The organism is uncultured Brachyspira sp., from assembly GCF_944393015.1.
Classification (GTDB): domain Bacteria; phylum Spirochaetota; class Brachyspiria; order Brachyspirales; family Brachyspiraceae; genus Brachyspira.
Genome location: NZ_CALXYQ010000004.1, coordinates 1 through 115,343, shown reverse-complemented (window position 1 = coordinate 115,343; position 115,343 = coordinate 1). Strand labels below are relative to the sequence as shown.

Below are 115,343 nucleotides of genomic sequence, written 5' to 3'. Positions count from 1 at the left end.
ACAAATTACTCAAAAAGCTTTATAATCATGAAGGTGTTAATTATGATGAGCTACTAAAAGAGTATTTAGGATATGCTGATAGATTAAGACCTTTTGTTGCTGACACCACTACTATATTAAATAAAGCTATAAAAGAAAAGAAAAATATATTATTTGAAGGTGCTCAGGCTACTATGCTAGACTTAGACCATGGTACTTATCCTTTTGTAACTTCATCTTATCCTGCTGCAGGCGGAGCTTGTACAGGTTCCGGAGTAGGCCCTAGAAAAATTGATAATGTTATTGGTGTAGTTAAGGCTTATGCTACAAGGGTTGGAGAAGGTCCTTTCCCTTCAGAGCTTTTTGACGATGTGGGTCAGTTCATAAGAGATAAAGGCGGCGAATATGGTACAGTTACAGGAAGACCAAGAAGATGCGGTTGGCTTGATGCTTGCGTTGTTAAATATGCTTCCTATGTTAATGGGCTTGATTCTATTGCCATAACTAGACTTGATATATTAGATGAATTGGATAAATTAAAAATATGTGTTGCCTATAAATATAATGGTGAAATATTGGAAGGATATCCTGCAGATTTAGATATACTTTCAAAAGTTGAGCCTGTTTATGAAGAGTTTGAAGGCTGGAAAACTAGTACAAGAGATATCAGGGAATATGATAAACTTCCAGAAAATGCCAAAAAATATCTTAAAAGATTAAGCGAAGTTATTGAAACAGATATATCTATTGTTTCAGTAGGTGCTGGAAGAGATGAAACTATAATAGTTAAGAAGATTTTTTAATTTATAAAATATAAATTACTAAGCCTGTGTTTGTATTAATCAAATGCAGGCTTTTTAATTTATACCTAAACAACTATATTTTGTCAGAAATCATTTTTTTAAATTTAAAATATTTTCAGGGCTTTGTCCCGAACTCCACTTCTTTTGCAACCTAAGGAAGTGCTGCGACTGAAAGGAGTACCTTTAGGTATGGTATTGCCTCAAAGAATCTATATCCTTTACAGACTTGGATACGGTTTGCGAAAGGCTAATATTTGAGCTTAAACTGATAATTTATATTACAGGTAAAACAATTTTACTATTATTTAATACTAATTTTATACTTGCACTTTTTGCAACTTTTTGCGGCTGGAAAAAGTTGAATAAAAAAATTGATAAAGTTAAAAATTTTTCAGTATATTCTAATTCCCACGATATTTTTTATTCAATATTTACTATGAAATTTTAATTTATTTTATCTTTAATGCGTTCTTAGAAATTACAGCACCCACCCAGTACTAGTCCCGAACGGTATTGACTTTCTTTATTCAAAGTACAACGTACGTTCGGTATATTGCATTTTAATATACAAATAATCTAGCTTCAGCAATAAATTTAAAAAAATCTTGGGTGGGATTCAAAATAATCTGATTTAAGTAATATATAAATAAAAAATAAAAATTTTATATTTTAATAATAAATCTAAAGGGTGGGCAAATGTAATTAAAGTTTTAAACTTTATTTACATACCACACCATCTTTTCTTAAATATTTTACTATAAAATTTTAAATTTATTTTATCTAAATACGAATTTAGAAATGATAACTCCCGCCTAAATTCATAATATACCCCTATAGTTATATTATAAAATTTGATTTTTTTTTCTTTCATGCTAAAATATAAAGTAAACATAATACTATTAGGAAGATTAGAAGTTATGAAAGAACTGCCAAATTTAATTACATTAATAAACTCAATAAAAGGTGAAATTTGCTATTCTTATATAAATAAAATAGTAGCCATAGATAAACAATACAAAGAAATGGAAGATATAGAAGGACAGAAAATAATAGATGTTCTAAGATACGGCGGATACATGCATTTTCAGTTTTCTCAAGATGCTATGCTTGTAGACTTAGGTCCAAACGGCTCATTTGTATTAACTGAAGATGATGATTATGAAAACAGCATATTAAAATTGGAAACCGATCATGGAAATTTCTTTGTTGTAGATGACGGTAATGATAAAAATGAAATAACTAAAATAATACCTATTTGGAAAGATTCCACAACAATGCCGCAAATAGGATATGATCCTCTCACTAAACAATTCAATTATAATTTATTCTGTCAGTTATTAGCAGATAATGACACTACAGTAGAAAAGCTCATAAAAAACCCTTTAATATTAAGCGGAATAGGCAATGTATATGGCGATATGATATTAAAGAAAGCATCTATTACTAAAAAAACTAAAACATCAGATGTAACTAAGGTAAAAGCAAGAGAAATATTCGATGCCATAAAACAAGTATTGAGAGAGGCCTCCGGAAATACAGAAGAAGACGACAGCGACTCATCAGAAGAAGAATAATTTTTTAAGTTTTAAGTTATAGAATATAAATAAAAAGCCCTGAATAATTTCAGGGCTTATTTTTTACTTAATTATAAATTAAATATTAATAGAATAATTCAGGCTCTGCTCTTCTTTTAAACTCATCTTCTAAGTCATGCTGATGGTATAAGAAACCCTCATCATCATAATATCTGCAATGCTCAGGACATTTCTTAATACAAGCACCGCATTTGATACATTTGCCAACATATTGTGTAATGTCATTAAAATCAATAGAAGCCAAAGGACATACATGAGCACAAGTTTTACAGTTAGTACATTTTGAAGTATCTACTTTAGGCTTAACTTTTAATATATCTATAGCATGCTCATTTTTATCTTTAGGCATATAATAAGGACGAATAGGATCATTTCCTCTCACTTTAATAGGCTCTTTAGGAATATCAGTCATATTTTTAATTTTTTCAACAACTTTGTCTACAAATTCTGCAGCAATAGCCATATCTTTGTCATCAGGCCTTCCAGCACCAAGCACATAAGAAAAAGCATGCTCACCAATAAAACCAGCTCCTGCTATAGTATAGAAACCATTTTCCTGCATAGTATTTCTAAGCTCTATTAAAGAGTCATCGAAATTTCTATTTCCATATAATACAACCGGTATAGCTAAAGCTCCATTAGCTTTAATGTTATTCTTGTAGTATGGAAGCATAACATTAGGTATTCTTCCGGCATAAGTAGGAGTTCCGCATATTACCAAATCATTTTCTTTAAACTCCAATACCCCTTCCCTTTTCTTTGGCAAGGTAAAATTATACTTTTCAAATTCAACATTAAGTTTCTTTGCTATATTTTCACCTATATAAGAAACTATCTTTTGAGTAGTACCAGTGGCACTATAATATATTGAATAAACTTTGTCAACCTTCATAATAAACATACTCCCTTCATGTATTTTTTACTATATAATAACTTATTATGTAAATTTATTGCTATAAGTCAATAGTAAAAGTATAAAAAAGTATTTAATATTGAATTTATATTAAAAAACAAAAAAAATATCATTTAAGTATTGACTTTTTTTCTAATTATTTTATAATACTCAAATCGAAAGAAGATTTTTCTTAAGAACTAGGGGCCAGTAGCTCAGTCGGTTAGAGCAGATGACTCATAATCATCGGGTCCGGGGTTCAAGTCCCTGCTGGCCCAATACCCTAATTATATACCATTTACCAAAGTTTATATATCACTTATTACAATTAAACAAAGCAAATAAGATTTTTTTTATTTACAATAAAACTTTTTTCTATACAAATAGATGAAAATCAGTTCTTTTAATATATTTAAAGAACTGATTTTTTATTTTATGCTCTATTTAAAACAACATTTCTAGTTACTATTAAACTTCCATTAATTTTTTCAGGTAATTCTATCTCTATAGAATTATTAGAATCAAATTTTATATGAAAAATATCCTCGCCAAATTTCATATCATAATCATCTTTATCATAATCAGCACCCAAAGATATACTATGACTTATCTTACCAACTATAGGTGCTATAGTAGTTACCTTTATATCACCTTTCTCATCTACTAAAGCTTCTATATCAATATCAAAACTAAGAAAATTTTTTATTGTTGCTTTACCTCTATAAAGTCCATTTCTTTCCTTTAATAACATAACAAACCTCCAAATACTTTTTATTAATATAATAACATTTTTTAGAAAAAAGACAAATTTAAAAAAATGTCTAATATAGAAAATTACATAAATAAAGACGGATTTATTCTAAAATTTAATAAAATCCGCCTTTAATATTATAAAAATAAATTAATTTTATTATTTAGCCAATTTAGCATAATAGAATTTATGAGCTCCAAGAGGATCATAAATAACATCAGATAACTTCTTACTAACCATAATAGGATCAGTATAGAAATAAAGCGGTATTAATCCCATATCTTCCATAAGTATATCTTCTGCCTCATGCATAGCCTTCATTCTTATATCTTGATCTATTGTAGACATAGCAAGTTTTAATTTATCATCATAAGCCTTATTAGAATATCCGCCATTATTCTGCACGCTATAGCTTAAAAATACCCCTAAAAAACTCATAGGATCATTATAATCTGCTATCCAGCCATGACGGGCTATAACATAGTTTTTCTCTTGTCTTGTAGTTTGGAAAGTAGCCCATTCTTCCTGTGCTATAGTAGAATCTATGCCAAGACCTTCTTTCCACATCTGCTGAACTGCTTCAAATATTTGTATATGCTCTCCTGAATTTGATTTGAACTCTATAACAGGGAAATTTTCACCATTAGGATAACCAGCATCTGCTAAAAGCTGTTTTGCCTCTTCCAAATTCTTTTGATAGTCTTCAGGTTTTATGCTGTAATAATCACCGCCTACCTTTCTAAAATCTCCATCAGCTCCTTCAACATCATTTACTCCGCTAGGAACCCAAGCACTTGCAGGAAGCTGTCCGGCTCTTGTTACTTGTTCTACTAAATAATTTCTATCTATAGCCAAAGTTAAAGCCTTACGAACTCTAGCATCTTTTAATATATCATTAGTAATATTCAAACAATAATAATATGTACCTAAATAAGGAGAAATATGCATTAAACCTTCGCTTTTTAAATTTTCAATATCCTGAAGCGGAGGATTATTAGCAAAATGTAAAGAACCTTCTTTTATTCCGGCAACAGCAGCAGTTCCATTTTGCATAAGTATAAATACTAGCTTCTCAGGTACTATATTAGAAGCATTCCAATAATTTGTATTTTTTACCATAACAAGTCTATCATCAGTTCTTCTCTCTGTCATAACAAAAGGTCCGTTTCCTATATATGTTTCTGGAGAAAGTGTCCAATTATCTCCATTTTCTTCTATCATATCTTTTCTAACTGGATAGAAAGTAGGAAAGGCAGCAAGTTCTAAAAAATAAGCTGTAGGGGCATTCAATTTTACTTCAAAAGTTTTTTCATCTATAGCTTTAACTCCCAATTCTGAAACAGGCTTCTTACCTGAATTTACATCCATAGCATTTAATACTGGTTCAAACTGATAAGCATATTCGCTTGCTGTAACAGGATCAACTGCTCTTTGCCAAGAATAAACAAAATCCTCAGCTGTAATCTTTTCTCCATCAGCCCATTTAGCATTATCTCTTATATGAAATGTATAAGTGAGTCCATCTTCGCTTATATCCCAACTCTCAGCAACACCCGGTACTATTTTATTATCCTTATCTCTTGTAGCCAAACCTTCAAAAGCATGCTGAATATATATACTTCCGTCTACTGTTGAATTTAAAGCAGGGTCTATAGTCTTAGGTTCAGGCCCTACATTAATATATATAGCTCCTTCTTCATTTTTCTTTCCTCCGCATGCTATAAATAATAACATCATGCTTATGGACAAAATCATAATTACAATCTTTTTCATAGCTGTTATCCTATATAATTTTTTTATTTAAAAGTATTATATTTTATATTAACTATTAATCAATGATTTTTTTTACATTTGAATATATTTATCTAAAATAATTAACATACCCACAAATTCTATTCTTTATATATAAGAAATTATTTTTAAATAGCGTTAAAATGTATGATTTGTATTACATATTAATTTACATTTAATTTACAATACTGTATTTTTTGTAAAATTTATTTAAATTTGACTTTACAAAACTTATTTAATGTGCTATACTTTAATTATAAGGGATTAATAAGGAGGTAATAATATGAAAAAGTTAAGTTTAATGGCTTTAGTATCTGCCTTTATTATGACTGCCAATTTATACTCTTTTGATTTAATAGAAGATACTTTTGACTTTATTTTTGATGATTTAGCAAAAATAATTGGTATTGTAGTAATAATAGCAGCATGTGTATATATATTCAAAAAGTATGTAAAAAAAGATAATAATTCTGATGACAGATAATAAATAAGAAAAATTAATGGGAGAAAGTAAGTAATGAAAAAATTAGGATTAAAAGCTTTTATTTTCAATTTGATTATGGCTGCAAATCTATACTGTTTTGATTTACTAGATGATGTAGACGATTTTATTGAAGATATAATAAAGCTAATACTCATGGTTGTTGTAATACTGGCTGTGATATATTTTATAAAAAAAGTTTTGAGAGATGATAATACTTCAGGAAAAATAAGAAAAAGCAGCAGAGATGATGATTACAGAAAACCAAGCAGAAGAAGAAAAATGAGAAGAAGAGATGATTATTATGATGATGATGACTACGAAGATGACTATGATAATAGAATGAGAAGTAATAGAGATTATGATGATTATGAAGATGATTATAGAAATGAAAGAAATAATAGAAGAGAGAGAATAAAAGAAGAAGATATAAGATATGAATATGATATGAGAGATTATGACAGAAGAGAGAGAAGACTTCCAAATAATATAAAAAGTAATATAGACAGCAGAGAAAATGATCCGAGATACGAAAAAGTTTATGAATTAAAACCTGAGTATAAATTAAAAGATGATAAAAAAAGAATAAGATGATTTATTTTTATAAAGGAGGAATTATGAAAAATAATATAATGTCAGTAGTAAAATCAAAAAAGTTTATAATTATATCTGCTTCTATTGCAGCAGCTGCATTACTTATAGCGGCTATAAGATTTTTAGGTTTGCAGTATTATATGTTTTATTTGATGCATGATTTTGATGAAGTTTTAGAGGCATTATTAAAGATAGCAGTATTTGCTGTAATGATAATGTTTGCTATTGTTTTATTTAGAAAAATAGATTTTAAAGATAATAAAGAAACAAAAACAAATGAAAGCGAATCTGATGATAATAAAAAAGATCTTATAGTTGTTAAAGAAAAAAACAGTAAATCTGCTAAAATCCTATTTATAGTTATGGCTGTAATTGCTGTATTGGCATTGATAGGATTATTCATATTATCTTCAAGATTCTTCGGAATGCATTATATGTTATACAATTTAGATGATATCATAGAAGGCATTTTCCAATTAGTAGTTGTTGTTGCTGTTATAGGTTTTGGAGCTGTATTTGCTAAAAAAGTTTTAGAAAAATTATAATTTAATAGTATAAATAATTGTTAAAAAATAAAAGCGGCAGAGTGATATACTTTACCGCTTTTTTATTTTTTTGAAAGTTTATTTAAATCCCCCACCCCTATAGTTTTTTAATTTATTTTGCAGTTAAAACTATTTATTTTCTTTGATACTAAATTAGAATTTATAGCAACCCACCCAAGCGGATTTTAAATTTAAAGACTGTACACCGCACGTATAGCAAAACTAAATATATAAATTGATTATGAATTATAATTTTGAACTATATATAAAGTTCCGTTCACCGTGCGTTAATTTAAATTTTTAAATCATTAAAAAAATCAATAATCAAAGGCATCTTCGTCTATATCTATATAGCTGCCGGAATAATAATTGGCCTTTTCTTTTATAAGCATTAATTTTTTTGGTATCTCCATCAAGAATGAAGAAGGAATCTGCTCCATTATACCAGTGCTTACCCTTCGTTTTTTGGAGTATGTAAGATAAAGCTTACGCCTTGCCCTTGTGATGCCTACATAGCAAAGCCTTCTCTCCTCATCAATGCCTTTCTCTTCTTCAAGCGAAAAATAATGAGGAAAAACCCCCTGCTCCATTCCAGTCATAAATACCACATCAAATTCCAAACCCTTAGCATTATGAATAGTCATCAATGTTACATAATCTTCCTTATCATCATTGGTAGTTAAATCTCGGTATAAAGTATTTTCTTCTAAGAATGTTATGAGTGTGGCATTAGGCTCCATAGATTTATAATCATAAAAACCTCTGAAAAGCTCTTTAATATTCTCTTCTGCAGTTATTACCCTCTCATTACCATCGCCTTTAAATATTGAAAAATAATCTATATCTTTTAAAAAGTCAAAGAATAATAATTCTATATGAATACCTTCTTCGTTTATAATATCTTCTTTTATTTTCACAGCATATTCTTCTATAATATTTTTATAGGCTTTTATATTCAAAATAGCTTTTTTAGAAAGTCCTGATTCATCAATATAATCAATAGCATTATAAAGAGTTAATTTTCTTGTATTTGCAAAAGTTTCAAAATTGCTGAAGCTCTTCTCACCTATTCCTCTAGGCGGAACATTTATAGTACGCCTTACACTGAAGTTATCACCGAAACCTGTCATAAGCCTTAAAAAAGAAATTGCATCTTTTATTTCAATACGCTCGAAAAATCCTACACCGCCAACTATTTTATAATTTATAGAATGAAGCCTTAACTCCTTTTCATAAGCTCTTGATTGGCTATTAGTCCTAAATAATACAACAATATCCCTTGCCTCAAATCCGTTATCAAATAAAGATTCTATTTCATTAACTACACTTCTAGCCTCTTCTAAATCACTGTAGCAAATCCAATTTTCTATTTTAAACTCATTAGGCTTATTTGAAAACACATTCTTTTCATGACGATTAGCATTATTTTTTATTACACTCAAAGCGGCTTCTACAATATCTTTAGGACATCTGTAATTCTCTTCAAGACGAATTATCTTCGTATTAGGATAATCTTTTTCAAAATCAAGTATATTCAAAACATCTGCACCTCTGAATGCATATATACTCTGATCATCATCGCCTACAACTGTTAAATCATTCTCTGCATCCTGAGTTAATAATTTTATTAATTTATACTGCTGAGGATTAGTGTCCTGAAACTCATCTACCAAAATATATTTAAATCTGTTTCTATAATAATTCAACACTTTATTTTCTTGTTCAAATAATTTTATAGTATTTAAAATTAAATCATCAAAGTCCATTACATTTTCATTAAGTTCATACTCTGTATATTTTTTATAAACATTTTCAAAAATATCTCTATCGAAAACTATACCGTCATCTATTCCATTTTTCACATTGGATATAAATCTTGTTATAATTTTTTGTGATATACTCTTTGGCACTTCCTCCTCTTTCATTATTCTTTTAATAACTGATGATTTATCGCCTTCATCTAAAATAAGAAAATTAGATTTATAGCCTAGAAAATGTGCATTCTCTTTTAATATTCTTAAACATGCAGAGTGAAAAGTTCTAATAAATAATCTGCTTGGCTTAATATCCGGAAGTAAATCGCATACCCTCTCTTTCATTTCATGTGCAGCTTTATTTGTAAAAGTTACAGCCATTATATTTTCAGGAGCTATTTCAAGCTCATTTATAAGATAAGCTATTTTTCTAGTAATAACTAAAGTCTTACCGCTTCCAGCTCCTGCTAAAAGAAGTAAAGGACTTCCTGTATGCAGTATTCCTTCTCTTTGAACTTCGCTCACATTGTCAAGTATATTCATATATGCACCTTAAATATAAAAGTAGATTCTCTATTATATTGTATATTATTTAATATTCAAGTTATTATTATAGTAATCTTTTCTTATTGAAAAAACAATAAAAAAATAATATACTTAATAGAATTATTTTTATATAACGGATTTTATTTATGAATAATGATGTAGTTTCTAATCCTTTATATTATGAGAAGCCTTATAAACTTCTATTTAAATATGCTACTCCAAGTATCATATCAATGCTTGTAGGTTCTTTATACAATATAGTAGATCAAATATTTATAGGTCAGGGAATAGGCATCAATGGAAACGCTGCTACTAATGTTGCTTTTCCTCTTACAATAATTTGTATGTCTATAGCATTATTCCATGGATTCGGTAGTGCTTCAATGTACAGCATATTATTAGGTCAGGGAAATAATAAAAGAGCTGCTACGTTTATAGGTAATGCCGTAGTATCTGCACTTGTATTAGGTTTTATATTTACTGTGATAGTAAAACTTTTTAATAAAAATTTCATGACAATGTTTGGTTCCACAAAAGAGGTTCTGCCTTATGCAATAGAATATACTAATATAACAGCATTCGGATTTATACCTTTTATATTTTCTACAATGATGAGCCATATAATAAGAGCAGACGGAAGCCCTAAATATTCTATGATGTCAGTTCTTACAGGTGCCATTGTGAATACTATATTAGATCCTATTTTAATATTTAAATTTGATATGGGTATGTCAGGTGCTGCCCTTGCAACAATAATAGGACAGTTCATTTCATTTGCTATAGTTTTCAGATATTTATTCAGATTCAAGCATATAACTTTTGAAAGAGATAATTTTAAAGTTGATCCTAAAAACATAGTAAAAATATTTTCTTTAGGTTCATCATCAGGTTTTAATCAATTAGCAATGATGGCCGTTCAAATCACTATGAATAATGTACTTAGCTATTATGGTACTAATTCCATATATGGAGGAAATATTCCTTTGGCTGTAGCAGGCATTATTTCAAAAGTCAACATGCTTGTAATGGCTTTCATAATAGGTACATCTCAAGGAAGTCAGCCTATAATAGGTTTTAATTATGGAGCTAAAAATTACGGCAGAGTTATAAAGACATATAAGCTTACTATAACAATAACAACTATAATGGCCTTTACAGCTTTCCTTTTATTTCAATTATTCCCAAGACAGATTGTAGGAATATTCGGTGACGGAAGCGAATTGTATTTTCACTTTGCTGAAGAATACATGAGAATATATATGGCATTAATGGTGATAAATGGTATCCAGCCTGTAACTGGTACATTCTTTACTTCTTTAGGCAAAGCATTCAAAGGGGCTTTTATATCTATGACAAGACAAATCATATTTTTACTTCCTCTTATAATAATACTTCCTAGAATATTAGGTATAGATGGAGTAATGTATGCCGGTCCTGTTGCTGACGGAGCTGCTTTAATAGTTACAATAATAATGGTGAGTATAGAAATAAGACATTTAAAAAACAGCTGACAGATATTATATCTGCCAGCTGCTAATGCATATTTACTATTCTAAAATATATAACATATTATTTAAATAACTATTAATTAAAAGTTGGTGCTGTAGGTTCAGTATTAGGATCTATCTCTGTTATTTCAACCCAGTCTACCCACATTTCATAATTAGATGAGTCAGCCTTATCAGGACCAGGACCCCAAGAACCATTCTGATATGAAGCATTCAATATTAAGTATTGATAAACATCATTGTATGGATACCATTTTTGATCTGGTGGATTAGTTGGAGTAAACTCTAAAGCTTTTGTACCATCAATGTATAATATAACTTTATCTTTTATTATATCGCAAGTGTAAGTATGCCAAGTAGCCATATTTATACCTTTATTTACACCTTGTTTATCAGCAGTTACAGATCTTGAGCTTCCATCTTTTCTTAAACACTGTATTGTTAACCATGCTTGATCAGGATTACTAGTAACCCATTCCATTAAATCTATTTCACCGTCAGCAGGCCAAGGATTTTTAGTACCTAAAGGATAATACCATACAGCAGGGAAAGCACCTTTAATATTGAATTTTGATCCTAATTGTTTTTGACCGTTACCTTCTACTAAAGCAGCTTTTACTGAAACACGAGTACCAGGACCATATCTATCTATAGTATAAACACCGCCTGTTTTAAATTGTTTATTTTCGCCGGCTCCAGGATTAGGAGCATAATTTGCTTTTAATTTCAAATAACCATCTTCTACTCTTACATTTTCCCAGCCTTCTGTATTATCAAAGAATCTGTTCCAAGTAGGAGAATTTCCGTCCTTACCGTATTCCTGATAACATAATGTCCAGACATCTTTATTTATTTCTGTACCATCAAAGTCATCTCTAAAAGCTACATTAGTCTTTTCTGTTCTGCTAGGTGGTATAGTAGGACCTGTAGTACCTTTATTATTACATGATATTACAGATGCAATAGATATACAAATTACAAATAAAAAAACTATAAATTTTCTCATTATCTCACTCCTTATAATATTAGTAAATATACATTATAAATTAAAATACCAAGTGATACCTGTAGATGCATTCAATATAAATTCGCTTGCACTTCCTTTAGCAAAACTGCCTACAACACTTGCTCCGCCTGTCTGTATTTCTGTATACCATTCTAATGATTTTGTTGGTTTCAAATATATCTCGCCGTATACACAATATCCTACAGTATAGAATAACTCATTTCTTTCTCTTATTAAATCTGAATTGTTCTGATTACTTTTATATATTCTAGATCCTCCTATCATATTGAATGATAATGAAGGTTCAAGATATAAATGTATAAATTCACTGCTTGAAGTAAATCCTACAGGTAAAGCAACACTGAATCTGTATGGATCATCTAATTTATAACCTAAGCTCATTAGTAAGTTTAAATCACTAGTTGCCCATCCATTTTTATCAATTCCTCCGGCACTAGGTGTTGCTCCTTGATTAAATGCAGTTATATCAAAATTTTCTCCTGCCCATTCTTTTCCATTTTCATCTTTTGTTTTTAATGCCTGATCATATTGAAGTCTTATGAAAGGCTCTATAAGAACATCTTCTGTTTCAGCTCTGAAATATATTCTAGCAGCAAGACCAAAAGACTGCTTTTTAGCATTAGCATTATTTTTATATTCTCCATATCTTATATTTAAACGAATCTGACTCATAAAAGGAAGTCCTAGATAATATCTGATTTCTATAGGAGTAGATATTCCCATTTCACCATTTTTTTCTTTAGAACCTACACCTATATGAACAGGAACATTTATTCTGATAGAGTCATTAAGAGCTGTTGCTGTTAATATTGGTGTATGTACTTGATATGAAGGATCACTATAAGCAAATTCATATCCTACACCAACACCTATAATAGGAGTTTTATAACCTACTCCCACAATAGCTTTTGGATAGAAAAAGTATTTTTGTAAATCTGTACCATTTTTTGCAGCAGTTTCAGCTGAATTCATACTGTATAAATTATCAAATATTTTACCCGCCGTAGGGCTTGTAATTCCTGCTGTAACATGTACACTGCTGGCTTCAAGTTTAAATCCTAGTGCATTAAGTCTAGCTCTAAACTGATTACTATGAACTAAAAAATCGATAAAATCGTCTGAATCATAGTATCCGAAAACCGAAGCCGCACAAATTAATAACAGTAGAAATATTTTTTTCATTTTTTTCTCCTAAATAAAATTATAAATATTATTATTTATATTCTTTTTATATGAAATATATGATACTGTAACTGATATACAGCTGATTATATTTTTTAATGCAGTATTATTGATTTTGCTTGAGTAGTTTGATATTTGAAAAAATTTATTTACTATTGAAAATAGTATTATTATATGATAGAATAATAAATTAAAAGTGTTGACTGTTGACTGTTGACTGTTGACTGTTGACTGTTGACTGTTGACTGTTGACTGTTGACTGTTGACTTATTTTTTAACATAATGCATCCTTTTCATATTTATAATATAGCCAATAAAGCTAAAAAACTCAAAAAATAATTTTACATGATTAATGCGGTAATTATATTTCATAAGTTTATATTGCAGAAAATAATGCATATAAAAAAGCCCTATATAAAAATAATTATATAGAGCTTTAAATATTTATTTTTTTTATAAATTATTTATTATTTCCAAGTAGGAAGATAAGAACCTAAGAAATTCTCATTATAAACTTTTTCTACTATTATTTTTTACAGATTCACGAGTATTTTGCATAGAAATTAATGAGTCTTTAATTTTATCAAAATAATTATTGAGACCAAAACTTTCTAATACAGCAAGTTCAAATTTAATACGAATATTATCATTTAGTTCATCTATTAATTTCATAATTTTTCTTGATTTTAAATTATTAAATAACTTAATGATTTTATTTCTATTTTCCTTAGAAACTAATTTGGGGTTTAGCATATGACATTTAGCAATCTTATCCTTATTAATATCCAAAACACCAAGTCCGCGACCAAATCCAGATGCTTCTATATAAAACAATGTCAATATTGAATTTAATAAAGCATGATTTAATTCTTTGTCTGGATAATTAGGTTTGTGTATTAAACCTATTAATCTTTGATTAATAAAAGATGGTGTTTCAAATTCTGCAAAGAAAAATCTTTTGTCTGGATTCATCATAGTACACACTTCAGCAATTTCGTTATTTTGTAATTCATACCATTCCATACCTTTTCTTTTCAGTACTATTGGAAGAGGTTTTCCAACTTTATTTTTTTGTTCTTCAAATTTTTTTATCCATTCCAATGCCCCATAATGTCCTTGTTTTTTCAATTCTTCTAATGATATATTGCAGCAAAAAGCATCACTATCCGCTGTCGCAATAAGTTCTGTTACATTTTCTGCATTTATAAGAACTTTTATTAGATATTGTGGTTCTATTTTGTGTTCACCATTTTTAGGATAAAATAAATCATCGCAACCTCTACGACTTCCTCTAAATACATAATAGGCTTCATTTATTGGAATAGTCTTTTCTTTTATATTGAGTATCCAATCTATATTATGAAATAAGGCATTATAAGAAATATTCAAATTTAAAATATCATCAATTTGATTTTGTGAGTATTGAGAAAGCTTAGATATATTACTATTAAGTTCTTTAGATAATAATGCAGAATTAATAAGAATATTTTCAAACTCTATATTTGTAGCTAATTGTTCTAAAGATTGTTTCCAAAGCCAAAACGTAGTTGGTATTGCTAATTGATTATTATTACATTTTTTTTCTAAAATTATAATAGTAGCAACAACTTTAATGTTATTAAACCAACGACCATTCCCACTGATGTGTACTTGAAGAATATTATATTTTTGTTTTAATACATCAATAAACTTTAAACCGGAATTTGTTCCAAGCCAAGAATTGGAAACAATAATTCCCAACATTCCTCCAGGTTTTATAATATCAGATATTTTAATTGCAATATAGCAATATAAATCAGACCTACCATCTAAACCATCTAAACATTTGGAAAAAAGCATTCTATCAATCTCTTTCTTATCATCATCTGGAATATTTTCAAATGCCACAAAAGGAAGATTTGAAACTACTGTTCCAAAATTTGGTAGAGATAAAAACATTATGTTTCCTGTTTCTGGATTTATTATTGAAATTTTTTCATTAACACTAAGTGTTAATGCATTGTGTTGAAATAACCTATTGGCAATATTGATAGTGTCTGAATCAGTCATACTAATATTAGCAATCTGTAAAGGATAATTATTTTTATCACAAGCCCAAACAGTTTCAATAGACTCTTTAATACTCATTTGAGTTTTCTTAATTTGAATTGCTTCTTTTGGAATAGTTCCTGTACCACAACAACAGTCTAATATATTATCAGACCAATCTCTAACCGTTAATCTAACTAATAATCTTGCAAGTTCAGGAGGTGTCGTATATTGACCATTTATAGCTTTTTTATTTGTAGCAACAGTATTTTCTAAAATATTTTGTAAAATTTTTTGATTTAGATGTTCTATTCTATTATTACGAAGGAAAATTGAAAACTCCACAAAATCACGCCATGATAATTCAGGTAATATATGATTGTATTTAATATCTGCAAATACATTATAAAAATCACATCTATCAGTTATTTTTTTAAATATTGTGTTTACTTCTTTAGGATTTTTATTATAATCAATATTATCAATTATCATAGCTCCATTTTGTTTATGTTTTATAATATGAGCAAATATTATTCTATTTACCCAGTTCAATATAATAGTTTTTGAATAAGCTTTATATTTATCTATTTCATCTTTATCATATTCTATTTTAACGAAAGACCACCAATTATCTATATAAGCTTCCATAACAGTATCTCTAAAAGATTTTACTTTCAAATATTCTGCAATGATTTCTTTGTTTCTTTGAATAATAGTAGTAACAGTCGATTCAGATATAATTTGTTCAAGTGGAGCATTACGAAATTTTCCTGAAACAAAATATTCATTGATTTCTATTATGATTTCTTCCAATTTATGTTCCCAATATATAGAATATGTTTTAACATCTTCTCTTGTGTGAATATAATCGGTAATATTCCATTGTTTGAGCTTTGTAAAATAATTATCTTTTTCTTTAATATATAGAACAGAATACCTAAAATTCCATATCATACAACTATTCAAATTTAGTGCAATTGCCTTTCTTTGGGCATCTTTAATAAAAGTTTCATTATCAATTGAAACATCTGGCATTTTTAGTTCCCAGCCTTGAAGAATGACTGTTTGTTCATTATTTCCATATAATAACACATCGGGAAACATATTATTTCCATTGTTAGTAGAAATGGTATTTTCACCTCCAGCTTTTTTAATAATAAGATCATTTTTTTGAGCAATTATATTAATCTTTGAAATTAGATCAATTGCCCAACTACGTTCATTTTTACGAACTATAGTTGCCATGAATATACCTCCTTATTTTTTCTTAAAATCTGCTATGAGGTTAGCTACAGCTATATGTTGTCTAGTTTTCTTATCTAAACTTTCCCAAGCTAAAAATAAACGTCTTTTGGCAACATCTATATAATTAATTTTATCTTTCTTGAATAATGAAACATCTTCATTTTTTTCAATTCCAATAAAATTGCGTCCTTCCATAAGAGCGGCAACTAAGAAAGAGCCACTGCCAAAAGTATTATCCAATACAACATCACCTGGATTTGTATATGTACGTATGAAATATCTACCTAATTCTATAGGTTTTTGTGTTGGATGAAGGACTTCTCCTTCACTTTCTGCCGTTTTTACATAGATTATATCAGTAGGATAACGATCTCCATCACTTGATACATGAACAGGTTGAAAATCTCCATAACTTCCACTTAACTGATTTTTTCGAATACCTTTATCATATGGATCACCTTTTTTCATTTGTGGGTGATACACAGGTTGTTTTTTATAGAATATACAAACATCTTCATGTTTTCTAAGGGGCTGTTTTTTGGCATTTAAAAAATTTGTGGGTTTAGATTTTTCCCAAACCCATTTATATTTATAATATTTTGGCTGGCTAAGAATTAATTTAGCAGTAAATAGTCCTTGTGATGTAAGAACTATAGCACCATTAGATTTTATAATTCTTAAATATTGTTCCCATAGTAAATCTAGTGGAATATAGCTATCCCACTGATTTTGAGTTATACCATATGGCAGATCACATAAAATCATATCTATACTACTATGTGGTATACGTTTCATACATTCAATACAATCTTCCTCGAATAAATTATTAATCATAGAATAAATTTGAGATTCCTTATATATCATTTTTATTATCGTTTTCCTTATATTTTAATCGGATGTAAAATTTTTATTAACAGTCAATTTATCAAGATTTATATATTTTAAATCATATACTAATAAATATATTATGTATATAACAATTCAAATTAAATATTTTTTATAAATAGAGTATCATAAAATAATTATTTTTTCAATATAGTGATACATTACTAAAAAACAAATAAAAAAGCATGAGATCTTTTTATTATCTCATGCTTTTCTTTTTATAATTCAAATTTTATTCAATTATTATTTCCAAGTAGGAAGATAAGAACCCAAGAAATTCTCATTATAAACTTTTTCTACTATTTCAGATTGATAAGTTGCTACAACTTTTTTGTATAACTCATTATCTTTATCTTTAGTTCTTGCAGCTATTAAATTAACAAAAGACTTTCCGCTGTAAATAGCAGGATCATCTTTGAATATATAATCAGAACCAGGATTCAAACCGAAGTCTATAGCATAGTTTCCATTGATAACAGCACAAGCAACATCAGGAAGAACACCATAAATAGCACCAGCGTCCATTTCAACTATTTCAACATTTAAAGGATTTTCTATTATATCGCTTACGCTAGGAGTATCACCTGCCTCAGGTTTTACTTTGATGATTCCAGCAGCTTGAAGAACTTTTAAAGCTCTTCCTCCATTAGAAGGGTCATTAGGTATAGCTATTTTATCGCCGTTTTTTAATTGTTTTACATCTGTGATATTAGTAGAATAAATATTCATAGCAGATATATAAGTATCAGCTATAGCAGTTAAATCATATCCTTTATTTGATACTTCATCATTAAAGTATGCATAGTGTTGGAAAGCATTCAAATCAATCTCTCCGTCATTTAAAGCCTGATTAGGTATAGTATAGTCAGAGAAAGATACTAACTCTACTTTTATTCCTTCCTCAGCTAATTTTTCTACTATAGGATTCCAAATTTGATAATCAGACTCTCCAGCAAAACCAACTTTAACTACCTTTTGATCGCCAGAAGAAATATTTCCGCATGATAATATCATCAATGATAATATAGCTGATGATATCAATAATAAAAATCTTTTCATTGTCGCTCCTTTATAAAATTTTAATTAAATTAGTTTATCTAGATTATATTATTTTTTGAATAATTTCAATAAAAACTATTAATAATTGATGATAATTCCTTTTAATTTTCCTGATTCAACAGTTTCTTTTATTCTTTTTTTATAAGCTTCAGCTATCTTTTTATAAACACTATTATCCTCATCTTCTAATCTTGCCGCTATAATATTAATATACATATCAGAATCATATTTGCTAGGATCATCATAATATAAAATATTTGAGTCTTTAAAATCAAAATTAAGATTGAGATTAACAAAAGCCCCATCAACAAAAGACATAACAGAATAAACATCATCTGCCTCTACAGCTACAAACTCTAATTGCAAATAATTTTCTCTTACATCATTTGTAGTAAAATTGTAATTAGAATTATTATTCTTGGTTAATCTTAATAATCCTATAGATTCCAATATTTTTAATGATCTTGATAAATTTACTTCATCTTTTGGTACTGCTATCTTCGAATGTAATTTTAACTGAGATAAATTAGTCAAATTTTCTGAATACATATTCATAGCTGCTATAAAAGTTTTATCTATAATACTCAAATAATAATCATTTTTATTTGTAGCATTAACAAAATAAGCGTAATGCTGAAAATGATTCAAATCTATATGTTTGCTATTTAAAGCCTTATTTATTATAGAATAGTCTGAAAATTGTATCAATTCTAATAAAATATTCTGCTCTTTCATTTCATTAGACACATATTCCCATATACTCATATTAAGTTCGCCTATATATCCTATTTTTACTACTTCATCTTTTTTACAATTACAAGAAATAATAAATAGCAATAAAAATAAAATAAATAATAATTTTTTCATTATATATCCTTATATGTAATTATTAGTCAATTGCAATAAGACCATCTAATATATTTTGATCTATATTTTTCTTCATCTTCTGTCTATAGCTTTCCGTTATAAACTTATAAAGACTAGAATTTCTATCTTTTTCTCGGCATACAATCAAATTAGCATAAGACATCAAACCAGCATGCGAATATTTTGATATATCATCATAAAATATAATCTTATAATTTACATAGTCTGAAATAAATCCGTAATTTATAACTGCCGCATCAACATTATCCATATTAAAGTAAATCATACTTGCATCCATAGGTATAAACTGAATATTCAGATTATTTTCTATAATATTAGTTATACTATAAAAATTATTATCAAACCTTTCAAGTTTTATAATATTCGCCACTTCTAATACCTGCAATGCCCTTGATAAATTTACTTCATCATCTGGAATAGCTATTTTAGCATTTGACGATATCTGATTTATATTCGTAAAAAATTTTGAATATACATTCATAGGTGCAACAAAAGTTTTGCCTAGAATATAAAGATCATAATTATACTTGTTAGTTTCATTAACAAAGTAAATATAGTTTTGAAAAGAATTCAAATCTATCTCCCCATCATCTAATGCCTTGTTCAAAAGCTCATAATCCTGAAAATACACAAGTTCTAATTTAGTATTTTCTATTCTAAGCTCTTCGTCTATCTGCCTCCATATATCATAATCAAATTCTCCTATATGCCCTATAGTTACAACTTCAGGCTCAGGACTTTCACAAGAAATAATATTGATTAATAAAAAAATTTTTAATAAATATTTCATAGTTCCCCCCAACTAAAAAACTATAAAATTACCAAACTGCTATATATACTCCTTTAAAATTTTTATCATATATATTTCTAACTTCATCAGATTGGTATGCTTTTATTATTTTTTTATATATTTCATTATCTTTATCTTCAGTTCTAGCCGCTATAATGTTTATATAATTCTTATCAGTATAATTACTTGGATTATCCTTAAATATAGAATCTCTATAAGGATCAAGTCCGAAGTTTAAAGCAAAATTACTATTGATAACGGCACATGCTATATCTGGAAGCAAACCATATATACTTCCAGCATCAACTTCAATTATATCCAAATTTAATTTATTTTCTTTTATATCATTAACAGTAGGATTTTGTTTATATATATTTTTTAATTCTATCAATCCTGCCGCTGCTAATACTTTTAAAGCTCTGCCTCTATTAGAATCATCATTCGGTATAGCAACTTTATCATTCTCTTTAATCTGATTAATATTTGTTATATTATCAGAATATATATTCATAGCAGCTAAACATGTATCTGCTATAGCAGTTAATTCATATCCTTTATCTTCCAACTCCTTATTAAAAAATGCATAATGCTGAAAATTATTTAAATCTATTTCACCATCATTCAAAGCTTTATTAGGAGAAGAATAATTAATGTAAGATACCAATTCTATTTCTATATTATCATTAGAAACTTTTTTCATCACCTCTTGCCAAATAATTTTATCCGACTCGCCTATATATCCCACTCTCACTATATGAACATTTTTATCAGCATTAGAACATGAAACAGAAAATATAAAAATAAAAAGTAAAATTATTCTTCTCATAGCATTATCATTTTTATATAATACAATTCTCTTTCATAAATTTTATAATTGAGAATTTGTATTACTATATTTTATATAATATTTGTCAATATATAATAATACTATAATAAATATTATTACATATTCAAAGCTAACTCATAATTCTTTTTCATCACGCTGCAAGATTCATCAAATAATTTTTTCTCTTCATCATTCATTTTTAATTCTATTATCTCTTCAACTCCATTTCTTCCAAGCACTGCAGGAACAGAAGCATAAACATCATTTTGTCCGTATTCACCATTTAAATACACTGAAACAGGAAGAACTCTATGCTCATCGCAAAGTACAGCACGTGCAACTTCAGCTAAAGCAGTACCTATTCCAAACTCTGTGGAGCCTTTACCTTCTAAAACGTCCCAGCCGCCTCTTCTTCCTTTATAAGCTAATTCTTTTAAATCAAGTTTTGAGTATTTATCTTTTTCTTTCATAAGTTCAAACAAAGGCTTTCCTGCTATAGTAACCGCTGACCATGGAACCATCTGACTTTCTCCATGCTCACCTAAAGCATAAGCATATATTGACTTTTGATCAACATTAATCGCCTCTGATATAGCTCTTCTTAATCTTGCAGAATCTAATGTGGTGCTTGTAGATATTATTCTTTTAGGATCATAATTCAATTTATTTTGTAAATAATGAGTGATAACATCAGCAGGATTAGAAATATTGATTATGATTCCTGAGAACTTTGTATTTTTTATTTTAGATGTTACATCTTTCATAACCTCTATTGTAGCACCTAAAGTATCCATTCTAGTTTGATTCATATTAGGCAAAGGACCCGCACATACCACCATTATATCAGCATCATCTATATCTTTATAAGTTCCTGATTTTACTTCTACTCTATGAGGTAAATAAACTGTAGCATCAAATATATCTAAAGCCTGAGCGAATGCCTTCTTTTCATCTATATCAATATAAATTATTTCTTCAACTAAACCTTGAGCCGCCAATGCATATCCTGCATGAGAACCTACATGTCCTGCCCCTATCAATACAGCTTTTCTTCTTTTTAATAAAGTTTCCATAAACAATTCAATTCCTATATATAATTTTTATCAATGCGTAGCTTTTTTTACTATAAAATTTCCAATAGCCTGTATAATTCCAACAAGTATTACAAGAAGTATTACAGATACATATATAATATCTAATTTATTTCTATAATATCCTGATTGTATAGCATAAGTTCCAAGTCCGCCTGCACCTACAGCTCCGGCCATAGCAGTAAGCCCTATTAAACTAATTATTGTTATAGTAGTTCCTCTTGCTATAGGAGCTATACTTTCTTTTAAATATACTCTAAAAATAATAGCTATAGGAGATGATCCCATAGACTGTGCCGCCTCTACCAATCCTGGATTAACTTCTGATAATGCACTTTCTATCTGTCTTGCAAAGAAAGGAACTGTTCCAAATATTAATGGTATAATAGCCCCTTTTACTCCTATTGCAGTACCCATTATAAATCTTGTAAGAGGTACTAGCATGGCAAGAAGTATTATGAATGGTATAGCTCTGAAAAAGTTAATTACCTTGCTTAATACTTCATATAACAATATATTTTCCATTATTCCGAATTTTTTAGTAACTATTAAAAGCACCCCCAAAAAACCGCCTATGAAAAATGATATTATGCCTGAATAAAAAAGCATTACGAAAGTTTGTATTATACTTTGATAAAGTCTAGGTAAATCAGCCATAACATTAGGCATTAAATTATTCATCATATCTAGCATCTTTTATCACCTCTACATCTACATTTTGTTCATTAAGGAACTCTATAGTTTTTGTTATGCCATGTTTTTCTTTTTCATGAAGTATAACAACGAGTCCGCCTAAAAGGCTTTCATCTATAAGCTCAACATTTCCAAATATTATATTAACATCAACATTAAACTTTCTTGAAATATGAGATATCAAAGCCTCTCCTACAGAATCCTTTTTATATTTTAATCTTAATATACATTCGCCTTGTTTTAATTCTGTTATATTATGTTTTTCTTCTATAAGTGTATATATTTTAGATACATTTGAAGTTGTATCTATAAAATCCTGAGTGATTTGATTTTGAGGATGAGAAAATACTTCAAATATATTTCCTTCCTCTATCAAACAGCCTTTATTCATAACTGCCACTCTATGACATAACTCTTTTACAACGCCCATCTCATGAGTTATTACAACTATAGTTATTCCAAGTTCTTCATTTAATTTTTTTAATAACTTCAATATAGAAGATGTTGTTTGCGGATCCAAAGCACTTGTAGCTTCATCGCATAAAAGTATTTGCGGATCATTGGCCAAAGCTCTAGCTATTGCAACTCTTTGTTTCTGTCCGCCGCTTAATTGCGAAGGATAAACATAGGCCTTTTCTTTTATATCTACAAGTTCAAGTAAAGACATCACTTTTTTTTCTATTTCTTCTTTTGAAAGTCCTCTGTATCTTAATGGGTATGCAACATTTTTAAATACCGTTCTTGAACCGAATAAGTTAAACTGCTGAAATATCATACCTATTTTTTTTCTTTTTTCTCTAAGCTCTCTAGGTTTTAAAGATGTTAATTCCTCTCCGCCTACATAAACTTTTCCTGATGTAGGTCTTTCTAATAAGTTTATGCATCTTACTAAAGTTGATTTTCCGGCTCCTGAAAAACCTATTATGCCGTATATCTCGCCTTTGTTTATTTTTAAAGATACATTATTAACTGCATTGAGCTGTTTATTTTTAGCAGTTTTAAATATTTTGCTGACATTTTCTAAAACTATCATCTATTATCCTGAAAATTAGATTATAAAATTTATTGAAAATAAAACCCATTTTTTCAATTATATATTTTTAAATATATCTGTCAATACTGATAAAATGTTTAATTAAAAAATACTTATTAATAAATAATTATCAGATTAAAGGCGGTTAAATAAATTGCTAATATAATAAAAACTTGGGCGGGTGCTAACATTTCAATGTTAGTATATAAGAAATAATAAGCAGAAATTTCAAAACAAATGCTAAAAAGAATAAAGGGCGGGGTATGTAAATAAATTTTAAAACTTAATTACATCTATTCCCGCACTTTGAAAATTATAAAGTTATTATCCTTGCTGTATACTCATCTTATTTAATTTATTGCTCAATCTATGTAAGTAATAAGTAATGAATATAAAAACTCCCATTACAGCAACATGATCCATAAAGAAAAATACTGCAGCTTCTTCAGCTTTAGGAACTTTGGCAATTACAAACATATTAATATAAAAACCTCTTTTTATAAAAGAAACTATTCCATATACAGCTATTAGCAAAGCTATCAATATATATATTTGTTTTTTTATATTTATAATTTTTTTACTCATGTTTATAAATATTCCCCAATGCATTCCCAAATGTACAGACATCAATATGAATCCCCAATAGCTGCAAACTATATGCAGTTTTTTATTGAATACTTTGATGCTGCTAAGATTAAGGAATTCTACTAAATCTCTATTAAATAATATTCCGCTTACCACTAATCCAAACATACATATAAAAAGCATAGCATTTATAAATGTATTAAGCGATCTATTTAAATTGTATTTTCCTTTAGGCAGATTTTTATACCAATTAATATTCATTATATTATGAAGTATAAAAAATACAAAAATCAAAAAGCCTAAATATTCATGTATAGTTCGTCCTGTAAAATGATATCCCATCAAAACGAAATAAAGAATTATCATTATTATATCTATAATTATTTTAATCCTATTTCTCATATATAATTTTCCCCCTATTTACAAAATTAGTCAATCATCTCAATTATTAAAATAATATAGCATGCTATTTACTTTATTAGACGAATTACTTTGTTAAAAGTTTCCTATAATTTATTTTTTGTAAAAAAAATTTATATATTTTTTTATTATTTATTATTATGCTTGTAACTTCGCTAGCAATAATAAAAAATCCATAGAAATTAGGAATATAATTTCTATGGACTTATGAGTAAATATGATTGAAAAAACTTAGTATATAAATAAAAATGAAAATTATTTGCTTGGTTTGAAAAAGTTTAATCTCAAAGCATTAGTAACAACAGAAACAGAACTTAAACTCATAGCAAGAGCAGCAAATATAGGATTCAAAAGTAAATCCTTACCCATAATAGCAGTTAAAAATCCTCCTATAGAAGAAGCTATTAAAGGTTCTCTGAATACATGCAAAACTCCTGCCGCAATAGGTATGCCTATTACATTGTAGCAAAAGGCCCAGAATAAATTTTGTTTTATATCCCTCATAGTTGCCTTGCTTAATTCTATAGCAGTTACAACATCATTAGTATTTGATTTTACTAATACTATATCAGCACTTTCAATAGCAACATCGGTACCGCTTCCAATGGCAATACCAACATTAGCCTGAGTTAAAGCAGGTGCATCATTTATACCATCGCCTACCATAGCAACAGTTAAGCCTTGATCCTGAAGTTTTTTTACTTCATTAGATTTTTCTTCAGGTAGCACTTCTGCAAATACAATATCAATACCGGCTTCTTTTGCAACTGAATTAGCTGTGTTTTTGTTATCTCCTGTAATCATTGCAGTTTTTATTCCAAGTTTGTGAAGTCTGTTTATTGCCTCGATACTTTCTTTTTTTAATTTGTCAGCAACTGCTATTATACCTAAAAGTTTATTATCATAAGCAACATACATAGGAGTTTTACCTTCTTTTGAAAGTTTATCCATATATGAATTATAATTTTCTATATTGATATTTTCTTTATTCATTAGTTTGTAATTGCCCATTAAAACTTTTTTGTTATCAATGAATACTTCTATACCAAAACCAGCTATGGCTTTAAAATTTTCTATATTAAGAAGTTTTATATTTTTTTCTTTGGCCTCTCTTACTATAGCTTCGCCTAAAGGGTGTTCGCTTCCATTTTCAGCACTTGCCGCTATCAAAAGAAGTTTGTCTTTATCATCAGAAATAATGTCAGTAACATAAGGCTTACCCTCTGTAAGAGTGCCTGTCTTATCGAACATCACCGCATTTATTTTTCCAGAAACTTCTAAAGCCTCAGCATTTTTAAAAAGTATTCCAAGTTCAGCACCTTTTCCAGTACCAACCATTATTGCTGTAGGTGTCGCAAGCCCTAAAGCACAAGGACAAGCTATAACAAGTACGGATACAAATACGGTTAAAGAAAATACAAAATTATGAAGAGCTATAAACCAAATTATACCGGATATCAAAGCTATAGTTATTACCGCAGGTACAAAGTATGAAGACACAACATCGGCAATATGTGCTATTGGAGCTTTTGAACCCTGAGCATCTTCTACTAATTTTATAATCTGTGCTAATGCAGTGTCAGCTCCTACTTTTTGAGCTTTGAATTTGAAACTTCCTGTTTTATTTATAGAAGCACCAACTACTTTATCCCCTACACTCTTTTCAACTGGTATGCTCTCGCCTGTAAGCATAGATTCATCAACACTGCTGTATCCTTCTATAATTTCACCATCAACAGGAATCTTCTCACCCGGACGAACTAATACTATATCATCAACTTTTACATCTGCAATTTTTATCTCTTTTTCTTCCCCGTCTTTTATTATAGTAGCAGTTTTAGGCTGAAGTCCCATAAGTTTTTTTATTGCCTCACCTGTCTTTCCTTTACTTCTAGCCTCTAAATATTTTCCAAACTGTACTAATGTTATTATAACAGCAGCAGACTCATAATAAAGATTTTCCCCATGAGGATTAAGTCCCATAAATGCTAAAACAGTAGAATAAATACTATAACTGAATGCTGCAGTTGTTCCTATTGCCACAAGCGAGTCCATATTAGGCGAGCCTCTGAAAAGTGCAGGAAAACCTAATGTATAAAATTTATAACCTGATATCATAACAGGTACGCATAAAAATATAGCAACTATAGAAAAAACTTGAGGATTAATATGATGCACCAAAAAACTAGGTATTGGGAATTTAACGAAACTTACCATAGGCGCCATTGATATATAAAACAAAGGTATAGAAAATATTGCTGATACTATAAGTCTTATTTTCTGCTCTTTTATTTCTCTTGCTTTTACTATTGCCGGGTCTTCTTCTTTACCTAAAACCTGATATCCCGCCTTTACTACAACATTCACTATATCATCATACTTAAGCTTTTTTTCATCATAATTGAATACTGCTTTTTCAGTAGCTATATTAACATTGGCATCTTCAATACCTTCTGTTTTTTTCAAGGCTCTTTCTACAGCCCTTGAACATGCAGCACAATGCATGCCTCCTATTTTTAAAGTCATTTTCATATATATAAACCCCTGTATAAAAACATATTTCATTTTACTATTTTTTATAAAATGTTACAATAGTCTAACAATATAATTATAATAAATTTCTAATAAAATTCAAGTAGGGTATATGGGTATATATAAAAAATAAATAAAAAAATAGGCTATATAATAAATATAAAGCCTATTTTAATTAATTTTCTATTATAATTAATTTCTAATAATTTTATCTAATTTATCAGCTGTAACGTAATATTTGTAATTATCACCGTTAAAATGTATTATAACCTGAAAGTCTGTTATAGAATCCTTTCCAAATCTCATTGTTAATGTATAATTGCCTTTATAATCACTTGAATAATATGTATTTTTATTATTATCTAACTTAATATTATCAAAATTAAAAAGACCTCTAGCATGTACGCTAGCTATTTTATCTTCTTCATAAATATCTACATATACCTGTATATCTTCAGGACCTACAGCATGAATTCCATCTAACAACTTAATATTTAATTGTCCTTTTCCGCCGTATTCTACAATACCATTTAATGCCTCAATAGTTGGCTTATCACCATTATTATTTATTCCTGTACCTTCATTATCACTGCCATTATCATTAGAAGAAGTGTTACCTGAATTACTGCTTGTATTTCCTGAATTAGCATTATTTTCTGTGTTTTTTGCTTCATTATTATTTTGAACAGGATTAGCTGGGTTATTATTTGCACATGATACGGCAAATAAAATCATCATTATTATTAAAAATATTTTTGCTTTCATTTCTTATTTCCTTATATTTTCTATGTATTAAATATAACATTTATAAATAAAAAGTGAAAATTTATTTCATATTATATTTTTATGAAGAAATAAAATAATTTACATAATACTTACATTAATTATAAATTATAAAAAAATTATTTATAATTTATAATTAAATTGTAATTTATTTTTACTAAATAATAGAATTGTATATATCACTGTAAAAATACATAAAATATTAGAAAAATAAAAAATGAAATTATTTATACTAAACAAATTATTTATAGCACAAATTATACATTTATATCCAATTATTTATTTTTTAAATAATTATCAAAATATTCTATAGTTTTTTTCAAGCCATCTTCCAATTTATATTCCGGCTTCCAATTAAGTTTTTCTTTAGCCAATGTGATATTAGGCTGTCTTTTTATAGGATCGTTTTTAGGAAGATCTTTGAAAACTATTTCTGATTTTGAATTTGTCATCTCTATAATTTTCTGAGCAAATTCCAACACTGTCATTTCAGCTGGATTTCCCAAATTTACAGGACCTATAAAGTTATCTGCATTCATCATTTTTACAGCACCATCTATCAAATCATCGCAATAACAAAAACTTCTAGTTTGGCTTCCATCTCCGTAAACTGTTATAGGTATATTTTGAAGTGCCTGTATAACAAAATTTGAAACTACTCTGCCGTCATGTTCATTCATTCTAGGACCATAAGTATTAAATATTCTAATTATCTTTATATCTGTTTTATACTCTCTGTAATAATCCATCATCAAAGTTTCAGCACCTCTTTTACCCTCATCATAGCAGCTTCTTATACCATTAGGATTAACATGTCCCCAATAACTTTCATTTTGAGGATGCTCCAAAGGATCTCCGTATACCTCACTAGTTGAAGCATGAAGTATTCTAACATTACAATCTCTTGCTAAATTGAGCATATTGAGTATACCAAAAACGCTTGTCTTAAAAGTATGCACGGGATTTCTTTGATAATGTATAGGAGAAGCAGGACATGCAAAATTATAAATCTCATCACATTCTATATGTATTGGTTCTGTTATATCATGTCTTATGCTTTCGAAATTTTTATTATTCAAAAGATGTTTAATATTTTCTTTACTGCCTGTAAAAAAATTATCTATAGATATTACATAATTTCCTTCATTCAATAATCTTTCACATAAATGAGAACCTAAAAATCCGGCTCCGCCTGTTACAATAATTCTTTTCATTTAAATATCCTTATATATTCTTTATGTATTCATATATATTATAACATATAATTAAATATTTCAATTAAAATTATTAATATATAATTTTAAAACTTTATACTCACATCCCACCCATTTATATTTTATGCCACAAGTTCAAATAATAACTTCATATATCTTTAATGTTCCTCTTGTAAAAGCATACCCGCCCTAGATTTAATTAGATTTACAATTCACTCTGCGCACGGTGAACAGATTATCAAATATAAATAAAATTTGAATTATTAATTGACTTATATTTTTTGCTTAGCTTAGCGTGCGTTGTGTTATATTTAAATTTTAAAACCGCTTGGGTGGGTGTTAACATTTCTTAATAAGCATAAAAGAAAGAAAAAGTGCAATTTCAAAACTAATCCAAAAGCATAAAGGGCGGGATATGTAATTAAAATTTTATATTATAACATATATTAATGACAAAAATTGTCGCTTTTATAAAAAATTACAAAATAATAACTTTAAGTGCATTAAATAAATTCCTTAAGGTTTTTTTTATATTACCGTTAATATTAGCAGTTAATTACTAAAAAAGGAGTTCTTAGTATGACTATCAATAGAATAAATAATAATGTACAGCAAACAGCACAAGTTCAAATGCCTGCTCCTAAAGAAAATATTGCAGCTCAAAATCCTACTAATATACAAAAGATAAGCCAGCAAGGAAGCGGTATGTCTCCTCTTTCAAGCAGATACACTTATGCTATAGGACGTGATGGTAAAAGATACGTTTTGCAGCTTAGAATAGATATATCTTCTGTAAGAGCTTTTAGTTCATTAGCTTAAAATATATTTTTTTGTATTATTTTTATATTATGTAAACATCTATACATTAGAAATATTTTTTGTAAGGATAGTTCTATGCTGAATATTACTGTATAAAAGCTGGAATTTAAATTTCCAGCTTTATAATATTGTATTTAACTAGATTTCTTTACTACTATTCTGTTGCCTTCTACAAGAATAACTTTTAAATTGCTGCCTTTATCTATAAATTCACCTTCACTAACAGCATCGTACTTTTTTCCATCTATGACTATATATCCTGAAGGCCTGAAAAAAGTATCAGCTACTCCTTCTTTGCCCATTAAATCATCATAAGAAACACTTGAATGATATCCTGAAGTATCACTGTCTAATGTAATCTTATCTTTAAAATCTTTTGATTTACTCATAAATCTTGCAATCAATATTATAAGTATGATATCTATTAATAAAGAAATAAATATCACAAAAGAAGCTACAGCTATATTATGTATTCCGAAAGAAATAAATAGTCCGGCTACAATTCCTATTATTCCAAATATACCTGTAATACCAAAACCAGGTATAAGAAATAGCTCAACACAAAGAAGAATAACCCCAAGTATAAATATGGCAGGTGCTAAAAATGTGCTGCTTCCTGAAAAAAACTGAATAAAGAAAAATACAGCAAAAGCTATTATGGCTGTTACGCCTCCGACACCAAACCCCGGAGTTTTTATTTCAATATATATTCCAGCTATTCCTATAGACATCAATATACTTAAAACTAAAGGATTAAGAAGAAATTTTAATACTGAATCATATCCTTCTTCTTCTATATTTACTATTTCAGCATTACTCATATTTTTTAATTCTAATATCTCATTTATAGAATTAGCTTTTTTATCAGCTATATTTATGGCTACTGCCTCATCAGCACTTAATGTAAGCAAAGTTTTATCATCTAAATCTATACCGTCACTTTTCTTAGTTAAAACTATAGTTTCATCAACCATAGCTTCTGCAGCTTTAGCATTCTTTTTTGTAGTTTCTGCAGATGCTCTCATTGCAGCACGCATAGCACTAACCTCTTTTTCTCCTGCCTTTTTAGGTTCATTTCCATTTAAATAAACAGGTGTAGCTGCTCCTATTACACTTCCGTCAGACATATAAATTTCTTTTGCACTCAATGATATCAAAGCCCCAGCAGATAAGGCATTCTTATTAATATAAACCACTACAGGTACATTGCTTTCCATAATATAATTTTTTATAGATAAAGCTGAAGAAAGAAGTCCTCCAGGAGTATCAAGTTCTAATATGATTAAATCTGCTTTTTCATCATTTGCTTCATCTATAGCCTTCTTCAAATATCCGGCATACCATCTGTCTATCTCCTGAAATTCCTGTTTTTTTATAACATAAACTTTACCGTCTTTTGAATATAAATAATTAGAAAAAATAAAAATGCTCAAAAAAAGCATTATCAATATATTATTAAATCTTTTCATTAACCTCACTCTCTTTTTTTAAATTTATATTATTATTTTAGTATAACTTATATTTTTTTCAAGCATAATTATAATCTATAAGACTTTATTCTAATTCCCGCCCTTTTTTCCATAAAGTACAATTTAGAAATTTCTGCTTAATTATTCTTATATGCCAGCACTGAAATTATAACGCCCGCCCAAACTTTATTAAAATTTATAATCTTTTCAACGACGTTTAGAAGACTATCATTTATTGTGTAAATTATAATTAAAAAAACAGCATATATTTTAAGCGTATCACAGCGGCGGTGAGGAAGCAACAAATTTAAAATAATCTTGGGTGGGATGCTATTAAATTATAATTGAGTCATTAAGAAAATTAAAAGTTTGAATTCAGATTTAAACTATAAATATAAAGGGTGGGGAGTGAAAATAAAGCTTTAAAACTTAATTACATACCCCGCCCTTTTTTCTATAAAGTTCAATTTATAAATTTCTGCTTAATTATTCTTATATGCCAGCACTGAAATTATAACGCCCGCCCAAGTTTTATTTATACTGTAGAATTTTTCATGACTGAAGACTTATTATCAATGTACCTGCCACTATAAAAAGCACACCTATAATGATTTTTATATTCAAAGCCTCTTTTAAAAATATTGCCGCTAATATTATGGTAAAAACTATAGAAAGTTTATCTATAACTATTACCTTGTTTACGTTTCCAATCTGTAAAGCCTTGAAATAAAAAAGCCATGATAAACCTGTCGCTATTCCTGATAATACTATAAATATAATAGTCTTTGTATTAAGATTTTTTATAGCATCTATTGTGTCTATAGAATTTACTGAATTTGTATAAAAAACTATAACCCAAGACATTATTAATATTATAATAGTTCTTATGGCAGCTGCTAAATTTGAATTAATTCCAGCTAAACCTATCTTTATAAGTATAGCAGTAAGAGATGCAAATATCGATGATAATAATGCAAAAACAATATCCATAAAAAGCCTTTAATTTTTAATATAGTATTTTTAGTATTATGTTTTTGATTATTAATTATTTTTTGTTCATAATATTTTTATGAAGATAAAGCACATTATCTAAAAGCATAGAAACAGTAACACTTCCAACCCCATTTGGTACAGGAGTAATATAAGAAGCTAACTTTGAAGCCTCCTCAAAATTAACATCTCCTTTTAAAGAACCGTCTTCTAGTACATTTATACCTATATCTATAACTACAGCTCCTTCTTTTATATATTCTCCTGTAATGAATTCAGCCTTTCCTATAGATACGCATAATATATCAGCATTTTTGCAAATCTCTTTTAAATTCTTAGTCTTTGAATGTGCTATTGTTACAGTAGCCGACTTCTGTAAAAGTAAATGAGCTAAAGGCTTTCCAACAATCTCACTTCTGCCTATAACAACAGCATTAGCACCTTCTATATTTATACCAGACTTCTCTATTAAAGCCATAGCACTCTTTGCAGTACATGGAGCTAAATTACTATCGCCTATAAATATTCTTCCCAAATTAACATGAGATATTGCATCAGCATCTTTTTCTATTGAAATGGTTTCATAAACTTTCTTCTTGCTTATATGTTTAGGAAGAGGCATCTGAATCATTATTCCGCTTGTTTCTTTTTCTTTATTTAAATATTCTATTAATGTTAAAAAATCTTTTTCTGTTGTACCTACAGGAAGATTATGCAAAGAACCTATCATTCCCACACTTTCAGCCTGCTTCTTTGCTCTTGTAAAATAAACCTCTGTAGATTTATCATCTTCAAAATATAGAAAATCTATTCTTGGTTTCTTTTCAAGAAGTTCTGTTTCCTTCTTTATTCTCTCTTTTATCTCTTTTGCTAATTCTCTGCCATCTAAAATATTAGACATATAATCTCCTTATAAAAATTTCAATTTGAAATTTTCTTATTATTTTTCATAATAATATAATACCGTAAAATAAAATACAAGTATAGATTTTTTAATATTTATATTGTATATTATTAAACTATGATAAAAAAAATATTCATTATATTTTTTACTATAATAACTATAAGCAGCATATCATTTGCTCAGAAAAAAATAATAATATTTGAAACAGACTATAGTAATAATTATAATTCTTATGCTGTTAAAGATATCATAATAAAAAATTTATTCGTTAATTCTGACTTTCATATAATACCTTATATGCCGTATAAAAAAAATAATTATAAAGAAATAAAATCAAAAATCAAAGAACTCACATTAAATAATAATGCAGATTTATCAATAACTTATGATCTGTTTAAATATAAAAAAGGACTTGTACTTAATTATGTGATATTTGACAGAGAAAAACCTAATGAATGGAAAGAAAAAAATATTTATTCCAAAGAAGAAAATTTCTTTGAGTCTATTAATAAAGTATTGGAGGATATATATTCCTACTCTAAAAAAAATGATAATCTTATAACAAAAGATGAATATGTTTCTCTTATAGGATATTACAGCCAAATAGTAAATAATATTGAAAATAATAATGATGAGAATAAGAAAAAAATTTATGAAATGTTTTTTAATTTCTACAAAGATAATATGTATTTTAATATGGATTATTTACAATACCTCACAGAAAAAGGAAATAAAAATTCTCTTAATGATATGAATATAATAGTAGAAAATATGGAAAAATCTTTAGATAAAAATAATCATTATTATTTATCTGCTTTAGGAGATTTATACTACAGCAAATATAAAATCAATGTTGAAAATGAAGACATAGATATTAGTATAGAAAATTATATAAAAGCAATAAATGCTAAAAATTATAATTACATATATTATAAAAAACTTGCCAACGCTTATATATTAAAAAATGATTATGATAATGCTTCAAAGTCTTATAATGAAGCTATAAAAATTTATGATAAAGATACTGCTTTAATAAAAGATGCTGTTTATCTGCTTAAAAAAGATATGAATCAAAATGGAAATTTAGTAATAGAATATCTGAAAAAGATTATTGATATAAATAAAAATGATGATGAGGCTTTAGAAGAACTAGCAGGTATATATGAAAATTTAGGCGATAAATATAATGCACAAATCTATTACACTAAACTTCTTGAAGCTGTTAATTATAACCTTTATATAATCAATAATGAAAAGCCTAATCCAGTACTATACGATAAATACATAAAAAAACGAAATGAAATAACAAAAAAACTTGATAAATTGAAAATATAATTATGTATACAAAAAAACATATTTATTGTATAATCAAAAAAATACTATAAAGGAATAAAAAATGGAAATTATTAATAGTATAATAACAAATACCAATAATGTAATGTATGGTTATTTATTGTTGGCAGTGTTTTTTGTTATTTCCGTTTTCTTTACTATAAGATTAAAAGGAATACAAATTTCACATTCAATACATGCTTTAAAACTACTATTTTCTAAACATGAAAAAGGAGACGGAGTTTCAGGATTTGTAAGTTTCTGTATAAGTACAGCTTCAAGAGTTGGTACAGGAAATATTACTGGAGTTATGACTGCGGTTTCTGCAGGCGGACCTGGTGCTTTATTCTGGATGTGGATAATGGCAATTTTAGGAGGAAGTTTAGCTTTTTCTGAAAGTACACTCGCTCAGCTTTATAAAGAAAAAGATTCTCAAGGAAAGTTTATAGGAGGAGCTTCTTTCTATATAAAAAGCAGATTAAAAAAACCAATACTAGCAATATTATTTGCTTTATGTATGATATTCACATATACAACTTTTAACGGAGTTCAGGCCAACACAATATCAAATGCCTTATCAAAATATAATGTATCTGTTTATATCACAGCCATTGTTTTAACAGTAATTACAGGAATAATATTATTTAGTAAAAAAAGAGAGACTATAACTCATGCATGTGTATTTATAGTACCTGTTATGGCAATACCTTATATATTGATAGGACTTATTATATTCTTTACCAATTTGCCTTCAGTACCTTTGGCATTTCAAAATATATTTGTGCAGGCATTCAAACCTAGTGCTATTTTCGGAGGTGCTATAGGAATTACAGTTTCAAATGGATTAAAAAGAGGTTTATTCTCAAATGAGGCTGGTATGGGAGGTGCTCCTCATGCTGCTGCAGCTGCTCATACTTCTCACCCTTGCAAACAAGGTTTAATACAGATGTTTTCAGTATTTACTGATACTATATTGATATGTTCTATTTCAGGATTCATACTTCTATTATCTCCGGAAGCTATGAATGAAGTTAAAAATATGGAAGGTATTAATTTATTCCAATATGCTATGGAATCACATTTGGGAGGTTTCGGTTCTATATTTATTACAGTATGTATACTATTCTTCTCTTACAGTTCTATATTAGGAAATTTCTTCTATATAAAGACTGGTGCTGCTGCTGTGAAAGATAATTTTGTAGCCTATATAATAGTAGGACTTATGACTATAGTAATGGTGTTTGCCGGATCATTGGCTGAGTTCAAAACTATATGGGGAGCAGGCGATATGTTTATGGGCTTTATGGCTTTATTAAACATCATAGTTATGGTAATACTTAATAAGCCTGTGTACTTACTCACTAAACATTATGTGAGTCAATTAAAAGAACATAAAGAGCCTACATTCCATAAAAACCTCATAGAAGAATTAAAAACAGATGATGCTATCACTCAATGGGATGATAAAAACAATTAAAAAAAATTAATCTAATAAAAAATAATAAGGGCTTACACTTGATTCAAAGTGAAGCCCTTTATTTTTAATAATGATAAAAATCATTCTTTATCTTTTATTTCATCTACTTTTATTTTACTCAAGTTTAAAATAGGCAAATCTATAGGAGGAAGCTTAGCCATAACAGAAATTTGTGCAACTATTGGTCTTAAATATGAATAAAGTATAGAAGCTAAATTTGGAAATAACTTTTCATCCAATTCATTTTCATAATCAAATAAACCGATTACATGTGCCTGAATAGCACCAATATTTATTTTATTATTATCATCATCTTCTTGCAAAAGTTTCAGCTGTATACCAAAATTAAACTGTATTGAAGTATTTTCTGATTTTATTTTTTGATATGATGCATTAAAGCCTAGATCTAACCCCATACTTTCTTTGTCTATAAGATTATTCTTTTGTATAAAATTTAACTGAGCAAGTTTTATTGATCTTACAGAAACAGAAGATTTTTTAGGCTGCTGTAACTCTTCCATTTAAATCCCTTATATTACTTAATATATAGTCTTTTTTATCAAACTCTATATGAACATTATTAGATTTTGTTTCTATATAATATTCAGAATTATTAATATCTTTATTCATAGAAAAAGAATCATTTTCAAGATAAAATATACTAGATATATCGTTTACCTCATAATATAATTTTTCACGATGTTTAAAAAATATATATGTTAAATCTTTGCATAAACCATTTTTTATATCATCTTCAAAATCTTGATAATCTATATAATAATCATATATATATCCATATAATACATTTTTATTTAATTTTGTTAAATATTTTTGTTTTAAAAAATTAAATATATCATCTATTTTATTAAGATTTCCAAAATAAAAATCCTTATCCAAAAAATATATAATATAAAAATTTCTGTTTTCAATTATTTTAATATTACTGTTTAATTTTAAAAATTCTTTTACATATTTATTCAAAATAAGTAATGTTCTATTTAACATTTAGTACCCCCAAAATTCTACTATAAAAATTATTAGCTTTAACAACTCTGCTTCTATTGCAATATGTAGGATGATACTCATAACTCTCTCTCAATTCAGCAAAATTCTCTCCACATGTTTGAATAGTATTTTTATTTTCATTTATAGGAAATTGATTTATGTTATTTGCTAATTCTTCCCATAAAGAAGGTTTATGCTTATTTTTTTTAACATTTATATAAGTTTTATGCTTTAAACACTCTAAATCACATATATTATTTTTATAAAAATCACAAGTATTTCTTTTAATGCATTTACTAACATAATTAAAATTATTTATTAAATAATCTTTAGCTATTAAATATACACCATAATATAATCTACCAATAATAATATGGTTTATATCTTCAAAATTTAAATTACTATTTATATTTTTTACTATATTATTTGAATTTTTATATAGATAGTTAGCCATACCTATATTTACTTCGCCTCTTCTTTTCATAAAAAGATATCCTATAATAGTGATAATCGGCAAAAAATATATATACAATATAATAAATATAAGTATATATAAGTTATAGTATAACTATATTGATAAAATTGTCAAGGAATTAAAGTATACTTTTATGTAAAAAACTATTTATTTAGGCATAAATAACAAAAACCCCAAGCATTATATAATAACGCTTGGGGAAAAACTATGATTAGAATATATTAATTAAAAGTTGACATCATTTCCATAGTAAGCTGCTTCTAATACTTTTTTCATATTAGAAACGTCAGTCTCTCTTGGGTTAGAGCCTGTACAAGGATCAGCAACGGCATTCTTAGCTATATCATCACATTTTTGTTTGAAGTGATCTTCAGTTACGCCGTTGTCTTTATAAGTTTGTTTTATTCCTAATTTACTATTCAATTCTTTAACTTTATTTACTAAAGAAGCTGTAAGCTCTTCATTAGTATTTCCAGAAAGTTTAAGCATTCTAGCTATATCAGCAAATCTGTCGGCACAAACTTTTGAATTATATTGAATAACATAAGGAAGAAGTATAGCATTGCATCTTCCATGAGTAATGTGGAATTCAGCACCTGTTTTATGAGCTAAGCTGTGAACTATACCAAGTAAAGCATTAGAGAAAGCCATACCAGCTAAACATTGAGCAACATGAAGTTTTGCTCTGCCCTCTTTATCGCCTTTCACTGCTTTTTCTATATTATGAACAATCATATCAATTGCTTTCATAGCCAAAGCATCTGTTATATCAGTTCTAAGTCCTGCAACATAAGCCTCTATAGAGTGAGTAAGTGCATCCATACCAGTATCAGCAGAAACTGTCTCAGGCATTGTCATAGGTATTGAATAATCAAGTATAGCAATGTCTGGAGTAATCTCAAAATCTGCTAATGGATATTTAATGTTTGTTGAATAATCAGTTATAACTGAGAAAGCAGTAACCTCTGAAGCTGTACCGCTTGTAGAAGGAATTGCTGCAAATATTGCTTTCTTTCTAAGTTTAGGCATAGTAAAAGGAGTTTTAATATCATCGAATTTCTTCTCAGGATATTCATAAAAGACCCACATAGCTTTAGCAGCATCAAGTGCAGAACCTCCTCCCAATGCAACTATTACATCAGGATTAAATTCTCTCATAGCTTCAGCACCTCTATAAACTGTTTCTATAGAAGGGTCTGGTTCCACTCCGTCAAATATCTTAACTTCTAAACCAGTATCTTTTAATATTTTTTCGCATTTATCAAGGAATCCTCCTCTTTTCATAGAAGAACCGCCTGTAACGATTATAGCTTTTTTGTAACCTTTTAAATTCTTTAATTCCTCCATAGCATTATCGCCGTAGTATAAATCTCTTGGAATTGTAAATCTTGACATTCTTTAATCTCCTGCAATATCTCTTTATTGTTCTTTATTATAACATTTATAGAATTTTTGTCAATTATATTATAATAAATTGTTTAAATTTTATGATAAAAAAGTATAATAAAGTAAAATATTTTTATAAAACTATGTAAATATGAATAAATTTTATGTAATTGGTTACAATTTTTATTAAAATAATATAATATAAAGTGTTAAATTTTAATATATAAAAAATATTTATAGGTTAAAATAGGAAAAACACTTGGACCAATGCTGTAATTTCTAATTAAGCAATAAGAAAGTAAAAAACATATATTTAAAATTAAGTGAAAAATATAAATGGTTGCAAATGTAATTGGGTTTTAAACTTTATTTATATCTCCACTTTATTTATTATATTTTAATTTTGCGTATTAGTTCATATACTATATATTTTTAGAGTCATTAAATTTATTCAACAATAAAAAATTTTAACATATAATATTATTGAAATTTTTATTTTATATATCTTTTATACTTTATATTGAAATTATCTATCATAATTTTTTAATGGAATGCTAAAGACAAATTATCAATTAATTTATTATTCTTAATTATCTTAGAATCATTTTGATTAATTAGTATTTTAATATATTTTATACTTTAATTTCGAAAACTTTGAGTTTATAGTATTTTCTATATTCACTAAATAAAACTATTATAATGACATATAGCTATATTAAATTCTTTCATATATACATTATTACAATTAATTATATGATTTGCTGTATTACAAAATTACTCTCTGGAGAAGTTTTGATATATAAATTTAAAAGGTATATAAATCTTACCATTTTCAGCATAGTCATTCCATAAACCCTGTGGAGGAGGTTTTAATTTCTTAGCATACTCAATAGCTTTTGAGCATGAATTATCCAAACTAGTTTGACCATTTATAGATGTTTTCAAGAATTTTTCAAACTCTATATTTCCTTCTTCATCTATAGAAAGCAATACCTCAACTTCATCGGTTCTTATAAGTCCTAAATAATGAGCTTGATTAGGAATAGTAAGATACCAAGAATCTCTTATAGAACCAACTAATGCATAGAAATACCAAAAATATTCCTGAGCCTTAGTACCAAGCTGCATACTTCCTGTTTCGCTTGAAAATACAACTGCCCTATCAGCACCTTCTTCAAATGATGCAGGTATTTTAGTATCACCTTTTATTCCCGGATTTTTAGGTTTATAAGTTTCTACTTTATCTCTGGATATTTCATTTCCTAATTCTTTTTTTTCTTTAGGCTGAATTTGATTATTATTAGGCTTTATATTTTCAGTAGGTCTTCTTTCTATTATAGGGCTATTGGCTCCATCTCCTAAGAAAGAAAAAACAGAAGTATCAGAAAATACTTTTGAAGGCTTAACATCTGTTTGACCTTTTGATCTCAATGTTTTATCGGATGCAAAAGGAGTATCTTCTTTACTTTCTTCCTCATCTACTTCAGGAGTTTCTACCAAAAACATATAGTTATCTTTCTTATATCTTTCTTCTGCTTCCTTTTTAGCTTTCTCATAAGCAAATACTTCCTGCATTATAGAAGTATTTATAAAGCTGAATAAAAATATATGCAGTATAAAAGATACTATAACAGAAAATAGTATATCTTTTCTTTTTATCAATTTCTTTTTTATATTAGAAATATTTTCTTTTATATTCATAAGATTAATTTTATATTTAATTAATATATTTTACAAGTTTTAAAACATATTAAAGGCTTTAAAATAAAATATTATTTTTAAAATTATTAGACGCTAAATATCGTAATTGATAAGAATTTATTTAAATATAAAAAATGTTTCACATGAAACATTTTATATACTAAAGCATTAATTATTAATATAGATTCATTAGCTTTCAGATATAATTTTATTAATTAAATAAATTTTATTTAGCCCGCCCTCCCACCCCAAATATAACGCACGATTTACTTAATTTAAATTTAAGGCGAATATATAAAAACAATTCAATATATTATTAACCTGCTAACCGTGCGATAAAATGTTTCACATGAAACTTTTTATTCTATAATAATATAACCATTTAAAAAATTAATATAATGAGGAAATATCCCATAAATAAAATGTATTATTAAAAAATTGGCTAATTATAGTTGATTATTATAATAGTACATTTTTCGGCGGTAAAAAGAACAAAAAATTATAATTATCCTAATCAACACTAATTATTAATATATTAGTTTTGAAACAAGTCTAATATTTTAAAAATATTATATTAATTATTAGTTTCACGTGAAAACTTTAGTATTTTAATAATTTATTTAAGATAGTAGAAAATATTAAATAATTTTAGTATTTATAAAAACTCATAACTTTGCAAATATACATTGTATACATTTAATAGTATTGAATATACTAAAAATTTTATAGTTTGTCAAAAACACAATTTTGAATTTAAGTTATTTGTATGGACTAACCCTGCGAAGCACACAGTCATGCTTCTCTGCGTAATTTGCAACACCCAATTTCTTTTGCTGTAGGTAAAGCACCTACTCAGAGAATAACGTTTGACTCGCTGAAATAAGCCTGTGATGTACACACAAACTTTGATGAAGTACTTAGAATGAGTGCAGCAAAAAGTTGATAATACATTTATAAAAATATAGTTTTTTAACTATATACTAGTTTAAAAATGTTTCATGTGAAACATTTTTGATTCAGTATTATTGTGTTAATGAAAAGTTTAATATATAATAAAAATAAATATAATACTGGAGAATTACTATTAAAAAGAATAATAAAGAAATCATCAATAATAATGATTTTAAAAGTGATGAAGAGTTTATAGAAGAAATAACAAATAATGATAATAATAAAAATGCTGTTGAAAATGGCGTTATATATGTAGTTGCTACTCCTATAGGAAATATGGAAGATATAACTATAAGAGCTTTGAAAATTCTTAGAAATGTTGATTTTATATTGGCTGAAGATACTAGAGTGGCTTTGAAACTTCTAAACTTTTATAATATTAAAAATAAATTATTTTCTTATCATAGCCATTCATCTGAATATAGAATAAATGAATATATAAATGAAATATTAAATGGAAACTCCGCTGCTATAGTAAGCGATGCAGGCACACCTTGCATAAGCGATCCTGGAGTTAGCATCATAAAATTGGCTATAGAAAAAAATATAAAAATAGTACCTGTAGGCGGAATATCTGCATTCACTTCCCTACTCTCTGTTTCTGGAATTTCAGGAAATACCTTGTTCGTTGGATTTCTTTCTAATAAATCAGGTAAAAGAAGAAATCAATTAAAAGACTTGTATAATAATCAAAAAACAATAATAGTAATATATGAATCTGTATACAGAGTAAAAGAATGCATAGAAGATATTGTTAACATATTTGGAGAAAAAACGGATATTGTTATCGGAAGAGAAATAACTAAACAGTTCGAGCAAATAATAAGATCAGAGGCTAAAAATATCCTTGATTTTTTTACAGATGGTAGTATACTAACTAAAGGTGAATTTTGTATTATAATTGATAATAGAAAATCTAAAGTATGCGGGGCTAATGCCGAAAATAATTCATGTAAGGAGTCAGACTATGACAATTGATAAAATAGGCGGCACATCAAATATACAACAGAAATCTAACATTAAGTATAATGAAAAAGTTTCTAAAATGGGTTCAGATAGAATAGAAATTTCTAATGAATCAAGATTAGCTTTGCAAAATGAAAAGTTAGTAAACATTATCAAAGAAGCTCCTGATGTGAGAGAAGAAAAGATAGCCGAAGCTAAAAAAAGATTAGAATTATATATGCAAGATGGTGCCCTAAGAGAAGAGGTTCTAAACTCTTTGGCTAATTCTATAATAGATTCTATGCCTATAGAATAATAAGACTCTTTTATAATTTAATTATTTCAATATTCTAATCTTAAAAATAGTAAGAATAAAAAAACTTACTATTTTTTAAAAAACTAGTTATCATAAGCAAGTAATTATATACATAATCAATTCTTAGAAAACTTATTAACCAATTCTACCCTATTTTTCACGCCTGATTTTTCATATATATTAGCAACATGATTATTTACTGTATTTAGGGATATACTAAGTATTAATGATACTTCCTTATTAGTTTTGCCGTCAAGAAGATATGATAATATTTCTTTTTCTCTTCTAGTTAAATTTACATCTATTTCTTTTGAAGATTCATTTTCTGTTTTGATATCATCTTTTATATTGTTATCATTATTTAAATTATTAGGATTAGACATTTTATTATTAACTATATTAATGAAATACCAAGACAAATAGCCAAGCATTACTAGATTCCACCATATATAAAACAATACCAATGTTATGTCCATAGAGCCTATATCAGCTGCTTCTACTCTATAAATTATGAGCTGATATATAAGAACCGGATATATTACTATAGTTATAAGTCCTAGTATCTTAACTATTAATTTCATCGTTTTATCTTCTATATTTTTATAGTTTACAGCTCCTATTATAAATATTACTATTATAGAAATATAGAAGATAATACTGCTTATTATATACATATCAAATTTTATCAATATTCCCAATATGCCTAAAATAAAATGAATTATAGATATTGTAATATAGGCTATATTTTGTTTGAAACTCCATTTTATATTGAGAAATCTATATAAAAATGCCGGTATGAAATAAAGCATTAATGACATAGCTATAGAGAAACTAAAGAAATATAAAGTATTAAATATATTGTTAGACATGAAATACGGGACCGTTAAAAAACTTAGAAGTTTTACAGCCCTTATTAAAAGAAGAAAAGCAAAAGTAAATAAAAATATTATATAATATTTAAGCCATGCAACTCTTTCTATTATATAATAGATAATAGAAAAAAGTATTGTAGAAAAACCTATTATAAAAGCAAATAAATAGGCAATTAAAAGAATATATCCTAATACATAATTCATAACTTATTCTTAGCTGGAAGTATTATATTAATCCTTTGTTCATTTTTTAAAGATTCAAGCCATATATTACCATAATGTTCTCTTATTATTCTATAGGCTGTATATAAATATAGATTATTAAAATTGAAATTATCATAAGATATTAATGGCGTTTTAAATAGCATTCTTTTTATATCATCAGGTATATTATCGCATTCGAAAGTTATAGATATATCTATACATTCTTCATTTAAATCAAGTATTTTCTCATCCTTTTCGCTTATATTATCAACGCCGTTCATTAATAAAAACTCTTTATCTTTACCATAATTTATCAAACTATAAGATATATTCATAGATGTATTTACTTTTATTAAACTATATATAAAAGAAAATATATTAAGAATACTTCTCTTTATTTTATCCCTGTCCATTAAAACTATGCATTCTGTTAGTATTTTATCATCCAGCTTTATTTTAGTCCTTTTAGATTTAAATAAATCGAATACGCTGTCCAAAGCTTCATTTATAATAACTGATATATTTTCAAAATTCATATTAAGTTTAAAAGAGTCAGAATTTATATCATTAAAGTCGCTTAAAGATTCCATAGTTCTATTTATTAGAAAAGATTGTCTTACTATTGTGGCTCTTGATTCACTGCAGTAATTATTGGCACATCTTTCTAAATCTATATATTTAGTTATTATACTATTGTAATTTTGAACATCATAAATTATGTTTGAGATTAAATCTTTTAACTTACTATTAATATAAAAATTCTGTTTCATAGTACTATCCAGAATAAACATAATATTTTAGATTATTATAACATAAAATTATTAAAAATGCTAATTATAGATTATGAATTCAAATTTTGAATTCATATTCAAAATTCATATACTAAATTTTATATTGAAATTTATACAGTATTTTTTATTCAAATTTATCAACATTATCAACAAGTTATTAACATTACTAAAATAATTGAATTCATTATATTTTATATATTAAAATTCAAATTTTGAAGTATATTCTAATTTGTATTATATAATAATATTATATATTTAAATTTTTAAATAAATTTTTTATTATTATTAAGCTGTTGATATGTTGATAACTTTTTGCATATAAGAAGAAATTAAAAAAATGGTATAAATATGATGTTGATAACTATGTTGATATTAACGAATATAGAAATATTCAAAAATAATAAATTTTACTTTGAAATTCAAATTTTTCATAAAATATAAATTTGTTTGCAATGTTAATATTTTTTCATCATTTATTAACATCTTATCAACTAATTTTATTTTAACTTCCCTACTCTTCTGTATGATAGTAAAATTTTTCCAAAAGACTATTAAATATATATGCTTATACTATAGATCAATTTAGTTTATACTAAAAATTTTTAAGTTTGTCATTTTTTTAGTCAACTTTTTCCCACCGCAAAAAGTTGCAAAAAGTGCAAGTATAAAATTAGTATTAAATCATACTAAAATTGTCTTATATGGTAAGATAACCTATTAAATGAAATCCTATATGTAGCCTTTTTGCTTCTTTGTGGCAACAAAAGAAGTGGGGTGTGGGGCAAAGCCCCAGATATTAAAAACAAAATATGACTTTATTTTTTGACAAACTATAATTGTTTAGGTATATACTAAAAATTTTTAAGTTTGTCATTTTTTTAGTCAACTTTTTCCCGCCGCAAAAAGTTGCAAAAAGTGCAAGTATAAAATTAGTACTAAATAATACTAAAATTGTCTTACAAGTAAAATAATTTATTACATTTAAGTTCAAATATAGTCTTTCCGTACGATATTGCAAATCATTATGGATAGCCAACTATATATGCGGCTGATTACTTATTATTGTACAAGTATATAGTTTTATATTATTTATAAGTTATAATTTTTATCATATAGAATTATTTTAAAAACAATGCTTTAAAACATAATGTTTATGCCGTTAATAATGGTGATCAAAATAATTTGTAAATACCTTTGAAATTGTACTTGCAGAAGTTATAATCTTTGATATACTTTATATCTAAAAAATATTTTTAATTTTTACGGAGAGCATATGCTTAAAAAAATTATTTCAAATATCCTAAAAGAAGCTTTAAAAGAATATTTAAAAGATACTGATGTAAAAGATATAGAATCTTATATAGAAATAGGATATGCAGTAGATGATAAGTTTGGCGATTATGCTTGTCCTGTTGCTATGAGGCTTGCTAAAGTTTTAAAGAAAAACCCGCTTGAAATAGCAAACTCTATAACAGAGAAAATAGATAAAAAATATTTTGACAAGATAGAAGTTGCAAAACCCGGATTCATCAATTTAACATTATCATACAATTATATAAATGAATGTATAAATGATCTTATAAGCAATGATGATTATGGAAAAAATACAGTTGAAGATAAAAAGAAAATATTAGTAGAATATGTTAGTGCGAATCCTACAGGACCGCTTCATATAGGGCATGGAAGATGGGCTGCTATTGGAAGTGCATTATCTAATATACTTAAATATGCAGGACATGAAGTTTATCAGGAGTTTTATGTTAATGATGCTGGGGAACAGATAACTAAATTAAATGAAAGTGTTAAAGCAGTTAAAGAAGGCAGAGAGATTCCTGAAGATGGTTATCATGGCGAATATATAAAAGATGTTGCCAAACAAGACGGAGTACCTAAAGATATTATACTAGAGAGTCAGAAAAAACTATTAGAGAGATTCGGTACTCATATGGACAATTATGCTTCCGAATTAAAGATACGTGAGGGCGGAGAGTTAGAAAAGACTATGGACTTTCTTGACAAGGAAGGACTTTTATTTGAAGAGGATAATGCTGTTTGGTTTAAAAGCACTAAATACGGCGATGATAAAGACAGAGTTGTTAAAAAAAGCAATGGTACATATACCTACTTCGCTCCAGACATTACATATCATAAAAATAAAATCGACAGAGGATATCATTATTTAATAGATATATTAGGTGCTGATCATCATGGTTATGTGCCTAGAATCACTGCTGCTGTTAGGGCTGTCAGTAAAGATACAGCTTCTTTGAAGGTTATACTTGGTCAATTAGTTCGTCTTTACAGGGGAAATGAACTTGTAAGGATGAGTAAAAGAACTGGGGATATGATTAGTCTTGAAGATGTTATTGATGAGATAGGAGTTGATCCTACAAGATACTTCCTACTTATGCGTTCATATTCTAGTTCATTAGATTTTGATTTAGAGCTTGCTAAGAAGAAAGACAATGATAATCCTGTTTATTATGTTCAATATGCTTATGCTAGAATTTGTAATATATTCTTTAAGCTTGAAGAAAAAAATATGTCTTATGATGATAATAAGGCTTTTGATATTTCAAAAATCGCTAATGAAAGTTCTTTAAAACTTGCTAAAATGATATTGAGATTCCCTGATGAAATATATGAGGCTGCCAAATCTTTAGAAGTTTATACTCTAATTAATTATACTTATGAAATAGCCGGTGCATTGCATAGATTCTATTATGATAATATTGTACTAGAAGAAAATGCAGAGATAAGGCAGGAAAGACTTACTCTTATTAAAGCGGTTAAAAAAATACTTGGGCTATGCTTCGACATAATAGGAATATCCAAAGTAGAGAGAATGTGGTCTGAAGAATAATTTTAATTAAAAATTATTTTCTTAACGCACGGTTAGTAAAACTATTATTTATAGTCTAAATTGTAACTCTAAATAAATCTATATTCTAAATTTTATTCTACGTGCGGGTATATTCGCTTTAAATATAAAAAATACCTGGGTGGGCAGCTAATAAATTCTAATTATATTATTAAAAGAAATTAAAGTTAATATTAATAATAAAACTATAAATATAAAGGGCGGGCAAATGTAATTAAGTTTTAAAACTTTATTCTCACTCCCCCACCCTTTTAATTTTTAAATTTTTTAAGTTATTTTTATACTGTTTTTCTTTTAAAACTTTTTCTGTTATTATAACACCCACCCAAGCTTTATTTAAAATTATTGTTTATATACCGCACGATTAATGCTGATATTATTATTAATTTATTTATAATGAAAATAAAACTAGATATTATAGTCTTTATACCGTGCGTTAATTATAATATTTTTTAATAAATAAAAGTAAATAATTTTATACAATTCCTTGATTTTTTAACTAAAATATTATAGCCTATTATTAGGAATAAAATATAGGGGTGATCGCGATGGGTAAAAAACTTCCTCTAATCATTTTAAGCAGTACAATAATCACAGTATCAGCAGCTTTAATAGTATTAAAAAGAAGAAACAGTAAAGGTGAATTTTTTATCAAAAGCTATGACGGAAAGTTTGCTTTGATATTTAATAATGAATGGAAATTATCTAAAGTAAAAAATGAGCTTAATGAAAATTCTAATTTAGAAGCTATAAATAATAAAAATGGTGTATGTTTTATAATGTTCTCTAAATCTAAAGAGGATTTAAATAATATAAGCTTGGAAGAATATAATACAAATATTTTACATGGTATAAACGGAGAAAATATTATATCTTCTAATAAAATAAAAGTTAATAATAAAGAAATGTATATAACAGAATTTGATTCATATTATGAAAATACATTAGTTCATTATCTTTTATATACATTGGAAACAGAGAATTATTATCATCAAGTTATGGTTGCTTTAATAAAAAATGATAATAAAAAACAATTTAAACAGATTAATAATATTTTATCTACAATAAGAGAGTTATAATATAAACTTTAAATGAAAAAGATAATATTAATATTTTTCTTAAGTATTTATACAATAGCTGTAGCCGAACAGAAAATATTTGTATCTACCAAATTAAAAGGTAATGATTTAAGAAAAGAGATTCTTAAATGGGTAAAGAATGAAGCTGGAAATAATAAATTCAGCAGCTATGATAATGGACTTGTTTATTTATTCTTTGTGTCTAATAATGTAATAAATAACAATTCATTATGTTTTGATATAAACTTTCATTTAGAATATGATAAATTTATCGTTAACTTTTCTAATACTAAACTTTTAAATAATAGTACAGGAGATACTAAAGATTTAAAATTCAGCACTTGGGATACTCTCACCAATAGCGGCTGGTTCAAAGAATACAATGATATAATATCAAATATTATAGATGAACTAGAAAGTATAGTAAGCTGATTAAATATCTATACCTAAAAACTGCTTAACTAAAAGCCCTATTAAAAAACTTATTCCTGCAACTGTTAAACTAATTCCAGCCATCTCAATAAATCTTTTTTTGAAAGGTAAACTCTTAGCAACAGATATATAATAAGTGAAGAAAAATATTATAAATACAACTATACAAAGCATGGTAATTAAAGCGTATAAATAATGATTGCTTGGAAAAATAAGATAAGGCAATATTAAAAGTGTTACAGTTATTAAATACATTATCCCTGTGTATGAACATGATTTAAAAGCATTTTTATCACCTTCAGCTTTAGCAGATAAATACTCAGAAGAAGCCATAGATAATGTAGCTGATATTCCTGTTATGATTCCTGATAATGCAACTAATTTATTATTTTGTAAAGCAAAACTTAAACCTGCTAATGTACCGCTTATTTCTACTAGGGCATCGCTTAAACCCAAAACCATAGAACCTGCATATTTCAGCCTGTCTTCATCTAGTATTGATATGAGTTTGTTTTCATGCTCATCTTCATCAAAAGCTATCTTTTTAGCATCAGGAACTTCGGAAACTATTTTTGAGTATATATTCTCGGCGTTCTTCTCCCCTCCTTCCATTATCTTTATTACAAATGTATATCCTAATATAAAACTCAATATAAAATATTTTAATACTTTTAATCTTTGAGGCTTTAATTTTTTATTGGTGTATTTTTCTAGTATTTTTGAATGAGCATATTCTTCTTTTGCAATGTTTTCTAATACTTTTCTATCATCTTCTTTTTTTACGAACTTAATAAGATTCAAATAAACAGCATGCTCAGTAACCTCATTTTGCTGCATCTCTAATAAAAGCTTCATAGTGTTTTTAGAAATATTATTATCCATTTTCATTTCCAATAAAATATTTTATTATTATATTATATTATAAAATAAAAATATAGTATATAGTAATAAATTAATTTTTAATATAAATCTTATTTTTATAAAAGTAAACTAATAATGCAGCAAATATTGTAAGTGCCATTCCTATTATAGAATAAATATCCACTCTTTCTTTGAATAAAAATACGCTGAAAATATATGAGAATATTACACCAGTATAATTATATATACTTACAGCAGAAACAGGAGCTTTTTTATATGCTATAGTTAAAAAGAATTGTCCGAATCCTGCGAATATTCCTATAAGCAAAAGTAATAACACTTCAAATAAATTAGGAATTACAAAACTCTTCACGAAGAATAATGAGAATATACATGAAAACAAAGAAAAATAAAATATTATTAATGAGTTGCTTTCTTTTCCTTTTAGAGAGCCTATTATAGCATAGGAAATACCTGCGAACATAGCAGCAGATAAAGCGATAATAGCTGGAAAAACATTTGAATTCATAGTCGGCTTTATTATAAATATAGAGCCTATTGCAGCAATTATCATTCCAAGCCATTGCATTTTTAAAACTTTTTCTTTGATCAAAATAAAAGCAAAAAAACTAGACCAGAAAGGGGAGGTTTTTTGAAGCACCGAAGCATCGGCAAGCACCATATTATTAGTTGCATAAAAATAGCATATAATACCTAAATATCCTGAAACACTTCTGCATACTATTGATAAAATATTGCTTTTATTTGGAAAAGGTCTTTCTTTATCTCTAATCATAACAAAGGCACTTATAAATAATGTTATAAAGTTACGGGCAAAAACCTGTTCCATTACTGGTATATTAGAGCCTGAAATTTTTACCGCTATTTCCATTATACTAAATGAAAGGGCAGAAAATATTATAAATAAAGAACCTAATTTTATATTATTATTTGAATCGTTAATCATAGCATTTAATATTATATTAAAATAGTCTAAAAATCAATGATTATATATTAGCAGTTTTATAAGATTTTATCTTTCAAAGCTAAATAAAAATATAAAAGGGTAGGGTAGTTAAATAATTAAATAAGGTTTTAAAATTTAATTACATTTCCCCGCCCTTTATATTTTCTAATTATTTTGCAATTTTAGTTTTTAATTTTTTTTATTACTTAATTAGAATTTATAGCACCCGCCCAAGATTTATTTATTTTTTTATTAACTTACCGCACGCATAGTTATATTTTTGATTATGTGAAAATTAAAAAAATAATAGTATGGTTAATAATATAAAGTCTGCTTACCGTGCGTTTTATTAATTTGAAATTTGTACAGACTATATAAAGTAACAGTATTTATTCTTTTAATAACTCTAATTTATATTATTAATATGACTCTATTTTTTATTTAATAAATTTTGTAAATTTACGATACTCTAATATAAGAATTATATACTTTGAAGACGTAATTAATTATGAATGAAAATATTTTAGTAGTAGAGCATAGAGCAGACCTTTTAGACAGGTTTGTCGATCTATTAAGAGAAAGACATTATAATCCTATAGCAACTAAATCCAGAGCCCAAGCAGTTAATATTTCCAATGAAAGTACATTAGATTTGATACTTTTGGATGCGGATATTGGGGACTCTCAAGGTTTACAGCTTCTTGATACTTTCAAAAATCAGGAATCAACTAAAGGAACACCTGTAATTCTTTTAAGTACTCCTTATAGAAAAATGGAATTTATAGAGGAAGCTATAAATTTAGGAATTGATGGGCTTATATTTATACCTTTTGATGAGATGGAGCTCATTGTAAGGGTTAATAGCTGTTTAAAGTATAGAAAATTATATGTGGAACATCAGAAGCTAATTAAACAGGCAGATTATTTACAGAATTCTTTAGCTGATATGACAGAAGTTTCTAATAGAAATTATCAGTCGTATAAAGATGCACAGAAAAAATATGATGATATATTGAATGTAGATTTGGAAACAGGTCTTTGGAATAAAAAAGAGTTTTATGAACAGTTTTCAAGGCTTCTTTATGAAACAGTAAGGCATGAAGAAACTATAGTGCTTGCATGTTTTTCTATAGATGGGCTTGATAGTATCATAAGCGAGTATGGAATAATTGCAGCCGAAGAAATAATGCTTAAATTCACAGAAGTTCTTAGAAGGACAACTAGAAGGGAAGACATTTTAGCTAGATTTGATAATAATGAGTTTATGGTTGCTTTCAATAGAATGAATATAAGATTATATGATAAAAAGCTTGAAGAGATAAGAAGCTTTGTTGATAAGAATGAGCTTGAATATAATGGTATTATAATTAAGTATACAATATCAGCCGGCATATCATATACAGCATATAAAAAGAATTATCATATAGAAGGCATGGAGAAAGAAATAGCACCCGTATTATTAGCTCTCCATAATGCTAAAAGACGCGGATTTGCTAGTTTATTTGTACATCCTACTTTGATAAAGAAATAATATTTAAAGGCATTATATGATAATCAATCTCGATAAAAATAATTCTGAAAGTATAGAGTATGCAGCCAATGAAGTTATAAAAGTTATTAATGGTGGCGGAATAGTTGTATCCCCAACAGATACGGTTTATGGAATGCTTGCAGATGCTTTCAATACTGATGCTATAAATAGAATATATACTATAAAAGATAGAGAGAAGAATAAGCCTCTTTTAATATTATCAAAAGATTTAGAAAGCGTAAAAAAATTTTCTAATAAAGAAGTTCCTGATATAATAAAAAAGAATATACCGGGAGAATTAACTTTCATTGTTCCTCTTTTAGAAGAGTTAAAAAATAGATTCACATATTTAAAAGACACTGTAGCCTTAAGAATACCGAATGATAAATATATGCAGCTTATATTAAAAGGCACTAATCCTTTGGTAGCTCCTTCAGCCAATCCAAGCGGTTATGGAGTTATACTTGACGGCAATGAATTAGCAGAGCTTTACAAAGACAAAGCTGATTTAATAGTTAATGCCGGAGTCTTAGAAAATAAAATGCCTTCCACACTTTATGACTGCTTAGAAAATAAAGTACTTCGTCAGGGCTCTGTTCATTTGGATATATGATTTTTAAATATTCTGATTAATTAAAGTTCCTCTAAATATTTGAAAGCATAAGGAAAGTCTGAATAGTTTTTTGATTGTATATTTGAATAATCATTTATTGGTGAAGGTTCTTTTTGATTATGTTCTTTTAAATATTTATTTACAGCATTATCATGATTGTTTTGAAATACTTTGTCCCAATGTTTAAATATATCATCTTTGATTACTTCCTTATCTGTTGTACTATTGTAATAATATTCAAGCCAATCTTCTAATGCATGATAATTAAGTATAAATATATTAGAATTAATATTTTGTACTGATTTTAAATTCTTATTAAATTTTTTTCTTAAATCTTCCAAATGTTGCAGTTTGGCATTATCACAGTCAGTTATAAATACAATTATTTTTCCTAAACCATATTCATTCATAGTGGAAGTTCTATTTGTTATAAAATCTACTATTCTATTTATCTCTTTATTTTTTTGTTCATCATTTTTTATATTTGCACTTAATTGATGAGTTAAAGCTTCTCCTCTGTATTTAACTTTATTATTAAGTTTTTCATTTATATATTTTCTAAAATATTCAAATTCAGTTTTTCCGGGTGAAAAGCAGTATAAATAATATTTTTCATTATTTAATAATCTTCTTTTTCTCATTTATTATTCCTCATCATTAATAAAAAATTTTGAAGGAATTTCAAATAATCGAGAATTGTATTTAGCTTTTAGGCTGTTTCTTTTATACTCTTTTTCTAAATCTTCTCTTTTTAAATCTTCAAAATCAGCAGCACAATATAATTCGCTTTTATTGTCTTCTTTATTTAGAAACCAATAATGATTTAATAGTGTATTTTTAAGGCACATCAAATTAGTATCATGAGTAGATAATATTAATTGTGCTTTAGGATTATCTAAATCTTCAAACATATTTTTTTGGAACAAACTAATAACAAGCTCTAAAAGTTCAGACTGCACACCTTGAAATTCATCAATTATTGATAATTTACCGCTCTTTACACATCCTAATGTATCAAATAGATTATTAGCATAATTTTTTGTTCCATAAGATTCTATTTTTCTAAATTCATCTTCATAATTACTATGAACTGAAATAAGCTTTTTTTTACTAGTTCTATTAATTAGATTTTCTACAAGATTAGTAGTTTCTCTATAATTTCTATTTTCAATTACTTTTATATTATCTATTCCAACATCAGCAAGAGAAATTAATTTTTTATATATATTCCAAGAGTTTGATTTATCTAAAGCATAATAAACTCTATCAAGTTGAAAAAATAAACTATCAGTATAATTTTCATTTGCATTTAGTAATGGAAATATGAAATTAGTTATAAATGCCATTCTGTAATTTCCTATTATTGATTTATAACTATTTACACTATTTAGATATGTAATAACTGTAATATTATTTGGTATGCCTTCTTTGTTTTTTAAAAGATTTATACCATTAATAATAGAATTTTCTTCTCTTTCAAAAATTATATTATTATTTTCTTTTAGTAATTCATATTTTATATCAGTGTTATAAGCTATTTCATAATGATATAAATTATTATTATAATAAAATTCAAGAGAAAATTTTATATCTTCATTTTCTCCATAAACCATATTTTTTATAAATAATTTTTTATAATGCTGATTAATATCATCATCTTCATAAGAATTTATATCAAATAAATATTTAATTGCATCAAGCAGATTAGACTTACCACTTCCGTTATGTCCATATAGTATGCATAGTTTTGATATATAATCATCATTTATTTTATATACAAATGGGTTATTTTCAATTTCTTCCCTGTTGCTTTCATTTACTTCTATACGCATATCAAGAGTAACTTCATCATAAAATGATTTATAGTTCTTTGCACTGAAACTTACAAGCATTTATTTTCTCGCTTTAATTTTTATATTAAAAAAATATTTTCTTATAATAAATTTTAGCATATATATAAATTAAGTCTAGCATTTTTTAATTATCAATCTTTTATAATCCTTATTAATATTTCTATTAAGCTAAATAGTCAGCATTAAATTTTTTGTTTTAATTTCCGCACGGTGAATGCATTTATATTATTAATTTAAATCATAATTGTGAATTAAATTATATTATAAATTTTGTTCTGCGTGCGGGGTATAGTATAAATATTTTAAATGAAGTTAGGGGAGGGTGGGCGGGCAGAATGAATTTTTAAAATAAAAAAGGCTTACCATTATATTATAACAGCAAGCCTAATAAAAATATATATAACTTTTAATTAGCAGCAGAATCGTTTTTTACACCTGTTAGCGATTCTTCTATAGTAGGAGTGGAAGATGATCCTTCTTCTCCTATAACAGATTTTGCAAGATTCTTTATTTTATCGCTGGCAGATGAAGTTGCTAATGTTTTTATAGCTTCATACATATTTCCTGTAGGTGCTGATTCTTTATATAAATTAAGTATCTCCATAGTGATCGCTTCTGAATTATCATTTTTAAGCCTGTAAATTAGAAGCTCTTCTATTTCAGGTTCAGATTTATAATTTGATAAAGCCTTAATAGCATAAATACGCACAGAATCACTGTCATTTTTAGCAGCCTCTATTACATCCTTTTTAACATCTCCATAAGCACTGTATTCAGGGAGTACATAAATAACCCTTGCTGTAATTTCCGGTAAATCTTCAGCAAGTAGTTTTTGAAGTATATCATAGTTTTCAGCACTAGGATAAGCACCCAATGCCACAACACCCATATATCTAACTAAAGCAGGTTCTCCAGCATTTTGAGCCGCATTCTGACAAATCTTTTCACCTTTAGTGTTTTTGGTTATGCTGAAATATCTTAATATCTCAACTTTAGTACTTGATCCTACAGTATTATTTGTATATATCTCTAATAAATAATCTGCAGCCATCTCTGATTTTATAGCCCCCAAAGCATTTACCATACTGTCTAATACAAGTCCTGAAGCATTTGTAATTTCTGCCATTATAGGAACTTCATATTGAATATCCGGATAAATAGAACATAGATAATAAGCATCTTTTCTTACACTATCATTTTCATCTTTAATGGCATATTCTATTATAGATTTTGCATTGTCATTCTTATTTTGTTTGAAGAAATTTATAATCTCGCTTTTTACTCTGTTATTTTTTTCTTCAGGATAATGACTGGCAAGCATTGCAATATCAGCTTCATTTTTAGTTCTTTTTATTTTAGCAATAGTTGCTATTTTTTGAGTAGGAGTTCCAAATTTAAAAGCCTTTTCATATTCAGCATTGATAAGTCCGGATGATTCAGTGGTTGAAGTATTTGTTGAAACAGTAGGAGCTGTAGGAGCTTCATTAGTAGGACTTTCTGAAAAAGCTTTAAAATTAATAAGAATAGTTAATAATAAAGTGCAAACAATAATATTTCTCATAAAATAAAAAATTTCCTTAAAGTTTATAATAAAACCTCCCTTAAAATATAAATAATAAAGGAGGTTTGTTTTTTTGCTATTTTATAATACAATCAATTTTCCTGATATGTACTTTCGCTTCTTACATCCAAATTAGAAATGTAAGTGTTATATTTTACTAAGTCTTGATCATTGGCTATTATAACAAACTCATATCTTCTAAGTTCATTTTGAGTAGGATATTCAGGAAGAGCTTCACCAAGAGGGCTTTCTATAACTCTTTCAGAAGGTACTCCTTTAGCCAACAAGTATGCCTTACCGTTTTTAGCTCTTACAACAGAAAGATTATAATTATAAGGATAAGCCTTTCCTCTGTTGCTAGTATGAGCTTCCAAAACTATATTCACATTAGGATTCTTCTCTAAAAACTCTATAACCTGATTGAAAGACATTTCAGCTGTTGCAGGCATATTAGTTTCCACAAATTTGAATATTACCTTTGGAGTAGTTTCCAATATTCTTCCTCTTTCAGTATCTCTTATAGAAGTATCTATAGGAAGATAAAGCTCTTCAGAACCAGAAGCCAATGTTTGTGTATCTGATGGCGTATTAGTATCAGCTACTACTTCTTCAGGCTTAGGCTTTTCTTGTTCTACCGCTTGAGGGTCATCTGCTATTACTACATCTTCAGGTGTTGTATTTGTAGGCGTACTTTTACATGCTATGACAAAGATCAATAAACTAAAAATCAATAAAACTTTTTTCATTATTTACTAAAACCTCGGCATTAATTTGTTTCTTTATTAATGTCGACAGTTTTAGCAAAATCGTTATACTTTTTCAAATCATCTTCAGTCATTATTATTATAAATTCGCTTCTTCTATTTTCTTTTAGAGTAGGGTATTCAGGCAAAGCCTCTCCGAAAGCATTCTTTAATAATCTGCTGTTTTCTACACCTAATTTTATTATATAGTTGTAGCTTTTATCAGATCTTCTTTGAGATAGTTTATAGTTATAAGGAGCAGGACCTTCTTTACTTGAATGTCCTTCTGATATTATTCTAATACCCGAATTATTATTTATTATTTGATAAACTAAGTTATAAGCATCTTTATAAGTTCCTATTTCTATAGTATTATCAAATCCGAATTTTACCTCATAAGTTGAACCAGGCTTACCAACATCAGCTTTAGATTTAGGGTCATGTAATACCAATACTTTTCCTCTTGGAGTTTCTCTTACACTAGCTCCGTCAGGAAGGTTAAGCCCTTTAGCATTTTGATTATTTGCTTCAGTTGTTTTGAATCCGCTATTATCTTCTGGACCAGTAGCAACAGGGGCACTTTTACATGCAGCTGCTAGAATAACTACTGACATAAGTAAAAATATTTTTTTCATAATTATATTTCCTTAAATATCATATTATTATATTAAAACAATTAACATAATATACATCTATAACAAAAATAATACTATATTTGTAAAATTGTAAAAACTATAGTTATTTTCATATATTGATAATTAATCATTGAATATACAAAATTTAAGCTACATTTAAAACATTTTTACGTCAGTATTTTATTTTAATGACTTTTGATATATGCATTCAAATGTATCGCCTAAATTCTTACTTTTGGCAAAAGAGCTATATATTCCTGATAGAAAGTTATTTTTTATAATGAAATTAAAGCCGAATATATCGCAGAATCTATTATAATAAACACTTTGATTTTCTAAATTTATGCATTTAAGCGAATATTTAGACATAAGTATATCCAAAGATTTAGGATTAGCTTCAAATGCATGATCTGAAGGCACTATAGAAAAATAGTTTTTATTGAATCTTCCGCTCAAACCATTACCATTAGGAGTGGCAAAGGCCAATATTCCATCATCTTTAAGCGAATAAATTATGCGTTCTAAAATACTTTCAAAATTGTATATATGCTCTACAACATACCAGGCAGTTATTATATCATATTCTTTTTCTTTATATTTAAAATCTAGTAAAGAGCAGTTATGTACATTAAGATTAAGAGTGTTTATACAGTAGCTTGAGGCATATTCACTTATCTCTATGCCCTCTGTTTCATATCCATATTCTCTTGCTTCTTTAAGAAAGAAACCCATTGCACTTCCTATATCAAGTACTTTTCCATTGGGTTTTATTTTCTTTATTTTTTCTAATCTTCTTTTAGCCAAAGCGGTTAAATTGGCACTGTCCTCCTCATAGGTTTTTCCGTACTGATTTTTATAATCTTCAACGAAATACTTAGAAGAATAATCTGTAAATGGAGGAAGAAAATATTTTCTAAATAGTGTATTACATTTTTGACATTTATATAAATTGGATTCCAAATTTCTATTTTTCATTTCTATATTTCTGCTTTTGCAAAATGGACATTCTATATTTTTGAAATCTTTTATATTGTCTATTATAGTTTTTATACGCTCCAAAGATTTATCTGTATTGATTAATTTACCTTTTTCTTTGTATTTATTTTGCATATCATCATTAAATAGAAATTCTTTTAATTTATTTATTGCAGTATCAATATCTATATTTTGAAAGAATCCCAAATTAAAGAAAAGCTCTTCCTGACTTCTTGCCAAATCATCATGATATTTTGTAGGAGAAAGCAAAATTACAGGTATTGAAGATTCTATGCATTCAAAAGCTGTAAGTCCGAAATAGGTTATAACTGCACTGTATGGATTTTCAAATATATCAGTTCCGAAATTCTTATATCTTATATTACTATATTCGCTTTCCCTTTCTGTATCTATCAATACAAAATTTTTATCTTTTATTTTGCTTATTATTTCTATAGCCTTGTTTTTTAATTCATTATTAAATCCTAAATAAAGAAGAATAGGGGCATCAGCATCATATTTTGGTTTAACATTAGAATTTAATATAGTAGCTATGAAAGGCTTTATATTTACCTCTTTGGAATTATCTATATTAGGAAGCATTTCTATAACTATATCGGCGAATGCTCTTTCATTTCCTACGCTGTCTATTATTATAACATTGCTTATTTTTTTTAATTCTTTAATATATTTTGAATCTACTTCTCTGCTGTCTACTATTATTAGATAAGGATTTAAGTTTACTATTTCATTATATCTGCATGTATTTATAGTATTATCTTTAAATATACCGCTGTTATCATTAATAGAAGAAAATGTAAAATTATAATATTCTTTTAATTTATTTGATATGAACTTCATACGGGTAATATGTCCGAACCCGTATATTGTTCCTATATCTGTTATTATACATATATCCTGCATAAGTCGCACAACTATTTAAAATTTATTTATGATTCTTAATATTATATAGCAAAAGAAATATTATTACAAATTAATATTTATGGGCGGGTGGGTGAGAGATAAGATTAAATAAGAAAACAGCATTTTTATTTACTCTATTTTCTATAATTATTCATCATATCATTTATTCTGTTCATAGTTTTTAAATCTTCATTGTCTTCATTATCGCTTTCATTATTTTCATTGCTTTTCAAATAAATATATGCATTATCACCATTATTATCAACTTCATCAATATTAATATTATTTTCAAGAAGCTCTTTTACTATATCTTCTTTAAGCATTAAGCATGCATACATAAGTCCATTAACACCATCATTAGTTTTGCTGTTAATATCTGCATTATGATTTATAAGAAGTTTTAATATATCGGTATTATCATGATTGCAGGCATAAATGAGCGGAGTAAAGCCCTCATTATTTTTTGTATTAACATCAGCATTGTATTTTAATAATAGTTTAACAATATCAATCCTTTTATAAAATACTGCAGTAAGAAATGCATCGAAACCTTGTTTATTTTTTATATTTAAGTCAGCATTGTTTTTAAGCAGAATTTCAGCAATTTCACTATGCCCGTAAAATGAAGCAAATATCAAAGCAGTCCAATTTTCATCAGTCTGCAAATTAATATCAGCATTATTTTTTATTAATTCTTCAGCAATATTAAGTCTATTAAATATAGATGCAAGCATTAAGGCAGTAAATCCTTCATCATCTAATATGTTTATATTGATATTTTTATTTAAGCATTCTTTTAATTTGTTTAAATCTCCGCTTTTAGCAGCATCAAAAAATTCTTTCATATTATTAAAAACCTTTATTTATTATGAAGTTTAAATATTTAATTAAATCTTTAATTGTTAATATATACCTAAACAATTATATTTTGTCAAAAGCAAAGTTATATTTTTGTTTTTATATTTGGGGCTTTGCTGCGAAGCACACAGTCGTGCCATACCCTACTTCTTTTGCGACCGAAGGAAGTGCCTGTGGTATTGCTACAAAGAAGCTATATCCTCGACAAGCTCGGATACGCTTCGCGAAAGGCTATATTTGAACTTAAATGTAATAAATTATTTTACATGTAAGACAATTTTAGTATTATTTAGTAATAATTTTATACTTGCACTTTTTGCAACTTTTTGCGGCGGGAAAAAGTTGACTAAAAAAATTGACAAACTTAAAAATTTTCAGTATATACTAAAAATTTTTAAGTTTGTCAAAATTAGTTTTTATATTGTTATTATTTTCGGGGACTAGTCCCCGAACCCCTACTTCTTTTGGTGACCCAAAGAAGCAAAAGGACTGCATTTTTGACACAAATCTTGGTTTTACCTTATATTTCAAACAAAACTTAATAATGTTTTATACTGTTAATAAACAAAAATTACATTTACAAAAAAGTAAAAATTGACAAAATATATTTGTTTAGGTATATACTATGAGGCAAAGTATATTATCATACTTTACCTCAATTATTTTTTTATTTATATTTTTCAGAAGTTAAAAATAAAATTAAATTAATAAGATTTTTTTCTAGTCTTTTTAATAACTATAACAGCAATCAATATTAAAGCGATAACAGATATTATAATAATACTGTTATTTGATTTTGCAGTTTCAGTGGTAAGCATTTCTTTCCAAAGGCTTTCCATAAGTAAACTATCTTTTCCATCCGGATTGGCTGCATAATGAATCATATTTTCCATAGCTTCTTTATCCGGATATATTCTCCTATCATTTTTTACTTCGTCCGGCATCATACTAACAGCTGTCATATTAGGAGAGGCATATTCTATATAATTGGCATTTTCCAAAGCAACTTGAGGCTCGCATAAGAAATTAAGAAACATATGAGCTTCTTCTATATTTTTAGCATTTGCGGGTATGGCTATGCATTCAACAAAAGCATTTCCTCCCTCTTTAGGAATTGCAAAATTAAGATTGGTATTATTTGCTATAGTTCTTAAAGCATCTCCTCCATAAGTAATTCCTAAATAAGCGGATTCTGATTCCATTTTATCGAATATCTCATCCATAACATAACCTTGTACAATAGGTTTTTGTTTTTTCAAAGCCTCATAAGCGTTTCTTATTTCGGTTTCATTTGTACTGTTTACATTGTATCCTAAATATCCTTTAGCTGCGGCAAAGGAATCTCTAAGACCATAAGCCATTAATATTTTATCTTTATATTTTTCATCGAATAATAAAGACCAGCTTACATCTTCCGGTTTAACATCAACTTTTTTTGTATTGTATATTATACCGCTCATTCCCCAAGTATAAGGAATAGTGTATTCTCCGTTTTTATCATAAGCTAATGATAGAAAGAAGGGATCTATATTAGTTCTTGCAGGGAGTAAATCTATATTCATTTTCTGCACTAATCCTTCTCTAATCAATCTTATAACCATATAGTCTGTAGGAAATATGATATCATAATCAGTGTTTCCTAATTTTAATTTTATATAAAGCTCTTCATTAGAATTGAAAGTGGTATAATTTACTTTAATTCCTGTAAGTTCTTCAAATTCTTTTACTATATCCATAGAATCATCAGAACCGTCAGCTATATATTCACCCCAGTTGCATATATTTAATATTTTGTTTTGACCTTTAAATTTTTCATAATAATTTAAATCTAATTTGTTTTTATCTAATTTCTCTCCAAAAAGAATATTATTAGATAATGTTAAAAAAAAGCACATAATAAAAATTATGTGAAAAATAAAATCGTGAAATTTTAATTTTTTCATTTTAATTTTTTCTCCTTTGAACTATTATTAAAAAATTAACTTCTAAAAAATAAGGACTGTATTTTATATAAAAAACTAATATTTTCAATTATATTTATATTTTTTATATATTTTTTATTGCAAAAACTTATTTTATTATTTAGAATATAAAAAAAGTTTACATTAATTATGATAATTAGGGTATTTAAAAATGAAAAGATTTGCAGCATTTATAATTTTAATGATGATATTATTTTTATGTTTTTCATGTTCTAAAAAGGAAATCCCGCTTCCTGATGATAAGGTAGGGAAGTTTATATTAAATCCTAATGGACAAACTCCTTTATCATTGTTATACAAGATAGAAACTAATAATAATTATCCTGTTACTGTAATAACAGAAGGAAGACTAGGCGATGAAGATATACTTTTTACTTATCCTAAAAATTACGGCTCTAATTTTGCAATACATGGGCTTTATTCAGAAAATACAAACACAGTTCATATTATTAATGGTACAAACAAAATATCTACTAATATAATAGTTGATAAACTTTCTATAGACGGACTTTATATTCCAGCTACAAACAGAGTAATAAGAGATTTAAAGCCTGAAGAAAATGTATATTTTTTCAATATTAATGATGAGGCTTCTATTACTAATTTAAAAGATAATAATGCAGAATTATATTTTGCAAGTCCTGTTATAAATAGAAGCTGGAAAGGACTTTTTTTAATGGGTGTAAGCAGAAAAGGTAATTTGCGTTATGTGAATTATTCTAACTTCTATCTTACTAATGAAATAGCAAAAGTAATAAATGAAGATAATGATATTGTTATATATGATACTATGGGGGTTAGCGATTTACTTGGAAATGCAAAACTTGATGTTACTAAATTGAATATAGGCGTTCATCATGATGTTATAAGAAAAAAATCTGACAGTAATTATATAATGCTTGCTAATTCTGAATGGGGTGTTGAAGATAGAATTTGCGAAGTTGATAGTAGCGGAAATTTGATAAGAGATTTATATGTCGGCGATTTGATAAAAAAGATAGTTAATAAAAATGGCGATGAGGCAGAAAAAGAGTATTTAAAAAAATTAATATTCGATGAAGATAATAAATATTACAGTATAGGAAGAAAAAAAGATTTTCCTATGGATTGGGCACATTGTAATTCTTTAGTTTATGATGAGTCTAATGATATACTTTATTTATCTGTAAGAAGTTTAGCAGTTATGGCAGTTGATTACAGTGAATGGGAGGTTATTTGGTATATGGCTGATGATACATTAGATACTATGGAATCATACAATCCTTACGGCAGATATTTAAAAGATTTAAAATCATTCGATCCTTATAAAGTATTAGGTGATGGAAATACTGACGGCCCTAAAAGTCAGCATGCTTTATTTTTGATATCAACTAATATAATAGGTATGTTTGATAATCAAGGCGATGAAGATACAAATCCAAATGGCTCAAGATATGTAGAATATAAAATCACTGGTTCTCATGGTTCTTGGAAAGCTGAAAAAATCTATGAATATAAAACAGAAGATAAATTATATTCTCATTATATATCAGACATAGATTTTTTAAGTAATGGAAATATGCTTCTTGATTTTGGCAATAATGCTCAGATAATGGAAGTTGATAAAGAAACAAAAGAAGTTTTTTATCATTTGAAGTTCGGAGTAAAGACTTGGGGTATTTATAGAATAGATAAAATGCCTTTATATTATTCCGATGACTATAAATATAGTGAGGATAGTTCTTTTATAAATTAAACGATTTTTATATTGCAGGAGTATTAGCGGTATGAGTGATGTATACGAAAAAATTGTTAATGAAAAATATATAGGAAAGGAAGTTAATCCTATCAATCAGAGTGATATATTTCATCTTGCTGATATTTATTCAAAAAAATTTAGTTTTAAAAATAATGATAATAATATAGCATTGTTAATAGTAGATACACAAAGAGATTTTATAGATCCTAAAAAAGGTTCTTTGCCTGTAAAAGGTGCTTTAAAAGATATTAAAAGAATAATAAATTTTATATATTCAAATTTAGAGGATATATCGAGAATTTATGTAACTATGGATACTCATTATTATGATTCTATATTTCATCCATATATGTGGAAGAAGCATAGCGGAGAAGATGTTGATCCTTTCACTGAAGTTACATTGGATAAAATATATAATCATGAAATTATACCATTATATAAAAAAGAGCAGATACAATATTTAAAAAAGTTAGAAAAGGCTAATGCAAGAAATCTTATAATATGGCCTTATCATTGTATTCATGGCACAGACGGTTGGCTTATAGAAAAACAGCTTAATAATATACTCTTATTTTATGAAAGATTAAGAGGAAAAAATATACATAAAATAATAAAAGGTACTGAACGTTTAACTGAAATGTATGGAGCTGTAAAACCTGAAGTTATTACTCCTGAAACTAGATTTTTTGATATGGCTTGGGTTTATGAATTAAAAAATTATAAATATATATATGTTTGCGGTGAGGCAAAAGATTTTAGTCTTTATAATACATTATGTCAAATTTGCGATGTATATTCAAGCGATAAAAATATCACTAAAAAAATTAATGTTATGATAAATTGCAGTAGTAGTATATATAATACCAAAGAAATTGAAAAAAAGTATAGTCAATTACAAGAAGATTATAGTATTAATATAATAGAAGTATAATTAGCAATTATTTTTTAATTTTTATCATTAACAATATATAAATTCATTAGTTATATAAATGCAGCAATTAATAAGTATTAAAAATGATGCTCTGATTTTTATGTAGGGGTAGTAATGAATAGTTTAATTTCAGCTGATAATTATTGGGCTTTATGGGCAATAGTTGTTGGATTTGCAACTTTAAGTATAGTTCTTGAACAAAAACATAAATGGGCTTCAACCATTTCAGGAGTTATTATAGCATTAATATGTGCTATGACTCTTAGTAATTTAAATATAATACCAAGATCTTCTCTTGTATATGATATAGTATGGGATTATGCTGTACCTTTGGCAATACCATTATTACTGATAAAATGTGATATAAAAAAAATATTAATGGAAAGCGGAAAAATATTAGTTATATTTTTAATAGGGTCTTTTGCTACAACTGCTGGAAGTTTGATAGCATTTTTTATATTCAAAAATCATATAAATGAATTAGAAGGGATAGCGGCCATGATTACAGGAACTTATATAGGCGGTACTGTAAATTTTGCTGCCTTATCAAATGCTTTTAATGTATCAGAAAAAATGGTTTCATCTGCAACTGTTGCTGATAATCTTTTGATGGCTTTATATTTTTTTATACTGATATCAATTCCATCATTAAAATTTTTTCGTAGAAATTATAAACATCCATATATTGATAAAATGGAGAATGTGAAACTTGATAATATTATATCAGAATATTGGAAACCAAAGGAAATATCTTTAAAAGATATAGCGATATCAATATCATTAGGTTTTATTATAGTGGCCGTTTCCAATTCATTATCTATTTATCTGTCAGCATTGATTCCTAAAACAAATTTTATATTGTATATGATTAATGGTTTATTAGGAAATAAATATTTAATTATAACTACTATATCTACAATTTGTGCTGCTTTATTTCCGAATATATTAAGTAAAATTGGAGCGGCACAGGAGATAGGTACATTTTTAATTTATTTGTTTTTTTTCGTAATAGGAGTTCCAGCATCATTAACTGAAATAATAAAAAATTCTCCTTTGCTTTTAGTATTTTGTTCTATAGTTGTTTTTATAAATATGCTTATATCTTTTGTATTTGGAAAAATTTTTAAATTTAATTTAGAAGAGATTATATTAGCTTCTAATGCAAATATAGGAGGACCTACTACAGCAGCAGCTATGGCAATATCAAAAGGGTGGATTGATCTTGTAGGGCCTGTAATATTTGTTGGAACACTTGGATATGTTATAGGAACATATTTTGGAATATTTATAGGGAATTTATTATTGGCCCTTTAATAATTATAAATCTGTATTCCAATTAGCAGACTGTATCATCACATCAATATCATTAAATGCTTTTGATAATTTGTCAAATTCATTTTGTATATCTTTTACATTGACTAATACTTTCATTTTTACTTCATTCTTTGCTGTTCTAAAATCTTTACTGTTTACCTCTTTCAGAATGCTTTTATAAATATCTATTTCTCTGCTTAATTTATCTCTTATATTAATAGCTTCTGATATTGATATACCTATTTCTAGTCTTGTAGTATTTTCTTTATTGCTTATCTTCATCATCAAGTCGGACAATTCATTATTAGTTTCTATATATTCTTTAATCAAATCATTAGGGTCTTCATTATTTTCATTATCTTCTTTTACAGCAACATTATTTTTAACTCTTTTCTTTAAATTATCTATTTTTTTTATATATTCATCTTTTTTTAATAATGCTTCTCCTAGTTTCATAAATATCTCCTATAATTATTTTGACATAAATTAATTTTGTAGTATTATATATCTATAAGGGCAAAATATGAACAGATTATCAAAAATAATAATAATATTTTCTTCATTTTTTATATGCAGTTGTCTTAATTTTTATACAGGCTCTACATCTCTTGATGATGATGGAATAGATAAAAAATATTATGGTACTTATGAAGGATCTGTTACAATAATAGAAAATAATAATCTCACATCTCAGGCTACTGCAAATGTAATAGTAAGCAGCGGAAGTGCCATATCTATAAGAATGACTGGAGGCACTATCAATTTTTATAATACGGCATACAAAGAGAACATAATAACAATTTCTGATAATGTATATAAAGTTTCTATTACTTCATCAGGATATAAATATGACTTTACTTTATCTTTTAATAATAGTTATATGAATCTTTCTTTTTATGCAAATAATAACACTTTAGATGAAGGCACTTTAACAAAGATAAGATAAGCATAAAAAACGATTTTAGATTTCCCGCCCTCTATGTTTTATAGTACATTTTTCAAATTTTAATCTGCATTATTTTATTATTTATTTTGAAATGTTAACGTCCGCCCAAGTTCTAATTATATTTAAAATCCACTTACCGCACGGTGAGCAGATTTTAAAACATAATAAATATTGTATTATTAATCTATTTATATTTTTTAATTTAGCTAAACGTGCGTTGTGATATTTTTAAAATTTAAAATACGCTTGGGTGGGTGCTATAATTTCTAATTAGGCTTTAAATATAATTAGCATTAAAATTTCATGATACAGCATCAAACTTTAAAGGGTGGGGAATGAGAATAAATTTAATTATATTTAAAATTATTTTCTATATAGTTTTTTACTTCTATTAAATCATTAAATTTTTTGTACGCTAATTCTTTTTCATCTTCTTCAGTTAATAAAAGCAAATCAGGAACATAAAATCTTTTTTCTATATTGGCATTCTTGGCAGATAAAAGTCCGTTTTTAGAATCTTCTAATATTATTACATTATTTTTATCAGCATTAAAATAACTGCAGGCATTATTATATAAATGAGGATAAGGCTTAGGAAATTCCGCTTCATCTCCGCAAACTATATAATCAAATTCTTTTTTCAAGTTAGTTTTCTCTAAATACAAATCAACTTTTTTTCTTATGCTTGAACTAGCTATGGCTTTTTTTATATTATTATCATTTAAAAACTTTATTAATTCATTGGCTCCCTTTTTTATATTGATGCCATCTTCTCTAACTATATTAAAAGATTCATCAACTTGGCTTTTAATTATATCATAAAATAATTTTTCATTATTATTTGAAATTTCCATTATTGTATTTTTTATCGCATTTTCATTTGATCCTAATATTTTACTGAAAAACAATTTTTTAACATCTATATTGACATTATAATTTTTAAAAGATTTTTTCCAAGCAGCCAAACTTATAGTTTCAGTATCAAGCAGCAGACCGTCCATATCGAATATTACCAAATCTAATTTATTCATATTTTATATTCCTTCAATTCTAAAAAATAAAATTATTTGATTAATTATATAATACGATTTTTTTTAATATTGTGTAGTAATTTATTTTTTAACTATCAACTTTTTTGTGCCCAAAAAAGTTGCAAAAAAGACATAGGTGGGGAGTGGAAATAAATTTTTAAAAAATAAAAAGCCCCACTATGTAAATATAATGGGACTTTTTTATTAAAAATTATTATTATATTCTTATTCTTCTATACTTAAATGAAGCTCTTCTAATTGATCAGCATCAACAGTAGAAGGACATCCGCTCATCAAACATTGTCCTTTTTGAGTTTTAGGGAATGCTATAACTTCTCTAATGCTGTCTTGTTTTTGTAAAAGCATAACAACTCTGTCTATACCATAAGCCATACCGCACATAGGAGGAGCACCATATTTCAAAGCATCAAGCAAGAATCCGAATCTCAATTTTGCTTTCTCTTCGTCTATGCCTAAAAGTTTGAATATTATAGCCTGTACTTTGCTGTCATAAATACGCTGACCGCCACCGCCTATTTCATTACCATTTAATACCAAGTCATAAGTATCGCTTCTTACTTTTAAAGGTTCGCTTTCAAGTATAGCAACATCTTCGGGTACTGGGGCAGTGAATGGGTGGTGAGTAGCTGATATTCTCTTCTCTTTATGATCATATTCAAATAATGGGAACTCTACTACCCATAAGAAATTCAATTTATCTTTATCTATTAAGTTCAATTTCTCAGCAACTTTTAATCTTAAATTACCCAAAGCATCAAATGTAACTTTTGGAGTATCAGCAACGAAGAATAATAGGTCGCCTTTTTCTGCTTTAGTAACTTCTAATATTTTCTTTTGATTTTCTTCAGAGAAGAATTTAACTATATTAGATTCAAGTCCTTTTTCAGTAACTCTCATCCAAGCAAGTCCTTTAGCTCCAAATATACCAACATATTTAGTGAAGTCATCAATATCTTTTCTGCTTAATTTCTCTCCGCCTTTAGCATTCAAACATCTTATTATAAATTTGTTGTCTAAAGCATTTTTGAATACTGCAAAATCACAGCCTCTAACAGCATCTTCAACATTGATAAGTTTTAATTCAAATCTAGTGTCTGGTTTGTCGCTTCCATACATTTCCATAGCATCATAATAATTTAATCTAGGGAATGGGGTAGGTAAGTCAATACCATAAACATCTTTAACTATATTAGCAGTAATATTTTCCATAATAGATAAAAACTCATCAGTATTAAGGAAAGAAGTTTCAATATCAACCTGAGTAAATTCAGGCTGTCTGTCTGCTCTCAAATCTTCATCGCGGAAACATTTAGCTATTTGATAGTATCTTTCAAAACCGCCTATCATAAGTATTTGCTTGAATATTTGAGGAGACTGAGGCAATGCATAGAAATCTCCAGCATTTAATCTTGAAGGAACAAGGAAGTCTCTAGCACCTTCAGGAGTACTTTTATTTAATATAGGAGTTTCTACATCTATAAATCCATTGTCTGCTAAATGTTTTCTAAAAGCATTAGTAATTTGGAATCTTTTATATAAATTATTGAATACAGTAGGTCTTCTTAAATCTAAGTATCTGTATTTTAATCTTATATCTTCACCAGTATCAATATCATCTTCAAGTAGGAAAGGAGGAGTTTCAGAAGTATTAAGAAGCTCCATTTTTTCAACCATAACTTCAATTTCACCAGTAGGAATTTTAGGGTTAATCATCTCAGGACTTCTAGCTCTGATTTTACCTTCTATACTGATAACATATTCGCTTCTTAAATCTTGAGCTTCATTATGTGCTTCTTTGCTTATTTCAGGATTGAATACTATTTGTACGAATCCTGTTCTGTCCCTTAAATCTACGAATATTACTCCGCCATGATCTCTTCTTCTTAAAACCCAGCCGGCTAGCTTAACTTCTTTACCGATATCATCTTTTGTTAATATACCATTATAGGCACTTTTAAAACGCATGTTAATTCCTCTTTTTTAGTTGATTATTTTATTGTTTAAAATTTATTATAAAAAATAAGTTATATTTCTTTTTTGAATAAACATAATAATTATATTATAAATAGGTATAAAAATCAACAATCTAACAAAATATGTATCAATTTTTATAGTAATTTATTGACAATATATATTTTTTTTGATATAATTGATTCATTATTAGATTCTGGTGTAAAAGCCCCCAAACATATTGGGTGTGCCAACCCCGAATCTTTTTTTATTTTTTATGTATTATATAAAAGCAGCTATTCTAATAGACGGTTCTTTTTTCCTAAAAAGATATAAATTTTATAAAAGGAATATCGATAGTAATTTCAATTTTTCTAAAAATAATGTTCAAGATATAGTAAAGGATTTATATTCAATATCATTAGCAAGTATGAACAAAGGAAAAAAGGATATGAATTATTATTTGTACAGAATATTTTACTATGATTGCTTTCCATATAAAGAAAAAGAACATAATCCAAAGACTAATAAATCAATAGACTTTTCAAAAACAGATGAATATATATTTAGAAATGAATTATTTAATGAACTTAGAAAAAATAGGAAGGTAGCTTTAAGATTAGGTGAATTAAAAAAACAATACAGTTGGACTATGAAACCATCAAAAATAGAGTCTATAATAAAAGATATTAGAAATAAAAAAGAAAATTTTAAATTAGACTATAATGATATAAGTGAAGATGATTTTATTTTAAATTTGAAACAGACAGGAATAGATATGAAAATTGCTGTTGATATATCATCACTATCATATAAAAAATTGGTGGATAAAATAGTATTAATATCTGGAGATAGTGATTTTGTACCAGCTTCAAAAATAGCTAGAAGGGAAGGAATAGATTTTATATTAAATCCAATGGGTAATCATATAGATGTTTCTTTAGAAGAGCATATAGATGGTCTTATTAATGAAAGAACAACTAAAAGAATAATAGAAAAGATAAAATCATAAAAAATATTTTTAATAAAAAAAATGATTCCTATAACAGAAAATTAATATTTCTAAATTATAATTGAATTCAAATCCTTTAAATATTTTTATAATCTCTTTTATAGTTTCACCTGAGGCATAAACATCATCTATTAAAAGTATATTTTTATTTTTGAGTTTATCATAATTTAGTATTTCAAAAGCATCTTTAATATTTTCATTTCTTTCTTTTAGAGTTTCCAAAAATTTCTGTTCTTTTATATCTTTTTTTATTTTTATAAATTCGCATTTTTCTATATTAAATTCTTTAGATATATAATCAGCAAAAAAATCCATTACACCATTATTTTTATTTGAAGGCACATAAAGTATAATGTCAAATTTCTTATTATTTGTTTTTATATAATCAGAATAATAATTTTTTATTTGTTCTGTTATCTTTATAGGAAAATCAATATTATTTTTTTTGAATGCTCTTAATTCATCTCCAAGTTCTTTATCCAAATCACCTAATGCTGTTATAGGTATATTGTCTACATTGAATTTTTTATAAGCAGTAAAAATACTATTCATTTATTTTATCTTTTAGTATTAAGTACATTACGCTTGCAAAAATCCAATTTACTATTATTCCTTTATATCCCAAAATAAATCCGTTTAACCAAGTATTAATATTGATATCGAAAATAAATGTGAGAATTACAGATGATAATCTTCCTAGTATAAGTGCAAATAATGAAGTGAATATAAAAGATATATTTTTATTTTTCATTATGCTTATTACACTTGCAAACACAACTCCTTCAAATATTAAAAAATATAATGTAGGAGGCATTGGCATATTTGTAAGAAAATAATTCAAAAGAGGTGATATAAAACTAAGCATTATTAAAAATAGAGGATTTAATATATAAGCTCCCAAAGACAATGCAAAAAATAAAGGAAGAAATTCAGTACCTTTAAATCCGAAGTAATGTGTTATAATAGGTGAAGCTAAACTTATGATGCTTAGCAGAAACAGTATAAAAATATTAACATTTATTTTTCTTAAAGATATAGTTCTCATAAAAATATCCTGATTAAATTATTTTCATTTAGTATGTATTATACTTAAATATTTATATTTGTCAAAATTTACGCACGGTAATTAGATTATAAAATATAAAAATATTTTAATTTATAATTTAAATAATAAATTAAAAGTTATTAGGCGTGCGTTGAATAATGCTAAAAATCTAATAAAAACTTGGGCGGGTATTAACATTTCAGTGTTAGTATATAAAAATAATTAAGCAGAAATTTCAAAACTAATCTAAAAGTAATAAAGGGCGGGGGTATGTAATTAAAGTTTTAAAAGTTAATTATATTTGCCCACCCTTAAGGCTTACAGTTTTTATATGCATATATACTAAAAATTTTTAAGTTTGTCATTTTTTTATTCAACTTTTTCCCGCCGCAAAAAGTTGCAAAAAATGCAAGTATAAAATTAGTACTAAATCATACTAAAATTATCTTACACGTAAAATAATTTATTACATTTAAGTTCAAATATAACCTTTGTGCCTGCTTCTTGCCGTAGGCGGTCTTCGTGAGGCGGACGTCGTCCAAAAGAAGTTGGGTATGGCACGACTGTGTGCTTCGCAGCAAAGCCCTAGATATAAAAACAAAAATATAAATTTATTTTTGACAAAATATAGTTGTTTAGGTATAAACTCTTAATTTTTTTATTACTAAATTAAAATTTATTAGCTGACCACCCAAGTGTTTTTTTAATTTGTAATGCATATACCGCACGTTAAGTAAAATTTAAAATATATGCTGATTAATGATTATAATTTAAATTATAATATTGAGTCTGCTTACCGTGCGTTTAATACATGTCAATAAAAAATTATTCAACAAAATTTATAAGCTCGCCTATATTTTCTATAGAGCAAATTATTTTATCTCCGCTTTTCATGTACTTAGGAGGATTAAAAGACATTCCTACACCACCCGTAGTTCCTGTAGCTATTATGTCTCCTGCTTCTAAAGTCATACCTTTTGATATATCAGATACTAAATAATTTATATCATGAATCATATATTTGGTATTTGAAGATTGTCTTACTTCATCATTTAAAATGCTTTTTATATCGAGCTTCAAAGGCAATTTAAAATCGTCTTTATGAACGATGCATGGTCCCATAGCAGAGTATGAATCCAAACTTTTTCCTTTATACCACTGTGAATGTTTTTTTTGTATGTCTCTTGATGATATATCATTAAATATGCTGTAGCCGAATATATAATCATTAACTTCTTCAGGCTTTATATCTTTTGCAGTTTTTCCTATGATAACAGCTAATTCAACCTCATAGTCAAGGCATTCATCTAAGTCGAATCTCGATTTTATCTTGTCCCCAAAACCAATTATTTCTATAGCTCTTTTAGAAAAGTATACAGGTGCTTTAACTTCTTTAAAATCTTTCATATCTTTTTTTATTTCCCCTAAATGATCGCTGTAATTAACACCTACACATATAATATCATGAATAGGCTTTCTTATAGGAGATAATATTTTAACATTTTCTATAGAGTATGCTCTTTCAAAATTTTCTTCAGCATATTTTAATTTATTTAGAATATCATTGTTTTCATTTATCATATTTATTAATTGTATCATAGGGTTATTATTGCATTTGAAATCAGATATTATTTCACTAATAGCAATAACTTTATTTCCGTCCTTGCTTAATATACCCACAGACTCAGTATTATTCCATTCAACAAAAGATACGAATTTCATTATATAACTCCGAAAAAATATTTTTATTGATATATTAAACTTCTATATTACAGTATTTTCTAATAAAAAATTAAGATAATTTTTAAAGTTTTTTAATCAATAGTGTTTCATACAATTATAGTAAATTTATAAATGTTTTTCAATATAGAGTAAATAAATAATTTATTTAAGCTATATAATATTCTTTGTGCTTTACGAAATAAAATTTTTACTGTATAATTTTTATAAATTTAATAGGGTGTTTTTATATGATAACAAAGAGAATAATTCCATGTTTAGATGTAAGAGACGGCAGAGTTGTAAAAGGTACTAACTTTGAAGGTTTAAAAGATGTTGATGATCCTGTAGAGCTTGCTAAATATTATAATAATTCTTTAGCTGATGAGCTTGTATTTTATGATATTACGGCTTCTTATGAGGGTAGAAAATTATTTGTAAATGTGCTTGAGAAAGTGGCAAATGAAATATTTATACCTCTTACAGTCGGCGGCGGAATAAACACTATAAAAGATTTTGATATGGTTTTAAAATCTGGAGCTGATAAGGTGAGCGTAAATTCAGGAGCTATAAAGAATCCTGATTTGATAAGAGAGGCAGCTGAAAAATACGGCAATCAATGCGTAGTACTTTCTATAGATATAAAAAGAGTTAATGGAAGATATTCTGTATTTTCTAAAGGCGGAAGAGAGGACACCGGAATCGATGCAATTGAATGGGCTGTAAAAGGCGAGAAGAATGGGGCAGGGGAGCTTGTAATAAATAGTATTGATACAGACGGAGTAAAAAATGGTTTTGATATAGAATTACTTAAAGAAATAGCTAATAATGTTTCTATACCTTTAATTGCTTCAGGCGGAGCTGGAAATATGGAGCATTTCAAAGATGTATTTCAGGTTAAAGGTGTTGATGCTGGTCTTGCTGCTTCAATATTCCACTTTAAAGAAATAGATATAAAAGAATTAAAAGAGTATCTTCAAAAAAATAATGTCAAAGTAAGGATTTAAATTTTTTATATATATTTTAATTTTTATTAACGCACGGTGAATGGATTTTTATTTATTATTTAAATTATAATTCAAAATAAACATATATGAAAAGAATCGTACTGCGTGCGGTGCATAAAGCCATAAATTTAAAAAACACTTGGGTGGGGTGCTAAAAATTCTAATGAGAATAATAAAGAATTAAAAAGTTTGTATTGCGTACAAAAACTATAAGCCTAGAGGGTGGGGAGTGAAAATAAGTTTTAAAACTTAATTACATTTGCCCGCCCTTTATTATTATATGTATTAATTTGTAATTATAATTTTTTTAGATTTATAGTTTTAATTTGTAATTATAACACCCGCCCTAGTGTTGATTATATTTAAAAATTTATTTAACGCACGCTGAATGCATCTTTGTATGTTGTTTAAATTATGATTCATAATCTATTTATATTTTAAATTTATTCTGCGTGCGGTAAAATCAATTATGAATTAATCTCATTTTCTAACATATTTTTCTTTTTTGTTGTTATATAAATATATAGGTACATTCCACCAGATAATAGTATAGAAACAACGTCCGCTATAGGCTGTGACCATATTATCCCATTAATTCCAAAAAATTTTGTACCGAAATATATTGCAGGCACGAATGCTATTCCTTGTCTGCATACAGATAATATCAAAGAAGGCAAAGCTTTTCCTAATGCCTGGAATGTTGATATGAATACAAATTGAAATCCTATAATAGGAGCTACAGAATATGCTGCTATTAAAAATTTAGAACCGTATTCTATAACTTCATCATTCTTTATAAATATTGCTATAAGCTCTTTTGAGAATATAAAAGCAAAAATTAAAAATATTATTCCTGACACAAAGCTGAATAAGCATGAAAGTTTTATTGAAGCATTCATTCTTTTATAATTTTTGGATGCGAAATTATATCCTATAAAAGGCTGTACCCCTTGTCCTAATCCTATGAATACCAAAAGAACAAGCATAAATATTCTTTGCGAAACTCCAAGCCCTGCCACAACATTATCATTATATCTTGAGGCAAAGTTATTTATTAAAATATTTGCTATGCTTATAAGAACATTATTCATAAACACAGGAAAGCCTATTGAAAAGACATTATTTATTATATCTTTTGTTAATGAAAAATCTTTGAATTTTATAGAAAGGAAACTGCTTTTTTTAGCTATATGCCAAATATAATATAATGTTGAAGAGGCATTTCCTATTATAGTTGCAAGGGCAGCACCAGCAACACCCATATTCATATATAGTATCATTATAGGGTCTAATATGATATTGATTATAGTGCCAAGCATCATACCTATCATAGCTTCTTTTGAAGAGCCTTCCGAACGTACAATCTGCCCCAATGACATTTGACAAACTACAAATACAGCTCCAAATGCCACTATAAGTAAATAGTCTTTAGCAAAATTATATGTATTTTGGCTTGCTCCGGATAATTTTAGTATATTATTTAAGAATAATAAAAAAACTATCATACATACAAAGCCTGTAATAACACTAGCAAAAAAAGCAAAAGAAGAAACCTTTTTTGCCTTATCATAATTTCTAGCACCTAAACTTCTAGAGATGTAAGAAGCTCCGCCTATTCCGTATATAGATCCGAATGACATAAGAACCAAATAAATAGGCATAGTCAAAGAAACAGCAGCTACCTGATTAGGATCATTAGTCTGTCCTACAAAAAAAGTATCTACCATATTATAGAATACGTTAACAAGCATTCCTAATATAGTTGGAAGTGCCAATGTTATTAATGCTTTATATACAGGGTAATTTTCAAATATATCTATTTTTTTATCGTTCTGATTCATAATGTTTTCCCAAAAAAGTAGAGAGTATTATATTATATTTGATTCTTATTATCAAGCATTAATCAAGTGAGAATTTAGCTATAAATGTAATGAAATCTTGGGCGGGTGCTATATTTTCTAATAGCGTAGAAAAAGAAAATAAAGTACAAATTTTATATTAATGCCTTGAGGAATAAATGGTGTGATATGTAAATAAAATTTTAACTCTAACTCTTTAGAAATATGCATAAAAAATAACGGTCAATTAATGATGGCATAACTTTTAAATATTTGTATCTCTTTAAAGTAATTAATATATAAGGCTTGAGTCTTTAATTAGATTCGAGCCTTTTGTTTTATAAATTTTATTACATTTGCCCGCCCTCTAGGCTTATTATTTAAATCTGCCATTAAAATTTTTATTTTCTTGTTACTTAATTAGAATTTGTCAGCACCCACCCAAGCGTTATTTAAATTTATTGCATATACAAACGCACGATAAAATAAAATTTTAAATAGATGATAATTTGAAATAATAGTTTAAATGATAAATAAAAATCTGTTCACCGTGCGGTTATGACTATTCAAAAATTAATAAATTCAAAAACTCATTTTGACAAAATATATTCATTCTAGTATAATTAAATAAAAAAAGAGATATCATATATGCAAGAATTATTTTTATTTCCCAATTATAAAGCAAAAAATAATTATCTGAAAACTAATTTCAAAAAATATACTTTGGATATAACTAATTATCAAACACTGCATCAATACTATAAAAGCAGTAAAGAAATGTTTTTTGAAAATTACAAAATAGATAATAATGTTCAGGATATAGATGAATCAATAGCAATAATCAATATTCATAATATATTATTTCAGTATAAAGAAAAAAATAAAGAAGCATTAATATCAAAACAAAATACAACTTATGAATTGGCATATACTTTATATAAACTCATAGAGGAAATAACATTAGCTAAGTTTTACGGATTTAAATTAGAAAAGTATAGTAATCTTAAGGATATAAATGAAATAATAAATCTATATAAAAAGCATAATAATGAAAATAATTTATTAGATGAATTTGATATTTTTGAGCTTTTTATAAAATCCATAGAAAATAAGGAATTAGAATTTTTAAATACTTATGAATCGATAACAATTTATAATTTTGAAAAGATCCCTCCTTTGCATTTGATATTTCTTGAATCTTTAAAAAAGCATTATAATAAAAATATAAAAGTTGTAATGCCTTATGATATGGAAAAACATTTTAATAATTATAAATCATTCTATCAAGGCATTGATAATTTTGAAATAAATGAAACTTCAAATTTTGCTAAGGCTTTGATTGGAGAAAATAAGGATATAAATAAATATAAAGATAAAATAAAGTTTATATCCGGATTCGGTGCTAAACAGGAAGCCGATACTGTTATTGATGAAATAATTAAACTTATAGAAAGCGGAGTTAATCCTTATGATATAGGAATAATATTTTCAGATATTCAATTATACAGCGATATTGTTTCAAGCAGATTAAAAGAATGCCAAATAAAATTCAATGAAAGAAGAGCCAACTTTATATGGAAAGTTCCTATAATACCTGTACTCACTTCAATATTTTTAATATTAGATAAATATAATGGTGAAATAGATGTAGATACTTTAATAAAAATATTATCTTCTGCATATATAAAGCTGGATGGTGTTAATCCTTATAATATAAGAGATTTGATTTATTCTTATGAAGATTTTAACTCTATAGAAATATTTTCAAAAATGTCTTTCAAAGATTTTGAAAATAAAATTTCTAAGAAGTTTGAATATAATGAGGCTTCAAAATCTATAGCGGAATTTTTGGATTTATTAAATAATTTAGTATCAAAGAAAAGCTATAAAGAAATAGGGCTTGCATATATAAATATTTTGAAATTCTTAAATATAGGAAACATAGATAATACAGAAGATACAGATAATATTAATGATAATCAAAATGAATATTTCTATAGAGATAATGAGGCATTAGCTTTATTCATTAATCTTATATTAGAAATAGCATATACAGAAAAACTTGAAAATATTGATAATCAGGATATAAGTCATTTTGATTTTCATGCGGCTTTAAATACAATTTTAAGAGATAAATCCATAGGCGAAGATGAAAATAGAGACATAACTCTTACGGTAAGTAATTTATATGATGCCAGAGGTTTAAAATTAAAACATATATTTATATTAGGAATGAATAATGATTTTATAAATAGAAGACCTAATGCATTTTTTATAAGTGCCAAATTGAGAGATGCAATAAATAAAGAAAATAAAAAAATAGTTTTCAATACTCAAAGCTATTTATCAGATATTCATTATGCTTTATTTTTGAATATATTGTCTTCATGTTATGAGGATAGTAATATTTATTTTTCGTTTAGATTTAAAGATGAAAAAGGAAATTTGGAGATACCATTTTATTATTTAGAAAATCTTTATAGAGAATTATACAATGAAGATTTTAAATTTGAAAGTTTAGAAAAAAACGGACTCATATACAGAAAAGAATATATACAAAGAGAAGATAATATTCATACCGATAAAGAAAATCTTATGAGTTTATTTTTATATAATGATATAGCTTATAAGATTGATAATGCAGAAAATATCATAGATCTTGTTTATCATAAGCAAAATAAAAATATACATCATGACTTTAATAATAATGAAGATATAAAAAATTTCTTTTTGAATATTTTAAAAGAGAAAGTATCCGTTACAACTTTGCAGGCTATAATGGAATGTCCGGCTAAATTCTTCTATTCAAGATTATACTCTAAAGAATCTGTTGAGTCGAAAATACAAGGCATAAATTATATGGATAGGGGAAGTGCATATCATAGATTCTTTCAGAATTTCTATGAGGAAGTTAGAAATCAATATTCAGATGAAGGCTGCCATTTGATAGAAAGCGAATTTAATAATTACTGCAATATAGCAAATCAGGTTATAGATAATCATATAAATAAATTAATTGAGTCTTATTCATCAAGGGATTTGGAGGAGAAGTATTTATTAGAATACAAATTTGATTTAAATGTTATAAGAGAAGAAGCATTAAATGTTATGTCATCTTTCATAAAAAAAGAAATCATAAACAATAAGCTAAAAGAAGAAGATGAAGGAGCTTTTTATATACCCAGATATTTTGAAGAAAAAATAGGCGATGAAAAAGATTTTATAATATATAAAAACAAAGATTTATCTATAAAAATAAGAGGTATAGTTGATAGAATTGATTTAAGTTATTCTGATAAAGAATATAAAAATATAAATGGTGTAAGAATTGTTGATTATAAGTCAAGCTATAAATTAGAAAAGCCTAAAGGCGAAACTCAAAAAGATATTATAAGAGAAACAATCAGAATATATTTACAGCCTATTTTATATTTAAAATACATACTTAGTGAATACATCAAAAAAAATATAGAAGAAAAAATAAAGCATTGCGAAGTAGTGTTTACAGTATATAAAGAAAAAGAAGTTATCAATGAATCTCAGCAAATAAATCAGATGTATAATGATAGAGATATACTTTTATCTATATGCGGATTTATTGACAGCGAATATAATTTGAATGATTATTTCAATGAAGTATTTGATAAAATTTTAGCTGGAGAATTAGTTTATATATCTAATATTACAAATTGTTCAAATTGCTATAATGCTCCTTATTGTGAGAAAGTATATAGAAAAGATGATGATGAAAATTGATAAGATAAAATAATAATAAAAAAAGGAGCTGTAAATAACGGCTCCTTTTTATTTTATAAAAACTTAAATTACCATTTAAGTACGAATTCTGTGTAAATCTCTCCGTCTTTAATAGATTTAGTAATTTCCATAGATGATCTAATATGTGTAAGAGATTCAAGTAAAAGGCTAGCCCAAGCAAGTATAGCAAGCTCAATAACTTCAGGATCCTCATTGAAATTAGTAAGATGAACTACCAATAACTTTTTTCTAGCTTTGATTAACTCTATTCTAGCCGGATCAAATAAATCAGTAAAGATATGTTCAGCGGCATAAGTCAAAGCAAAATGCTTAGGTACAAAGAAAAGTAATGGTCTAATATATTTAGGTATTATTTGCTGATAATGGTATTCTGAAATTTCTTTAATACCTGTATTAGCACCAGCATAGAATAAATCACATACCAATTTATAAGGTTTATGGAATGAAGTCATATAAGGATACCATTCCTTACTTGATATTTCATTTTTAAATATTAAAGAAGATGAAGGCTCCATTGCAGTTACCCATTTCTGATATCCTTCTTCTCCGAATTTTGTTTTTATGAATTCTTTTAATATTATTAATGTAATACCCTTAACTCTTTGAGTAACAGTATCTTTCTTAGTTTTCATATCTCTAATCTTATATTGAGATATTTCTGATTCAAGTTCTGATAGTAATTTGTTATTATCATTTGCAAATTTATTCATAACATTTGCAGAAGTAGAAAGATCATTAGAACTGTCGGAAATATTTATTACACTAGTATGTATAGACTCAGATATAGTTTTGAGTTTATTCATAGTTTTAGATGTGGAAATAGAAATATTATTAAGAGATTCAAGACTATTTCTTATATTTCCAAGTTTATCAGCCATATCAATATACTGTGTTTTAATATGATCACTTGATTGAGAAATTTTAGTGATAGAATCAACTATTTCATTGATAGCTTTCAACTGTTCTACAGAAGATACATGCACTGTATCCATAATCTCTGTAACTTCCTGTACATCTTTTGTAAGTATATCAAACTGTTCTGTAGATTCTGTCAAATCATTAGTAGTTATAATGATTTTTTCTTCGATGTTTTGAAGAACTTTATTAGCATTGTCAGCCTGTTCGTTAGAAACTTCAGACAATTTACGTATTTCTTCAGCAACTACTGCGAAACCTGAACTGTATTTTCCGGCATGTGCAGCCTCAATAGCAGCGTTCATAGCCAAAAGGTTTGTTTGATGTGCGATGTTTCTAATAGAACTTACGAAATTAGAAATGAAGCCCAAAGCATTTCTTAAGTCGCCTGTAGCCATAGAAGTAGCCTGCATCTTCTCTTTACTTTTGACAGAAGCCAATGATAAGTCTTTAGCTTTATTTGTAGCTTTAGAAATAATAGCATCTATATTTTCTATAGTTTTACTCATTTCTTCTACTGAAGCAGCTATTTGCTCTATATTTTCACCTTCTTCAATGATTTTATTTTGAAGTTCTCTAGTATCTTTTTCAACCGAATCAATATTGCTAGTATTTGAAGCTATATACTCCTGCATATTTTGGTTGCTGCTTTCTACTAATTCTACCTGATTCAATTCATCATTAACATTATTTTTAATAACTTCTATATTATTGTTAATACCGTATATTATCTCTAAGTTATCACTGATTTTTTGAGAAAGAGTATCACTTTGTTTTTTAGAAGTTAAAATAGTTCTTTTTACACTTGAAAGCACTGACTGAAGTGAGTTATTTAAAAGTCCTACCCATTTAGTCATCTCTCCTATTTCATCGCTTCCTGAAACTGCAGGTATTTTTACAGTTAAGTCTTTATTATCAACAGAATTACCTATAGCATCAGATATTTTTGTTATAGAACTGAATAATAATTTAATAAAGAATATAATAGTAACTATTGCCATTAAGAATGCTATTATTATAGTATAGAATATAGCATTATTCATATCTTTTATCTGTGCTGTATAGTATGAATTAGGTATAAGCATTACTATATTGATAAGTCCTGAAATATTAGCAACATAAGCCTTGCATAGTGTATTATTTATTTCTATATCATCTGTTTTACTAAATCCGGCAGTTAGATTGGAATTAAACACTTCATAGTATTGAGGGTATAATATATCTAATCTTCCATTTACTATATCAGGATTTTTTGAATTAATGATAGCTGAATTTCTTTTATCAATTACCATTATATCAGCACCTTCTATATTAAGAATATCTTTTATATTCTCTGTAGAATAGTTGAAAAGAACTCCTACATTTGCAATACCTACAATTTTTTCCTCATTTTGAATATCAGGTATTGTGGACGCTATATTAAATGTCATTCCAATATGAGGGCCTTCATTAATCATATAAGGCTTCAATATTTGTCTTCGTAATATACTTTTATATGTTTGTCCATAAGTATTTGTTAGAGCGTCCCACATAGCTTTATTTGTTGTATTTACCTTTGTAAATTCCTTATTGAAAGTGGAGTATTTATAAAGAGTAAAAGGTTCGTTCCCATCACCAATAGCATTAGGGTGAAATAAAACGCTTACAATTCTATTAAAATATAATTGAGATTCATTTACAGTAGCTGATAAGAAATTTTTAAAGTATTCATCTCTATCGTCTGTAGGGAAATTTTTAATATTATCATAAACAACTGAAAGTGTAGTAGAGATTTTTGCAGATTCTTCTCTTGCTGAAAGTATATTATATTCAAATTCTTTTTCTATTAATCTAAATCTATTATCTAAACTTCTTTCTATAACAGTAGAAAAAGTTTCCGTATTTAAAGTATTGCTTAAGAAATTGGTGCTGAAAGCCACCAAAACCATAACTCCAACTATTATTAAAATTATACGAATCTTTATACCCATTTCAAAATGCTCCTGTGTAGTTAATATCGGCATTGGAAGTATATATTTTAAAGAATTAATATCTATAATATATTTAAAACTAATAGCTGTAAAGAGATATCGATAAAAAAAGTATAATATTTTTTATTATACTTTTTACATTTTAAATATAAAAATAGGCGATATCAAAAAATATAGATACCGCCTCAAAAAATCTATATATTACTTACACACCCATTCTGTTTATTACAACATCTAAAAGCTGATCCATAACACTTACAACCCTAGCAGATGCATTATAACCATGCTGATACATAGCCATTTGAGCAACTTCTTCATCTAAGTTAACACCTGATACTGACTGTCTTAATTTTTCAAGATATTCCATAACGACAGTTTGTTTTTCTGTTTCAGCATTAGCTGTTTCTGTTCTTGAAGCTATTTTAGCAAGACTTCCAGTATAGAAATCATTGAATGTAGATTTGCTGTCTACCATTATTTCTTTAGTTTTCAAATTAGCAATAGCCAAAGCATTAGAACCATCACCTATACCATTCCATTTATCATTGAAGCCGTTACCTGTAGTGTCTATACCTTTAGAAGCTGCTATATAATTTACATCGTTTCTTATAATATCATTAACAGCAATAGCGGCAGCAGGGTGTCTGTCAGGTGTAACTGTAAAGTTTCTAAAATCTCCTGCTAATTGGTTAACTTGATCTATTGTTTGCCAATTATAAGCACCAGCGGCACCAGATTGATTTAATACCCCAGTTATTCCTACAAGGAAATCACCTGAATCTTGTATATGCTTAATGAAATATGAAGGCTTCATATAGTCATCAAAGCCTCTTGCTTTAAGAACAAGTCTGTTTTTATCATCTAAATAAGCTGAAACATTAGCTTCGCTTGAGTTTATTTTATCTATCAATTCTCCAACTTTCATTTGAGCAGTATAATCTATGGCAACATCAGCACCTTCTCTTGATTTATTGCCGAATACTAAAGTTCCGCTGCTTCCTATGCTGGCAGTAGAATCTACTGAATTAATACCGCTTACTTTGAACATTATGGTAGAATCTTCCTGTCCGTCATTATTAATATCAAAATTACCTATTACGGAAGGAGTAGTTTTTGTAACTGTGAAGAAATCAACACCTGTCTCCTGATTAAGTCCGAAACCGCTTCTATGAACTTCATTTACACTGTCTGCTAAATTCATAGCGAAAGTATCTAAATCATTAATAGCATCAACAGTATCAACATCTCTAAGTTCTAATAAAGCCTTTAATTCTCCGCCTTCAAACTGAACCTGAACATGATCTTTTTTCCAATAAATATCATACATTCCTTCATTATTGATATTTTTTTCAGCACTTAATTCGCTTACTACATTTCCCTGAACTAAAGCTCTTCCGCCTATATAAATCATAGTTTCATCAGGATCCATAGATTTTATATCAACATTAGCAAGAGAAGAAAGTTCATCAACAAGTAAATCTCTTCTATCTAATAAGTCATTAGGGCTTTGTCCCAATGCCTGTTGTTTTACTATTTCTGTATTTAAATCTTTTATAGAATTAGCTATATCATTGATTCTATTAACTTTATTTTCAACTAAATTATTCAAATTATTACGCATACCGTTCATTTGATTAAACATTTGATTAATAGAATTATTGATTCTATCGGCTCTCTCTACAAGCACCATTCTAGCGCCTCTTTCAGTAGGATTAGCAGCCATTTCCTGCCAAGAATCCCAGAAAGCATCTAAGTCGCTTCTTAAATTTGCATTGCCTGGCTCATTATATATAGCTTCTAATTGCTTTAAATAATCTGATTTTGTTTTCCAATAACCGTCAGTGCCAAGCTCCATCATTATTTTAGAGTCAATGAATTGATCTCTTATTCTCTCTACTGTAGTTATCTCAGCACCTTGTCCTATTTGACCGGCACGTTCAGCTCTATTCAAACTAGGTGCTTCTAAAGGCTTATCGAATGAACGCATTACCACTCTTTGTCTGCTGTATCCTTTAGTGGCAACATTATTTATATTATGACCTGTAACTTCCAAAGCTGTTTTGAAGTTTTGTAATGATCTTTTACCTAATTCTATACCGAAAAATGAGCTTGTTGACATTATTATGCTCCTTAAAAAATAATAATTTTTTATTGTTGCTAGCGATAAACTCGCTAAAACATAGCTGACAACTTCCTTCGTCAGTTATCAGCTGCTCGCTTATCACTTAATTGATATATAATTTTTTATTAGTTAATTAACAACTATAATAAATAATAATTTAATTACTAGTAATTATCGTATTAATAAAAAAAATTATTACATTTTTTTGTTATTGTAACAAACAGGTAACATAATAATAAAATGGTATATATGTTTTATGTTTATATATTTATTAAAGATTCTTTATTTCTTCTATGCTAAGGCCAGTATTTTCACTGATAATATTTATATCTATACCTGAATTTTTTAAATTTTTAGCTATAGCAATCTTTTCAGATTTTTTACCTTTCTCTACACCTTCTTCCATACCTTTTTTTATACCTTCTTTTATACCTTCTTCACGCTCTTTCTTAAGCATAACAGTTTGACCGTATAAAAAAGCATCTCTTGCATTATAAACTTGCATTTCATCTTCGCTTGATGTAAAACGTTCGTATCTATCTATTACTTTTTTCATAATTTTATTTACCTCCTTTAATTTTGATTTTTCATTATTATCTAAATCTTTTGCCGTAAAAAACTCTATCCAAGATAATATTCTTTTTTTCTTCATATCTTCTATATTGGAATTAGATAAAATATTTTTAAATCTTGGAACCTCCAATATATGCATTTGTACCATATCTAAAACAACATTAGGATTTTCTATATCTATTAATTTAAAACATCTATGAGGCTTACCTTCATCATTAAAATCCATATTGAAATTAACGAAATTAATACTTATAACCTCACTAATTATATAGTATGGTTCTTTTTCATCTACTTCACTTACTATATTTCTAGATATATAATAATATATTCTCTTCAAAAAATCTATATTACCTGATAATTGTATTTCTATAATTATTTTTTTATTACTTTTTGTAATGGCTTTAACATCAAGTACGGATTCTTTTAAATTAATATTTTCAGGAAGATTATGAGGATTAATTATATGCAGATTATGAACTTCTTCAAATCCTAAATCTTCAAGTACAGAATTTACTATATTCTCATAGTATATCTTCATTTCCTTCTGATGCTAACAGGTATCTTATAAAATAATCATTCATTCTGTTTATGTTTCTCATTTATTATTCCCCAAAATTATAATATAAGTAGAGATAAGATTAAATTTTAATATTAGTTAAACAAATTCTTTTTATAAAATAAGCCTAAAATAATATATTTTTTAAACATATATTTTGTTTGATGAAATCATTTTCTTAATTGACAGTTTTTTGATAGTGTAATTTTGAATGGCTAAATTATGAATAATATTTTATGAGTTAAAATAAATACATCTAATTACTGAATAATAAAAAATATGCGGACAAAAACATATAATTTCCGCCCGCTTTATAAATAATTTTATTTAGTTCTTAAAATCATTCTTGTCATATTCATCATCTGTAATCTTATAAACATAATCATCTTTATTATATTGTCTCTCTCCTAATCCTATATCTGATATCTCCATTTTAGGAAAGTTCTTCCAATCAGAACCTGCTACTCTCCATTTATAAATTTCAGAAATATAATCATTTGACTCAAGATAGACTCTAAAAAGCTTTTTATCTTCAGATAAAGTTATAAGTGTATATGCATCTACAAGTTTCTTTCCCTCTCGCATTTTTCTTGAATATACAGCATAGTTATTATACATACCTATAAAAATTAAATCACCTTGTAGAACAGGCTCATGGTAACGGCTTGCTATATCTCCATTATCCTTAAAATACCCAGCAGGAAATCCTCTTATAGATCTTAAAGGTACAATAGCTTTTCCTCTAACTGCCTTCAAAAACTCAGCTGCTTCTTTACTATTTTTCTCAACTCCAGGTACTGAAACTTGCTCTTTTGCATTTGCACCGCATGCGGCTATAAAAACAAAAGAAAAAATAATTAAAAGTTTTTTCATTTTTACCTCCTAATTTTTTTTATAAATAAAAAAACTTTTTCAATACTACAATACATATATAATTTGTCAAGTTTTTTAATATACAATACATAAGTATTGTATATTAATTAAATTATAAAAAATAAGCTGCCTTTTTAAAAGACAGCCTATTATTTTTTATTATAATTCTTTATATTTTTAAAAATTTTATACTTTAAAGAAGCTCATAGCATTAACTAATTCTTCAGCCTGATTAAGCAAAGAGCTAGATGATGCAGAAGTATGTTCTACTAATGCGGCATTTTGCTGAGTTACTGCATCCATATCTGTAATAGCTTTATTAACCTGCTGCACCCCCGCCTGCTGTTCTAATGCTGTTGTGCTTATATCGTCCATGAGTTTTGAAGTTACATCTATTTTATCTTGAATATCTTTAAATATCTCTTGTGATTCTCTTGCTGATTCTGTGGCTTTAGTAATTTTCTCATAGGCATTATCTACTAGACTAGTGATATCTTTTACTGATGACTGAGTAGTCTGTGCCAAATTTCTAACTTCAGAAGCTACAACTGCAAAACCTTTACCTTGATCTCCGGCACGAGCTGCTTCCACTGCTGCATTTAAAGCAAGTATATTAGTTTGGAAAGCTATATCTTCTATTATTTTTGTGATGTTTTTTATTTTTGTACTAGCTTCATTAACTTCTTCTATATTTTGAACAGTATCTAAAATTATACTTCCTGCATGCTTAATAGAGGCTTTTGAGTTTATCATCATTTTATTTCCGTCTACTGATTTATTTGTAGATGATACAATAGTTGAAGCCATCTCTTCCATTGATGAAGCTGTTTCCTGCAAACTAGATGCTTGAGTATCTGTTCTTCTTGATAAATCTTCACTGTCTTTTGAAAGAACCCTTGCACTATTAGTTATCTCATCAGCTGAAACTCTAACTTTCATTATAATATCAAGCAGTACATCACGCATATTAAAGAAAGAGTTAGCAAGCATACCTAATTCATCATCTCTATTAATATTCTGATGTTCATAAACCAAATTACCTTGAGATATTTCTTTTGCAAATAATACAAGTGAAATTAATGGTTTTGTTATAGTCTTTATATAAAGAGCAACTACAAAGCATGCTAATATTATAAAGAACGGCCCTGTTGTAGATGTTCTAAAAATTATACCTCTTATATCTTTATAAATTTGACTGTTATAATTTGCAAATATAACAGACCAAGGCATTATACTAATATTTTTATAAACAGCAGAACGTTTATTTTTATCATTTCCAAACACATAAGATTCTATAACACCTTCCGATGTAGTCTTTGTTATATCATAAACTTGAGGTAATGCAGTACCGATTTTGTTATGATCAGATGAAAGCATAATAATACCTTTATCATTTGCTATTGTTATATCGCCGTCAAAGTTAATATTATCTATAAAATCTTTATTAACTTTTCCTAAATCTATATTTATATAAATAATACCTATTAAGTTTCCGGCAGTATTAAATAAGCCTTTACAAAGAATTATAGCCTGAGAATCTTTTGTAGTAACATCAGCATAAGTACCCTTATAATTATTTGCTTTTAATCTTGCAGATAATTCAGGATCGGAATCGAATATAGATGTTCCTTCAAGAGATGCATTATCACTATCAACTATTATTTTTCCATTAACATCTGCAAGTCCCATATTAAGAGCATATCTATTTGCATCATTAAAATCTTTTAATCTATTTATACTTTGCTGTTTGACGTTTATATCATTAGTATAAAGAGTGTTGAATACAGTTGATGATTTAGAATAAGTATCAATAGCGAGCAGCTGTTCATGAAGCACCATATCTACCATAGAAGCATATCCTGAAACTGTAGATTTAAATCCGTTCAATGTTGCTCTTTTTACTGCTCTTGTAGATGATAATACAGAAAGCGTACCCAATATAAGAATTGTAATAAAAATGATAATACTTATAATGAAAGGAACTTTAAAAGATAAACTCTTCATTTTTCTCATACATATAAACCCTAATGAAATTTTGTTATTATTTAATAATAATTGTTTTAATATATATTTTATTCGAATAATTTGAATATAAAAATAAAAAAAAATTGTAATTTTTTTATAAAAAATTATATTTTATGCTATTTATTCAATATTAAAGATTAAAATATAAAATAAAAGGGTTATTCCAGTTAGGAAATAACCCTTAAAAAACTCATATTAAAATTATCAAACTTTAAAGAAGCTCATAGCATTAACCAATTCTTCAGCCTGATTAAGCAAAGAGTTAGATGAAGCAGAAGCCTGTTCTACTAATGCGGCATTCTGCTGAGTTACTGTGTCCATATCAGTAACAGCTCTATTAACTTGTTCCACGCCTTCATGCTGTTCTACTGCTGTTGAGCTAATATCCTGCATTATTTTTGCAGTATTTTCTATCTTTTCCTGAAGCTCGCTGAATATATCCTGCGAAACTCTTGCAGATTCTGTGGCTTTATTAATTTTTTCATAGGCATTGTCTACCAAAGTAGTAATATCTTTTACTGATGATTGTGTAGTCTGTGCCAAATTTCTCACTTCAGAAGCTACTACCGCAAAACCTTTACCCATATCACCAGCACGAGCCGCTTCAACTGCAGCATTAAGGGCTAGTATATTAGTTTGGAATGCGATATCTTCTATTATCTTTGTAATATCTTTAATCTTAGTGCTGGCATCATAAACTTCTTCTATATTTTTAGTGGTATCAAGTATTATTTCGCCGGCATTTTGAATAGCCTCTCTTGAATCTATCATCATTTTATTACCTTCCACAGACTGATCTGCTGATGATTTTATTGTAGAAGCCATTTGCTCCATTGATGAAGCTGTTTCTTCCAAACTTGCAGCCTGTGCCTCTGTACGTTTTGATAAATCTACACTTCCTGTAGAAAGTTCTTTAGCATTCATTCTGATTTCATCTGCAGAAGTTCTTACTTTAATAATAATATCTGAAAGTCTGTCTCTCATATCAAAGAAAGAGTTAGCCAATACTCCAAGTTCATCTTTACGTTTTATGTTTCTATGTGTAGAAGTTAAATCTCCATTAGAAATTTCTCTTGATATTAGAACTAATTCATCTAAAGGTTTTGTAATGCTCTCGATATACATAAATATTAATACAGTACATAATATTATAAATAGCGGTCCTATTATTACAGTACGAAGAATAGTATATTTTATTTCTTTATATATTTCACTATCTGCTTTTGCAAATACAACAGTCCAAGGCATTATATTGACATTTTGGTAAGCGGCAGAACGTTTTCCATCATAACCTTCATAAGTATATGATTCTATTATGCCTTCTTTTTTTGTTTTTATTATATCATAAACTTCAGGTAAATTTCCGCCTATTCTTTTATTATCTGATGATAATATTATATTACCATCATTATTGGCAACTGTTATTCTTCCGTTAATTTTCAAGCTGCTTATAAATTCATCATTTACTTTTTGCAAATCTAAATTAATATAAACTAATCCTATTATATTACCTTGTGAATTCTTAATTCCTCCGCAAAGAAGAAGTGCCTGTCCTCCTGTTGTAGATGATATGCTTGGAGAATTATCATAAGTAAATTTATAGTTATTAGCTTTCATTTGTGAAAATAAATCTTTATGAATTTCTGCTATAGATACTCCAATAAGTTTAGGGTTAGAGCTGTCAAGTAATACTACACCATTAATATCAGCAAGCCCAACATTTACCGCATAAGTATTTACCGAAGCAAAATCTTTTAATCTTTTTTCTGCCTCATTTCTTACAGTTATATCATCTATATTTATGATTCCGTTTGCTAATGTGCCTGACTGAGAATAAGTTGCTATTGCTAATAGCTGCTCATGAAGAACCATATCTATCATATATGAATATCCTGAAACTGTAGAAGAAAAACCTTCTAAAGCTGATTTTCTAATGGCTCTTGAAGAAGACCATATAGAAATAGAAGCTAATGAAGCTATTGTTATAAAAATAATGGAACTTATTATAACTGGGATTTTAAAAGATAAACTATGTATTTTTTTCATTGATAAAAACCTCTATATATGATTAAAATTATTTACTTGTAATTTAAATTAAGAAATATGTTTATCAGATATTGACAGTATTAATCTAACAATAAAAATTACGTTGTCAAATTTTTTTTGAATTTTTTTTAAAAAAATAAAAAAAAATTTTTGATTTTTTAAGAAATTTAACTGTTGTTTGTATTATATAAAATACATATTATACGTTTATATATGTAGAGGAAATATCATATTTGATAATTTTTTAATTAATTCTATTGTGATATGATTAAATATTGTATATAATAATACTTCTAATAAAATTTCTATTAATATAAAAATATAAGGATTTTTTATGAGCAAGTTTTTAAGTGATAAAGCAAAGTCTATAGAATCATATACTCCAGGTGAACAGCCTAAAGATAAAAATTATATAAAATTAAATACAAATGAATCTCCGTATCCTCCTTCTCCAAATGTGAAAAAGGCATTAATAGATAGCAATTTCGATGATTTGAGACTTTACCCTGATCCTAATGTATCAGATTTGAAAAAAGAAATTGCTGAATTATATAATGTCAATACAAATAATATTTTTGTAGGAAACGGCTCCGATGAAATATTAGCCTTTTCTTTTATGGCTTTCTTTAATAAAGGGGATAAAGTTTATTATCCTAATATCACATACAGCTTTTATTCCGTATATTCATCTCTTTTTGATTTAAACGAAGTGAAAATACCATTAAAAGATGATTTTAGTATAGATATTAATGATTATAAAAATTTGGATGCCGGTATATTTATAGCCAATCCTAATGCTCCTACGGGATTACTTATTACTTTATCACAGATAGAAGAAATTATAATAAATAATAGAAATAATATAGTGATAGTAGATGAAGCATATATTGATTTCTCTGAAACAGAAAGTGCTTATAAACTTGTAAATAAATATGATAATCTTTTAGTTATACAGACTTTTTCAAAATCTAGGGCATTGGCTGGAATTCGTTTAGGCTTTGCTATAGGTAATGAAAATCTTATTCAGGGTCTTAAAAATATTAAATATTCTTTTAATTCTTATACCATTAATAGGCTTTCTATAATAGCAGGAATTGAAGCTATAAAAGATAAAGATTATTTTAAAGATACTGTAAATAAAGTAATAAATACAAGAGAAAAAACAAAAATAAAATTAAAAGAATTGGGATTTAATGTGCTTGATTCTAAATCTAATTTTATATTTATATCACATAAAAATGTATTTGCCGAAGATATTTATATGAAATTAAGAGAAAATGGTATATTAGTAAGATATTTTAAAACCGATATTATAAATAATTATATAAGGGTAACTATAGGTACAGATAAAGAAATGGATATTTTTGTAGAAAAGATAAAATATATAATAAAAAATTGAAGAATAATGTGATAATTGATAATCAAAATTAAAAAAATATTTAAACTTTGTAGTTTTTGTATATACTATTATATTATAAAAAATTGAATAAAAAACCGGATAAAGAATATGAGCGATACTACATTATATACTATAACAGCAGTAATATTTATTATTATATTAATATCTACAATTATAATGATAAGAAATATATTTAATAAAAAGGTTCATAAACCTTCAAAAAATACAAAGAAGAAGATGCATGAACTAAGAAAAATTGTTTCTTTAAATCCAAAAGATTTAGATTCTTTATATGAGTTGGCACTTATAGAAGAAGAATATAATGAATTAACAGGGGCATTGCCTAAATTTGAATTATTATTAAGCAAAAGATATTTTAAAGACAATAATATAAATGAGATAGAAATATATAAAAAGATGGAGGCAGGATACGGTCAGCTTGAAGATATAGAAAATAGTTTTAAATATGCTATGATGATATCTAAATTAGACCCTAATAATATTGACTATGCTGTAAAAATAGGTAATGTTTTAGGAAAGGAAGGTAAATATAAATTAGCTTCCGAATATTTTAATAAAGTGATAGTATCAAAAGAAAATTTAACTATAGAAGAAGCTAGAACAGCAGCTTTGTCATTTTTTATGATTAAAGATTATAAAAAATCTATAATATTTTTAGAGGAATTATATAAGAAAATATCAAATGATAAAGAAACAGATATATTAGAAATTTATAATCTTGAAATATTGCTTGTATCTCTTTATATATCAGCAGATGAACTTAATATAGCAATTACATTTTTAGAGCAAATATTATCTAATAAGAATATAAGTGAAGATCATAAACTATATGTTAATAGAATATATATGTACATATTATATAAACTTTCAGATAATAATAAATTTATTTCTAAATATAATGAATTAAGAGCTTATTATAAATTAGATGAAGCTAAAAAAGAATATGCTGCATTAATATTTGACTTTGCATTCTATGCTTATTTCTTAAAAGATATAAATACTTCTATAAATTATTTCAAAAAATTAAATTCTTTTCACATGCTTGAATATAGCGTTTATTATTTAGATCAAATATTAGATTATCTTAATGAAGTTAATAAAGCATCTATTCAATTAGTAAAATTAAGAGGCGATGGAAAAGTAAATAATGAAAAATATAAAAATGAAAATTATGAAAAATATATAGATTCTGAATTGATAGATATATGGGAATTAGTATTAAGTTTATGGCAGGGTACATTTATTAAATTTGATTATATCACTTCAAATGCTCCAAATCCGGAAAATAAAATAGATATAGATAAAATATTGGCAGAATTAAATGCCGCTAGAGAAAATGACAGCACAAAAAATATTAATTTAAATGAAATAGATAAAATATATTCTTTGAATGTAAGTAATTTTAAAAAATTATGTAAGAATTTGATTCAAAATAAATTATCATATTCTATACTTCAAGAATATACCGATAATGTAATAGATTATAATTATGGAGATGAGGTTAATTATTTGGCATATCATGTAACAAAAAGCCGAAAAGATTTAACATTAATTTCTATAAAAAGATGGAAAAATACAGAGGTAGGGGAACTGATAATAAGAGATTTTTTACTTATGGTAAATGAATCAGGAGCAAAAAATGGTATATTGATTCTTCCTGTAAGATTATCAAATAGTGCAAAAAGCTATGCAAAACATAATGATAAGATTACAGTTTATACAAGAAGTCAATTTAATTCATTTTTGAAAACTAATTTTGTAGATTAAACTAATAAGGAAAAATTATGTTAGACTCTTATATTTATATAGTCATTGTTCCAATATCTATAGCAATATTATTAGGACTTATTTTTTTCTTCAAGACTATAACAGGAAACAATAGTACATATAAACCGAAGAATATCAAAAAGAAAATAGAAGAACTTGAGAAAAAGATACAGCTTAACCCTAAAGATTATAATTCAATGTATGATTTAGCTGTAATAGAAGAGCAGTATAATATGACTGAGAAGGCTTTGGAGAAATACGAAAAACTTCTTAGTATTAAATATTTTGAAGGCGAAGAATTAAATATATATAAAAAACTAGAAGAGCTATACAACAAATTAGATAATAAAGAAGAAAGTTTAAAATATACTTTAAGAATAGCTCAAATAGATGTTAATAACACATACTATTCTATAAAAGCAGCTACAGAACTTGGAAGGGAAGGAGCTTATAAATTAGCTACTGAATATTTCAATAGGGTGTTAAATAATAAAAATGATTTTGAAATATATGAACTTAAAATAGCTGCTATATCATATTTCATGAATAAAGAATATAGAAAAGTTATTGCTATGCTTGAAGAGCTTCATAAAAGATTAAGCAGAAATATAAGCAATATTGAAGATGATTATGATGAGCTTATATTGGTAGAAAAGATATTGATATCATTATATATTATCACCGATGAGATTAACAGTGCTAGAAGTTTTACAGAATCGATATTATCATCAAGAGCGATTAAAAACGATCCTAAATACCGTTTCTTTATAAACAGAATATATTTGTATATATTATATAAATCAGATGATAATGAAGCTTTTATAAACTTATATAATCAATATTCAAAGCAATATAGAATAGATGAAATAAAAAAAGAAGAAAGTATTATCATTTTGGACTTTGCTTTTTATAATTATTTCATAAAAGATATTAACAGTGCTATTAGCTATTTTGAGCATATAAGATTATTTAATGATCCTGAATTTGATATATATGATTTGGACAGTATATTTACTTATTTATCTGAAATTTCTAAAGCTGAAGTTCAATTAAAAAAATTGAGAGGAGATATTCAATTAAATAATAAAGATAAATATGTAAAAGAGAATTATGAAAAATATGTTAATTCTCAGTATATAGAATCTTGGGAAAATTCTGTCAGATTATGGGAGGATTCATTTAATAGCTTAGATACTATATTAAATTTGATAGAAATAGAAAGAAATGTAGATATTGAAAAAGTATTACTAGAATGCAATATCAATGAAAATAATGCTACTATAGAAAATGTAAGCAGTAAGAAAGTAGATAAAATTTTTGATATAAGTTTATCATCTTTTAAAAGTATATGTCAGGATATAATACAGAAAAAACTTTTATATTCTGCGGTACAGGAATATAATGAAAAGCTAATAGATTATGATTATGGAGATGAGGTTAATTATTTAGCATTTGCTGTGAATAAGAGTAAAAAAGATTTAACATTAATATCTTTCAAACGCTGGAGAAATACTGAAGTAGGGGAGCTTGTAATAAGAGATTTTCTGCTGCTTATTAATGAGGCAGGTGCAAAAAATGGAATATTAGTTTTACCTCTTGAACTTACAAATAGTGCAAGAAGTTATGCTACTCATAATGATAAAATAAAAGTTTATACTAGAAATCAATTTAATTATATGCTTAGGGACAGCAGAATATAATTATTATAATTTATATAGAATAAATAATAAAAAAGAGCTGATAAATTATCAGCTCTTTTTTTATAAATAATAAATTTTATTCGTTTTCTTTATTGGCTTCTTTAGATTCTTTTGTCTCATCTATAAGTCTTATTAATTCATTAGACCTGGAAGCTATACTTTCTTTTAATGCTAATAATGTATCTTTTCCTGCTTTATTATTTGCCATTTCTCTTTTCAAAAGGTCTGCTATATTAAGGCATGCAAGTATTGCTATGGTATCTCTAGGATAATTAGGGCCATACTGCTCTGCTATATCATTCATACTTTCATTGACAAATTCAGCAACTTCTTTTAAATATTCAGCATTACTCTCTGGAGATTTTATGCTTAGCATTCTGCCGTATATATTAACCTCTACAATAGTAATATCATCCATAATTATTTACCTATTATTTTGATTCATTATCAAAGAAAAATTCTTCTTCATCATCATCGCCGAACATATATTGATCATCTTCATTTATATCGAATTCATAATTATCTTCTTTGCTGTTTTTATCAATATTTTCTTCTTCTGCTTCATTAGTTTTATTATTTTCTGTTTGTTGTTCTTCTTTTATATCATTATCCCATATATCATTATCCCAGCTGGCATCTGAAGCATTACTGAAAGGGTCTTCATCTTCTGTAACTTTCACATTTGAAATTTCTCTTACTTCTTTTATTTCTTTTATCTCGCTGCTTTTATTAACATTATTTTCAGCTTTATATTCTTCATATTCATCAGCTGATGAGAAAGGGGCTTCTTCATCAATCTCTTCTACACTGCTTTCAAATACATTCTCAGCACTTTTTACTTCTTCTTTAATTTCTTGAGATGGTTCTTCTAATGGCTTATTCTCTTTTTCTTCAATAATCTCATTATTAGATGTATTGTTAGAAGATTCGTTACTAACTGATTCATTATGAACAGCATTTTCTGTATTATGAATCATAGAAGCATGATGAGATTTTTTAGCCTCAAAATTAGATTTTCTTACGCTGTCTATTCTTTCTATAAGAATACTTAATTTTTCTTTAAGCTCATTATTTTCTTTGCTTAGAGAATCTATAGCTCTTATTGCTTTTTCTAATTCTTTTTTAAGATTATCATTTTCTTCTATTAAAGTCATAGAATCTTTTTCTGTATTTTCCAAATTAGATTTAAGAGTATCTCTCTCTATTCTAGTAGCTTCTAATTGTTTTATTAAATTATCTTTATCTTCTTTTATAGAATTGTAATTATCAGTAACATTTCTTTTATCAGCTTCTAGTATAGTTTTTTCTTCTTTTAAAATATTGAAGCTATCTTTTACGTTTTTCAAACTGTTTATTAACTCTTCTTTTTCTGATTTGAGCTGTTCTATAATTTGATGCAATTCTTTATTATCGAATGAAATTACTTGGTATTCATCTAGAAAATCTTTCAATTTTTCTTCTAAAATTGTAAATTCTTTCAAAATTCCCCCCAAAAAAATGTATATTAAAAATTATATCACATATAAATTCAATTGTCAATTTTTTATTTTATGATACAATATAATTTATAAAACATAATATAAAACAGGTTTTTATGAAGAAATTAATTGTGTTGAGTTTGGTATTAATCACCTGTCCAATAATATACGGACAATCACCATATACAGATAAAGATCAAAAAGTTTTAAAAGGTGCAGTAGATGCTTGGCCTTTTATAGGTATAGAATACGAAAGATCTACAGAAAGTTATATGCCTTTTGATTATATACATGAAAGTCATAAAAGAGAAAATAGGTTAAAAAAATCATTTCCTTCTAGACTATTATATGAGCTTTCTACTATAGAACTTCATATGAATACTTTAATAGGCGTCAATTTAAAAGACGGGCATTTCAGCATGCCTAATATGTATTTATCTCTTGGCAAAAGTTTTCATTTTGATTGGATGTTTTCTGCTACTCCTTTTGTAACTATGACTTCAAAATTTGATGTATTTAATAAAGATCATGCTACTGGAAGTATAGGCTTATATGATGCTGGTATAGAAACTGTTACTTTAACTAGGATTTTATTATCTTTTAGAATGAAAGCTGTTAATGATATAAATGGAAATACATTTATGCTGCTTCCTTCTGTTATTGACAGTGAATCTGCAAGTTTTGCTCCGCATTGGTATATTCCTAGGGTTAATAATGAAATGGGATTTAGGGCAGGATTCATAGGTTATAATTATGAATTATCTTATTCTCAAGGTTATTCTAAAGATTCTAATCCTTTAGCAGCTGTTTTCAAAATTAACGGCGACTATTTCAGGGCTCAATTCCTATATCAATATAATGATAAAAATTCACTTTCTCCAGACAATTTTCATAGCAGATATAATAATGATGTTAATGATAAAGAAGATTATTATACACACCATTTAGTACAATTATCTGGTATGGGAAGAATTCCTTTTCTTGATAAACAATTATGGCTTAATTTGCTTGGGGAATATACTTGGAGAGATAATGATGCTCATTATGTAAGGCTTGAACTTGGTCTTGAATGGAAAATGCTTAACATTGCTATACGTCCTTTATTCTATATTCCTGTTAATTTTGATAATATTGATAATCATGGAAATAAATTTGATCCTAAAAAAGATTTATTCTGTTTGGAATATTCTGCTTATATTAAATTTGATCCTATTTATTTCGGATTCCAAGGCTCTACAGACGGAAGATATTATATTGCTATGAAGGCTGTATTTTAATTGATATCTTTTTTAATCTTATCGCACGGTAAATAAAATTTTATTATTAAGTTAATTATCAATACAAATCTATCATAATAATAAAAGCGAGTTAATCGTGCGTTAATGTAAATTTTAAAATTAAATAATACTTGGGCGGGCGTTAACATTTCTAATTAGGTAATAAAGATAATTTAAATTAAATTTTTAAAATAAGTTATAAAGAAAAAAGGGCGGGGTATATAATTAAAGTTTTAAAATTTATTTTCATTTGCCCACCCTCTAGATTTATTATTTTATTCTGTTGTTTTTGTCTATTATTCTTTTTTTGTTTGTACTGTTATTATAACACCCACCCAGGAGTTTTTTAAATTTATAGCGTTATATAGCGCACGCAGAATTAAATTAAGAATATGAAATTTACTATTAAATGCATTTTTATTATATTTGAAATTTAGATCACCGTGCGTTATAGTATAGAACAATGATGCTTTTTTATATGATGTATTGACATAAATATTAAGTAATATATCATTCAAATAAAATATTATTAACGAGGAATAATAATTGAGAAATTTAAATCTTGATGAATCAATATTAAGCGAATATTTATTAGATGATTTTAATTCTGAAGATAGTTCTATAATAGTAAATGAACTGCAAAAAAGATTGTCAGATTATGAAATAAGAGAATTAGAGATAGGATGCGGCAATGGTAAGTTTATAGTAGAACTTGCTATGAATAATAAGGATAAATACTTTGTAGGAATAGAGTATTCATATAAAGCTGCTAAGAAAGCTGTATCAAAGGCATATAAGAGAAATATAAAAAATCTTACTATTATATTTGGTGAAGCTAATAATGTAATAGATAAATATTTGAAAGAAAAGTATTATTTTGATAAAATATATCTAAACTTTCCAGATCCTTGGCCAAAGAAAAAGCATGCCCATAGAAGAATATTTACTAGAAGTTTTTTGGATAAAATGCATACTATACTAAAAGATGACGGCATATTCTATTCAGTAACAGATGATGATAATTATGCATTAGAAATAATGAATCCTATTTATAAAGAAGCAGAAAACTTTAGGAATGTTTTGGATAGTGAATACGTTCATAAATTGGAAGGATATGGAGTTACACTTTATGAGGAGAAAATGAGAGCAGTGGGACATAATATATACTTTTTTGCTCATTCTAAAAATATATGATGATTAATCAGTTAAAAATTATATTTTTTATATTAATATTTTTGGCAGTTTCCTGCAGCGATGAAGAAAGTTCAAAAAAAACTACCATTATAAGTGTAATAAAGGAAAAAAATACAAGAAAATATAATTCCATAGAGAAAGGACTTTTAGATCAAATAAATTCAGATGGAATGGATGTTTATATAAATTTTTATTCATTAGACAATGATGAATTGTCAATTATAAGAACTGCTAATAATGTAAGAGATGATAATTCTAGTATAGCAATAGTTATAGGTGAAAATGCTACTTTACTTTCTATGAATATAATAGTTCCTCAAACAATAATATTTGCCGGCTGTTTCGATGATTTATCAATAAGTAATATTAACAGGAATAGGATTCAAAATAATAATATTACCGGAGTTTATGTGAATTTGGATATAACTAAATATATAAAAATGATTTCGGATAAATATGTTGATAACATTGCCTATTTATATACAAAAAATTCAGAAATGTCGGCTAATATTTCCAAGTATATAGGCAGATACTGCCGTAATGAGAATATAACATATCATCCTTTGATTATAGACGGTAATCTAGACTCTATTGATATAGAAAATAATATAAAATCAAAAAATATAGATTATATAATTTTAGCCAATGAAGATTATATAAACAATAATATATACTCAATATCCTATTTATGCGATAAGTATTCTATACCGTTAATAAATACAGATATATCTGAGGCTGTGAATACTGCAATATTATTTTCATTAGATTTTAATTATTATTATTTAGGCAGACAATTAGCATTGGTTCTTAATGAAGTTATAAATAATAATGGCAAAACAGAAGGGGTGGACTTTCTAAAATTGTCTGATTCGTATGAAATTCTGGTAAATGAAGATATAGCTGAGGAATATGATATAAAATTGACAGAAGAAATACATAATATTAGTTCATTCTTAATAAAAGATGGTAAAGTAATAAAAAAATAGGCTACATATTATGTTAATTCTGCTTGACAAAATTAGTGCTTCATAGTATTATATTTTAAACTTTAAATCGTATAATAGCGATAATTATCTTAATTTTTGAAATTGATTAGTAAATAATTCAATATAAGGAGAAAAAAATGGCAGTACCAAAGCATAGAAAGTCGAAAGCAAAAAAGAGATCAAGACAAGCAGCTAATGATAAAAGATTCTTAGGTTCATTATCAATCTGTCCTCAATGCGGAGCAGAAAGAATGCCTCATAGAATCTGCCCAGAATGCGGTTTCTATAAAGATAGAGTAGTAAAAGCTCCAAAAACACAAAATGCCGGATAATAAATAATAAAATAATTTTTAGGAAGTTATTATGAATTTAGCCATAGATGTAGCCAGCGGCGAGAAACCTCTCGAAGAATTAGTTTCAGGTGCTGTTAGTGCCCTACAGAAAAATAAAGATATTAATTTAATTTTAGTAGGTAATGAACAAAGTATATCAAAAGCCATATCTAAAACTAAATATGATCATAATCGTATAGATATCAGACATACAGATGAGATAATAGATATGAATGAAAGCCCTGCTAATGGAATAAAACATAAGAAGAATGCTTCAGTTTTATTGGCTGCACGCTTGGTTAGAGAAGGAGAGGCAGATGGTTTCTTCTCTCCAGGAAATACAGGAGCTACTTTAGCCGCAGCTCTTACCGAAATAGGACGCTTGAAAGGTGTTATGCGTCCTCCTCTTATATCTACACTTCCAAAAATAAACGGTGAGTTCTGTATGTTGGATATGGGAGCTAATGTGGATTGTACTACAGATTATATAGTACAATTTGCAGTTATGGGCAGAGTATTTGCTAAAAGATATTTAAAGATAGATAATCCTAGAGTCGGTCTTTTAAATATTGGGGAGGAAGACTCAAAAGGAAATGCTAATGCTAAAAAATCATTTGAACGTCTTCAAAAAATGAAAAAAATTAATTTCATTGGTAATATAGAGCCTAATGATATATTAAAATCTGACAGTGTCGATGTAGTTGTAACTGACGGATTCGATGGCAATATAGTATTAAAGACAATAGAAGGAACAGCTTCTTTTGTTGTTAATTTATTAAAAGAAGAGGTTAAGAAGAACCCTGTCAGTGTAATGGGCGGACTTATGATGAAACCTGTATTTAATAATTTGAAATCAAAAATGAGTTCCGATTCTTATGGTTCTGCTATATTATTAGGGTTAAATGGCGGGGCTTTTGTAGGACATGGCAAAACTAGCGGTGTCGGTATAAAAAATGCTGTACTAAATATGTATAAATTCTTAGATGCCAAAGTGAACGAAAAGATAGCTAAAGAACTTTATGACTCCGGAGCTAAAAGAAGAATTTTTTAAAGGAATTTTTTAAATGGTATATATTAAATCTTGTAAAGGCACTTATAAAAATAATAAAACCAATATGGCAGCCTCAGATTTAGCCTTACTATCAATAAATGATGTAATTAAAGATATAGATCCAAATAATATAGATGCAATTCTTTGTGCTACAGTTACTAAAGATTATATTTATCCTTCCACAGCTTGTATATTAGCAGGAAAAATTAAAGCAAGTAATGCTTTTTGTTTTGATATAGAAAGTGATTTTACAGGCTTCTTATCAGCATTAAGATTAGCTTATGCTTTTGTTAAAAGCGGAAGATATAAAAATATTTTAGTAGTTGCCACAGAATCATTTTATATATGTGATGATGAAAATAGATTTGATGATGCTAGTGCTGCTGCTTTAGTAACAAATGAAAAATCAGATATTCAAATAGATTTTATAGATTCAGTAACAGACGGAAATGCATTAGAAAATTGTTATATTCCTATGGGCGGAACAGCTAACCCTTATACAAAAGAAGGAGTACTCAATAAAGAACATTTTATTTCTATAAAAGACAGCCGTATTTTTGAAGAAGAAGCTAAAAAAGCCGGTCTTTATGTTAAAGATATTTTATCATCTAATAACATAAATCCCGATTTATATATACCATCTTATTCAAGCCCTAATGCATACAATGCCTTTGTTGATGGTTTATCTGTCAGCAAAGATATAGTATACTCTAAAATGGAAAATGCTCACTCATCTTTAAGTGCTTCATCAGGAGTGGCATTATCTATGGCTTTAGAAGATGGTTCTATAAAGAAAAATAGTAAGGTAGCTATATGCAGTTATGGAAGCGGTTACACCAAATCTGTAGCTGTTATTTCTATAAATTAATTATAATTAAAAAGTAATATTTAGTTTTTAATTGAGTGAAGGATTGATAATATGAACTTAGGTAGATTTCGTTTTGGCGGAGTTCATCCGCATGACAGTAAGGATACAGCCGATATTGCTTCATCAGCTCTATCCAATCCCCCTAAAACCGTCCTAATATCTATGTCTCAGCATATTGGTGCTCCGGCTAAAATGTTGAAAAACAAAGGGGATAAAATCGAAAGAGGCGAACTTATAGGAGAAGCCGGCGGTTATGTATCAGGAAATGTTCATTCTTCTGTTACAGGTACTGCTGCATCTGTGGAAATTGCAGCTCCTCCTCTAGGGCGCGGTGCTAATGCTTTGCTTATCAATGTAGACAGCAATGCAGATAATTTAGCTTATTTTGAGAGTTCTGATTATATGTCTATGCCAGTAGAGGAAATGTCTAAGAGAATACAGCAAGCTGGTATAGTTGGTATGGGTGGTGCTACTTTCCCTACTCATGTTAAAGTTGATGGAGCTGCTAAGGGAAATGCTGACACTTTAATTATTAATGGTGTTGAATGCGAACCTTATATTACTAGCGACTATAGACTTATGATTGAATATACTCAGGATCTTTTCAAAGGTATTGAAATCTTAAGAAAGATAATTCCTTCAGTGAAAAGAACTATTATTGGTATAGAAAATAATAAGCCTAAAGCAATAGAGGAAATGGCTAAAATAGGTAAAGAGCATAATGTTGAAGTTATGCCTTTAAGACTTCGCTATCCTCAAGGTGCTGAAAAAATGCTTATAGAAGCTACTACTGGAAGAATAGTTCCTGTAAGCAAACTTCCTATGGATGTTGGCGTTATAGTTGTTAATATAGCTACTTTATATGCTATATACGAAGCTGTAGCTAAAAATAAACCACTTATAGAAAGACTTGTTACAGTATCAGGTGATGCCATAAAAGAACATAAAAATGTATGGCTTCCTTTAGGTACACCTATTTCACATGTTGTTGAAGAATGCGGCGGAATTACTGCTGAAAACGTTCTTATACTTTCAGGCGGTCCTATGATGGGTGCTGCTATACCTAATCTTGAACAATGTGTTAATAAAGGTACTAACTCGCTTCTATTCTTAGATAAGGATAAATTACCTAAAGAAGTGGAATATCCTTGTATAAAATGCGGAAGATGCGGTAATGCTTGTCCGCTTCACTTATCTCCTACTGAGCTTGCTCATACTGCAAAAGCTAAAATCAAAGATAAATTGAATGATTTAGATATAGCAACTTGTTTTGAATGCGGCTGCTGTACTTATATATGTCCTTCAAAAATTCCTTTGGTTCAGTGGATTAGATTTGGTAAAGATTTATTAAGAAGATAGTTTAAGGAGATAATGATGAAATTTTATACAGAATCATCTCCGCATATAAAAGACGGAGATACTACCAATAAGATAATGTTAAGAGTTATTATAGCTCTTTTACCTGCTGTTATATATAGTATAGTACTTTTTGGAGCTAAAGTTATAGTTTTATATTTGGCTGCTATTATTACTTGTATACTTGCAACTGTAATTGTTAAAAAGGTAAGAAAAAAACCTTTATTACCTGATTATGCGGTTATTGTTACTGCTATACTTTTAGTTATGACTCTTCCTCCTTCTTCAACTATAACTATGGTTGTAATAGGAAGTGCTGTTGCTATAGTATTTGCTAAGGAAGTTTTCGGCGGTTTGGGTTCTAACATATTCAACCCTGCTTTAGTGGGAAGAGCTTTCTTACAAGTAGCTTTCCCTGCTCAAATGACTATATATGCTGCTCCTGCAAGAGTGCCTTTCTTGGATTTATTTGCTCCAGGACTTCATAATTTGGTTAATACTGTTACAGGCGGTACTCAGTCTATAGATATGATGAATGCTTTGACTCAGTCTACTCCTTTAACTTTTATGAAATTTACTTACAATGCTAATATAAGCACTTCATTAGCTGAACAAATAGGTTTTGAATCACATTATTATCTTCAAATGTTATTAGGAAGTACTTCAGGTGCTATAGGTGAAACTTCATTCTTACTTCTTTTAATAGGCGGTATATACTTGCTTGCTACTAAGACTATAGATTGGAGAATACCTTTAGGAATGTGTTTATCTTTAATGTTTGTAAGTCTTTTACTTTGTTTAGGAATGCCTGGAAAATTCCCTTCTCCTATATATCAAGTATTAGCAGGCGGTTTTGGTTTAGGTGCTTTCTTTATGGCTACTGATATGGTTACTTGCCCTTCAAGTCATTTAGGTGCTTGGATCTATGCTATTTTAATAGGTGCTGTACTTGCTATATTAAGAGCTTTCGGTTCTTCTCCAGAGTATATGATGTATTCAATACTTATAGGTAATATGTTTATGCCTTTAATTGCTATGCTTACTCGTCCTATGCCTGTTGGTAAAAAAGAGCTTCTTGCTATTAATAAAGCTAATGCTCAGAAAGAAGGAGGTAAATAATTATGAAAAAAGAGGTTGGTTATACTGCCGTTATTTCGGTTGCTATTACTGCATTGTTGGCTGGTTTTTTACTTTCATTTGTATATTCTTCTTTTGAAAAAGATATTTTAGCTAACAATGAAAAAACAGTACTTAATGGTGTTAAAACTGTTATTGAGGGTGCTGATGAATTGGAAGGACCTTTAACTGAAAATTCTGCTTATCCTTACTATATTGGTAAAAAAGCTGATGGTACTGTTGTTGGTTATGCTATGATTTCTTCTGCAGGCGGATACAATGGTGAAAATAAAGTGCTTGTTGGTTTAGATGCTAATGTTGAGAAGATAACTGCTATTGTAGTTACTGAACAAGCTGAAACTCCTGGTCTTGGTGCTAAAATTACTGAGCCTGCTTTCAGAGATCAATTCAAAGGTCAAAGCACAATAGTTTCTTTATCTGTTGTAAAAGGAATCAAGCCTGAAGAAGCTGGAGATGCTCAAATTGCTGCTATAAGCGGTGCTACAATATCCACTGCTTCTGTTGTTAATGCTGTTAATAGTGCTAAAGATGAGGCTGTTAATTTGTTCAAAAATCAATAAATTAATTAAATATTAGAATTAATAAGGCTTATAAATGTTAATCATTTTATAAGCCTTTTTTATTTTTATTTATGAATTAATCAATTTAGCGCACGGTGAATGGCATTTTTATTTATCATTTAAATTATAATTCACAATTCACTCATACTCAAAATTTTACTCTGCGTGCGGTGATAACGACTCAAATTTTAAAAAAATCTTGGGTGGGCAGCAAAAATAACATAATATAATTAAAAAGAAAAATAGCACAAAAATGTCTATGTTAATAAAAAGCCTAGAGGGTGGGGATGAGAATAAAATTTTTCATTTAAAACTTTTTTATATATGTTATAATCATAAAAAATATTTATGGAAATATAAATATGCAGGAATTCAAGCTAATAGAAAAAATCAAAGAATTAACAAAATCTAATAATACAGATAATTTGAATATAGGTGATGACTGTGCTGTTATAAAAAACATAAGCACAGATAAAGATGTTTTAATAACAACTGATATATTAGTAGAGAATATACATTTCTCTTTGAATTATTATTCTTTTTATGATGTAGGATATAAGTCAGCTCAGGCAAATATTAGCGATATAATATGCAAAGGGGCAGATCCTAAAAATGCATTTATATCACTTTCAATACCTAAAAAAATTAATGATGAAAATATATTGGAATGGTATAGAGGTTTTATAGAAGCCTGTAAGCCGTATAATATTGAAATATCCGGAGGAGATACCACTTCATCAAATGATTTCTTTTTCATTTCTGTAACATTGATTGGCACTATAGAAAAAAATAAATCGATATTAAGAAGCAATGCTCAAATTGATGATAATGTTTATGTTCTTGGATTTGTTGGGGAAAGTGATTTAGGGCTTAAAAAACTTTTATCTGGAAATTACGATTATAATGATGATAGTGTTAAAACTCATTTAAGACCTAAACTTTTTTATGATAAATGGCAGGATATCATTAGTAAATACAAAATCAACTCATCTATAGATATAAGTGACGGACTTTTACAAGATACTTCTCATATTGCCGAAGAATCAAATAAAACTATAGAAATATATGAATCTTCAAATTGGAATTTAGTAAATAGATTTTTTAATAATGACAATAAAAATAACAATAAAGAAATATTAAAATCTATTCTCACAGGCGGAGAAGATTATGCCGTTATTTTTACAACTTCAGATGATATACCTGAAGAAAATAATTTAATAAAGATAGGAAAAGTTAAAGAATATTCAAATACATATATAAGATTCATAGATTCAAATAATAATGAAATTCATTTTGATTCATTAGGATTTGTGCATTGTTGATTTATTTACATCTACCTGAGATTTTTATTTATAATTTATTATTGTATATAAAAAATCTCGCTTTAAAACTTATAATATAACTAATATTTAATTTTTATTATTAATATCAGCAATAATAATAAATAATAATTTTAAATATTGTAAAGCTAATTATAAAAATTGTGAGCCTCTGGCAAGTTTACTTGACAGAGCCTTTGAGCGAACAATTTTTATTAGCAATAATAATAAATAATAATTTTTTATAGTCAAAACAGATTTTTTATCTCCCCACCAATAATAGTCTGCTGACCGCAACTTTAGTATAATTAAAAATATAAACTTATGAATAATTTTAATTTAAACAATATATAAAAATGCGTTTACCGTGCGTTGATTAGATTAATAATAAAAAAAATTATAAATAAACTTGTAAAAGCAATTTTAAATTACTATACTATAGTATAATAGCCCATATTTCAGAAAAATAATCTATAATTATAAAAATAATTTTTTAAGGAGAGAATATGAGAGAAATAGTAATAGCAAGTGCTGTTAGGACACCTGTAGGCAAATTTTTGGGATCATTTTCCAATGTATCTGCTGTAGAATTAGGTACAATAGCAGTAAAAGAAGCATTAAAAAGAGCAAACATCAAACCTGAACAAGTTGATGAAACTTATTTTGGCTGTGTTATACAATCAGCACTTCTTCCAAATGTAGCAAGGCAAATTTCTATTAATGCCGGAATACCTGTAGATAAGCCTGCATTAACTATCAATATATTATGCGGTTCAGGACTAAGAGCAGTATCAATGGCAGCACAAATGATTAGAGCTGGAGATGCTGATATAGTAGTTGCAGGCGGTACTGAAAATATGAGTATGGCTCCATATACTTCTTCAGCTATGAGAATGGGTGCTAGAATGGCTGAAACTAAGATGCAGGATACTTTACTTAATGATGCTCTTATATGTGCTTTTGAGCATTATCATATGGGAGTTACTGCTGAAAATATTGCAGAAAAGTGGGGAATAACTAGACAAGAACAAGATGAGTTTGCATGCAGAAGCCAGAACAGAGCTGAGGCTGCTGTAAAAAGCGGAAGATTCAAAGATGAGATAGTTCCTGTTACAATAAAAACTAAAAAAGGTGAAATAGTAGTAGATACAGATGAACACCCTACATTCGGTACTACTATGGAATCTTTAGGCAGATTAAAGCCAGCATTTAAGAAAGACGGTACTGTTACTGCTGGTAATGCTTCAGGTATCAATGATGCTGCTTCAGCTGTAGTTGTTATGTCTAAAGAAAAAGCTGATGAGCTTGGAATTAAGTATATGGCTAAAGTTTTGGGTTATGCTACTCATGGCGTTGAACCTAGAATAATGGGTATAGGTCCTGTAGAGGCAACTAGAAAGGCTTTGAAAATGGCTAATCTTACAGTTGAAGATATGGATTTAATAGAAAGTAATGAGGCTTTCGCTGCTCAGTCTATTGCTGTTGCTCGTGAATTAAAATTCGATATGGATAAAGTTAATGTTAATGGAGGAGCTATTGCTATAGGACACCCAATCGGAGCTTCCGGAGCTAGAATACTTACTACGCTTTTATATGAGATGAAAAAACGAGGTTCTAAGAAAGGACTTGCTACACTTTGTATAGGCGGCGGTATGGGTACTTCTTTAGTTGTAGAAATGTAATTTATAGTTGATAAAATTGTGAGGGTTAAAACTTGATATTAAGTTTTAACCCTTTTTATTACTAAAAATGTACTGAAAATTTTTATGTTGTTATTTTTCCTGCCTACTGCGAAACTATAAGTATAATATTAGTACTAAATCATACTAAAATTATTTTGCATAATTATCTATTTAGTGCAATGATTATATATCAATAAAAAATAGTCAATTTTAGTACATTTTATGTTTGTTGAAATTTATAAAAAATATCAAAGAAAAAATACTTGTCAAAATTTCAGCAGTTGGAAAAGAAAGCCATACTCCTGTCATATTAAAAAGCGATGATAAAATAAATATAGAAGGCATTATAAATATAAAGCCTCTTAATATAGATATTATAAATGATGGTTTAGCTTTATCCATAGCAGAAAAATATACGCAAGTTATAATATTATAGCCTACAAATATAAATGCTGTGAAATATATGCGAAGCCCATTAACAGATATTTTTTGAAGCTCTTCAATATTATCTCTATTAAAAATTGAAGTTATTTCATTTGCAAATATAAAAGTGATTATATAAACTGCAATAGAAATGCTAGCTGATAAAATTATAGAGTATTTATATATTTTATTTATATTCGTTTCATTATTATAATTCATACTTATGATAGGCTGAACTCCTTGTCCCATTCCTGTGAATATTGCTATTATCACTAATGCTATATTTGCAGTTATACCATAAGCTGCAACTCCTACATTACCTGCAATATTTAATATTATTATATTAAAAGCTATCATAACAAAAGCTGATGATAATTCTGTTATAAGAAAAGATATTCCAAGAGAAGATATTTCAAAAAACTTATTAAAACTTATATTAGGCTTAACAATAAAAAATGTATTTTTCTTTTTTATAAACAATGTTGCTAATATTAATATGCTTACAATAGGAGAGAAAACTGTTGCAAGTACAGCTCCGAATATTCCCATATTAAAAGGAAATATAAATATATAATCAAAAACTACATTAAATAAACTTCCCATAAGCATAGCGATCATAGCCAGTCTTGGATGATTATCATTTCTAACGAATCCTAAAAGTACATTATTGAGCATAAACATAGGTGAAAATAAAAGTATCATCTTAATATATGTATTTGTCATAGTATGTATATTATCTCTAGCACCTAAAATATATGCTATGTGCGATGTAAAGAATACGCTTACAACTATAAACAAAGTAGATATTATTAATATATAAATTAAAGAGTTAGTGAATATAATATTAGCTTCATTATTTTTATTCTGAGTTTTTAATATTGCGTATTTAGTAGCAGAGCCCATACCAAGCATTAAGCCAAGTCCATTAACTAAATTGAAAATGGGTATAGCTATATTTAAAGCTGTAAGTCCGTCAGAGCCTATTCCTCTTGCTACAAAGAAAGTATCAGCGAGTATATAGCATGATAATCCTATCATACCAAGCACGTTTAATGATACATATTTAATAAACATATTCAGTACATTCATAAAAAATACCCCATAATAAAAAAACGTTTGTGTTCATACTTTCTAAGGCCTACGGTATGAATACAAACGTTTTAAAAAAATTTATCCGGCGACAAATTTTATTATTTTTATAGATATTGATATCTCTAATTATATACAAAAAATATTATAAGTCAAGTATAATGCTTTAATTACATACCCCGCCCTTTTATATTTTTTACTTATTTTAAAAATAAATAATTTAATTTTTCTTTTTTGCTTACTTATAAAAGCATGCCCGCCCAAGTTTTGATTAGATAATGAATCTATTTAAACGCACGGTTAGCTGAATTTTTATTCTAGATTTATTTGCAATAATAATTAAATCAATATTTATAGTTTTGCTCACCGTGCGGTGTGTAGATTATAAATTTATTTTAAACTAGGGTGGGGTGCTTTAAATTCTAATTTGATAATAAAAAAATTGAAAATTAAAATTGCAGATTATGACTATAAATATAAAGGGTGGGGGATTAAAAAAAATTCTATATATTGTAGGAAGAATGTATTGATATATATTCCTGAGTTAAATCAGTGAAATAATAATAATCTTCATATTTTGTATTATATCCCAAATCTATAGTTATATAATTTTCTTTTCTTTCAGTGTCAACATTATATTTATTTATTGTACCATTTTTATAAATCTCTTCATCATTCACATATAGAGATACATTGTTTATATTAATATTACAATTACCCAAAACAGATAATATCTTTTCAAAATTAGGATTTTTAGAAAGAAATAAAATTTTCACTAGATTTGAAGTTGCTATTTTTTTTGCTACATCAAAAGCATTACTTTGTGTTTTGGCTCTTTTTACAGAAACTATCATAGTTTTTGTAATGCCTTCTCCGTCAAGTATTATCATTTTTGCAAGATATGCACATATTTCATCTAATTTGTATTTTAAATCTTTGAATAATTTTTTATTTTTTTCTGTAATGATTTTATTATTTAAAGCTCCATTAGCCATAATAAGAGCCATATCATTCGTAGAAGTTTCTCCATCTACGGATATTCTATTTAAAGTTTTATCTATTGATTCTTTGAAAGCCTTATCCAAAGTTTCTTTTTCTATATTGAGATCAGTGAATATAAAAAGAAGCACAGTAGCCATATTAGGATGTATGATAGAGCTTCCCTTTGCAACCGCATAAAAATTAGCTGTCTTTCCTGAAGCTACTTCTAATTGAGTAGTATATATTTTATCGAATTTATCTCTGGTTTGAATCGCTTTAGAAATATTGTCGAAGTTATTATTGAAATGTTTATTTGATATATTAATTGCTTTTTTAATTTTTTCTGTTTCAAGAGGTACACCTACAATTCCTGTAGAAGCCATTAATATATTATCTTTTTTTATATCAAATGTTTCAGAAGCATGTTTAACCACATCCAAAACATCATCATAACCTTTTTTACCTGTTAAAGCATTTGCTATTTTACTATTAACTATTAATAATTCTATATTATTTTTGTCATTCTTTTTAGAGAATATAATAGGAGCAGCCTGAAAATTATTTTGAGTATATACAGCAGATACAACGCTTGGCGGATTGCTTTTAATTATTGCCAAATCATAATCATTATTTTTAAGCCCTGATTTCATTGCAGCAGAAGAAAATCCCAGCGGCATATCATACATTAAATAAATCCTCCTCTTCCGGATCGGCATCATCCTCTATTCTTTTTACTTTTCTATTTTCATAATTGATTCTTTTTCGTACAAAAAATCTAGTATTCTTTCCGTTTTGTCTTTCCTGTATAATGCCGAAAGTTCCAGAACCAAGATAAACTATTTTATCTTCTTCTTCCATATCAGCAATATTATTCTCTTTGATTTCATTTAATATACATTCAAAATGTGCTAACTCTCCGCTAGCATTATGTCTTATAGCTTCTTCTACTATATAAATAGGTTCATTACATATAGGACATATAGGTCTTTCAACGTCTTCTCTCATACGTCTTTTAAGATAGCTTTTTTCGTATTCCTCTATGCTTTTTTCCTGATATTTATATTGATTATTATATTTTTTCTTATAGAAGTTATTTTTATTTTTTTTATTATTATAAAATTTCTTATTGTTTTCTTTATTATTATTGTTGTTATTATTAAATTTTTTGAATTTCTTCTCTGACATCATAAACCTTTTTATATAAAGCAACACTAATAAAAGTATTGCTTTATATATAAAAACAATTAATTATTCATCAAAATCATCGTCGTAGTCGTCTTCGTCATCATAATCATCGTCATAATCTTCATCATCATCGTCGAAGTCATCATCGAAGTCATCATCAAAATCGTCTATATCATCATCATCGTAATCATCATCGTCATCATAATCATCATCATAGTCGTCTTCATCATCATAATCATCATCGAAGTCGTCATCATCGTCGAAGTCATCATCATCGAAATCGTCATCGAAATCGCCTTCATCGTCATAATCATCATAATCATCTTCGTCATCATAATCATCATCATAGTCATCTTCATAATCATCATCATCAAGTTTTGCAAAATAGCCATTATTTAATATATTAAGTTCGTCTAAAAAAAAGATAGATCCTAATTCTTCCATCATTTGCTCCATAATTCATAATTTTAAAGCTATAATAATACATAAGTTTTTTTTGTCAAGTATAAATATCTTTAAATTTAAAAAATTATTCAATTATATTGAGTTTATTATTGTGTATAATTTCATATCGATATAATTAATATTAATATGAAATTTTATAAACTATATTTGATTTATTATGTATAAAGTATGTACTTATAAAGGTATAATAAAAAACTATAAAAACTATTAAATTTATAAAAACAATATTTTATAAACAATCAAAATAATTTGTTAAAAAACCTCTGACAGCTAAAGCTATCAGAGGCTCACTATTTTGATTTATTAAAATCTAATTAGCTTCTAATTATTTATCCTGTAATACAGCGATACCTGGAAGTTCTATACCTTTTATAATACAATCAAAATAGTTCGCTAAAAAACCTCTGACAGCTAAAGCTATCAGAGGCTCACTATTTTGATTTATTAAAATCTAATTAGCTTCTAATTATTTATCCTGTAATACAGCAATACATGGAAGTTCTATACCTTTTATAATACAATCAAAATAATTTGTTAAAAAACCTCTGACAGCTAAAGCTATCAGAGGCTCACTATTTTGATTTATTAAAATCTAATTAGCTTCTAATTATT

General features: G+C 27.2%; 94 protein-coding genes, 1 tRNA gene and 1 pseudogene (1 of these 96 running past the window's edge). 38 read left to right on the top strand and 58 right to left on the bottom strand.

From position 1 onward, the window contains the following. Together Q0K19_RS02930 and Q0K19_RS02925 are read left to right on the top strand one after the other, a co-directional pair. Nucleotides 1–782: the 3' portion of an adenylosuccinate synthase gene (locus Q0K19_RS02930; protein WP_297245132.1), read on the top strand. Its footprint begins 502 nt before the window's first position; 782 of the gene's 1,284 nt are visible here — the last part of the coding sequence; its start codon lies beyond the left edge, outside the window; it ends in the stop codon at nt 780–782. A gap of 917 nt (nt 783–1,699) precedes the next feature. Further along, on the top strand, nt 1,700–2,356 hold the full coding sequence (locus Q0K19_RS02925) for a DNA-formamidopyrimidine glycosylase family protein (protein ID WP_297245131.1): 657 nt from the start codon (nt 1,700–1,702) through the stop codon (nt 2,354–2,356). A gap of 85 nt (nt 2,357–2,441) precedes the next feature. Here Q0K19_RS02925 and Q0K19_RS02920 read toward each other — a convergent pair whose 3' ends face one another. Then, the gene (locus Q0K19_RS02920; RefSeq protein WP_297245130.1) at nt 2,442–3,269 is read right to left on the bottom strand and encodes an EFR1 family ferrodoxin; all 828 of its coding nucleotides are present in this window, start codon (nt 3,267–3,269) and stop codon (nt 2,442–2,444) included. 204 nt (nt 3,270–3,473) lie between these two features. Between Q0K19_RS02920 and Q0K19_RS02915 the strand changes: the two genes are divergently transcribed. Further along, nucleotides 3,474–3,547 (top strand) — tRNA-Ile (locus Q0K19_RS02915). 155 nt (nt 3,548–3,702) lie between these two features. Here Q0K19_RS02915 and Q0K19_RS02910 read toward each other — a convergent pair. Next, entirely contained in the window at nt 3,703–4,020 is a 318-nt protein-coding gene (locus tag Q0K19_RS02910; RefSeq protein ID WP_297245129.1) for a hypothetical protein, read from the bottom strand. A gap of 159 nt (nt 4,021–4,179) precedes the next feature. Further along, the gene (locus Q0K19_RS02905; RefSeq protein WP_297245128.1) at nt 4,180–5,793 is read right to left on the bottom strand and encodes a peptide ABC transporter substrate-binding protein; all 1,614 of its coding nucleotides are present in this window, start codon (nt 5,791–5,793) and stop codon (nt 4,180–4,182) included. 301 nt (nt 5,794–6,094) lie between these two features. On the opposite strand from Q0K19_RS02905, the gene Q0K19_RS02900 reads away from it, so the two are divergent. From Q0K19_RS02900 to Q0K19_RS02890, 3 genes are read left to right on the top strand one after another with little or no spacing between them, the layout of a single operon-like run. Then, the gene (locus Q0K19_RS02900) at nt 6,095–6,295 is read left to right on the top strand and encodes a hypothetical protein (protein WP_297245127.1); all 201 of its coding nucleotides are present in this window, start codon (nt 6,095–6,097) and stop codon (nt 6,293–6,295) included. A 33-nt stretch (nt 6,296–6,328) separates the two neighbouring features. Beyond that, nucleotides 6,329–6,886 carry a hypothetical protein gene (locus Q0K19_RS02895; protein WP_297245126.1) on the top strand — a complete coding sequence of 186 codons (558 nt, stop codon included), beginning with the start codon at nt 6,329–6,331 and terminating at the stop codon, nt 6,884–6,886. 23 nt (nt 6,887–6,909) lie between these two features. Next, complete coding sequence (locus Q0K19_RS02890; RefSeq protein ID WP_297245125.1) at nt 6,910–7,431, top strand: hypothetical protein; 522 nt, start codon at nt 6,910–6,912, stop codon at nt 7,429–7,431. Between the two features lie 317 nt (nt 7,432–7,748). Here the strand turns inward: Q0K19_RS02890 and Q0K19_RS02885 are convergent, their stop codons facing one another. Further along, nucleotides 7,749–9,728: an ATP-dependent helicase gene (locus Q0K19_RS02885; protein WP_297245124.1), complete on the bottom strand. Its 1,980-nt coding sequence runs from the start codon at nt 9,726–9,728 to the stop codon at nt 7,749–7,751. Nucleotides 9,729–9,877: 149 nt separating this feature from the next. On the opposite strand from Q0K19_RS02885, the gene Q0K19_RS02880 reads away from it, so the two are divergent. Then, complete coding sequence (locus Q0K19_RS02880) at nt 9,878–11,242, top strand: MATE family efflux transporter (protein ID WP_297245123.1); 1,365 nt, start codon at nt 9,878–9,880, stop codon at nt 11,240–11,242. Between the two features lie 73 nt (nt 11,243–11,315). Here Q0K19_RS02880 and Q0K19_RS02875 read toward each other — a convergent pair whose 3' ends face one another. The 15 genes from Q0K19_RS02875 to Q0K19_RS02805 form a co-directional block, all read right to left on the bottom strand. Further along, nucleotides 11,316–12,245, bottom strand: a complete 930-nt coding sequence (locus tag Q0K19_RS02875) for a glycoside hydrolase family 16 protein (RefSeq protein ID WP_297245122.1) — start codon at nt 12,243–12,245, stop codon at nt 11,316–11,318. A 33-nt stretch (nt 12,246–12,278) separates the two neighbouring features. Further along, nucleotides 12,279–13,448: a cell surface protein gene (locus Q0K19_RS02870; RefSeq protein ID WP_297245121.1), complete on the bottom strand. Its 1,170-nt coding sequence runs from the start codon at nt 13,446–13,448 to the stop codon at nt 12,279–12,281. A 507-nt stretch (nt 13,449–13,955) separates the two neighbouring features. Continuing rightward, on the bottom strand, nt 13,956–16,580 hold the full coding sequence (locus tag Q0K19_RS02865) for an N-6 DNA methylase (RefSeq protein WP_297245120.1): 2,625 nt from the start codon (nt 16,578–16,580) through the stop codon (nt 13,956–13,958). Between the two features lie 153 nt (nt 16,581–16,733). Continuing rightward, a complete protein-coding gene (locus Q0K19_RS02860; RefSeq protein WP_297245119.1) occupies nt 16,734–17,516 on the bottom strand; it encodes a site-specific DNA-methyltransferase in 783 nt (260 codons plus the stop codon). A gap of 333 nt (nt 17,517–17,849) precedes the next feature. Continuing rightward, on the bottom strand, nt 17,850–18,665 hold the full coding sequence (locus Q0K19_RS02855) for a MetQ/NlpA family ABC transporter substrate-binding protein (RefSeq protein WP_297245118.1): 816 nt from the start codon (nt 18,663–18,665) through the stop codon (nt 17,850–17,852). A 78-nt stretch (nt 18,666–18,743) separates the two neighbouring features. Further along, nucleotides 18,744–19,532, bottom strand: a complete 789-nt coding sequence (locus Q0K19_RS02850) for a MetQ/NlpA family ABC transporter substrate-binding protein (protein WP_297245117.1) — start codon at nt 19,530–19,532, stop codon at nt 18,744–18,746. Between the two features lie 22 nt (nt 19,533–19,554). Continuing rightward, complete coding sequence (locus tag Q0K19_RS02845; RefSeq protein WP_297245116.1) at nt 19,555–20,343, bottom strand: MetQ/NlpA family ABC transporter substrate-binding protein; 789 nt, start codon at nt 20,341–20,343, stop codon at nt 19,555–19,557. A 28-nt stretch (nt 20,344–20,371) separates the two neighbouring features. Continuing rightward, complete coding sequence (locus Q0K19_RS02840) at nt 20,372–21,169, bottom strand: MetQ/NlpA family ABC transporter substrate-binding protein (protein ID WP_297245115.1); 798 nt, start codon at nt 21,167–21,169, stop codon at nt 20,372–20,374. A 116-nt stretch (nt 21,170–21,285) separates the two neighbouring features. Continuing rightward, the gene (locus Q0K19_RS02835) at nt 21,286–22,242 is read right to left on the bottom strand and encodes an L-lactate dehydrogenase (RefSeq protein WP_297245114.1); all 957 of its coding nucleotides are present in this window, start codon (nt 22,240–22,242) and stop codon (nt 21,286–21,288) included. 30 nt (nt 22,243–22,272) lie between these two features. After that, nucleotides 22,273–22,953: a methionine ABC transporter permease gene (locus tag Q0K19_RS02830; RefSeq protein ID WP_297245113.1), complete on the bottom strand. Its 681-nt coding sequence runs from the start codon at nt 22,951–22,953 to the stop codon at nt 22,273–22,275. Continuing rightward, a complete protein-coding gene (locus Q0K19_RS02825) occupies nt 22,934–23,986 on the bottom strand; it encodes a methionine ABC transporter ATP-binding protein (RefSeq protein ID WP_297245112.1) in 1,053 nt (350 codons plus the stop codon). The genes Q0K19_RS02830 and Q0K19_RS02825 overlap by 20 nt, the downstream gene beginning before the upstream one ends. Before the next feature lie 324 nt (nt 23,987–24,310). After that, on the bottom strand, nt 24,311–24,973 hold the full coding sequence (locus tag Q0K19_RS02820; RefSeq protein ID WP_297245111.1) for a DUF4405 domain-containing protein: 663 nt from the start codon (nt 24,971–24,973) through the stop codon (nt 24,311–24,313). Nucleotides 24,974–25,246: 273 nt separating this feature from the next. Continuing rightward, on the bottom strand, nt 25,247–27,523 hold the full coding sequence (locus Q0K19_RS02815) for a cation-translocating P-type ATPase (RefSeq protein WP_297245110.1): 2,277 nt from the start codon (nt 27,521–27,523) through the stop codon (nt 25,247–25,249). Nucleotides 27,524–27,715: 192 nt separating this feature from the next. After that, complete coding sequence (locus Q0K19_RS02810; protein ID WP_297245109.1) at nt 27,716–28,288, bottom strand: hypothetical protein; 573 nt, start codon at nt 28,286–28,288, stop codon at nt 27,716–27,718. A gap of 293 nt (nt 28,289–28,581) precedes the next feature. After that, entirely contained in the window at nt 28,582–29,520 is a 939-nt protein-coding gene (locus Q0K19_RS02805; protein WP_297245108.1) for a UDP-glucuronic acid decarboxylase family protein, read from the bottom strand. 579 nt (nt 29,521–30,099) lie between these two features. Here Q0K19_RS02805 and Q0K19_RS02800 point away from each other — a divergent pair. Continuing rightward, nucleotides 30,100–30,339 carry a hypothetical protein gene (locus Q0K19_RS02800; RefSeq protein ID WP_014486516.1) on the top strand — a complete coding sequence of 80 codons (240 nt, stop codon included), beginning with the start codon at nt 30,100–30,102 and terminating at the stop codon, nt 30,337–30,339. Nucleotides 30,340–30,473: 134 nt separating this feature from the next. Here Q0K19_RS02800 and Q0K19_RS02795 read toward each other — a convergent pair whose 3' ends face one another. The 3 genes from Q0K19_RS02795 to Q0K19_RS02785 form a co-directional block, all read right to left on the bottom strand. Beyond that, nucleotides 30,474–31,808 (bottom strand): NfeD family protein, encoded by a 1,335-nt coding sequence (locus Q0K19_RS02795; protein WP_297245107.1) that lies wholly within the window; start codon nt 31,806–31,808, stop codon nt 30,474–30,476. Between the two features lie 552 nt (nt 31,809–32,360). Next, nucleotides 32,361–32,798, bottom strand: a complete 438-nt coding sequence (locus tag Q0K19_RS02790; RefSeq protein WP_297245106.1) for an EamA family transporter — start codon at nt 32,796–32,798, stop codon at nt 32,361–32,363. A 55-nt stretch (nt 32,799–32,853) separates the two neighbouring features. Further along, the gene (locus tag Q0K19_RS02785; RefSeq protein ID WP_297245105.1) at nt 32,854–33,699 is read right to left on the bottom strand and encodes a bifunctional 5,10-methylenetetrahydrofolate dehydrogenase/5,10-methenyltetrahydrofolate cyclohydrolase; all 846 of its coding nucleotides are present in this window, start codon (nt 33,697–33,699) and stop codon (nt 32,854–32,856) included. A 120-nt stretch (nt 33,700–33,819) separates the two neighbouring features. Between Q0K19_RS02785 and Q0K19_RS02780 the strand changes: the two genes are divergently transcribed. Together Q0K19_RS02780 and Q0K19_RS02775 are read left to right on the top strand one after the other, a co-directional pair. Beyond that, nucleotides 33,820–35,037 (top strand): hypothetical protein, encoded by a 1,218-nt coding sequence (locus Q0K19_RS02780; protein WP_297245104.1) that lies wholly within the window; start codon nt 33,820–33,822, stop codon nt 35,035–35,037. 61 nt (nt 35,038–35,098) lie between these two features. Beyond that, on the top strand, nt 35,099–36,511 hold the full coding sequence (locus tag Q0K19_RS02775) for a sodium:alanine symporter family protein (RefSeq protein WP_297245103.1): 1,413 nt from the start codon (nt 35,099–35,101) through the stop codon (nt 36,509–36,511). Nucleotides 36,512–36,591: 80 nt separating this feature from the next. Here Q0K19_RS02775 and Q0K19_RS02770 read toward each other — a convergent pair whose 3' ends face one another. The 5 genes from Q0K19_RS02770 to Q0K19_RS02750 all read right to left on the bottom strand — a co-directional run bounded on the left by Q0K19_RS02770 (nt 36,592) and on the right by Q0K19_RS02750 (nt 41,078). After that, nucleotides 36,592–37,032: a hypothetical protein gene (locus Q0K19_RS02770; protein WP_297245102.1), complete on the bottom strand. Its 441-nt coding sequence runs from the start codon at nt 37,030–37,032 to the stop codon at nt 36,592–36,594. Next, on the bottom strand, nt 37,010–37,516 hold the full coding sequence (locus tag Q0K19_RS02765) for a hypothetical protein (RefSeq protein ID WP_297245101.1): 507 nt from the start codon (nt 37,514–37,516) through the stop codon (nt 37,010–37,012). The genes Q0K19_RS02770 and Q0K19_RS02765 overlap by 23 nt, the downstream gene beginning before the upstream one ends. Next, nucleotides 37,506–38,000: a hypothetical protein gene (locus Q0K19_RS02760; protein ID WP_297245100.1), complete on the bottom strand. Its 495-nt coding sequence runs from the start codon at nt 37,998–38,000 to the stop codon at nt 37,506–37,508. Before Q0K19_RS02760 ends, Q0K19_RS02765 begins: the two co-directional genes overlap by 11 nt. Before the next feature lie 216 nt (nt 38,001–38,216). Further along, nucleotides 38,217–39,386, bottom strand: coding sequence for an iron-containing alcohol dehydrogenase (locus Q0K19_RS02755; protein WP_297245099.1), 1,170 nt, complete (start codon nt 39,384–39,386; stop codon nt 38,217–38,219). Between the two features lie 765 nt (nt 39,387–40,151). Continuing rightward, nucleotides 40,152–41,078, bottom strand: a complete 927-nt coding sequence (locus Q0K19_RS02750) for an energy transducer TonB (RefSeq protein ID WP_297245098.1) — start codon at nt 41,076–41,078, stop codon at nt 40,152–40,154. Between the two features lie 1,152 nt (nt 41,079–42,230). On the opposite strand from Q0K19_RS02750, the gene rsmI reads away from it, so the two are divergent. Together rsmI and Q0K19_RS02740 are read left to right on the top strand one after the other, a co-directional pair. Further along, nucleotides 42,231–43,007: a 16S rRNA (cytidine(1402)-2'-O)-methyltransferase gene (gene rsmI / locus Q0K19_RS02745; RefSeq protein ID WP_297245161.1), complete on the top strand. Its 777-nt coding sequence runs from the start codon at nt 42,231–42,233 to the stop codon at nt 43,005–43,007. Next, entirely contained in the window at nt 42,997–43,290 is a 294-nt protein-coding gene (locus Q0K19_RS02740) for a flagellar biosynthesis anti-sigma factor FlgM (RefSeq protein WP_014486503.1), read from the top strand. Before rsmI ends, Q0K19_RS02740 begins: the two co-directional genes overlap by 11 nt. A 116-nt stretch (nt 43,291–43,406) precedes the next feature. Here the strand turns inward: Q0K19_RS02740 and Q0K19_RS02735 are convergent, their stop codons facing one another. After that, nucleotides 43,407–44,366 carry a helix-turn-helix transcriptional regulator gene (locus tag Q0K19_RS02735; protein ID WP_297245097.1) on the bottom strand — a complete coding sequence of 320 codons (960 nt, stop codon included), beginning with the start codon at nt 44,364–44,366 and terminating at the stop codon, nt 43,407–43,409. Continuing rightward, nucleotides 44,363–45,136 carry a sensor histidine kinase gene (locus Q0K19_RS02730; RefSeq protein ID WP_297245096.1) on the bottom strand — a complete coding sequence of 258 codons (774 nt, stop codon included), beginning with the start codon at nt 45,134–45,136 and terminating at the stop codon, nt 44,363–44,365. Before Q0K19_RS02730 ends, Q0K19_RS02735 begins: the two co-directional genes overlap by 4 nt. Nucleotides 45,137–46,430: 1,294 nt before the next feature. Between Q0K19_RS02730 and Q0K19_RS02725 the strand changes: the two genes are divergently transcribed. The 3 genes from Q0K19_RS02725 to Q0K19_RS02715 all read left to right on the top strand — a co-directional run bounded on the left by Q0K19_RS02725 (nt 46,431) and on the right by Q0K19_RS02715 (nt 49,549). Then, nucleotides 46,431–48,020, top strand: coding sequence for an arginine--tRNA ligase (locus Q0K19_RS02725; RefSeq protein ID WP_297245095.1), 1,590 nt, complete (start codon nt 46,431–46,433; stop codon nt 48,018–48,020). A 566-nt stretch (nt 48,021–48,586) separates the two neighbouring features. Then, nucleotides 48,587–49,117, top strand: a complete 531-nt coding sequence (locus Q0K19_RS02720) for a hypothetical protein (protein WP_297245094.1) — start codon at nt 48,587–48,589, stop codon at nt 49,115–49,117. Between the two features lie 12 nt (nt 49,118–49,129). Further along, nucleotides 49,130–49,549: a hypothetical protein gene (locus Q0K19_RS02715; protein ID WP_297245093.1), complete on the top strand. Its 420-nt coding sequence runs from the start codon at nt 49,130–49,132 to the stop codon at nt 49,547–49,549. Here the strand turns inward: Q0K19_RS02715 and Q0K19_RS02710 are convergent, their stop codons facing one another. Continuing rightward, nucleotides 49,550–50,431, bottom strand: a complete 882-nt coding sequence (locus Q0K19_RS02710) for a VIT1/CCC1 transporter family protein (RefSeq protein WP_297245092.1) — start codon at nt 50,429–50,431, stop codon at nt 49,550–49,552. Between the two features lie 70 nt (nt 50,432–50,501). Then, the gene (locus Q0K19_RS02705) at nt 50,502–51,377 is read right to left on the bottom strand and encodes a DMT family transporter (protein WP_297245091.1); all 876 of its coding nucleotides are present in this window, start codon (nt 51,375–51,377) and stop codon (nt 50,502–50,504) included. A 508-nt stretch (nt 51,378–51,885) separates the two neighbouring features. Between Q0K19_RS02705 and Q0K19_RS02700 the strand changes: the two genes are divergently transcribed. Then, nucleotides 51,886–52,908, top strand: a complete 1,023-nt coding sequence (locus tag Q0K19_RS02700) for a diguanylate cyclase (protein WP_297245090.1) — start codon at nt 51,886–51,888, stop codon at nt 52,906–52,908. 16 nt (nt 52,909–52,924) lie between these two features. Then, entirely contained in the window at nt 52,925–53,521 is a 597-nt protein-coding gene (locus Q0K19_RS02695) for an L-threonylcarbamoyladenylate synthase (RefSeq protein ID WP_014486494.1), read from the top strand. Between the two features lie 20 nt (nt 53,522–53,541). On the opposite strand, the gene Q0K19_RS02690 is transcribed toward Q0K19_RS02695, so the two are convergent. The 8 genes from Q0K19_RS02690 to Q0K19_RS02655 all read right to left on the bottom strand — a co-directional run bounded on the left by Q0K19_RS02690 (nt 53,542) and on the right by Q0K19_RS02655 (nt 63,013). Continuing rightward, a complete protein-coding gene (locus Q0K19_RS02690; protein ID WP_297245089.1) occupies nt 53,542–54,162 on the bottom strand; it encodes a hypothetical protein in 621 nt (206 codons plus the stop codon). Between the two features lie 3 nt (nt 54,163–54,165). Next, entirely contained in the window at nt 54,166–55,413 is a 1,248-nt protein-coding gene (locus tag Q0K19_RS02685; RefSeq protein WP_297245088.1) for an AAA family ATPase, read from the bottom strand. Between the two features lie 367 nt (nt 55,414–55,780). Beyond that, nucleotides 55,781–56,935, bottom strand: a complete 1,155-nt coding sequence (locus Q0K19_RS02680; protein ID WP_297245087.1) for a HEAT repeat domain-containing protein — start codon at nt 56,933–56,935, stop codon at nt 55,781–55,783. A 92-nt stretch (nt 56,936–57,027) separates the two neighbouring features. Then, nucleotides 57,028–57,681, bottom strand: coding sequence for an OmpA family protein (locus tag Q0K19_RS02675; RefSeq protein WP_297245086.1), 654 nt, complete (start codon nt 57,679–57,681; stop codon nt 57,028–57,030). Nucleotides 57,682–57,701: 20 nt separating this feature from the next. Beyond that, the gene (locus Q0K19_RS02670; protein ID WP_297245085.1) at nt 57,702–58,313 is read right to left on the bottom strand and encodes an OmpA family protein; all 612 of its coding nucleotides are present in this window, start codon (nt 58,311–58,313) and stop codon (nt 57,702–57,704) included. Nucleotides 58,314–58,493: 180 nt separating this feature from the next. Beyond that, nucleotides 58,494–60,212, bottom strand: a complete 1,719-nt coding sequence (locus Q0K19_RS02665) for a methyltransferase domain-containing protein (RefSeq protein ID WP_297245084.1) — start codon at nt 60,210–60,212, stop codon at nt 58,494–58,496. A gap of 134 nt (nt 60,213–60,346) precedes the next feature. Beyond that, nucleotides 60,347–61,057, bottom strand: coding sequence for an ankyrin repeat domain-containing protein (locus tag Q0K19_RS02660; protein ID WP_297245083.1), 711 nt, complete (start codon nt 61,055–61,057; stop codon nt 60,347–60,349). A gap of 717 nt (nt 61,058–61,774) precedes the next feature. Continuing rightward, entirely contained in the window at nt 61,775–63,013 is a 1,239-nt protein-coding gene (locus Q0K19_RS02655; protein WP_297245082.1) for an ABC transporter substrate-binding protein, read from the bottom strand. Nucleotides 63,014–63,203: 190 nt separating this feature from the next. On the opposite strand from Q0K19_RS02655, the gene Q0K19_RS02650 reads away from it, so the two are divergent. From Q0K19_RS02650 to Q0K19_RS02640, 3 genes are all read left to right on the top strand, one after another. Beyond that, nucleotides 63,204–64,787 carry an aryl-sulfate sulfotransferase gene (locus tag Q0K19_RS02650; RefSeq protein ID WP_297245081.1) on the top strand — a complete coding sequence of 528 codons (1,584 nt, stop codon included), beginning with the start codon at nt 63,204–63,206 and terminating at the stop codon, nt 64,785–64,787. A 31-nt stretch (nt 64,788–64,818) separates the two neighbouring features. Then, nucleotides 64,819–65,721 carry a nicotinamidase gene (locus Q0K19_RS02645; RefSeq protein WP_297245080.1) on the top strand — a complete coding sequence of 301 codons (903 nt, stop codon included), beginning with the start codon at nt 64,819–64,821 and terminating at the stop codon, nt 65,719–65,721. 114 nt (nt 65,722–65,835) lie between these two features. Beyond that, nucleotides 65,836–67,035 carry a DUF819 family protein gene (locus tag Q0K19_RS02640; protein ID WP_297245079.1) on the top strand — a complete coding sequence of 400 codons (1,200 nt, stop codon included), beginning with the start codon at nt 65,836–65,838 and terminating at the stop codon, nt 67,033–67,035. Between the two features lie 3 nt (nt 67,036–67,038). Here the strand turns inward: Q0K19_RS02640 and Q0K19_RS02635 are convergent, their stop codons facing one another. After that, a complete protein-coding gene (locus Q0K19_RS02635; RefSeq protein ID WP_297245078.1) occupies nt 67,039–67,491 on the bottom strand; it encodes a DIP1984 family protein in 453 nt (150 codons plus the stop codon). 67 nt (nt 67,492–67,558) lie between these two features. Here Q0K19_RS02635 and Q0K19_RS02630 point away from each other — a divergent pair, with 67 nt between their 5' ends. After that, nucleotides 67,559–67,981, top strand: coding sequence for a hypothetical protein (locus Q0K19_RS02630; protein WP_297245077.1), 423 nt, complete (start codon nt 67,559–67,561; stop codon nt 67,979–67,981). Between the two features lie 347 nt (nt 67,982–68,328). On the opposite strand, the gene Q0K19_RS02625 is transcribed toward Q0K19_RS02630, so the two are convergent. After that, nucleotides 68,329–69,012, bottom strand: a complete 684-nt coding sequence (locus Q0K19_RS02625) for an HAD family phosphatase (RefSeq protein ID WP_297245076.1) — start codon at nt 69,010–69,012, stop codon at nt 68,329–68,331. A gap of 225 nt (nt 69,013–69,237) precedes the next feature. Then, on the bottom strand, nt 69,238–70,998 hold the full coding sequence (gene aspS / locus Q0K19_RS02620; RefSeq protein WP_297245075.1) for an aspartate--tRNA ligase: 1,761 nt from the start codon (nt 70,996–70,998) through the stop codon (nt 69,238–69,240). A 262-nt stretch (nt 70,999–71,260) separates the two neighbouring features. Between aspS and Q0K19_RS02615 the strand changes: the two genes are divergently transcribed. After that, nucleotides 71,261–71,995 (top strand): NYN domain-containing protein, encoded by a 735-nt coding sequence (locus Q0K19_RS02615; RefSeq protein WP_297245074.1) that lies wholly within the window; start codon nt 71,261–71,263, stop codon nt 71,993–71,995. 9 nt (nt 71,996–72,004) lie between these two features. On the opposite strand, the gene Q0K19_RS02610 is transcribed toward Q0K19_RS02615, so the two are convergent. The 3 genes from Q0K19_RS02610 to Q0K19_RS02600 form a co-directional block, all read right to left on the bottom strand. Then, entirely contained in the window at nt 72,005–72,547 is a 543-nt protein-coding gene (locus Q0K19_RS02610; RefSeq protein WP_297245073.1) for a ComF family protein, read from the bottom strand. Beyond that, nucleotides 72,540–73,040, bottom strand: coding sequence for a hypothetical protein (locus Q0K19_RS02605; protein WP_297245072.1), 501 nt, complete (start codon nt 73,038–73,040; stop codon nt 72,540–72,542). The genes Q0K19_RS02610 and Q0K19_RS02605 overlap by 8 nt, the downstream gene beginning before the upstream one ends. 825 nt (nt 73,041–73,865) lie before the next feature. Beyond that, a complete protein-coding gene (locus Q0K19_RS02600; protein WP_297245071.1) occupies nt 73,866–74,762 on the bottom strand; it encodes a fumarylacetoacetate hydrolase family protein in 897 nt (298 codons plus the stop codon). A 248-nt stretch (nt 74,763–75,010) separates the two neighbouring features. Between Q0K19_RS02600 and hisF the strand changes: the two genes are divergently transcribed. Then, on the top strand, nt 75,011–75,766 hold the full coding sequence (gene hisF / locus Q0K19_RS02595) for an imidazole glycerol phosphate synthase subunit HisF (RefSeq protein ID WP_297245070.1): 756 nt from the start codon (nt 75,011–75,013) through the stop codon (nt 75,764–75,766). Nucleotides 75,767–76,233: 467 nt separating this feature from the next. On the opposite strand, the gene Q0K19_RS02590 is transcribed toward hisF, so the two are convergent. Beyond that, the gene (locus tag Q0K19_RS02590; protein ID WP_297245069.1) at nt 76,234–77,607 is read right to left on the bottom strand and encodes an MATE family efflux transporter; all 1,374 of its coding nucleotides are present in this window, start codon (nt 77,605–77,607) and stop codon (nt 76,234–76,236) included. Nucleotides 77,608–78,252: 645 nt separating this feature from the next. Here Q0K19_RS02590 and Q0K19_RS02585 point away from each other — a divergent pair. Beyond that, nucleotides 78,253–81,360 carry a PD-(D/E)XK nuclease family protein gene (locus tag Q0K19_RS02585; protein ID WP_297245068.1) on the top strand — a complete coding sequence of 1,036 codons (3,108 nt, stop codon included), beginning with the start codon at nt 78,253–78,255 and terminating at the stop codon, nt 81,358–81,360. A 68-nt stretch (nt 81,361–81,428) separates the two neighbouring features. On the opposite strand, the gene Q0K19_RS02580 is transcribed toward Q0K19_RS02585, so the two are convergent. The 6 genes and pseudogenes from Q0K19_RS02580 to Q0K19_RS02555 form a co-directional block, all read right to left on the bottom strand. Further along, nucleotides 81,429–84,266, bottom strand: coding sequence for a methyl-accepting chemotaxis protein (locus Q0K19_RS02580; protein WP_297245067.1), 2,838 nt, complete (start codon nt 84,264–84,266; stop codon nt 81,429–81,431). A gap of 205 nt (nt 84,267–84,471) precedes the next feature. After that, nucleotides 84,472–86,385 (bottom strand): flagellar hook-associated protein FlgK, encoded by a 1,914-nt coding sequence (flgK, locus tag Q0K19_RS02575; RefSeq protein WP_297245066.1) that lies wholly within the window; start codon nt 86,383–86,385, stop codon nt 84,472–84,474. Nucleotides 86,386–86,659: 274 nt separating this feature from the next. Continuing rightward, a pseudogene (locus Q0K19_RS02570) lies at nt 86,660–87,560 on the bottom strand (Rpn family recombination-promoting nuclease/putative transposase). A 284-nt stretch (nt 87,561–87,844) separates the two neighbouring features. After that, nucleotides 87,845–88,390, bottom strand: a complete 546-nt coding sequence (locus Q0K19_RS02565) for a hypothetical protein (RefSeq protein WP_297245065.1) — start codon at nt 88,388–88,390, stop codon at nt 87,845–87,847. Nucleotides 88,391–88,576: 186 nt separating this feature from the next. Further along, the gene (locus Q0K19_RS02560) at nt 88,577–90,403 is read right to left on the bottom strand and encodes a methyl-accepting chemotaxis protein (RefSeq protein WP_297245064.1); all 1,827 of its coding nucleotides are present in this window, start codon (nt 90,401–90,403) and stop codon (nt 88,577–88,579) included. Nucleotides 90,404–90,619: 216 nt separating this feature from the next. Continuing rightward, nucleotides 90,620–92,461 (bottom strand): methyl-accepting chemotaxis protein, encoded by a 1,842-nt coding sequence (locus tag Q0K19_RS02555; RefSeq protein ID WP_297245063.1) that lies wholly within the window; start codon nt 92,459–92,461, stop codon nt 90,620–90,622. Nucleotides 92,462–92,795: 334 nt separating this feature from the next. On the opposite strand from Q0K19_RS02555, the gene hisC reads away from it, so the two are divergent. The 3 genes from hisC (at nt 92,796) to Q0K19_RS02540 (ending at nt 97,348) form a co-directional block, all read left to right on the top strand. Further along, nucleotides 92,796–93,860, top strand: a complete 1,065-nt coding sequence (hisC, locus tag Q0K19_RS02550; RefSeq protein WP_297245062.1) for a histidinol-phosphate transaminase — start codon at nt 92,796–92,798, stop codon at nt 93,858–93,860. Between the two features lie 108 nt (nt 93,861–93,968). Further along, nucleotides 93,969–95,648: a restriction endonuclease gene (locus tag Q0K19_RS02545; RefSeq protein ID WP_297245061.1), complete on the top strand. Its 1,680-nt coding sequence runs from the start codon at nt 93,969–93,971 to the stop codon at nt 95,646–95,648. A 17-nt stretch (nt 95,649–95,665) separates the two neighbouring features. Continuing rightward, on the top strand, nt 95,666–97,348 hold the full coding sequence (locus Q0K19_RS02540; RefSeq protein ID WP_297245060.1) for a restriction endonuclease: 1,683 nt from the start codon (nt 95,666–95,668) through the stop codon (nt 97,346–97,348). 76 nt (nt 97,349–97,424) lie between these two features. On the opposite strand, the gene Q0K19_RS02535 is transcribed toward Q0K19_RS02540, so the two are convergent. Together Q0K19_RS02535 and Q0K19_RS02530 are read right to left on the bottom strand one after the other, a co-directional pair. Continuing rightward, entirely contained in the window at nt 97,425–97,766 is a 342-nt protein-coding gene (locus tag Q0K19_RS02535) for a cell division protein ZapA (protein ID WP_297245059.1), read from the bottom strand. Between the two features lie 13 nt (nt 97,767–97,779). Then, on the bottom strand, nt 97,780–98,829 hold the full coding sequence (locus Q0K19_RS02530) for a hypothetical protein (protein ID WP_297245058.1): 1,050 nt from the start codon (nt 98,827–98,829) through the stop codon (nt 97,780–97,782). A gap of 113 nt (nt 98,830–98,942) precedes the next feature. On the opposite strand from Q0K19_RS02530, the gene Q0K19_RS02525 reads away from it, so the two are divergent. From Q0K19_RS02525 to Q0K19_RS02475, 11 genes are all read left to right on the top strand, one after another. Continuing rightward, on the top strand, nt 98,943–100,103 hold the full coding sequence (locus tag Q0K19_RS02525) for a hypothetical protein (RefSeq protein WP_297245057.1): 1,161 nt from the start codon (nt 98,943–98,945) through the stop codon (nt 100,101–100,103). A 546-nt stretch (nt 100,104–100,649) separates the two neighbouring features. Further along, nucleotides 100,650–101,297: a tRNA (guanosine(46)-N7)-methyltransferase TrmB gene (gene trmB, locus Q0K19_RS02520; protein WP_297245056.1), complete on the top strand. Its 648-nt coding sequence runs from the start codon at nt 100,650–100,652 to the stop codon at nt 101,295–101,297. Continuing rightward, the gene (locus tag Q0K19_RS02515) at nt 101,294–102,283 is read left to right on the top strand and encodes an ABC transporter substrate binding protein (protein WP_297245055.1); all 990 of its coding nucleotides are present in this window, start codon (nt 101,294–101,296) and stop codon (nt 102,281–102,283) included. The genes trmB and Q0K19_RS02515 overlap by 4 nt, the downstream gene beginning before the upstream one ends. A 137-nt stretch (nt 102,284–102,420) precedes the next feature. Continuing rightward, nucleotides 102,421–102,615, top strand: a complete 195-nt coding sequence (gene rpmF, locus Q0K19_RS02510) for a 50S ribosomal protein L32 (protein WP_014489261.1) — start codon at nt 102,421–102,423, stop codon at nt 102,613–102,615. Between the two features lie 31 nt (nt 102,616–102,646). Continuing rightward, the gene (gene plsX, locus Q0K19_RS02505) at nt 102,647–103,666 is read left to right on the top strand and encodes a phosphate acyltransferase PlsX (protein ID WP_297245054.1); all 1,020 of its coding nucleotides are present in this window, start codon (nt 102,647–102,649) and stop codon (nt 103,664–103,666) included. Nucleotides 103,667–103,679: 13 nt separating this feature from the next. Then, on the top strand, nt 103,680–104,534 hold the full coding sequence (locus Q0K19_RS02500; protein WP_297245053.1) for a 3-oxoacyl-[acyl-carrier-protein] synthase III C-terminal domain-containing protein: 855 nt from the start codon (nt 103,680–103,682) through the stop codon (nt 104,532–104,534). A 51-nt stretch (nt 104,535–104,585) separates the two neighbouring features. Beyond that, a complete protein-coding gene (gene rsxC / locus Q0K19_RS02495) occupies nt 104,586–105,893 on the top strand; it encodes an electron transport complex subunit RsxC (protein WP_297245052.1) in 1,308 nt (435 codons plus the stop codon). A gap of 15 nt (nt 105,894–105,908) precedes the next feature. Beyond that, nucleotides 105,909–107,009: an RnfABCDGE type electron transport complex subunit D gene (locus Q0K19_RS02490; protein WP_297245051.1), complete on the top strand. Its 1,101-nt coding sequence runs from the start codon at nt 105,909–105,911 to the stop codon at nt 107,007–107,009. A gap of 2 nt (nt 107,010–107,011) precedes the next feature. After that, nucleotides 107,012–107,587, top strand: a complete 576-nt coding sequence (locus Q0K19_RS02485; protein WP_297245050.1) for an FMN-binding protein — start codon at nt 107,012–107,014, stop codon at nt 107,585–107,587. A 362-nt stretch (nt 107,588–107,949) separates the two neighbouring features. Continuing rightward, nucleotides 107,950–108,909 (top strand): thiamine-phosphate kinase, encoded by a 960-nt coding sequence (gene thiL / locus Q0K19_RS02480; RefSeq protein WP_297245049.1) that lies wholly within the window; start codon nt 107,950–107,952, stop codon nt 108,907–108,909. Nucleotides 108,910–109,412: 503 nt separating this feature from the next. Further along, a complete protein-coding gene (locus tag Q0K19_RS02475; protein WP_014489254.1) occupies nt 109,413–110,588 on the top strand; it encodes an acetyl-CoA C-acetyltransferase in 1,176 nt (391 codons plus the stop codon). A gap of 210 nt (nt 110,589–110,798) precedes the next feature. On the opposite strand, the gene Q0K19_RS02470 is transcribed toward Q0K19_RS02475, so the two are convergent. The 4 genes from Q0K19_RS02470 to Q0K19_RS02455 form a co-directional block, all read right to left on the bottom strand. Continuing rightward, the gene (locus Q0K19_RS02470) at nt 110,799–112,100 is read right to left on the bottom strand and encodes an MATE family efflux transporter (RefSeq protein WP_297245048.1); all 1,302 of its coding nucleotides are present in this window, start codon (nt 112,098–112,100) and stop codon (nt 110,799–110,801) included. Between the two features lie 503 nt (nt 112,101–112,603). Next, entirely contained in the window at nt 112,604–113,767 is a 1,164-nt protein-coding gene (gene argJ / locus Q0K19_RS02465) for a bifunctional ornithine acetyltransferase/N-acetylglutamate synthase (RefSeq protein ID WP_297245047.1), read from the bottom strand. Then, on the bottom strand, nt 113,760–114,266 hold the full coding sequence (locus Q0K19_RS02460) for a hypothetical protein (protein ID WP_297245046.1): 507 nt from the start codon (nt 114,264–114,266) through the stop codon (nt 113,760–113,762). The genes argJ and Q0K19_RS02460 overlap by 8 nt, the downstream gene beginning before the upstream one ends. Before the next feature lie 63 nt (nt 114,267–114,329). Next, nucleotides 114,330–114,710 carry a DNA primase gene (locus tag Q0K19_RS02455; protein WP_297245045.1) on the bottom strand — a complete coding sequence of 127 codons (381 nt, stop codon included), beginning with the start codon at nt 114,708–114,710 and terminating at the stop codon, nt 114,330–114,332. Between the last annotated feature and the right edge of the window lie 633 nt (nt 114,711–115,343).

Bases quoted from the DNA above. Each gene is read 5' to 3' on its own strand.
- Q0K19_RS02900 (WP_297245127.1), top strand. From the start codon at position 6,095: ATGAAAAAGTTAAGTTTAATGGCTTTAGTATCTGCCTTTATTATGACT.
- Q0K19_RS02700 (WP_297245090.1), top strand. From the start codon at position 51,886: ATGAATGAAAATATTTTAGTAGTAGAGCATAGAGCAGACCTTTTAGAC.
- Q0K19_RS02735 (WP_297245097.1), bottom strand. From the start codon at position 44,366: ATGAATTATGTATTAGGATATATTCTTTTAATTGCCTATTTATTTGCT.
- Q0K19_RS02780 (WP_297245104.1), top strand. From the start codon at position 33,820: ATGATAAAAAAAATATTCATTATATTTTTTACTATAATAACTATAAGC.
- Q0K19_RS02830 (WP_297245113.1), bottom strand. From the start codon at position 22,953: ATGCTAGATATGATGAATAATTTAATGCCTAATGTTATGGCTGATTTA.
- Q0K19_RS02705 (WP_297245091.1), bottom strand. From the start codon at position 51,377: ATGATTAACGATTCAAATAATAATATAAAATTAGGTTCTTTATTTATA.
- thiL (WP_297245049.1), top strand. From the start codon at position 107,950: ATGCAGGAATTCAAGCTAATAGAAAAAATCAAAGAATTAACAAAATCT.
- Q0K19_RS02910 (WP_297245129.1), bottom strand. From the start codon at position 4,020: ATGTTATTAAAGGAAAGAAATGGACTTTATAGAGGTAAAGCAACAATA.
- Q0K19_RS02715 (WP_297245093.1), top strand. From the start codon at position 49,130: ATGAAAAAGATAATATTAATATTTTTCTTAAGTATTTATACAATAGCT.
- hisC (WP_297245062.1), top strand. From the start codon at position 92,796: ATGAGCAAGTTTTTAAGTGATAAAGCAAAGTCTATAGAATCATATACT.
- Q0K19_RS02740 (WP_014486503.1), top strand. From the start codon at position 42,997: ATGACAATTGATAAAATAGGCGGCACATCAAATATACAACAGAAATCT.
- Q0K19_RS02560 (WP_297245064.1), bottom strand. From the start codon at position 90,403: ATGAGAAAAATGAAGAGTTTATCTTTTAAAGTTCCTTTCATTATAAGT.
- Q0K19_RS02490 (WP_297245051.1), top strand. From the start codon at position 105,909: ATGAAATTTTATACAGAATCATCTCCGCATATAAAAGACGGAGATACT.
- Q0K19_RS02880 (WP_297245123.1), top strand. From the start codon at position 9,878: ATGAATAATGATGTAGTTTCTAATCCTTTATATTATGAGAAGCCTTAT.
- Q0K19_RS02540 (WP_297245060.1), top strand. From the start codon at position 95,666: ATGTTAGACTCTTATATTTATATAGTCATTGTTCCAATATCTATAGCA.
- Q0K19_RS02525 (WP_297245057.1), top strand. From the start codon at position 98,943: ATGAAGAAATTAATTGTGTTGAGTTTGGTATTAATCACCTGTCCAATA.
- Q0K19_RS02685 (WP_297245088.1), bottom strand. From the start codon at position 55,413: ATGCTTGTAAGTTTCAGTGCAAAGAACTATAAATCATTTTATGATGAA.
- Q0K19_RS02580 (WP_297245067.1), bottom strand. From the start codon at position 84,266: ATGGGTATAAAGATTCGTATAATTTTAATAATAGTTGGAGTTATGGTT.
- Q0K19_RS02665 (WP_297245084.1), bottom strand. From the start codon at position 60,212: ATGCAGGATATATGTATAATAACAGATATAGGAACAATATACGGGTTC.
- Q0K19_RS02725 (WP_297245095.1), top strand. From the start codon at position 46,431: ATGCTTAAAAAAATTATTTCAAATATCCTAAAAGAAGCTTTAAAAGAA.
- Q0K19_RS02860 (WP_297245119.1), bottom strand. From the start codon at position 17,516: ATGAAACGTATACCACATAGTAGTATAGATATGATTTTATGTGATCTG.
- Q0K19_RS02585 (WP_297245068.1), top strand. From the start codon at position 78,253: ATGCAAGAATTATTTTTATTTCCCAATTATAAAGCAAAAAATAATTAT.
- Q0K19_RS02805 (WP_297245108.1), bottom strand. From the start codon at position 29,520: ATGAAAAGAATTATTGTAACAGGCGGAGCCGGATTTTTAGGTTCTCAT.
- flgK (WP_297245066.1), bottom strand. From the start codon at position 86,385: ATGTCAACAAGCTCATTTTTCGGTATAGAATTAGGTAAAAGATCATTA.
- Q0K19_RS02640 (WP_297245079.1), top strand. From the start codon at position 65,836: ATGAATAGTTTAATTTCAGCTGATAATTATTGGGCTTTATGGGCAATA.
- hisF (WP_297245070.1), top strand. From the start codon at position 75,011: ATGATAACAAAGAGAATAATTCCATGTTTAGATGTAAGAGACGGCAGA.
- Q0K19_RS02750 (WP_297245098.1), bottom strand. From the start codon at position 41,078: ATGAATATAAAAGAAAATATTTCTAATATAAAAAAGAAATTGATAAAA.
- Q0K19_RS02600 (WP_297245071.1), bottom strand. From the start codon at position 74,762: ATGAAATTCGTATCTTTTGTTGAATGGAATAATACTGAGTCTGTGGGT.
- Q0K19_RS02810 (WP_297245109.1), bottom strand. From the start codon at position 28,288: ATGAAAGCAAAAATATTTTTAATAATAATGATGATTTTATTTGCCGTA.
- argJ (WP_297245047.1), bottom strand. From the start codon at position 113,767: ATGTATGATATGCCGCTGGGATTTTCTTCTGCTGCAATGAAATCAGGG.
- Q0K19_RS02870 (WP_297245121.1), bottom strand. From the start codon at position 13,448: ATGAAAAAAATATTTCTACTGTTATTAATTTGTGCGGCTTCGGTTTTC.
- Q0K19_RS02565 (WP_297245065.1), bottom strand. From the start codon at position 88,390: ATGAAAAAACTTTTAATTATTTTTTCTTTTGTTTTTATAGCCGCATGC.
- Q0K19_RS02630 (WP_297245077.1), top strand. From the start codon at position 67,559: ATGAACAGATTATCAAAAATAATAATAATATTTTCTTCATTTTTTATA.
- Q0K19_RS02535 (WP_297245059.1), bottom strand. From the start codon at position 97,766: ATGGATGATATTACTATTGTAGAGGTTAATATATACGGCAGAATGCTA.
- Q0K19_RS02865 (WP_297245120.1), bottom strand. From the start codon at position 16,580: ATGTTTCCCGATGTGTTATTATATGGAAATAATGAACAAACAGTCATT.
- Q0K19_RS02615 (WP_297245074.1), top strand. From the start codon at position 71,261: ATGTATTATATAAAAGCAGCTATTCTAATAGACGGTTCTTTTTTCCTA.
- Q0K19_RS02825 (WP_297245112.1), bottom strand. From the start codon at position 23,986: ATGATAGTTTTAGAAAATGTCAGCAAAATATTTAAAACTGCTAAAAAT.
- Q0K19_RS02500 (WP_297245053.1), top strand. From the start codon at position 103,680: ATGGTATATATTAAATCTTGTAAAGGCACTTATAAAAATAATAAAACC.
- Q0K19_RS02475 (WP_014489254.1), top strand. From the start codon at position 109,413: ATGAGAGAAATAGTAATAGCAAGTGCTGTTAGGACACCTGTAGGCAAA.
- Q0K19_RS02605 (WP_297245072.1), bottom strand. From the start codon at position 73,040: ATGAGAACTATATCTTTAAGAAAAATAAATGTTAATATTTTTATACTG.
- Q0K19_RS02770 (WP_297245102.1), bottom strand. From the start codon at position 37,032: ATGGAAGAGTTACAGCAGCCTAAAAAATCTTCTGTTTCTGTAAGATCA.
- Q0K19_RS02835 (WP_297245114.1), bottom strand. From the start codon at position 22,242: ATGGAAACTTTATTAAAAAGAAGAAAAGCTGTATTGATAGGGGCAGGA.
- Q0K19_RS02710 (WP_297245092.1), bottom strand. From the start codon at position 50,431: ATGGATAATAATATTTCTAAAAACACTATGAAGCTTTTATTAGAGATG.
- Q0K19_RS02895 (WP_297245126.1), top strand. From the start codon at position 6,329: ATGAAAAAATTAGGATTAAAAGCTTTTATTTTCAATTTGATTATGGCT.
- Q0K19_RS02875 (WP_297245122.1), bottom strand. From the start codon at position 12,245: ATGAGAAAATTTATAGTTTTTTTATTTGTAATTTGTATATCTATTGCA.
- Q0K19_RS02555 (WP_297245063.1), bottom strand. From the start codon at position 92,461: ATGAAAAAAATACATAGTTTATCTTTTAAAATCCCAGTTATAATAAGT.
- Q0K19_RS02795 (WP_297245107.1), bottom strand. From the start codon at position 31,808: ATGAAAAGATTTAATAATATATTGATAATGCTTTTTTTGAGCATTTTT.
- Q0K19_RS02650 (WP_297245081.1), top strand. From the start codon at position 63,204: ATGAAAAGATTTGCAGCATTTATAATTTTAATGATGATATTATTTTTA.
- Q0K19_RS02730 (WP_297245096.1), bottom strand. From the start codon at position 45,136: ATGAAACAGAATTTTTATATTAATAGTAAGTTAAAAGATTTAATCTCA.
- Q0K19_RS02775 (WP_297245103.1), top strand. From the start codon at position 35,099: ATGGAAATTATTAATAGTATAATAACAAATACCAATAATGTAATGTAT.
- Q0K19_RS02610 (WP_297245073.1), bottom strand. From the start codon at position 72,547: ATGAATAGTATTTTTACTGCTTATAAAAAATTCAATGTAGACAATATA.
- rsxC (WP_297245052.1), top strand. From the start codon at position 104,586: ATGAACTTAGGTAGATTTCGTTTTGGCGGAGTTCATCCGCATGACAGT.
- Q0K19_RS02625 (WP_297245076.1), bottom strand. From the start codon at position 69,012: ATGAATAAATTAGATTTGGTAATATTCGATATGGACGGTCTGCTGCTT.
- Q0K19_RS02800 (WP_014486516.1), top strand. From the start codon at position 30,100: ATGACTATCAATAGAATAAATAATAATGTACAGCAAACAGCACAAGTT.
- Q0K19_RS02655 (WP_297245082.1), bottom strand. From the start codon at position 63,013: ATGAAAAAATTAAAATTTCACGATTTTATTTTTCACATAATTTTTATT.
- Q0K19_RS02720 (WP_297245094.1), top strand. From the start codon at position 48,587: ATGGGTAAAAAACTTCCTCTAATCATTTTAAGCAGTACAATAATCACA.
- Q0K19_RS02675 (WP_297245086.1), bottom strand. From the start codon at position 57,681: ATGAAAAAAGTTTTATTGATTTTTAGTTTATTGATCTTTGTCATAGCA.
- Q0K19_RS02590 (WP_297245069.1), bottom strand. From the start codon at position 77,607: ATGAATCAGAACGATAAAAAAATAGATATATTTGAAAATTACCCTGTA.
- Q0K19_RS02455 (WP_297245045.1), bottom strand. From the start codon at position 114,710: ATGGAAGAATTAGGATCTATCTTTTTTTTAGACGAACTTAATATATTA.
- Q0K19_RS02645 (WP_297245080.1), top strand. From the start codon at position 64,819: ATGAGTGATGTATACGAAAAAATTGTTAATGAAAAATATATAGGAAAG.
- Q0K19_RS02920 (WP_297245130.1), bottom strand. From the start codon at position 3,269: ATGAAGGTTGACAAAGTTTATTCAATATATTATAGTGCCACTGGTACT.
- Q0K19_RS02680 (WP_297245087.1), bottom strand. From the start codon at position 56,935: ATGAGAAATATTATTGTTTGCACTTTATTATTAACTATTCTTATTAAT.
- Q0K19_RS02660 (WP_297245083.1), bottom strand. From the start codon at position 61,057: ATGAAAGAATTTTTTGATGCTGCTAAAAGCGGAGATTTAAACAAATTA.
- Q0K19_RS02695 (WP_014486494.1), top strand. From the start codon at position 52,925: ATGATAATCAATCTCGATAAAAATAATTCTGAAAGTATAGAGTATGCA.
- Q0K19_RS02470 (WP_297245048.1), bottom strand. From the start codon at position 112,100: ATGAATGTACTGAATATGTTTATTAAATATGTATCATTAAACGTGCTT.
- Q0K19_RS02485 (WP_297245050.1), top strand. From the start codon at position 107,012: ATGAAAAAAGAGGTTGGTTATACTGCCGTTATTTCGGTTGCTATTACT.
- aspS (WP_297245075.1), bottom strand. From the start codon at position 70,998: ATGCGTTTTAAAAGTGCCTATAATGGTATATTAACAAAAGATGATATC.
- Q0K19_RS02755 (WP_297245099.1), bottom strand. From the start codon at position 39,386: ATGTCAAGATTTACAATTCCAAGAGATTTATACTACGGCGATAATGCT.
- Q0K19_RS02890 (WP_297245125.1), top strand. From the start codon at position 6,910: ATGAAAAATAATATAATGTCAGTAGTAAAATCAAAAAAGTTTATAATT.
- rpmF (WP_014489261.1), top strand. From the start codon at position 102,421: ATGGCAGTACCAAAGCATAGAAAGTCGAAAGCAAAAAAGAGATCAAGA.
- Q0K19_RS02545 (WP_297245061.1), top strand. From the start codon at position 93,969: ATGAGCGATACTACATTATATACTATAACAGCAGTAATATTTATTATT.
- plsX (WP_297245054.1), top strand. From the start codon at position 102,647: ATGAATTTAGCCATAGATGTAGCCAGCGGCGAGAAACCTCTCGAAGAA.
- Q0K19_RS02820 (WP_297245111.1), bottom strand. From the start codon at position 24,973: ATGAGAAATAGGATTAAAATAATTATAGATATAATAATGATAATTCTT.
- Q0K19_RS02785 (WP_297245105.1), bottom strand. From the start codon at position 33,699: ATGTCTAATATTTTAGATGGCAGAGAATTAGCAAAAGAGATAAAAGAG.
- Q0K19_RS02850 (WP_297245117.1), bottom strand. From the start codon at position 19,532: ATGAAAAAATTATTATTTATTTTATTTTTATTGCTATTTATTATTTCT.
- Q0K19_RS02760 (WP_297245100.1), bottom strand. From the start codon at position 38,000: ATGAAAAGAAGAGGCGAAGTAAATATAGGTATGGCTAACTATCTATAT.
- Q0K19_RS02845 (WP_297245116.1), bottom strand. From the start codon at position 20,343: ATGAAATATTTATTAAAAATTTTTTTATTAATCAATATTATTTCTTGT.
- Q0K19_RS02765 (WP_297245101.1), bottom strand. From the start codon at position 37,516: ATGTTAAATAGAACATTACTTATTTTGAATAAATATGTAAAAGAATTT.
- Q0K19_RS02515 (WP_297245055.1), top strand. From the start codon at position 101,294: ATGATGATTAATCAGTTAAAAATTATATTTTTTATATTAATATTTTTG.
- Q0K19_RS02690 (WP_297245089.1), bottom strand. From the start codon at position 54,162: ATGAGAAAAAGAAGATTATTAAATAATGAAAAATATTATTTATACTGC.
- Q0K19_RS02815 (WP_297245110.1), bottom strand. From the start codon at position 27,523: ATGAAAATGACTTTAAAAATAGGAGGCATGCATTGTGCTGCATGTTCA.
- Q0K19_RS02885 (WP_297245124.1), bottom strand. From the start codon at position 9,728: ATGAATATACTTGACAATGTGAGCGAAGTTCAAAGAGAAGGAATACTG.
- Q0K19_RS02905 (WP_297245128.1), bottom strand. From the start codon at position 5,793: ATGAAAAAGATTGTAATTATGATTTTGTCCATAAGCATGATGTTATTA.
- Q0K19_RS02790 (WP_297245106.1), bottom strand. From the start codon at position 32,798: ATGGATATTGTTTTTGCATTATTATCATCGATATTTGCATCTCTTACT.
- Q0K19_RS02925 (WP_297245131.1), top strand. From the start codon at position 1,700: ATGAAAGAACTGCCAAATTTAATTACATTAATAAACTCAATAAAAGGT.
- Q0K19_RS02460 (WP_297245046.1), bottom strand. From the start codon at position 114,266: ATGTCAGAGAAGAAATTCAAAAAATTTAATAATAACAACAATAATAAT.
- Q0K19_RS02670 (WP_297245085.1), bottom strand. From the start codon at position 58,313: ATGAAAAAAATATTTTTACTTATGTCAGTAGTTATTCTAGCAGCTGCA.
- Q0K19_RS02840 (WP_297245115.1), bottom strand. From the start codon at position 21,169: ATGAGAAGAATAATTTTACTTTTTATTTTTATATTTTCTGTTTCATGT.
- Q0K19_RS02855 (WP_297245118.1), bottom strand. From the start codon at position 18,665: ATGAAAAGATTTTTATTATTGATATCATCAGCTATATTATCATTGATG.
- Q0K19_RS02635 (WP_297245078.1), bottom strand. From the start codon at position 67,491: ATGAAACTAGGAGAAGCATTATTAAAAAAAGATGAATATATAAAAAAA.